Source organism: Falsiruegeria sp. JB4-1 (genome assembly GCF_055693495.1).
On the sequence record NZ_JBVFTZ010000001.1, the window covers coordinates 3,293,350 to 3,407,567 of the forward strand.

Below are 114,218 nucleotides of genomic sequence, written 5' to 3' on the forward strand. Positions count from 1 at the left end.
TCGAGAGCGTGTTCTGGAAGGGCAATACAGTCAGCACCTCACCCATGGTCACGTCACCAGCATCCACACTGGCACGAAGGCCGCCCGAGTTGGCAATGGCGATGGTTACACCCTGATCCGCAACGCGTTCCAGCATGGCATCTGCGACCAGGTTGCCCATCGCGCATTCCTGAATGCGGCATACCGCCCGGTCCCCTTCGATTGGCGAGGCAGCACTTGCCACCACCTTGTTGCGGATCTCATCCAGCGGTTTGGCCAGTTCGGCGATACGGGCCACAGCGGCCTCATCCTCAGCCACGGCGCCGTCCATAACCAGCGGTTCGCCCTTAGCCTCGACCACGTTGCCGTCATCGTCAAAGACGACATTCAACTCGCCCAGGAACTTGCCATAGGCATAGGCCTGCACGATCTGCACGTTGTTCACCACTGTCGGGTACGGGCCAGCCGCACGATCTGACACATTGCTAAGGTATGTATTGGAGTGCCCGCCAACGATCACGTCGACACCGGTTGTTTCGGCGGCAACGCGCTGGTCAACGGCGTAGCCCGAATGGCTCAGCACGATAATCTTGTTCACACCCTCGGACGTCAGCTTGTCGACCTCGCCCTGAACAGCCGCAACAGGATCACTGAAGGTCACGTTCGGACCGGGGCTAGCCAGCTCATCGGTGTCCTGTGGGGTCAGACCGATCAAGCCGATCTTTTCGCCGCCCTTTTCGATCACAGTTGATTTCATCAGCGTATCGGCCAGCAGCTCTTCTTTCGAGACGTCGGCGTTTGACATCAGAACCGGAAACTCGACCGCATCCATAAAGCCGCGCAGCACCTCTGGTCCGTCGTCGAACTCGTGGTTGCCGACGGTCATGCCATCATAGCCCAGCTTGTTCATGAACTCGGCTGCAACCTTGCCCTTGTAATAGGTGTAAAACAACGACCCTTGGAACTGATCCCCACCGTCTACCAGGACCGAACTTCCTGCGCGTTCACGTGCTTCTGCGATAGCGGTCACCAGACGCGCAGAACCACCAAAACATTTGCCCTCAGCGTTATCACCTTCGCTGCAGCCGCTGTCGTACTTGCTGATCGGCTCGAACCGGGAATGGAAATCGTTCGTGTGCAAAATGGTCAGCTTGTATTCCGCCGCCGCCATCCCGGCCGTCAGGCCAAGTGCCGCAGCAGACATCAGAAATCGGTCCAACATGACTGAACTCCCTTATTGTTGGTTTTGGACAGATCGTGCCCCTGTTTGGCCCCCAGAGTCAAAGACAGAAATGGGCGACGTAAGGAAAGGTCGCCCTGCATTGGTTCTTGATTCCCGCGCTTGCCCAAGGCATCACCCAACCCATGCTGATCTATAAAATCTTCCGCGCGGACGAATGGGCCGCATTGCAGGCCGCAGGCGAAACCGACGGCGCGCCGATTGATGTAAGCGACGGGTTCGTCCACTTCTCGACCGCCGAACAAGCGGCCGAGACGGCGGCCAAGCACTTTGCCGGGGTCGAAGGGCTGCTTTTGTTGGCCTGCAAAGCCGACGCCATGGGCGATGCGTTGAAATGGGAAGTGTCTCGCGGCGATGCACTGTTCCCGCACCTCTATCGCAGGCTGCACATGACCGACGTGCTTTGGGCCAAGCCCCTGCCCCTGTTACACGGCACGCATCAGTTCCCGGAAGGAATGGAATGAGCCAATACATTGACCCGGAACGTGAACAGTTCGAAGCCTTCAAAGCGCTTGATCGGGATCAGCCGATCGAGATGCTGAACTTGGTGAAATTCCGCGACAGAGCGACCTACCCCGCTGATCACCCCTTATCCTCGGCCAAGCCTGACCGGAGCCGAAGCCTATGAAAATTATGGCATCGATACTGCACCGATCATCGCGCGGCTTGGCGCCTCGATTGTCTGGCGCGGCTCAATGCAATCAGTTTTGATCGGCCCCAGTGATGAGCATTGGGACGAGGTCTTTGTCGCCCGATACCCAACCGCGCATGCGTTTCTGGACATGGTGACCGACCCTGACTATCAGCGCGCAGTCATTCACCGGCAAGCAGCCGTCGAAACCTCGCGGTTGATCCGCTGCGCGCCCACAGCTAGTGGAAAGGCATTCGGATGAAGCTGACCGAGAAATTGGGCCTCGCCGCGCTGCACCGGATGGATCCCGAAGCGGCGCATGGCATGTCGATCAAGGCGCTCAAGATGGGTTTGACGCCCACGACTGGGCCGGTCACGTCATCACGTTTGCGTACACATATCGCCGGTCTTGATCTACCCAACCCGGTCGGCCTTGCTGCTGGGTTCGACAAAAACGCCGAGGCACTGGCGCCGCTCTCGCAATCGGGGTTTGGCTTTATCGAGGTGGGCGCCGCCACGCCGCGCCCGCAGCCCGGCAACCCGAAACCGCGCCTCTTTCGCCTGACCAAAGACAAGGCCGCAATCAACCGCTTCGGCTTCAACAACGAAGGGATGGAAACCATTGGCGCGCGTTTGGCCAATCGTCCAAAGGATGCGGTAATCGGGCTGAACCTGGGCGCCAACAAGGACAGCACCGACCGACCTGCCGACTTTGCTCGTGTGCTGTCGCATTGTGCTGCACATCTGGATTTCGCAACGGTCAATGTGTCTTCACCCAACACCGAAAAGCTGCGCGACTTGCAGGGAAAAGAGGCTCTGACCGCGCTTTTGGCGGGCGTGATCGAGACCCGCAACAGGCTGGAGCGCCGGGTGCCCGTTTTCCTAAAGATCGCGCCGGATCTGACCGAAACCGAGATCGATGACATCGCTGCCGTCGCCTACGACACAGGCGTCGACGCGGTGATTGCAACTAACACCACTCTCTCGCGCGACGGGTTGACCAGTGCACACAAAGACGAGGCCGGTGGCCTGTCCGGAGCGCCGCTGTTTGAAAAATCCACCCGCGTTCTGGCACGGCTGTCTGCCCTTACCGAAGGGCGTACGCCGCTGATCGGCGTTGGCGGCATCAGCACCGCTGAACAGGCCTATGCCAAAATCTGCGCTGGCGCCTCGGCCGTGCAGTTTTACACGGCCATGGTTTTTGGTGGTTTGTCGTTGGCAGGCGATATCGCACGAGGATTGGATGCGCTCTTGCAGCGCGATGGATTTGCCTCGGTCGCGGATGCAGTTGGCAGCAAACGAGAGGACTGGCTGTGATTGAATATTGGCACAACCCACGCTGTTCCAAGTCCCGCCAGGGGTTGGCGTTGCTCGAGGAGAAGGGCGCAGAACTCTCTGTGCGCAAATACCTGGAAGATGCGCCCACATTGGATGAGCTTCGCACAACTCAAGCTGCGCTTTGTGTTGCCGCGATTGAGATGATGCGGACCGGGGAAAAAACGTTCAAGGAGTTGGGGCTGAGCACGGATGCCAGCGATGCGACCCTGTTGCAAGCGATGGCAGATCACCCGATCCTGATCGAACGCCCCTTGGGTAAAACAGGCGAAAGGGCCGTGATCGGGCGCCCGCCCGAAAACCTTCTCGCCCTGCTCTAAAACCTGCGCGGCCTGTCGGCCTTGCGTCCTGCGGACGGCGGGGGCCAGGCTCAGGTGGGCTTTGCCCACCTGAGCCTGGCCCAACGGGAGGAGGTGTTTCGCAAGAAACATCGATGACGGGCGGGAGTTCCCTTAGGCCGCAACTTGCGCCTCGAGGCGGGGATAGCGCACCCACATGGTCAAGCCACGGGCCACATTCAGCACCATCAGGGCGGCCCATAGCCCGTGGTTCCCATAAGCTGGGACAAGCATCACCAGAGCCACCACATAGGCCGCCACGGATTGGATCATCGCGATCCGCATATCTCGGGTCCAGGTGCCACCAATATAGATCCCGTCAAACATCCAACTCGCCACACCCAGAACCGGAGCCAGCGCTGCCCAGAATAGGTAGTCACGTCCGACGTCGCGGACATCCGGTGAGGTCGCCATAAGGTCGATGATTGCGGGACCAGCCAGCCAGAATATTAATCCCAGCCCTATCGCGCCACCTACCCCCCATTGCGACGCAATTACAGCCGCACGTCGTACCTGTGCGCGATCCCCGGCACCAACAGCGCCGCCCACAAGCGCCTCAGCCGAGAAGGCAAAACCATCAAGCGCAAAAGCCGTCACCTCCAGAAATTGCAGCAGGATCTGGTTTGCGGCCAGATTCACGTCGCCTAGATCCGAACCAATGAATAGGAAGGTGGTGAATGACCCCGTCAGCAGAACTGACCGCACCATGATATCCGCGTTCACCGCCATCATCCGGCGCAGGCGTGCAGGGTCGAAGATCCGCGTCCAGTTGCGCCACTGTTGCCCTGCAAAAGCATCCCGGCACAGCCACAGGCCAAGCGCCAGCCCGGTCCATTCGGCAATCAGTGTGGCAACAGCCACGCCTTCGACACCCCAACCCAGCCCCAGCACGAACCAAAGGTCCAGCACGATGTTGAGCCCGTTCATCCACAACTGCAGGACAAAGACACCTCGTGTCCGCTCGACCGCAATCAGCCAGCCAGTAACGGCATAGAGCGCGATAGTCGCAGGCGCCCCCCAGATACGGATCGTGAGGTAATCAAGCGCCAACCGCTCGACTTCGGCGCTGGCCGGGGCAAGCCAGAATGCGCCAGCAAATAGCAAGGCCTGCCCAAAAATGAACAGCAGCCCACCGGCAAACCCCAACAGCAGACCCCGCATAAGCAGAGCACCGGTTTCGGCCACGTCCCCTGCCCCGCGCGCCTGCGCCGCCAATCCGGTGGTGCCCATCCGCAGAAAGCCGAAAATCCAGTAGAGTGCGGACAGGATCACGGCCCCGATCCCCACAGCTCCGATGGGTGCCGCTGCCCCCATCTGGCCTACAACACCCGTGTCAACCGCGCCCAGTATGGGCACAGTTGCATTTGAAATAACGATCGGTATGGCGATGTTCAGAACCCGCCGGTGGGTGATCTGATCGCTCACCAGATCACTCGGCCTTGAGCTGCGGCATCAGGAAGTGACCGCTGGCCTGCGCGAAAAGCTTGTCGTGATTGTCCTGCCACGCCTCAACCCGAACCGAGGCATAGCGCCGCCCGGCCCGGCTGATATAGGCCCGAGCATAAGCGTCGCGCGGCAGGCCCGAGCGCAGATAGTCCACCGTCAGATCGATGGTCTTGGGAAACGGAGGCATATTGCCGGCCTCGATGTCCTCGGGCGACAGCTCGCCGCTTTCGATCAGCGGCCACAGGTGCGACCAGCTGAGCGAAATCACGGCCGTCACCTCGAGAAACGCGGCTGTCACGCCGCCATGGATCGCGGGCAGAAACGGGTTGCCGATCAGCTTGTCGTCAAAATTCAGCACCCCTGTCAGTTCATCTCCGCGTCGGTCAAAGGTGATGTCGAGGAACTGAACAAAAGGCACGCCATTGACGAGCGCATTCAACGTGGCATCGCGGCGCTGCTTGACCACTTGCATTGGTTCAGGCTTGGATCGAGTCATCAGCGTTTCTCCACCGTGAATGCGCCCGAGGCCGTGGCCACGGGGCGATCCGTGTCTTCGTCTGTCGCGGTCGCCCGTACAAAGGCCACGTTGCGAGTGATGTGATAGCACTCGGCCTTGGTGGTGATGGCCTGCCCCGGCGTTGCTGCCCGCATGTAGTCGATCCTGAGGTCGATGGTCGCGGTCCCGCCAGGCGCGGCGGGGTGACTCATCACGGCAGCCCCCGCGCAGGTGTCCATCATCGCAGACACCGCCCCGCCGTGGATCACGCCGGTCTTGGGATCGCCGATCAACGCCTCGTTATAGGGCATGGTTATTTCAGCCTCGCCGTTGCCGATGTAGGTCAGCTGAAGTCCAAGGGCCTTGGCGTGAGGAATGGCCTGAATAAACTGAGCCGCGATTTTTGTCTTGTCTGTCATTGCTTGCACTTTATGCATGGGCTTTGTCTCTTTATGAGCCTGCGTGCGCCAAAAGGGCAAGCCCACCTGTTGCGCTTGTCGCAACGACACCATAGGTTGCGGCCAAGGAGATTTAGAATGTCTGACACCCGACTGTCATTCAAGGAGATGTGCGCCGAGTTCGACGTCACCCCGCGCACGCTTCGGTACTATGAATACATCGAGCTTTTGCAGCCCGACCGCGAAGGCCGCTCGCGCTATTATGGTGCACGCGAACGCGCCCGGATGAAGCTGATCATGCGCGGTCGCCGTTTCGGCTTTCCCTTGGAAGAGATCCGGCAGTGGCTACTGATATATGAACACGAAGGCAATCGTGCGCAAATGGAAGCATTCGTGCGCAACGCCGGTGTACAACTCAAAGAGCTTGAATCGCAAAAACAGCAACTCGAAGAAGCCATGTCCGAACTAATCCAATTGCGCGAAGAAACCGCCAAGGACCTGCAGGACGGCAAGATCGAGTAGAATTTGAAGCGTTTGCCCCACTCTCAAAAACACGTGAAATGCTCGGGGCGGCGTTGATCTAACAGATTGACAACTACATTCTTGTCATTGGTGCATCGCGACCAGTGACCAGGGGTCACTTCGGTGCTGCACCTATTCTGGTGAGAGGTGCCCAATGAAACTTCCCTTTCTGATCGTAATCTCATGCTTTGCTCTTACCGCTTGCGACGTCGGTCCAAACGGTTATGGAACCGCGCCTGCCGCGCGTGTCCCAAGCCAATTGGGATGCCCAGGTTTCCGCAAATCGATCAGCGCGGCGACAGCATTATGCAGGTCCACGTGGTGGTGCTTCGGGCCGGTGATTCACCTGAACACCGGCTTACTACACCGCAAACCCATTGTGACGCGGCGGCAAATTATTGCCGGAGTACCGCGAAACTTCGTTTGATCTTACGTCAGAAATTTCGTGACGCAGCGTTCAACTTACGTAAACGTCAAGCGGATGTTGTAAACAGCGGCAACACTGATCACCTCAGGGTCACAACACTTGTAATGAGAGTTTGACATTATGACTGACAACACACTGACCATTCGCGAGATGTGCGACACGTATGATGTTACGCCCCGCACCTTGCGGTTCTATGAGTCAAAAGAATTGTTGTTCCCTATCCGCGAGGGACAAAAGCGCCTGTTCACCAAACGTGACCGCGCGCGCCTGAAACTGATCCTGCGTGGTAAACGTTTTGGCTTCAGCCTGGAACAAATTCGCCAACTTCTCGACCTTTATGACGTAGGTGATCAGCAACAGGTTCAGCTGGAACGGACCTATGAGCTGGCGCGCGAACGTCTGGCTGACATGGAACTGCAGCGCGATGAGCTGAACCAGGCCATTGATGACCTCAAGGAACAACTCAAATGGGGTGAAAAGATCATCACCTCGAGCAATCAAGACAAGAAGGCCGCCGAGTAACTTCTTCGGTCCTCCGATCTCAACAATATCCATCTACCCAGGGAGCTCCTCATGCCCATCTACAACGCCCCAACCAAGGACACTCAGTTCGTTCTGCATGACGTCCTCAAGGTCTCGCAATCCGACATTCCCGGTTATGATGAGCTGGAAAGCGAGTTCACCGGTGCCGTTCTGGAAGAAGCCGGCAAACTGGCCACCAACGTGCTGCACCCGCTGAATGTTGTCGGCGACACCGAAGGGTGCCGTCTGGAAAACGGCGTTGTGCGCACCCCCACCGGGTTTAAGGAAGCTTTTGAAGAGGTCAAAGCAGGCGGTTGGACCGGATTGGACATGCCAGAGCAGTACGGCGGTCAGAACATGCCTTACGTGATGGGAACCGCAGTGGGCGAGATGTTCTCGGCCTCCAACAGCGCATTTACAATGTATCAGGGCCTGACCCACGGTGCAGCCTCGGCGATCCTGGCACACGGCACCGAAGAGCAGAAAAACACCTATCTGCCCAAAATGGTCAGCTGTGACTGGACCGGCACCATGAACCTGACCGAACCGCACTGCGGCACCGATCTGGGCCTGATGCGCACCAAGGCGGAACCGCAGGCTGATGGGTCGTACAAAATCACCGGGCAGAAGATTTTCATCTCGTCGGGCGATCACGACATGGCCGACAACATCATTCACCTGGTCCTGGCCAAGATCGTTGGCGGCCCCGAAGGCATCAAGGGCGTATCGCTGTTCATCGTGCCCAAATACATGGTCAACGAAGACGGCTCGCTGGGTGATCGCAACCCTGCCACTGTGGGTAAGATCGAAGAAAAGATGGGCATCCACGGCAATTCGACCTGTGTGATGAACTATGACGGCGCAACCGGCTTCCTGATTGGCGAAGAGCACAAGGGCATGCGCGCCATGTTCACCATGATGAACGAAGCTCGTCTGGGCGTCGGCATGCAGGGCCTGTGTCAGGCGGATGCGGCGTATCAGAACGCTGTGGAATACGCCAAGGACCGCCTGCAAGGCCGCGACGTGACCGGTGCCAAGAACCCCGAAGGCCCTGCCGATCCGCTGATCGTGCACCCTGACATCCGCCGCAACTTGATGGATCAGAAGAGCTTTGTCGAAGGCGCGCGCGCGTTCATCCTGTGGGGCGCCTCGATGATCGATGCGGCACACCGTAAGGGTGACAAGGACGCCGATGGCCTGATCTCGCTGCTGACCCCCGTCATCAAGGGCTTTCTGACCGACGAAGGCTACGACATGACCGTTCAGGCACAACAAGTCTATGGCGGCCATGGCTACATCGAAGAATGGGGCATGTCGCAATACACACGCGACGCCCGTATCGCCATGATCTATGAGGGCGCCAACGGCGTTCAGGCGCTGGATCTCGTGGGCCGCAAGCTGGCCGCAGATGGTGGCAAGCACGTGATGGCTTTCTTTGAGCTGGTGAAATCGTACATCAAGGACAACGCAGGTCAGGACGAAGCGTTTGATCGCCACTTCTTGGAGCCTCTGAAAGCAGCGTCCAAGGACCTGCAGGCTGCTGGCATGTACTTCATGCAGAACGCGACCAACCCCAACAATGCGTTGTCGGGCTCGTATGACTTCATGCACATGTTCGGCCACGTCTGCCTCGGCCTGATGTGGGCGCGTATGGGCAAGGCTTCGCTGGAGGCACTGGCCGCTGGTACCGAGGACAAAGAGTTCTATGAGACCAAGTTGACCACCGGCCGTTTCTACATGGCACGCCGCCTGCCCGCGACCGGAATGCACCTGACCCGCATCCAGAGCGGTGGCGACACCATTATGACACTGGACGCCGCGAACTTCTAAGCGGAACATCGGCTTCGGGCGGCCCACGCCCGAAGCCAACTATTCCAAAGGACGCCCATGCCCAAACGCTTCAAACTGACCCGTCGTTTTCCCTGCGCCATGACCGAGGATGCGTACCGCAAGCTCAAGAATTTCGCGCGCGAAGCCGGGTTGGACGAAGGCGAGGCTTTGTCCTTCTTGTTCGAGAATTTCAACAGCGTAATCAACGAGGAGAACCTGACCCACAGACTGCGTCTGTTCAATGCAGAGCTTGAGGACCGCAAGCGATAGGTCCTCGCGGAATTCACCAAGTATCTCCGTCGAGTGCCTCCGGCGGGAGTATTTTTGAAAAGATGAAATGGGAATGCGTCCCTGCCACGGGGCTCACTCGCCATCAGGACAGGGACGACTTCACCTTTTGCGGCCATCGGCTCTCCAGCCTGTACCGCGTCTCTAACCAAGCACATCAGGGTTAACGAAGTGTCACCAATGCCTCTTCATCTTTTCACAAATACTCAAATTCCACGGCCAGCCACGGGAGGGGCCTTGCCATGACAATGAAACTTTACTGCTTCGGAGAAAGCGGCAATTCTTACAAGGCGGCCCTGGCCCTGCAATTGAGCGGGCTGCAGTGGGAGCCGGTTTTTGTCGACTTTTTCAAAGGCGAGACCCGCACGCCGGAATACCGCGCCAATGTCAACGAGTTGGGCGAGGCCCCCGTGCTGGTGGACGGTGAATTCAAAACCGGACAATCTGGCGCGATCCAGGCCTATGTGACCGAGAAGTCCGGCAAGTTCGGCGGCAAGACCCACGAAGAGAACTATGAGATCTTTCGCTGGGTGCTGTGGGACAACCACAAGCTCAGCTCGATGGCTGGTGTCACCCGCTTTCTGATGAATTTCCTGCCCGAGGACAAACGCCCGGCCGAGGTGATTGCTTTCAACCAGGGCCGCCTGCGTGGCGCCTATGAGTTGTTGAACAACCATCTGGAAGGCCGCAACTGGATTGTCGGTGACGGGGTCACCAACGCCGACCTTAGCTGCTGTGGCTATCTCTACTACCCCGAACCCTTCGGCTTTGACCGTGCCGAATGGCCCCACATCAACGCCTGGCTGGACCGCATCAGCGCCCTGCCCGGTTGGAAACACCCCTATGACCTGATGCCCGGCAATCCGTCGGACCGCGCTTGAGGAGACTAAACCAATGACCGAAGCCTATATCTATGACGCCCTGCGCACCCCGCGCGGCAAGGGCCGCAAGGATGGCAGCCTGCACGAGGTGACCAGCCTGCGCCTGTCCGCGTTGACCATGAACGCCATCAAAGAGCGTAACAACCTCGAAGGCCATGCCGTCGAGGACGTGATCTGGGGCAACGTCACCCAAGTCATGGAACAGGGCGGCTGTCTGGCGCGCTCGGCCGTTCTGGCCTCGGACCTGGACGAGTCGATCCCCGGTCTGTCGATCAACCGCTTCTGCGCATCCGGCATGGAAGCCGTAAACCTGGCTGCAAACCAGGTGCGCGGTGGTGCTGGCGACGGCTACATTGCCGGTGGTGTCGAGATGATGGGCCGCGTGGCCATGGGCAGCGACGGCGCGGCAATTGCTGTTGATCCGTCGATTGCGATTGATGGCTACTTTGTTCCGCAGGGTATCTCGGCGGACATCATTGCCACAGAGTATGGCTTTAGCCGTGATCAAGCGGACGCGTTGGCTATGGAATCGCAGCGCCGTGCGGCGCAGGCCTGGGAAGAGGGCCGCTTTGACAAGTCGGTCATCTCGGTCAAGGACCAGAACGGCCTGACTATTCTGGATCGCGACGAATACATGCGTCCCGGCACCGACATGCAGTCCTTGGGCAGCCTGAACCCTGCGTTCCAGATGATGGGCGAGCAGATGCCGGGCTTTGATAAGATCGCCATGCTGAAGTACCCGCACCTGGAAAAGATCAACCACATCCACCACGCGGGCAACTCTTCCGGCATCGTGGATGGTGCAGCGGCTGTTCTGATCGGCAACAAGGAGTTTGGTGAGAAGCACGGCTTGAAACCCCGCGCCCGCATCAAAGCCACCGCCAAAATCGGCCTGGACCCGACCATCATGCTGACCGGCCCGGTGCCGGTGACGCAAAAGATCATGGCCGACAATGGCATGGCAATTTCCGACTTCGACCTGTTCGAAGTGAACGAAGCTTTCGCCTCGGTCGTAATGCGTTTCCAGCAGGCGTTTGATGTCGATCCTGAACTGGTCAACGTCAACGGCGGTTCTATCGCCATGGGCCACCCACTGGGTGCAACCGGCGCGATCATCATCGGTACCCTGTTGGACGAGCTGGAGCGTCAGGACAAGGAAACCGGTTTGGCAACCCTGTGTATCGCATCCGGCATGGGTGCAGCGACCATCATCGAGCGCGTGTAAGAACGGCGTCTGGAGAATAAGAAAATGGCTGAATTTACACTGACGAAAGACGCAGACGGCGTCGCAACCATCACCTGGGATGTACCGGGCAAAACCATGAACGTGATGTCGTTCGACGGTCTGGCCCAACTGGACGCCTGCATCGACGACGCATTGGCCGATGACGCAGTCAAAGGCATCGTGGTCACCTCGGGCAAAGAGGGCTCGTTTGCGGGCGGCATGGACCTGAACCTGCTGGCCGTGATGAAGGAACAAGCGGGCGACGACCCGGCCAAGGGCCTGTTCGAAGGCACCATGCAGATGCATGCCCTTCTGCGCAAAATCGAACGTGCCGGTATGGACAAGAAGACCAACAAGGGCGGCAAGCCGATTGCCTCGGCCCTGCCCGGCACCGCTGCTGGCATCGGTCTGGAACTGCCGCTGGCCACGCACCGCATCTTTGTCAGCGAGAACCCCAAGGCGAAATATGGCCTGCCGGAGATTCTGGTTGGCATCTTCCCCGGAGCTGGTGGCACTACTCGTCTGGCCAAAAAGCTGGGCGCGATGGCGGCCTCTCCGCTGCTGCTCGAAGGTAAGATGTTGGACGCCCAAAAGGCCAAAGGGGCCGGTCTGGTGGATGAGGTTGTTGCCGATCCGGTAGCTGCAGCGCGCGAATGGGTGCTGAATGCCAAGGACGCCGACATCGTCAAGCCGTGGGACGCCAAAGGTTACAAGATGCCCGGTGGTGCGCCCTATCACCCCGCAGGGTTCATGACCTTTGTGGGTGCTTCGGCCATGGTTCACGGTAAAACCCAAGGCGCGTTCCCGGCGGCCAAGGCGCTTTTGAGCGCTGTTTACGAAGGTGCTCTGGTTGACTTTGACAACGCGCTGAAGATCGAAGCGCGCTGGTTCACATCGGTGCTGATGAACCCCTCGTCTGGTGCCATGATCCGCTCGCTGTTCCTGAACAAGGAAGCGCTGGAAAAAGGCGCCGTGCGTCCCAAGGATGTCGCCGATCAGCGCGTCAAGAAGCTGGGCGTTCTGGGTGCAGGCATGATGGGTGCTGGCATCACGCTGGTGTCCGCTCAAGCCGGAATGGAGGTCATTCTGATCGACCGAGATCAGGCTGCTGCTGACAAGGGCAAAGCCTATACCGAGGCCTACCTCGACAAGGGGATGAAGCGCGGCAAGGTCACGCAGGAAAAGAAAGACGCCATGCTGGGCCGCATCACCGCGACCCCGGATCTGGAACAGCTCAAAGGCTGTGACCTGATCATCGAGGCCGTGTTCGAAGATCCTGCCGTGAAAGCCGACATGACCAAGAAGGTCGAGGCGATTATCCCCGAGGATTGCATCTTTGCCTCGAACACCTCGACCCTGCCGATCACCGATCTGGCCAAGGCGAGCGTTCGTCCTGATCAGTTCATCGGCATCCACTTCTTCTCGCCCGTCGAGAAGATGCTTCTGGTCGAGATCATCAAAGGCAAGGAAACCGGGGACCGTGCGGTCGCCAAGGCGCTGGATTACGTGCGTCAGATCCGCAAGACCCCGATCGTGGTCAACGATGCGCGCTTCTTCTACTGCAACCGCTGCATCATCCCTTATGGCAACGAAGCAACCCGCATGATCACCGAGGGCGTCGCGCCCGTGTTGATCGACAATGCGGCGCGCCAGTTGGGCTTCCCGGTTGGTCCTGTGCAATTGGGTGACGAGACCTCAATCGATCTGGGTGTGCGCATCATGAAGGCAACCAAAGCCGCCATGGGCAATGCCTATCCGGCGTCCGAAGCCGATGATCTGATCGTTTGGATGGAAGAAGAAGGTCGTCTGGGTCGTAAGGCCAACGCGGGCTACTTTGACTATGACGAAAAGGGCAAGCGCACCGGGTACTGGAAAGGTATCCACGACAAATACCCGCTGGCAGACGAGCAGCCCGATCTGATCGAAGTGCAGGAACGTCTGATGTTCGCACAGGTTCTGGAAGCCGTGCGCGCGCTGGAAGAAGGCGTGGTCGAGGACATCCGCGAAGCGGACGTTGGCGCGATCCTGGCCTGGGGTTTTGCACCCTGGTCCGGTGGTCCGCTCAGCTGGCTGGACATTATCGGTGCGCCTTATGCGGCCGAACGGTGTGATCAGCTGTCTGCAAAATACGGCGATCGCTTTGCCTGCCCGCCGCTGCTGCGCGAGATGGCTGAAAAGGGTCAGACCTTCTATGGTCGTTTCAACCCCGACGCCAAGGCAGCCTGAGCTTTAAGCCAATGAGAAACAAAGAAACCGGCGTCCCAAGGGGCGCCGGTTTCCTGTTGGAGACCGAGGGTATCGACGCTCCAAAGCTCCGAACCGCTCGGAGTTTAAACTAATATTTCAGGTCTGCTGGGGCGCACTGGGCGATCGCAAAATTCACCCGGCAGTAGATCTGGACGTGTGGCGACTGCCGAAGCATCATCGTCATCAATTATGCAGTTGACCAAAAATTGAGCTGCGGGACCGCTGAGCACGTCATAAAGACCCACCTTTGGGTGTTCATTTTCCCAAAAGACAGGCTGTGGATGCGGGCAATGTGCCAACATCCCACCTTCGACATAAACCACCTCATCGTGTGAAAACCCGATGGTTGTCACCTCGATCTCTTCGCCCGGCACCCCCAGAGTAATGCCCCGCAAGCCATTCAGCATGCGCGCGGGCACGACAGCAAAGGGATCGCCCATGGCATCTTGTGCGGCTTCGCATTCGACAAGGATACCTTGATCCGGCATCAACCAAAGCTCTCTGCGATTGAACAGCGCATCTCGAGGGACCAGTACCGGCCTTCGGCTTCCGATCACACTCCCTTCGGGTTGAATCAGAGTTTCGCGCTGGATGTCCACGATGGGCTGCATCGCATGGTCAAAGGTCAAAACCTTGTCCCCTACGGACAATGTTTCAACAGCACGCCAGCCCAGGTTCGAGGCCACATGCGTGCCCTTCAGAAACCCGGCTTGACCGGTAATCAACAGGCCATCCAGCGCAGCGCTGGCTTCGGCCATACGAGGGGTCCCGCGACCCCCTTTTTCTTTCCATCCGAACACAGGCCCATTCCTTGGTTGTGGCAGCAGCAGTCATAAGCACGCCGGATTAACTATGATGTATTTGATAGCAGGCCCGATTCGAGTGCCCCTGTAACGTCAGAACAAGGGCAAGAATGTGGCATTACTTCGACTTTTGGTGACAGTGAGCGTCCATATCGGGAATTGACCCCAAACTCTGAACAAACGCAGGCTAATTTTCGAACGTGTATCCAAACCGATCAATGTCTTTGCGGCACATTTCCCCTAAATGCCGGGCCGTTTCCGCGTCATAGTAGGTACGGTAGTCACGCTCGCGATCTGAACGGTTTACGTGCGGGATATCCAGTGAAAACCCAAGATGACTTTCCAGTGGCGCCATGTCTTCTTCTAAATGCTCCACCCTAATGAAAGCCTGACAGTGTTCTTGTCCATTCGCATCGCAGACATAACTCGACGCAGGTGACTGTTGGAACGACGCCTGAGTGTGAGGATGCAGAACGAATTCCCTGAACCCAACGGCTCTGGCCAGCCTGACAGCAGGGTGATCAAACCTCTGAGCTTGCAGCCAATGGTAATAGCTGACGACCCTGTCCCAGGGGTTCCGCACCAAGGTAAAAACAAACATGCCTTGTCGTGTTTCAGGCGCAATCAACCCTTCGATGTCGGCCAGGGTTGAATGCTTCCAAAGCCTGCCACGCGCAAGATCTGCAAGCCGTTTTGTCCGCCCGCGCCGTCGCACTGCCTTTGGCGTATCCCCCACAATGATATCATCCTTCATGGCGCGCGCTTCCAGCGCCAGCGCCATCGAGGTACCTCCGGTCTTTGGGATGTGAACAAAGATGTATTTGCGTCCGGTCGAAATAATCATGCAACAGGCATAGCACGTCGCCGGGCAGGGAAAACCCTCAGGCCTTTGATCGAACGGCGATAATGCTGCCTGCCAATGCAATCAGGGCAATCCCAGCGATTTGCCAAATCCCCAACCCCTGCCCCAGCACGGCCCATGCAAAAACCGGCCCAAAGATCATCACTGAATACTCGAACACGGCAACATAAGAAGCCTCGCCCAGCTGATACGCCTTGATCAGCATAAAAACAGCGGTCACAGATCCCACGGCCTGAACCACGACCCATAAGATAGCATTTCCCATTGGCCAGACCCAACCGCGCGTAACAAACCCCGCAGGACCATCAACACTGTCCAAAGGAAAGAAATGCAGCACCGTGACACCCGCAATCCCCATAAGGCCAAGCGCGATGGTCATGCCCCCCAGAAGGGCAACGGTGCTTTCACCGCCACACAGGCTGCGGGTCGCAATGGCGGCAAGGGCATAGAAGAGGCCACCAATCACAGGAATCAAAATCTTCCAATCAAAATCCTGCGGATCAGGCTGCAAAACAAACAAGATGCCCGCAAAACCGATTGCTACTGCCAGAATACGCCAAGGGCCAATTTTCTGTCCCATGCCTAATCCCGTGATCAACAGGATAAAGATTGGTGACGTAAAAAGACCAGCCAGCGCCTGTGCGATCGGCATTAGGGCCAAAGCACTGAAATAAAACAGCATCGCAGTTGCGATCAAAAGGCTTCGCACCACGACAGCCCATGTTCGCTGAGCGCCGAATTGTCCCAAACCCACGACTGACATGAGCCAGACGATGGGTAACATCATCGACGAACGCACCACATGAAATTGCCAAAGGCCAATGTTCTCAGCCAGCCGCACAATAAAGTTGTCGATAACCCCGATCATGGCCATTGCAGCAACCATGAAGCACGCGGCTGCGATGGGGGAATTCTTGATACTTACCTGCATGTTAACCCGCTACCGTGAATACGCCTTCGTGACTGGTCTGCACGCGACGCTGACGGCTGTTTCCGACAGGCTTCGTCCTGAACACCCCAGTTGATCGTATTTTTCTTAAGCCAGTACCGCCTACAACACGCAAGCTGTTTGCCGCCGAGGTTGCGAACATGTTAGGTTGGTCACAACAAGAAACGAGCAGACCGCACGAGAATGACCGCTCTCAAGCAATATGAACGGATCGAAGCCACCGGTCTTTGGCGGCCTACGGCCGAGCAGCAACGCCGCGAGGTTGTTGTATCGATTGGTGATGCCACCTTGACGATTTCCGACTTCAATGACAGCGCACTGACCCATTGGTCGCTGGCTGCTCTTGTGCGCTTGAACCCCGGTGCATTTCCCGCAATCTATCACCCCGATGGCGACCCCGATGAGACATTGGAACTCGCTGAATCCGAAACGACCATGATCGAAGCTATCGAACGATTGCAACGGGCGATAGAACGCGCGCGGCCCCATCCCGGGCGTCTGCGCCTGGCCACTGTGCTGAGCATCGTATCCTTGCTTCTCGTTGTGCTTGTTTTCTGGTTGCCCGGTGCAATGAAACGGCACACCATCAGCGTGGTACCAGAGATCAAGCGGCAAGCCATAGGGCGCGCATTACTGGATCGCATTGAACGTGTCGGCGGTCCGGCTTGCCATCAACCTGACGCCGATCCAGTTCTGGAGCGGCTCGCGGACCGCACTGGTGTTGGCAAGTTGGCGGTGCTGCCTGATGGAATAGCCGACAGTCTCCACCTTCCCGGCGGCATTGTCCTGCTCAACCGGACTCTTATCGAAGATCACGAAGACCCGGCTGTTGCGGCTGGTTATGTCTTGGCCGAAAGGGCCCGCGCCGAACAGCAGGATCCCTTGGACGAGCTGTTGGATTTTGCTGGTGTCTGGCCGTCGTTTCGCTTGCTCACAACTGGTGAAATCGCGCCGAACGTCTTGGACAGCTACGCTGAACATGCTTTGGCCGTTTCCAGACCAGTTTTGGACGAAGACACTGTTTTGTCAGTTTTTGCGCAGGCAGCTATCCCGTCCACACCTTATGCCTATGCACGAGATGTCACCGGTGAAACCGTTTTGGGCTTGATCGAGGCAGACCCAATGGCAGGACGAACTCTGGAACCGGTACTACCTGATCGCGACTGGGTTTTGCTGCAAAGTATTTGCGGCGAATGAGCTCATGGAAAATGACCCATCGAATTGCTGGGTTGTTTTTAGGTACTACAAACTTTGCTTACTTCGTCAGTCGTGCCTTTGAGTAACCGGCACTTCGGATTCGATTGAGTGCCGAATTGGCTTGAGACTGGGAATTGAATGGTCCGACCAAAACGACCTTGTAAGTCCCGGAACCCTTTCGAACCGTTCCAACATTCAGCGGCAAGCCTGTACCTGACAGCGACTGCGCAGCTTGGCGCGCTGCTGCATCGCTCTGGTAAGCGGCGACTCTCACGTAGCGCGCATTGTTCGGAGCAGTTGGACCCGAACGAGTGGAATACGTTAACCGGGAAGGTCTAGAGGCCAGGTTCGTGTATGCGTCTTCACTGTTTTCAATCTGAATCACACGAGGGTTGGTGTCCACGGGCCTAAGTGTGCGCGGGACAGTTCGTTGCCAAATCAAATCGCTCTGAGCGTCGCCCTGAGCCGTCCGCATTGCACGGTTCGGATTTAAGCGATCGTCCTCTCGCTCAACAGCACGAAAGCCTGTTGGGGGTTCAAAGCTGCTGTAGGCAATCGCCGGACGCAAAGTCCGTTCGGCTCGATGCGGGTTCAGGCGATCATCTTTCCAAACAGGACGGTACCCTTTTGGAACAGATACATTGGTGGTGTTCTGCCGATTGTCATGTACATGACGAGGCAGAATCCGCGTGTCGAGAGAAACAGTGACGTTCGATTGATCTGGCGGTGTGGTCAAGCTGGAAGACTTGCGGCTTTTGCCTGATCCATAGGTGATCGGAGATTCCGTCTGTGGTCCGCAGCGGACACCCTTTTTGTTGATAAATTGCTGGCTGAACGTTGACGCATTGGAACATCCGCCACCCGTAGCCGCCGGAGCAGTACGTCTCGGAGCGACAACGGGCGCTGCAGTCGTTGTTGACGTAGTAGCCGGGCGTACCCGTGTCGTGGTCGTTTGAACCGGCTGTGTCGTTGCAGGACGAACTGTCGTTGTACGCGTCGTCGTCCGAACGGTCGGAGCCGCGGGTTTGGCGGCAGGTGTTGGCTTTGGCGACGAAAACAACGTTGGTTCCGGGCCTGGGCTTGGCTTGGCTCGTGTCGCCTTCCGCGTCTTGGTTTGGGTTTGTGTCGGCGCTTTGGCTGTTGTCTGGACTTTGGCCGTAGTTTGGGCTTGTGGTTTTGCTTTGGGCTTGGCTGGCGCAGTCGGCTTCGCTGTCGCTGCCGCAACAGGCGCCGCCGAAGGTTCAATTGTGATCAACTTGGGAGCAGCTGCCTGTTTTGGAGACGCTGTGCTGCTGGCCACCGCCGTGGGCTTGTAGCCGCAAACCTGCTGTCGGTTTCTCGAAACCCGCGGCACCCAGGTTACATTTCCGTCAATTCCAGCCCGGATGTAGATACACCCACGACTGTCGACGTATTGCTTGCCTTTATAGGACGCAGGTGGAAATTCCGCCGGAGGAGACGATTTTCGCAAGGTTTGAGCGTTCAAATTTGTCAAACCCACTGTTGCGACCATTATGGCGACTGCAATAACTCTTGTAATTCTCATGACTGCCCCCACAAGATGTGGAGGTAGGATGCCGTAAATAGGCTCTTGAGTAAAGCGTACAGTTGCCTCTGATTCGCCTTATTTTGTCCCGAACATCCGGTCGCCCGCGTCGCCAAGTCCCGGCATGATATAGCCTTTTTCGTTCAGTTCACGATCAAGCGAGGCTGTCACGATAGGAACATCGGGGTGCGCCTCTTTCATCCGGGCGACGCCTTCGGGCGCGGCCAGCAAGCACAGGAAGCGGATGTCGGTGGCGCCTGCGTTCTTGAGCAAATCAATCGCCGCGGCTGAACTGTTTCCGGTGGCCAGCATCGGATCAACCGCAATGACAAGGCGGTCTTTAAGGCTCTCTGGGGCTTTGAAGTAGTACTGAACCGGTTTGAGTGTCTCTTCGTCCCGATAAAGACCAACAAAGCCCACGCGAGCCGACGGGACAAGTTCCAGCACGCCGTCCAGCATACCGTTGCCTGCCCGCAGGATAGAAACCAGCGCCATCTTCTTGCCTGCCAGAATGGGGGCATCCATGGCCTCCATCGGAGTTTCGATGGACCGCGTGGTCATCGGGATTTCGCGTGTGATTTCATAGGCCAGAAGCTGCGTGATCTCGCGCAGAAGTTGCCGGAACACGGCGGTCGACGTACCCTTGTCTCGCATCAGCGTAAGTTTGTGCTGCACCAGCGGGTGGTCGACAACGGTCAGGTGGTCGCTCATGTCATCTCCAATCGTTTCTTAACCCGCGCGCGGGTATCTTCATCGCAGAATGCCGCCTCAAGCGCAGTGGCGTTGAGGGCGGAAAAATCCTGTTCTTTCCAGTCAAAGGCCTGCGCCAGCATCTCATATTCGCGGCGCATCGTCGTGTGAAAAAAGGGCGGATCGTCGGTAGAGACGGTCACTTTGACGCCTGCGTCGCGCAGCCGCGCAATCGGATGGGCCGCGAAATCTGGATAAAGACCCAGAACAACGTTTGAGCCCGGGCAAACCTCCAGCACCGTGCCGCGATCCTTGAGCTCGTGCACCAGGTCGGCATCTTCGATGGCACGCACGCCGTGGCCGACACGTTCAACCTTCAGGTCTCGCACCGCATCCCGCACGCTTTCTGGTCCGCCGAACTCACCTGCATGGGTGGTCAGCCGCAGCCCGGCCTCGCGGGCGCAATCAAAGCTCCAGCCGAAATCACCCTGACGGCCCACACCTTCGTTGCCGCCCATGCCAAAACCCACGATCCAGTCGCCCGCCGTTTCGGCCGCGCAGATGGCCGAGGCCTTGGCCTGCTCTGGCCCAAAGTGGCGCACACAAGTGACGACGCCGCGCAGTGTTATGCCCAGCTTGGTTTCCGCTTCATCCGCCGCATTCTGAATGGCGGCCAGATAGTCGCGCCATGCAGCCACGTCGCCGCCGCCGCAGAAATCGGGACTTAGAAAGGTCTCTGAATAGACCACACCGTTTGCGGCGCTTTCTTCCAGAATGGCCAGTGTCAGGCGGCGGAATTCCTCGGGTCCGGTCAGCACCTCGCTGGCGGCCTCATAGACGCTCAGGAAATGGGCGAAATCGCGAAAGTCGTACCCGCCATCGGGCTTGAAGATGCCGCTCAGGTCCATTTTCTTTTCATGTGCAAGCTGTCGGATAAAGGCCAGCGGCGCGGCCCCTTCGTGGTGCAGATGCAATTCTATTTTTGGCAAGTCAGCGACGTTCATAAGAAACTCCGCCCCGGTTCTTGCGCCGGGATGTTGAGGTGATGGGCGATACTGGCAGCAACGTCGGCAAAATCGACCTGACCAATCTTACCGCTGCCTAGGCCTGCGATCAGAACCGGCACCTGCTCGCGCGTGTGGTCGGTACCGATCCAGCTGGGGTCATTGCCGTGATCGGCAGTCAGGATCATGATATCACCGTCGCGCAGGTTTGGCAGGATGGCCCCGATCTGTCTGTCGAACCATTCCAAAGCGCGGGCATAGCCGCTGATGTCGCGACGGTGGCCGTAGAGGCTGTCGAATTCAACGAAATTTGCGAAGGTCAGGCTGCCATCTTCGGCGGTTTGGACCTTGTCAGACAGAGCCTGCATCAACTCGGCATCCGACCCTTTGGTCAGCGTGTCGATGCCCTGCATGGAAAAGATATCCCCGATCTTGCCGATGGCATGCACCGCGCGGCCTGCATCCTGTACCCAATTGGTCAGGATCGGCGCGGGCGGTGTAATGGCAAAATCCTTGCGATTGGTGGTTCGGGCAAATCCCCGCTCCGGAGAACCTGTGAAAGGCCGCGCGATAACGCGGCCCACTTTCATCTTGTGCAGCAACGGCGCCACGTCAGCACAAAGCAGCAGCAGGCGGTCGAGGCCAAATGTTTCCTCATGAGCTGCGATCTGAAACACGCTATCGGCCGAGGTATAGCAGATCGGCCAACCGCTGCGCATGTGATCGGCCCCGTGTTGGTCGATGATCACTGTGCCGCTGGCGTGGCAGTCACCCAAGATGCCATCGGTTCCCGCAGCCTGTGCCACGGCGCGGGCCAGGTCGACAGGAAACGCAGGCTGCGTGTCGGGGAAATAGTGCCAATCCCACGGCACTGGCAAACCCGCAAGCTCCCAATGGCCCGAGGGCGTGTCTTTGCCCAGGCTATGCTCGCGAGCGCACCCCCATTTGCCGGTGGTGGCTGCTCCCAGAACTCGTTCACCTGATGCGGCCTCGACTGCGTCGCCAAGGCCAAGCGCAACCAGATTTGGCAGTTTCAACGACCCGCTGCGCCCTTCTTCGGCCTGCCCTGCGGCGCAGGCCTGCGCGATATGCGCCAGTGTATTTGCGCCCGTGTCCGGCACATCGCCGTTAAAAAACTGGTCCGCATCCGGCGCGCCGCCAATGCCCACCGAATCCATCACCACAAGAAAGGCCCGTGTCATGCACCGATCCTTTCATGGATCAGGGGTGGCACGTCGGGCGCAGAGGCACTGAAGGTGATGGCCTTACGCAATGCGACCTCGGCCTGACGAGCTGCATCTTCGCGGCTGGCATGGATTACGGCCAGAGGTTCACCCTTGCTGATCTTGCCCCCCAAACGCACGACGTCGGACAGACCGACAGCCGGATCAATCTCGTCACTTTCTACCTGACGCCCGCCGCCCAAAGCTACAACCGCCAGCCCCAACGCCTCGCCATTGATGGCCGCGACATAGCCGCTCTCGCGGGCGGTCACCTCCTGGATCACATTGGCCTCTGGCAGGAAACGCGCCCAGTTATCGACGAACTGGACCGGGCCGCCGACGCTTGCGATCATGCGACCGAACCTTTCGGCCGCGCGGCCGTCGCGGATGATTTCGGCGATCTTTGCCGTGCCCTCTTCGATCGAGGCAGCCAGTCCGGCGTCCTTCAACAGAACGCCCCCCAGAGCCGACGAAAGCTCGGACAGCAGGCTCGCCTGTCCGCTGGTCAGCGCACGCATGATTTCGGCCACCTCCAACGCGTTGCCGAGCGAGCTTGCCAGCGGTTGGTTCATGTCAGTGATCACCGCCGAGGTACGGCATCCGGCGGCATTGGCGGTGTCGGCCAGTGCCGTGGCCAATGCCCGAGCCTCGTCCGGTGTCTTCATGAATGCGCCGCTGCCCACCTTGACGTCCAGCACCAGCGCATCGGGGCCGGCGGCGAGTTTTTTGGACAGGATCGAGGCGGTGATCAGATCGAGGCTCTCGACCGTCGCGGTTACATCGCGTATGGCATAGAGACGCTTGTCGGCAGGCGCAATCTGCGCCGTGGCACCAACAATAGCCGCGCCAACCTCGCCCACTATGTCAGCCAAACGCTCCTGGCCGACCTGGGTGGTCACACCGGGGATCGCTTCCATCTTGTCCAGCGTGCCACCGGTATGACCCAAACCACGGCCCGAAATCATCGGCACATAGGCCCCGCATTCGGCCAGTGCCGGGGCCAGCATCAGCGAGACGCAATCGCCCACGCCGCCAGTCGAATGCTTGTCGATCACCGGCCCGTCCAAATCCCAACCAAGTACATCGCCGCTGTCGCGCATGGCCAGCGTCAGCGCCGCGCGTCCCTCGGCCCCAAGCGCACCCATACAGACAGCCATGGCAAAGGCACCTGCCTGCGCATCGCTAACACCGCCATCGGCCAAACCTTGGGCAAACCAGCGAAGTTCGTCCGCGTCAGGCACATCATGGCGGCGCAGTTTTGCAATGATCGAGCGGGCATCCATGTATCAGTTGCCCTCCATGTGCTCGGAGCCAAAGGCACCGGGCAAAAGTTCTCCGATCGTCATGGATTTTTCGATACCGTCCTGAGAAGCCATGGTCACCACAACATCGGGCGACCCGAACTCGGAAAGCTTTTGACGACATCCACCACAGGGCGGCACTGGGAATGGACTGTCGGCCACCACATAGACCTCAGTCAGGCGGGTTTCGCCTGCGGCCACCATGGCGGCAATTGCTCCAGCCTCGGCACAGGTGCCTTCGGGGTAGGCTACGTTTTCGACGTTGCAGCCCGAATAAATGTTTCCATTTTGACCCAAAACAGCGGCGCCAACCTTGAAGTTTGAATAGGGCGCATAGGCCTTTTCGCGAACCTTGTTTGCGGCGTCTTTCAAGCTCATGGCGATTCCCCGAATTTTGATCATTTGGTCAGAGTACGACACCATAATCCGAATTGAAGGCAGAGGTGAAGGGGGCTCTGCCCCTGTCCCCGCGAGCCCTCGAGCGGGACATTTACGGTAAGAGGAAAAGGTCAGGCCAATGTCGTGTTGAACGTCCCGGGCAGCGTCACTTCGAGCAGTTCGACGTCTACACTTGGTTCGGACAGGCGGGTCTTCATTCCGGGCGGAATGACAAAGGCGTCGCCCTGCTCCAGGGCAAATGGCTCGCGGCCCTCCCCCTCCAGCGTGAGGGTGCCGTTCATCACAAAGGTAAAGTGGATATCGGTGTCATGGCTGGCCCAATGCGGCGCGCCCTCGCCCCGGCGGACGACCTGCACACCGGCAACGCCTTTGGTATTTTCGGCAATCGTCGTGTCGCGGCAGACATAGCCCGGCAATCGGAACGGAACCCATTCGGCCCCTGCTGCACAGTTATAGACAAAACGCTGACCGTCCCATTCCCGATCCGGGCGGTAGTGCGGCGTGGGCAGTTGCATGTCGTGATCAATCTCGGTTACATGCTCGGCCGGGACGCCGATTTCGATAACCTGGACGTTGTCGCTCGCTTCAAGCACGCGGTGGCGGATTTCGGGGGTTGGATGAAACAATCACCCGCTGTCAGCCGCATCTTGTCGCCTTGATCCTCGTAGACGACATCAACCCAACCATGGATGCAAAAGATCAGCTGAAAACCCACTTTGTGAAAATGCACCATGTCCGGCACCGGCCCGCCATCGGGAATGCGTATGTGACTGGCGATGATCGAGCCACCCAGACGGTCGGGCACCAGATCGCGGTAATGCATGCCTGCTCGACCAATGATCCAGGGCGCTTGATCCTTGAGGCGGCGGACAACAAACGAATGCACCGTTTCGGGCATCACCATCGGTGGATTGCGCTCTTCGATCTCGATCACTGTGCCGTTTGGGGCGATCAAACGGCGGTCGCCGCCTGCAAACTCGTCCGGTGCGTCGGTCAGGATTCGGATCGTTCCAGTGCGCTTCGGCGGCGTCTTTTTCCACCCGCAGCCGCAACCCATGCCCAGAGAAAACAGCCGTGCGCGGATCGTCGGCGGGATATATGGAATCCATCCGCATCCCAAGCGTCTTGGTAAAAAACGGGATGTCATCGCGCAACTCTTTGGTTGGCAAGCGCATTTCAGCTATGGTGTCAGACATTGGCTCTCTCTCCTCTGGCGCGGACAGTGCCGCTGCGTTGGCAGATTTGCAAGAAGTCGCCTGCGACAGGATTTCCCTGTCGTTGGATGCCTGACGGGGTTTCCCCAACGTCAAAAATAGTTTAACGCTAAACTAAATTTCCGGAGGAGTGTTTCATATGTCCGACAACCAGAGCCAGCGGCAGGCCGCATTGGACTATCACGAGTTTCCCAAACCCGGAAAACTAGAAATCAAGGCGACGAAACCGATGGCCAATGGTCGTGATTTGGCACGCGCCTATTCACCCGGCGTAGCCGAGGCCTGTATCGAGATCAAGGAAGACCCGGCAACAGCGTCCCGCTATACCGCGCGTGGAAATCTGGTTGCGGTCGTATCGAATGGAACGGCAGTTCTGGGCTTGGGCAACATTGGGGCTCTGGCTTCGAAGCCGGTCATGGAGGGCAAGGCCGTCCTGTTCAAGAAGTTCGCCAACATCGATTGCTTTGACATCGAGGTGGACGAAAGCGATCCGGAAAAGCTGGCCGATATCGTCTGCGCCCTTGGGCCGACCTTTGGAGCGATTAATCTCGAGGACATCAAGGCGCCTGATTGCTTCATCGTGGAAAAGCTCTGTCGCGAGCGAATGAACATTCCGGTCTTTCATGATGACCAGCACGGCACTGCGATTGTTGTTGGCGCGGCCGCCAAGAACGCGCTGCACGTGGCGGGCAAACGGTTCGAGGATATCAAGATCGTCTCGACCGGTGGTGGCGCGGCGGGCATCGCCTGCCTGAACATGCTGCTGAAGCTAGGTGTGAAGCGCGAAAATGTGTGGCTTTGCGACATTCACGGGCTGGTCTACGAGGGCCGGACCGAAGACATGAACCCGCATAAGGCGGCGTTTGCCCAAGCCTCGGACTTGCGGACGCTGGATGACGTGATTGACGGTGCCGACCTGTTCCTTGGGCTGTCCGGCCCCAATGTGCTCAAGCCCGAAATGGTGCAGAAGATGGCCGATCGTCCGATCATCTTTGCCCTCGCTAACCCGACGCCGGAAATCTTGCCCGAAGACGCCCGCAAAGTAGCCCCCGACGCCATCATTGCCACGGGTCGCAGCGATTTTCCCAATCAGGTCAATAACGTCCTCTGCTTCCCCTTCATCTTCCGTGGCGCGCTGGACGTGGGCGCTACCGAGATCAACGACGAAATGCAGATCGCCTGTGTCGACGGCATCGCCGAGCTGGCCCGCGCCACCACCAGCGCCGAAGCTGCCGCCGCCTACAAGGGCGAACAACTGACCTTCGGCGCAGATTATCTGATCCCCAAACCATTTGACCCACGTCTGGTGGGCGTCGTGTCATCTTCGGTCGCCAAGGCAGCGATGGAAAGCGGCGTCGCAAAATGGCCCATCGAGGACCTGGAAGCATATAAAGAACAACTAAACCAAACAGTGTTCAAATCAGCCCTGCTTATGAGGCCGGTGTTCGAAGCTGCGGCGGCAGCCTCGCGCCGGATTGTCTTTGCTGAGGGCGAAGATGAACGCGTGCTGCGCGCGGCCCAAGCGATCCTTGAAGAGACCACAGAAACACCGATCCTGATCGGTCGTCCCGAGGTTATCGAAGCTCGCTGTGAACGCCTTGGCCTGTCCGTCCGACCCGGGCAGGACTTCCAGATCGTAAACCCGGAGAATGACCCACGCTACTATGAATACTGGAATTCGTACCACGAGCTAATGCAGCGGCGTGGCGTTTCGCCTGACCTGGCCAAGGCGATCATGCGCACCAATTCCACCGCCATTGGAGCGATCATGGTGCACCGAGGCGATGCCGACAGCCTGATCTGCGGCACCTTTGGCGAATATCGCTGGCATCTGAACTATGTCGAACAGGTTTTGGGCAATGGCAACCTGCATCCGCATGGGGCGCTGTCTCTGATGATCCTTGAAGATGGGCCACTGTTCATAGCCGACACCCATGTGCGCCAATTGCCCACGCCCGAAGAACTGGCCGAGATCACCATTGGTGCTGCCCGTCACGCCCGCCGCTTTGGCGTCGAACCCAAGATCGCCTTTTGCTCGCAATCCCAGTTCGGCAATCAGGCCGAGGGGTCAGGTAAGCGCCTACGCGAGGCCATCGCTCTGCTGGACGCGGAAGCACGGGATTTCATGTATGAGGGCGAGATGAACCTGGATGCCGCGCTGGATCCCGAGTTGCGCCAGCGGATTTTTCCAAACTCGCGTCTGCAAGGTGAAGCGAATGTGCTGATTTTTGCCCATGCGGATGCGGCCAGTGGCGTGCGCAACGTGCTCAAAATGAAAGCCGACGGTATCGAGGTCGGCCCAATCCTGATGGGGATGGGCAACAAGGCCCATATCGTTTCCCCGTCTATCACCGCGCGCGGGCTGCTCAATATGGCCGCCATCGCTGAGCACACCAGTGAACCAATACGGGTAAGACAATCGGGCGCTCTGACCGAGGTAAGGGAACTCAGAGCGCCCGACCTGATCAGCCGATGACGCGGTGCCCACGGCCCTGCATGCAGTTGATCAAGACCTGACGGCGCGCTTCGTCTTCCTGATAGCTTCCTTCGGCAGCTCCAAGTAGCCCGCCGATCGCGGCCCCGGCAAGGGCCCCTTCCGTGCTTTCGCCGCTGGCTGAAGTCAGTCCACCAATCACGGCACCAGACACTGCGCCGCCCCCAATGGCACCCGCCTGTTGCTGCGGGTTATAGTTCGCGGCCAAGGCACGACATTCGATTTCGTCTTGCCCGAAGTTGGCATTCCGGGTGCCATCCACAGCCAATGGCCGAGATGTGGGGTAACCGCCACATGCCGCCAACCCCAACAGCGCGGCAAACACAATCTTACGCATATTTCTGGTCTTTCTTTGTGGGCGCCGTCCGCTTTGATAGCGATCAGGCCCATGTCCTTGGAAACAGGGACTTCCCTGTCGCCCCCCACATATGCGCTCCACTTTTACAATCAATAACGACAATAAATAATTCTCGGATAGCCCCGGCACTCTGGCAAGTATCCGCCAAGGGGCCTCGAGATCTTCTCGGGCCCTAACAGATTCAATGCAGTCAATTGGCCGCGCAATTTTATGACTTTGCAAAATTAGCAAAGCCTGCATGAAATGCTTAGCGAAATGAGGGATTTGCAAAAATTTGCAGTATTTTTTCGAACTATCTGCAAATTTGTTGCGGTAATCTGACGCTGCGTTCCTCTATTTTCTTGCTCCTCTGCCCGCGCCAAGCGTAACACATTCGCCAAGCCTAAAGTGAGGAGGACGCCGTGGCCTATCAGGACGTATACGACAGCTGGAAACAGGACCCCGAAGCTTTTTGGCTTGAGGCTGCCAAGGGCATCGATTGGGTCGAGGCCCCGACACAGGCGCTCAACGATACCAATGCTCCACTCTATGAATGGTTCACCGATGCCAAGGTCAACACCTGCTGGAACGCAGTTGACCGCCACGTTGAGGCCGGTCGCGGTGAGCAGACGGCCATCATCTACGACAGCCCGATTACCCACACCAAGCGCGAGATTTCTTACGTCGAGCTGCGCAATCGTGTGGCGACTCTTGCCGGTGCCCTGCGCGCCAAGGGTATCGAAAAAGGCGATCGGGTCATCATCTACATGCCGATGATCCCCGAAGCCCTTGAGGCAATGCTGGCCTGTGCCCGTCTAGGTGCTGTGCATTCGGTGGTGTTTGGTGGCTTTGCCAGCAACGAACTGGCCGTACGCATCGACGACGCCAAACCAAAGGCGATCATCGCCGCCTCTTGCGGAATGGAGCCGGGCCGAGTGGTCCACTACAAACCGCTCCTTGACGGCGCCATCGAGCTTGCCGACCACAAGCCCGACTTCTGTGTGATCTTTCAACGTGAACAAGAGGTGGCCCAACTGATCGAAGGCCGCGACTACAACTGGCACGGCTTCCAGTACGGTGTAGAACCCGCCGAATGCGTCCCGGTTGAAGGCAACCACCCTGCCTATATCCTCTACACATCGGGCACCACCGGTGCGCCAAAGGGTGTATTGCGTCCAACCGCCGGTCATCTGGTGGCGCTGAACTGGACGATGAAGAACATCTACAACGTCGATCCCGGCGATGTGTTCTGGGCCGCCTCAGACGTGGGCTGGGTCGTGGGGCATTCCTACATCTGCTACGGCCCGCTGATCCACGGCAACACCACGATCGTGTTCGAAGGCAAACCCGTGGGCACACCCGATGCCGGCACCTTCTGGCGAGTGATTTCCGAGCATAAGGTCAAGAGCTTCTTCACCGCGCCAACGGCCATTCGCGCTGTTAAGCGCGAGGATCCCAAGGGTGAATTGATCGGCGATTACGACATCTCGTGTCTCAAGGCGCTGTATCTGGCGGGAGAGCGCGCTGACCCCGATACAATCGTCTGGGCACAAAACGCGCTTAAAGTGCCAGTGATCGACCACTGGTGGCAAACTGAAACAGGATGGACGATCGCTGGTAACCCATTGGGGATCGAAGAACTGCCGACCAAACTAGGCTCGCCCGCGAAACCGATGCCCGGCTATGACGTACAGATCCTGGACGAAGGCGGTCACCAGATGAAGGCCGGAGAGCTTGGCGCAATTGCAGTCAAACTGCCCCTGCCCCCGGGCACCTTGCCGGGTCTTTGGAATGCCGAAGAGCGGTTCAAGAAATCCTACTTGCAGCAGTTCCCCGGCTACTATGAAACGGGTGATGCGGGCATGATCGACGAGGACGGGTATCTCTACATCATGGCGCGCACCGATGACGTTATCAACGTCGCGGGCCACCGCCTGTCGACGGGCGGCATGGAAGAGGTTCTGGCAGGCCACCCAGACGTCGCAGAATGCGCTGTGATCGGCGTGACGGATCAGCTCAAGGGCCAGATGCCGGTTGGCTTTCTCTGCCTCAACGCAGGCGCAGGCCGCGACCACGGCGAGGTGGTGACCGAGGTGGTCAAGCTGGTGCGCGAGAAAATCGGACCGGTCGCGGCCTTCAAGCTGGCGGTTGTTGTGGACCGGCTGCCCAAGACCCGCTCGGGCAAGATCCTGCGCGGCACGATGGTGTCGATTGCCGATGGCAAGGACTACAAGATGCCCGCCACCATCGACGATCCGGCGATCCTGGACGAGATCAAGATGGCGTTGCAAACCATCGGCTACGCTGCCTAACCGGCGGAGCCGCGCCGGGCCGCAGGCCCGGCGCCCGGCCCAACGCTTCTGGGGGCGCATCTTTGATGCGTACCCAAGGGGCGGGAGTGCTCCCATCCCGACACCACATTTCCTGAATCGCGATCCTCCGAAAAATGACGCTGCGGCGCCCATGGTTTCACTTGCCTTCTCCTGACCTGCGCCTAACCTGCGGTCGGGAGATTTTTCATGACCGAAACCGACACTTGGCGCCTCAGCGCCTCTGAAACCGTTGCCCGTACCACGACTGGCGATCTGAGCGCCGAGGCAGCCATCGACGCCGCCCTGACCCGCATGGATGCGGTCAACCCGAACCTAAACGCGGTGGTGGTGTCCTGCGCCGACGATGCCCGTGCGCGCGCTCTTGACCTTGATAAGGCTCGTGCCGCGGGTAACCCCACTGGCCCGCTGCACGGTGTGCCCGTCACCATCAAGATCAACGTCGACCAGACTGGCTATGCCAGCAGCAACGGCGTGCCCGCGCTCAAAGACTTGATCGCTCCCGACGACGCGCCCTTGGTGCGCCATTTGCAGGACGCAGGCGCTGTCATCATCGGTCGAACAAATACGCCCGAGTTCAGCTTTCGCGCCGACACCGACAACCCGCTGCACGGTCGGACCCACAACCCCTGGGGTAAACACGTCTCTCCCGGCGGCTCATCAGGCGGTGCGGGGTCGTCCCTTATGGCCGGCATAGGCGCGCTGGCCCATGGCAACGACATCGGCGGCTCGCTGCGCTTTCCCGCAGCCGCCAATGGTGCCGTCACTGTCAAACCCGGTCTGGGTCGCGTCCCCGCCTGGAACCCCAGCCAAACAGCCGAACGAGGTATGCTGGCCCAATCCATGTCCGTACAGGGCCTTATCTGCCGCACGGCAGAGGACCTGCATCTGGCCATGCCTACAATGATCCAATCCGACGCCCGCGACCCCTTTCACGTACCTCTGCCCTGGCGTGGAGAGGCCTTTGAGGGCCCAATCAAGGTCGGCTTTACCAAAGAAACCTATGAATTCGACCTGCACCCCGAAGTGTCCCGTGCTCTCGACATGGCCCGCGATGCGCTCACAGACGCAGGTTACCAGGTGGTCGAGATCGACCCGCCCCACCTGCGCGACTGCGGCATGGACGGCTATCGCACTTTGATGGGTGAGGTACTGGCCCTGATGGGGCCAGACATCGAAAAACACGGCTCGCCCACCATTCGCGCGATTTTTGACGAGTATTTCAACCAGTTCACCCCCTACAAGGATACTGACATCCTGCGGATGATGGCCAAGCGAACCTTCTACGCGCGCGAATGGTCTCTGTTTCAGGAAGAGTACCCGCTGGTACTCTGCCCGTTCTTGCCGCAGCCCTTTTTTGCGCCCGACCGCGACACTCAAGGTGCCGAAGGCGTGCGCGAGGTTCTGGGCTCGGCGCTCTGGTCCTATTCCATGAATTACATGGGTCTGCCCGCGGCCTGCGTGCCGACCCACGTGGCCGAACTGCCGCAAGGACCACAGCCCATGAGCGTGCAGATCGTCGCCCGCCGATGGCGCGAAGACCTGGCCGTGGACGCCAGCGCCGCCATTGAGGCTCGCGTGGGCCGCATGTGCGACCTGCTCTGGCAACGCATGAGCTGATCAAGACTAGTTAAGGGAGGAAAGACATGCAGATCACATCCGTGCTGCGCCGCGCCGTACAGGTGAACCCAAAGGGCACTGCTACCGTTTTCAAAAACCGCTCGCAAAGCTGGTCGGAACTGCTGGATCGGGTTCAGCGACTGGCCGGGGCCTTGCAAAACTTGGGCATGAAACCCGGCGATCGTGTCGCGCTCTTGTCTCTGAATTCGGACCGCTTCATCGAATACTTCTTTGCTACCGTCTGGGGTGGCGGTGCGATGATGCCGATGAACATCCGATGGGCGCCTGCGGAGTGCGCTTATGCTTTGAATGACGCAGGCGCCGAGATCCTTCTTGTCGACGATGCCTTTGCCGCTGCCGCCCCGACTATTCAGGCGCAAGTTCCTGGCCTCAAGACGCTCGTATTCTGCGGCGATGGCGACACGCCCGAAGGCATGGTGAATTACGAAGATATCATTGCCGCCGCCGCACCCGTCGCGGACGCTGATCGCAGCCACGATGATCTGGCGGGCATCTTCTATACCGGCGGCACGACAGGTTTTCCCAAAGGTGTGATGCTGTCGCAGACCAATTTCTACGTCAGCGGCATCTCGAACGCGCAAGAGCTCAAGGTGGTGGATGGCACGGTTTATCTGCATGCCGCGCCAATGTTCCACATCGCCGACCTTCTGTGGTTCATGGCCGTCACCTTTGTCGCCGGCACCCATGTTGTGATCCCAATGTTCACGCCGGATGACACGCTTGAGGCAATCGAGACACACCGCCCCACGCATACGTTGCTGGTGCCGGTGATGCTGCAAATGATGCTCGCCTCGCCGACGCTGGCAGAGACCGACATCTCATCTCTCGAACTTATCGGTTATGGCGCGTCGCCCATCACCGAGGCCACTCTAGCGGATGCCTTCAAGGCCTTCCCAAATGTCGCGTTCATGCAAGCCTTTGGCCAGACCGAACTCAGCCCGGTTGCCACAGTTCTCGACAGTAAATACCACACACTGGATGGGCCTTTTGCGGGCAAGCTGCGCTCGGCCGGGCGCGCGACGTGTGTGTGTGAGATAAAGATCGTAGGCAAAGACGGGCAGGCCTTGCCCACTGGAGACATCGGTCAAATCGCGGTGAAAGGTCCGATTACCATGTTGGGCTATTGGAACAAACCTGATGTGACGGCTGAGACCATCCGCGACGGGTGGGTCATGACCGGGGACGCCGGATACATGGATGACGAGGGATTCGTCTTTCTGATGGACCGCGTAAAAGACATGATCGTCTCCGGCGGTGAAAACGTCTATTCGGCCGAGGTTGAAAATGCACTCGCTCAGCATCCAGCTGTTGCCACCAGTGCGGTGATTGGCATCCCGTCAGAACAATGGGGCGAAGGTGTGCATGCCATTGTGATCCTCCACCCAGAGGCGCAGGCAACCTCCGAGGAATTGATGGCCCATTGTCACGGCTTGATCGCGGGGTACAAATGCCCTCGCAGCATCGATTTCAGAACGGAACCTTTCCCGCTTTCTGGGGCAAACAAAGTGCTGAAGACAGAGCTGCGCAAACCTTATTGGGAAGGGCGCGACAGGCAGATCTCGTAGTAGCGACGTAGATTTACCTCATCTGATCGATTCAGACATCGTCAGCCACACTCAGCGGAAGGAAATGTTTCGTCGAAACGTTGACGACAGGCTGGAACACCCTGGGTCTGCCACAAGAGACTTAGACTGCCCCGACAACACAGATCGCCAAGTATCGAGCTGCTGAACCAGAAGTTGTCGAATGTCGGGAAGTTGTACCCGGAAATTGCCCTGCCGCCGATGTTGGCGACAGGGCGGATAATACTGAAACATGCTGGTAGGGCATGGTGTGCGAACGCGACAGGTGTCGCGTTCGCGTTTTGCGTACCAATGCAAACTCTTGAAAACATGGTACAACAATTCGCACCACTCGATGTGCGTGTCGCTACACCCAACCTGACTTCAAGGTACTCGGGCGTGCCCCGCATGACTGTGAGTTTGTTCACAGAAACACAAACAAATCGCTAAAACATGCCGTTTAGGCTTAAAAAACTGTGCGTAAGCAATGTGTCGATAGTGCGCAAATCTGCCAAGCTGATTTGCGCACTATGGGTCGACCTCGCACTTAAACGGGTGTGACGAACTCACCATCAGGTGAATTGCTCGGAGATCAACCGCTCTTCCAGCCCGTGCCCCGGGTCAAACAAGAGGCGGTGCCCGATTGACGGCTCCGAGCGGATTTCGACCCAGTCAATATCGCTGATCGAAATAGAATCCGCATCTGCCATCACGGGTCGCTTGTCCGGGTCCACTACATCAAAACGAACTTTGGCGGTTTTGGGCAATAGTGCGCCGCGCCAGCGTCGTGGGCGAAAGGCTGCAATCGCTGTCAGCGCCAAAACGTCAGCGCCAATGGGCAGGATCGGCCCGTGAGCGGAATAATTATAGGCCGTCGATCCCGCTGGAGTTGCCACCAACGCGCCATCACAGACCAGTTCGGCCAATCGCACGCGATCATCAATAGATATCTTGAGCCGAGCTGCCTGTGGACCTGCGCGGAGCAACGAAACTTCGTTGATCGCCAGCGCCTCGTGCATCTGTCCCGCTTGGTCCATGGCCCGCATGGACAATGGGTTAACGATTTCAAGCGCGGCTTCATCCAGCCGTTCCAGAAGGTCCGCCTCGTTGTATTCATTCATCAGAAAGCCAATGGTACCCCGATTCATACCATAGACCGGAGCAGGCAAGTGCTGCGTGTTGTGCAGCGTGCGCAGCATGAACCCATCGCCGCCCAAGGCAACAATCACGTCAGAATCACGTGGTGCCGCGTTGCCGTACCGACCAATCAGGGCGGCCCGTGCAGTTTGCGCCACCGGGGCGTCGCTGGCCAAAAAGGCGATTCTCTTGGTCATGATTTCAGGTTTCCGGTGTTGCGCATTCGGTTCCGAAACAATCATACCTTTCCCCCAGAGACCAGCCTTGACGCCGCAGCGGGCCAATTCGTCGCTTTACGGCCTTTCTTGCCCCCATGGTTTCCGATAGGAAATCCGCCAACAGACACCCCCTGCTGATTGGAGCCACAATGACTTCTGAAATTCGTGACCCTGGGTTTTTCACTGAATCGCTCGCCACTCGTGACCCCGAACTCTTTGGTTCGATCACATCCGAGCTGGGTCGCCAGCGCGACGAGATCGAGCTGATCGCGTCCGAAAACATCGTCTCGGCTGCCGTGATGGAAGCGCAAGGTTCGGTTCTGACCAACAAATATGCCGAAGGTTATCCCGGTCGCCGCTACTATGGCGGCTGCCAGTATGTGGACGTGGCCGAAAATCTGGCAATTGACCGCGCCAAGGAACTCTTTGGCTGCGGTTTTGCCAACGTTCAGCCGAACTCGGGCAGCCAAGCCAACCAGGGTGTGTTCCAGGCGCTGATCAAACCCGGTGACACCATTCTGGGCATGGACCTGTCCGCGGGTGGTCACCTGACTCACGGTGCCAAGCCGAACCAGTCGGGCAAGTGGTTCAACGCCGTGCATTATGGCGTGCGCCAGCAGGACAACCTGATCGACTACGATCAGATCCAGGAGCTGGCTACCGAGCACAAGCCTGCTCTGATCATCGCCGGTGGGTCTGCCATCCCGCGCCAGATCGACTTTGCCAAGTTCCGCGAGATCGCCGACAGTGTTGGCGCCTATTTGCTGGTCGATATGGCCCACATCGCAGGTCTGGTTGCGGCTGGCGAGCACCCTTCGCCCTTCCCGCACGCCCATGTTGCCACCACCACTACACACAAGACCCTGCGCGGTCCGCGTGGCGGCATGATCCTGACCAACGACGAGGCAATCGCCAAGAAAGTGAACTCGGCGATCTTCCCCGGCATCCAGGGCGGTCCTCTGATGCACGTGATCGCAGGCAAGGCGGCCGCCTTTGGCGAGGCGCTGCGTCCTGAATTCAAGACCTACCAGAAGCAGGTGCGTGCAAACGCTGTCGCTCTGGCGGACCAACTGGTCAAAGGCGGTCTCGACATCGTCACCGGAGGCACTGACACCCATGTTCTGCTGGTTGACCTGCGTCCCAAGAAGGTGACCGGTAACATCGTGGACGCGGCCCTGGGTCGTGCCCATATCACCACCAACAAGAACGGCATCCCGTTCGACCCGGAAAAGCCCACCGTAACCTCGGGCATCCGCCTGGGCACCCCAGCGGGCACCACCCGTGGCTTTGGTGAAGCAGAGTTCCGCGAAATTGCCGACCTGATTATCGAGGTCGTCGACGGTCTGGCCGCCAACGGTGCGGACAACAATGCAGAAGTCGAGGCATCCGTGCGCGGTAAAGTGGCCGCACTCTGCGCCCGCTTCCCACTCTACCCGAACCTCTGATCTTTCGCGATCATGACATGGAAAACGGCGCCCGATCCGAGCGCCGTTTTTCGTTTCCGGGTACCCTCCCGCCCCTTTTTCCTACATCAAAGATGCCGTCAAAAGCGTTGGGCCGCGCGCCGGGCGTGCGCTGCTCTCTGGGAAAGGCCGTCACGCCCGGATGTCAAAGTCTCCTTGGCGCGGTGCAGCGGGTTCTTCGTCTGCTCTTAAAGGACTTCTGGTTGGCGCTGCTCGACCCACCGCTGTTGGATCGGGCTCGTTGAATGAAGCCACTCCCGTCAGCCCCATCGCCAGAAACGTGAGCCAAATACCGCCATGACAATGGGTTGGGAACCGAGAACGCGCGTAAGTACCATCAACCGCCCCCACATCCTTGGTCAGATCGCGCGTACGCAAAACTTCCTTAACGTGGCGTTCGATCTGTCACTTGGCAGAGTGGGCAAGCTTCTCCCGCACGGTAGCCTTGCGCTGTTCTGACTTGATCGACATTGCCTCCCCGTCTCGTGAACCGCGATCAGGAAGTTCGCAGGTGCTACCTAGCAAGAAATACCTAGGTCAGGCTCAGATGAGACCCTGCCACATCATGAACCCCAGCAGGAGCGCACCAAACAGCAGGATATTGAAGGCCAGCGCCCCAAGCGCTCCCAGCCACCAGCCTTTGCGCCGGTCAGCCACATCAATGCCGCGCAGATGTTCCTGTACCTCACGCGCTGCCTTGGCCAAAACGGGTGTGTCCAGCGTCAAGCGCAGCTTGGGGTGACCTGCCATCGCTTCGACCTGCGCCAGTTTGGTAGCCTGGCGGTAGATCCGGCGGGGCAAGCGATGTCGTGCCTTGCGCAGGGCCTTAGTCAGATCCTTGCCACTCACGCCCAATTGTGCCCTGAGCAGAGCGACAGTTTCAGCGATCTGATCCTGAACAGCGATGGGTTCTGACATAATGGCCTCCGGTCGGCACCCTAACCTGCTTGAATGGCGGTCTCAATGGGGGTGGTCGCGGACGCGCTCCGCAGGTATCACCGAAGCATGTTGAACTGGATCACCCACGGCACCCCGACCGACCGCCCGCCCCTTGTCATCGCCCATGGTTTATATGGCTCGGGCCGCAACTGGGGTGTCATTGCCAAACGTTTGTCGGATGAGCGGCAGGTTATCGCTGTCGACATGCGAAATCATGGCAGTAGCCCACGTAACCCAGTCCATGACTACTCGGCACTGGCTGGTGATCTGGCCGAGGTGATTGGTGAATTTGGTGGTACCGCAGATGTCATTGGGCATTCAATGGGCGGCAAGGCGGCAATGACGCTGGCGCTGACGCACCCTAAGTCCGTGAACAAACTGGTTGTAGCCGACATCGCTCCGGTGGCCTACACGCACACGCAAATCCAATTCATCGAGGCCATGCGCGCCGTAGACATGGATCGGGTTGAACGTCGCTCGGACGCCGAGGCGCAGTTGGCGGAGCTGGGTGTCGAAAAAGCGCTCCAGAGCTTTTTCACCCAGTCGCTGGATATTCCAAACAAGGGCTGGAAGCTGAACCTGGATGCTCTGGCCGACCAGATGCCAAACATCATGGGCTTTCCGGATGTATCCATGTCATGGCCTGGCCCGACACTTTTTTGTCAGGCGCAGCTTCGGACTATGTGCTGCCCGAACACCGCGACCGGGTAAAGGCCTTGTTCCCACAGGCCCGGTTTGCCAAAATCCCAAACGCCGGCCACTGGCTGCACGCGGAAAGGCCGCGCGAGTTCGAAGCAGCCGCGCGGTTGTTCCTGAACGCGTGACTGCAGTTCATCAATACTGAAAAAGCCGCTTGGCGATCACCCATGACACCGGCGCAGCGACAACAAAGCCTGCAATCGCGGCGCCAAGGATGGCAGGCGCGGTGACGACACCCGATGCCAAAACAGCAATAACTGCGGTTCCCGCAATCGCTGCGGAGATCAGAGTGTAAAGTATGGACGCAAGTCGGAACATGAGTGGAATCTCCTGATCAACAGTTTTGATCGCTCAATATTCCCAAGAAGAACCCGGCGCCTTGATCTCGATCACATACCCTGATCCGTAGGCTCGACCATCGCGCCTCCAGAGTTTTGCCAATCGGACAGGCCTCCAACGTTGTAAACCGACTTATACCCCATGTCTTTTAACAGCTTACCGGCCAAAGCAGCGCGCCCTCCGCTGGCACAGTGAATGACGATGACCCGATCTTTTTGCAGTTCAGGATCGTGAAATTGTGTCGTGTCATCTGCCCGAAACTCCAACATTCCACGCGAAACATGGTGGGCTCCTTGAGCGCGGCCAGCCTTTTCCAACTCAGGTGCATCACGCACATCCAATAGAAGCGCTCCTTCTGCAACCAGCTCTTGTGCTCTGGCCCCGTCAATTCTTTCGACGTCACGGTTTGCCGCTGCCATCAAGTCTTTAACTGTTACCACCATGTCTACTCCGTTTGATGAGATGCTTCTGCCAAGATGGGAAGCCATCTGCATCCGAATGTCAAAAGCAATTCCATCCGGCAATTTCTCTACAGCTACCTTGCTAACCCATGGCTAATCAACGACACGTGCCAAGGCGTCTGAACGTTGCTAATTTTGCTGGCTCAGGTTTTTCGTGATTGACGTTGGCGGCTCATAAGTTAGACAAGGCACCCGTTACCGACTCTGATATGTTCAGGGTAAGGTGACGGAAGGATGCCGCTGTAGCTCAGCTGGTAGAGCACGTCATTCGTAATGATGGGGTCGTAGGTTCGAGTCCTATCAGCGGCACCACCCTTCTTCAAAAATCTAATTCATTACTCCCAAGTCCTCATACTCAGCCCCTTTGATGACCCCGTCCGACTGTTGAGATTGATATCCACTACTGGACACTACACGCCTTCCTATGAAACGCAGGCTTAGGAAAACGCCGCGGGAAACCTGTGCAATAGATACCAGTTCCTATCACCCATCACTCCTGGAAAATTTCCCATATGGATGCTTGAAGCCAGCATCATGACGTAAATACTTCTTGTGGAATTGGCTAAATTCTAACCCGTCCACAGCATTTTCAGGCTCCGACCTGCCTAGACTACTGCCCGCAAATGCAGCAAAACAATCCCAATCTCTATTTAAGCGACGCTCCCCCATGCCGACACCTCTTAGACGCGTCTTGATCCTCTTTGTGATTGCCATGGCGATCTATGTGGCCTCACAAAGACTCCTTGGCTCGCATAATCAAACCACTGATTTTTCCACGCCCGCGATAACACCTCTTAACGACAATCTTAAGTTGGACCTAATCTCTCATGCAGGTGCCGGCTTGTCGGAAGGTCGGTACTCCAACAGTCTTGAAGCATTGCAGCGTGGATATTCAGACGGGCTTCGGTTGTTCGAGGTGGATGTTCATGTCTCGACAGATGGTCACCCCATTTTGCTGCATGGCTGGGATCAAGATCTAAGACAGTGGTTTGCACTTCCCTTCAGCACATGGCTTCGTTCCTTCGTATCGTCTGGTAAGCCGATAATGACAAAGACCGAGTTCCTCGGCGCCCGTATGAAGTATGACTTGACTCAGGTGACACTTGACACATTGGCCGATTGGATCCGGGACCACCCTGATGTCACCGTTGAGCTGAATGTCAAATCTAACGTCAAAGAAATATTTGGCGCATTCGCCCGGAAATATCCTGAGCTGCTCGGTCAGATTGTTGCCGAAATCTATGACCCGGCAGACTATGCCATCATCCGGTCGTTTGAATATCAGAACATCGTCTGGGTTGCGGACCATTACGACGAGCAGACTTTGCTGGAGATGGCCAAAGGAATGGATCTATTTGCAATCGCGTTGCGGGCAGACCACCCATCAATTTCGCTTGCAAAGGAATTGAATACTATGGGGATTCCGCTTTGGGCTTATACAGTGAACTCCATTCAAGTCGCGTCGCGACTGTCGAACTTGGGAGTATCTGGGATCTACACTGACAGTTTGATCCCCCACCGCGACTGAGTTTTGGCAGCTTACTTTCGTAAACACGTGTACATCGACGAGATGTTTCAACTCACTACCTTTCGCTCCAAATGCACCTTAGACAGGTGCAAATCTGGGGGAGTTGGCATTTTCACTCTAAAAAGAAAGCAAACCGATCACTCCCCTTGGCCTTTGGGGCAGTAGAACTAGATTTTTGGTGTTTGCTCTCGAGGCACACCATACTTTTTCAAATCGGTGACAGATCGGCTTGCGCCCAAGGTTTGCTTCAGAAGATCGGCAACCAAAAAATATTTTCTGAGTGATCCAACTTTCCCAAGTGCCCGTATCATGTTTATGGTGACAGTAAATTTGGACAGACCACCGCGCAGCAAAACACAGCGCAGGGTATCCCCAAGGGGCACAGCAGCATTGTCAAATGACAAAGCCTTCTCGCAGCTGACCATATGGCTGCTTGCAGTCCGCGATCAGCGGGACCGAATGGCGTTTGGTGAACTGTTTGATCACATGGCACCGCGCCTGAAAGGGTTTGTCATGCGTTCCGGTACGAATTCAGCTCTGGCTGAGGAAATTGTGCAGGATGTCATGCTCACCATCTGGCGGAAGGCGGCACAATTCGATCCACAAAAAGCACAGGCTTCGGCCTGGATCTATCAGATCGCTCGCAACCGTCATATTGATTTTGTCCGCAAGGAAAGCCGCCCAATTCCCGATGAATTGGCTGAAGACCCCGGCCTGGAACCAGACGCCAGTCAAATCATAGGACTGGAACAGGAAGCCGAGGAATTGAAGACCGCGCTCCAGCAGCTGCATCCTGACCAAAGGGAAATGATCGAAAAGGCCTATATCGGCGACCTGACCCATCAGGAGATCAGCAACATGACAGGCTTGCCACTGGGCACCGTGAAATCGCGTATCCGCCTCGGATTGGGACGGCTGCGCAAAGAACTCAAAGGATTGCGCTGAATGTCGGCGATCACTCATCATATCCCCGAAGCCATGATTGCTGCCTATGTGGCTGGCAACCTGCCTCATGCCTTTGCCGTCGTTGTCGCCAGCCACTTGTCTTATTGCCGCGACTGCCAAGAGATACTCGGCGCGCATCAAATTGCGGGTGGCGCAGTTTTAGAAACCACGGACAAAGAAACGCTTACACCAGATCTGAAGAAAAACGTATTGGCTCTACTGGATGAACCAGTGATGCCCGAGCCGGTGTATGACGCAAAAGGTATCTACCCTGGCCCGATCGTTCAGGCGCTGAAAGGTAGAGAACCGCGTTGGCGAACATTGGGCATGGGTGTCAAACAGAGCATCCTGTCCGAAGGCGAAGGCGGCTCGGCCCGGTTGATCTATATCCCCGCAGGACAAGCGGTGCCAGATCACAGTCACAATGGGTTGGAATTGACCTTGGTACTTCAGGGCAGCTTTACCGACGAGACCGGGCGCTTTGGCGTTGGTGATGTCGAGATCGGTGATGAAGATCTGGAGCACACACCCATCGCGGATGCCGGCGACCCGTGCATTTGCCTTGCGGCCACCGATGCGCCCCTGCGTTTCAACGCGTTCATGCCACGCCTGTTGCAACCACTGTTCAAGATCTAGGTGCGGTTACCCGTGTAAGCGAACCTCACTTCCCACGGTACACCATCCAGTCGGGCAGCAAGTGCAATGCTTTGAGCACCCATGAAAAAGGCCGTGGAAAATCGGTTCGGAAAGTGGGGGATTGAAGAGCGCTCAGAACATGCCTTGCCGCTTTCTTTGGGGACATCACCTGTGGCATAGCGAATGTGTTTTTGCGTGTCAGACGCGTGTCGATAAATCCTGGATTGATAATGCGGACGATTATGTTGGTGCCTTTCAGGTCATGCCGCATGGTTTCCGCCAGGCTGATCAACGCGGCTTTGCTGGCGCCATAGCCTACTGCGCTTGGCAATCCGCGGTACCCAGCCAATGAACCAATCAAATTGATTTCACCACGTCCGGCTTTGACAAATTGAGGCAGCACTTGCCCAATAACGCGCAATGCACCATTGAAATTCACCTCGGTCATCTGCAACGCCGCATGCGTGTCCCAATCTTGGGTGCGCATGGGTTCATAGACACCAACGTTATATATGACTGCATCGACTTTTCCGACTTGCAGTGCCGCCGCCTCGACCGAGCGAAGATCCCTCACATCCAGAGGCACCGATTGTGCCAGAGACAGCTCTTCTTCCAGCTTTTTCAGCTCGTCCACGGACCGAGCCGACATGATCACTCTCGCCCCATTCCGATCCAATTGCCGGGCAATTTCGCGGCCCAATCCAAAACTTGCGCCCACCAACCAGATGGTCTTACCCTGAAAACTGTTCATGCCTCGCGGCCCGTATAGGTCGTGCTGTCGGATACCAGAGGCTCGGGCGGCGCAGGTTTCTTCAGGAACGGCGCCCTCTTGACCCATAACTTCAGCGCCTGCCAATAAATCAATGTGATCACCCGGACCGCACCAAACGGCCGACGCAACGCGGCGCTTGCCAAGGAATACGTAGTGGCCGGACGACGTAGGCCATTCAGCGTCGCCAGTACGCCCTGATCTCCATTTTTGTAGGAGATGCGGATATTGAAGGCGAGGTCCGTCATCTCAAAATGGAATTGATAACTTCCGGCAACTTGTTGGAATGGGGACACATGCATCAGTTTTTCGGCGTTTATCACTTCGTCTCGCTGGATCGGCCGGAAATCCGAATGCGCCGCAAAATAGCAGTGGCGGTGGCCAAAGGTGTTGTTGACCTCTGCGATAAAGGCCCGAGGGGTGCCATCTATTACTGCGATCCAGAAGCTGACTGGATTGAAGTGGAACCACAGGAAACTCGGCTGTGTCAGCAGTAGCAATTGCGCGTCTTCCAATGGAAATCCGCGCTGCTGTAACTGTTCGCGGAACCAAGCCACACCCTTCCCCTGCCCCCGCAGGCCTCCGTGATGACGGTCATGAATAGAAAACAAATTGAACCGGTTTCGGGACATTAAAGGCGGTCCACCTTCTGTCATGTCGGTCAGGAAATAATCGACACCATATCGAAAGGCGTTCTTCAAACTACCTCGACGGGCGTGATAGGTCTGGGCTGCTACGTGTTCCATCATATGTTTCTTACGCGCGGACAGATCATCCGGATCATCCTAGGTGTATCTTTTTTAATCAAGAATGTGATCCGTCACTGGTTTCATGTCGTAGCACTTTCAAACAAATGGAAGGAAAGCTGCCCATGCTGGATCAGACGCAGGGACCACGCCGCGAGATAGCGATCATCGGAGGCGGCATTTCTGGCCTGTCCGCAGCCTATTATTTATCGGGCAATCACAACGTTACCCTGTTCGAGGCCGCTCCTCGACTTGGGGGTCACGCCCGTACGGTCCTTGCTGGCCGAAACGGTGACCAACCCGTCGATACGGGCTTTATCGTGTTCAACTACGCAACTTACCCCTATCTGACCCGGCTGTTCCGCGAACTGGACGTCCCTGTGATAAAAAGTGAGATGAGTTTTTGCGCCAGTATCAATGATGGGCAACTGGAATACGGCCTTAACAACTTGCGCATGCTTACTGCCCAAAAGAGCAACCTGGTACGGCCTCAGTTTCTCCGGATGATTGCTGATATTGTGAAGTTCGGGCGACAGGCCGAGGCAGCAGCTGTTGATGACGAAAAAACGATTGGCGAACTGGTAGATGAGTTGGGACTGGGTAGCTGGTTCCGAAACAACTACTTGCTGCCAATGTGCGGGGCAATCTGGTCGACGCCTGTCAACGACGTGGATAGGTTTCCCGCAAAGTCACTGGTGCAGTTCTTTCGCAACCACGCCCTTTTGGCGGGTACCGGCAAACATCAGTGGTGGACCGTAAAAGGCGGTAGCATCGAATACGTTCGGCGGTTGGAAGCAGCGCTCATAGCCCGTGGTTGCAGAATAAAGATCGGCACACCAGTTCAACATATCGCGCGCGACCCCGGCGGAGTTACGCTTCAAGCTGAAGGGCAGGAAGCGAACAGGTTTGATGACGTGATTTTTGCCTGCCACTCAGATCAGGCATTGGCCATTCTCGGTGCAAACGCGACCCGTGACGAGGCCGAAGCGCTCAGCGCCATACGCTATCAGCCAAACACAGCGGTGCTGCATTGTGATGAAGGACAGATGCCCCGGAGACGCAACTGCTGGTCCAGTTGGGCGTACCGCAGCCAGAACGGCAGTGTTGGGGTGACCTACTGGATGAACCGTCTACAAAGTATCCCCGAAGACGATCCATTGTTCGTGACGCTCAATCCATCGCGCCCCATTCCCGATGATCGGATCTACGACACGGTCGAGTTTGCCCACCCTGTTTTCGATCGGGCTGCACTCAAGGCACAGCGTCAGATCCTGGACATGCAGGGACAAAACAGAACCTGGTTCGCCGGTGCCTACAATAGACACGGTTTTCACGAAGATGGCATCGCCAGCGCTATGCGGGTCGTTCGCATGATAGATTCACAAGACTTTTATCTGGCCAAAGGAGCAGAACATGAAACTTACGGACAAGGCTCTACAGTCGGAATTCCTGTCAACTTGCGCGCGTCTGCGTGACGGGCAGTTGACGCTGCGCACGCCGGACGGCGCGCGATACAAGTTCGGCGATCGCGGCCCCGAAGCCGAAATGCAGATCCACGACTGGGCGGCTGTTTCTGCCATGGCCGCACACGGGCAGGTTGGATTGGGTGAAGCTTACGTGCAAGGGCTGTGGGACACACCTTCGGTAGAAGGTCTGATGAAACTGGCCATGCAGAACCGTACCCAGCTTAGCACCTATGATCAGGCCAGCCCCTTCAATCAGGCAAAGTTCCGCATCGTGGACACTTTGCTGCGGTCCAATTCCAGTGCGCGGTGCCCGCAAGAATATCCGAGCCCATTACGACGTGGGCAACGAATTCTACCAACTTTGGTTGGACGACGGCATGACTTACTCCTCAGGCTTGTTTGAGTGTGATGGCGATGACCTCGGCCAAGCGCAATCTCGCAAGAACGCCCGTATTTTGTCACGGCTAGGTAATAGCGAGCAGGTACTTGAAATCGGATGTGGCTGGGGTGGGTTTGCCGAACAAGCCAGTAATGACGGCCGCAATGTAACCGGTGTTACCATCTCTCGGAACCAACACAGCTATGCCGAAAGTCGCCTGGATGGTCGTGCGGACATTCAGCTACGCGATTACCGCGACATCGAAGGAAAATTCGAAAGTATCGTCTCGATTGAGATGATCGAAGCGGTGGGTGAGCGCTATTGGCCCAGCTATTTTGCCAAGCTCAAGAGCAATCTGGCCGAAGGTGGTCGCGTGGTTTTGCAAGCCATCACCGTGCAAGACGATTATTTCCAGACCTACCGCACCACGTCGGACTATATCCGTCAATACGTCTTTCCTGGCGGCATGCTGCTGTCCGATCAGGTGATTGCGCAACAATCCCAGTTGGCCGGGCTGCAGGTGCGCGAGAACTTTGCCTTTGGTCAAGACTACGGAAAAACCTGCCGCATTTGGGCGAAACGTCTCCAAGATCAGAAACGCCGCATCACTGAGTTGGGCTACGGGGAGGCCTTTTTCCGCAATTGGCAGTACTATCTCGAAATCTGCGCTGCCTCGTTTGCCATAGGTCATACAAACGTCGTGCAAGTGGAGTTGGCACATGCTTAGGCTTGCTGCATTTCTTGTCCTCTTAGCCACGCCTGCAGCCGCCAACCAGCTGCAAGATCTACTACCCGGAGCAGAACAACGCGGAGCAGCTACGTTCCGCATTCTGGGCTTGCCAATCTATCAGGCCAAACTCTTTACAAAAGGCGCGAAACCGTTGGATTGGTCACAAGATTTTGGGATCGAACTCACTTACAAGCGCAAGCTAAGTCAGTCCGACCTAACCGACGCAACCTTGCGTGAAATGCAACGAATGGGAAATCCCACTCCGCCCGCTAACAAGCTGAGCACCTGTTTCCAAGATGTATCTCCGGGTGATCGTTACCTTGCGGTCAGCCTCGGGCCGGATCAAGTTGACTTTAGGCGCAATGGTCAGAAGACCTGCAGCTTGCGTCACCCGAAAATCAAATTGCACTTCATGTCGATCTTTCTGGGTGAAAACTCTCGCTCTGCAAGTTTCACGCGCGGCTTGCTGAGATGACATTGCTATACCCTCGTGTCAGCATCTACGCGATGATGCTGGCCTCGGCAGGTATTCCACTTTACATCCACCTGCCGCAATTTGCCTCGACTGAATTGGGCATCGGCCTGGGCACGCTCGGTGCCATAATGTTGCTCATCCGCGCAGTTGACTTGTTTCAAGACCCGCTGATCGGGTGGATGACCGATCGCTGGCCCAGGGCTCAACTCGGTTTTGCCATGCTTGCTTCTGGCGGCCTGGCAATTGGGTTTCCATTACTGTTTTCCTTGGAACCTGGGCCGCAAGTTGTGCCTCGGCTAGTTGTGATCCTGATCGGACTTTTCACGGCCTACAGCCTTGGCATGATCCTTCTGTACGGTCGCAGTGCCACGCTTGCCAAAAACCCTGTGCCAAGCGAGCTGTTGACGCTTGCAGCTTTTCGCGAGGCCGGATTGCTGGTTGGCGTCATCTTTGCCGCCGTTGCGCCTGCCGTGTTGGTCTCTCTCGGGGCAGCAGGCCAGGGTTATTTTGCCTATGGCGCAGTTCTCGGGGCTTTAGCGCTGCTCGCCGCGTTCCTGACCAAGCCTATCTGGACCCGACCGGTGTTGACCGGACGGCGATTGTCGGTGCGATTACTTGCCAGTTCCGGTGCCATCAGGCTGCTAATTTTGGCTGTGCTAAACAGCTTGCCTGTTGCACTGACCTCCACCTTGTTTTTGTTTTTTGCCGGAGACCGACTGAACCTTGCGGGATACGCCGGTGGTTTCCTTGTGCTGTTTTTTCTAAGTGCCGGTCTCAGCGTGCCAATGTGGACACGTCTCAGCCAACGGAGCAGCCCCAAACGAGTTTTGTTGATCGCTATGCCTCTGGCGATTGCCAGCTTTGTTGGCGCAGCCTTTCTCACCTCCGGCGACATCATTGGATTTGCGGTTATTTGCGTTGCCTCGGGTGCAGCACTAGGGGCGGACATGGTGCTACTACCAGCGATGTTCAGCATCGCCCTGACCAAGGCGGGGCTGAATGCTGCTGCTGCGTTTGGCATCTGGTCCTTTGCGGGCAAATTGGCCTTGGCTTTGGCCGCAGCTCTGGCCCTGCCGTTTCTGGAGCAGCAAGGCTTTCGCCCAGGCGGACACAATACACCCCAGGCGCTTTTTGCCCTCACACTGGCATATGCAGTGCTGCCTTGTGTACTGAAAGCCGTTGCGTTTGCTTTTACATTCACACTGCCAACTGAGGTATCTGCGTCATGAAACTGATCTCTTTTCTGTTGTTGATCGCGCTTGTGGCCGTGGTCGCCAAAACTTGGCTTTTTAGCTTCAGATTCCAATCCCCAAAGAACTATGCCGATACGTCACCCGAGTTTGATCTCACCAAACATCTGTCTGGCGAGATTCAGTCCGAAGGGTTGATTTTTGGCCCAAACGGCAAGATGACCAACAGTTTCACCGCAAAGATGGTTGGTGAATGGCAAGGAGCAAATGGCACCTTGTCCGAGGAATTCACCTATTCCAACGGTGTGACGCAAAACCGAAAATGGTACCTAACACTTGGTGCAAACAACACTTTCACCGGGACGGCCGATGATCTGATTGGAACAGCGCACGGTGTGGTGTCTGGTGCAACGGTACAGCTCAGCTATACGATCCAACTGCCCGAAAGCGCTGGTGGTCACGTGCTGAAGGTCACGGATTGGATGTACCTTACTGAAAGTGGGGTTATCATCAACAAGTCCGAGATGCGAAAATTCGGCCTGAAAGTCGCCGAGCTTGTTACCACTATGAGACCACAGCATTGAGGTAGCCCTCAAGGCTAAGACATTTCGAATTCAACGTGTGACCCCTTTTGGCCAAACTGCCAATATTTCCAGCTCGAAATGACTGGTGAGTGGGACAAAGCACACAGATGACAAACCAGTCATTTCGCCCCATCCAGCTCTTGAGTATGGCGAATGCAGCACCACCTGTGTACGGATGTGTCTAGACCCAACCAAGGATTTTGGGAGTCCAAGAATGTTGTTTCGCCAAATCGCATTTGCCACGTCTCTGGCGGCAACTGCACCTTTGATCGCTCACGCCCAAACCACACAGGCTACGTCGGCTGACTTGCATCTTGAACTGAATGCAATCGAAGACGTGCAAGGTGCGTGTCGACTGACCTTTCTCGCCAGAAATGAGACCGGCCAGGAAATTGAAAAAGTTGTATTCGAGACGGTCATTTTCGACGAATCTGGCAGCGTTATGAGTTTGAAACTATTCGACTTTCGCGATCTTCCGACAAACCGACCAAGAGTTCGACAGTTCGACCTTCCAGGTACGACCTGCGTTTCAGTGGGACAAGCCTTGATCAACGGCGCCAGCACATGCCTTGTAGGCGGAGCGGAAAGCGCGGTTTGTCAAAACGCGCTTTCCTTGAATAGCCGAGTCGACACGGAGTTGTTGGGATGAACCTGCTAATCGCTCTACAAGAAATTGTTGCCCTTGGTGGACCTGTCGTTGCCATTCTGATTGTGGTCTCTATCGTGACCCTTGCTGTAGTACTTTATAAAATATGGCAGTTTTCTACTTGCGGCGTAGGCAGGCACAAAGTTCTTTCTGAAGCCTTGGACATCTGGGAAGCAGGAAACCGCCATGAAGCGCGCGTGCGCCTTGCTCAAAGCCGCAGCTATTTGGCCCCCTTGGTGGACGTGGCTATGTCGCAGCCCGATGCCTTGAGATTGGACACGCGTCTGGATGCCGAAGCTGGGTTGGCGCTTGCCAAACTGGAACGGGGCTTTCGCCTGCTAGACACCGTGGCTCAGGTCGCTCCTCTGCTGGGTTTGTTCGGTACAGTTCTTGGGATGATTGAAGCGTTTCAAAGTCTGCAAACAGCTGGAAGTTCGGTTGACCCCTCTATTCTAGCCGGAGGGATTTGGGTGGCGCTTGTAACCACAGCAGCCGGGCTGGCCGTTGCAATGCCGACCTCGATGGTCTTGAGCTGGTTTGAAAGCCGCACGGCCCAAGAACGGGTATTTGCCGACAAAGCCCTTCGAACTGTCCTGATTCCGCAGCCAATTCCTTTGGGGCAAACCACTGCGGACCAACCTTCGACGATGACTGGACATGCGTAACCCCGCACCTTTTGTTCGACGAAAGCTGTCGATGACGCCTCTGATCGACATCATTTTTCTGCTCTTGCTGTTCTTCATGCTAACGTCGACATTTTCCGAATTCTCCGAGCTGGAACTGAGCAGCGCAACAACCGGGCAGGCGTCTTCAGCCGAACCGGCCAATCGCGCATTTGTTCAGCTTGGCGCAGATCGTTTGTTGCTGAACGGTGCACCTGTTGAGCTGGAAGAACTGATCGCGCAACTCTCGGAAGGGCAAGTCTTGATCAGTCTTGACGACAGTGTCACTGCCCAACACGTGGTGGATCTGTTGGTCCGCTTGCGTAAACGCGACGACCTGAACGTCACAGTGTTGGAATAGACCGGTGATCCGCGCGCCCCGCCCTCGTCACAGACGCGACTCGACCATTGCACTGATCAATGTCGTGTTCCTGATGCTGGTCTTCTTTCTAATCGCGGGGACGGTGGCGCCGCCCCTCGACCCAGATTTGCAACTGGTGGATACAACAGAACTGGAAGGGCGCGAACCACCGGATGCTCTTGTGTTGCACAAGGATGGTTCCCTTACCTTTCGTGGCACCGCAACAGATCCCGGTGCGCATATGTTGACGCTTGGTTCAACATCTGTGCGCATTGTTCCCGATCGCGAGGTATCTGGCTCAAACCTGTTTCAGATCACCGCAGAGCTACGACGTCATGGTGCAACCTCTGTGTTTCTTGTCACACAAAAGACGCTAGAATGATCCGCAAATCCCTCATCGTGGCATTGATAGCAGCGCTGGTGTCTTTGCTGACGCATTTTCTGGGCATTTGGTTGATGTTTCATCGGGCGCCCCCTTTGCCAGTTGCGGAAGGCGAGACCGATACAATTGAACTTGGCAACAGCTTTGAGGATTTCTCCGAGCCTGTTTCCGAGCCTGTCAAACCCGAAGAATTACCGACGCCAGAACCGCCAGAAGAGCCTGCCCCAATTCCTGCACAGCCGGATATTCCAACCAGTGAAGCAAAGGTGGCATCGGACAATCCACAAGACGGGGTCTCCCCAGACACCGGAACCTCCGTAGACAATCCACCCACTGTTTCTGAGCCGGTTCGCCCAGATCAAGCCGCGTCCGGCGCCGACATCGAGCAAAACACAACACCACCCGTCACACCAAGTAACGAGCTGCAAACACCTTTGGGGGCTCCAGAGGCTGCCACGCCTTCGGAACCAGTGGAAACCGAAACGGTCATACCAAGCGCTGAACAACAGGCGGTTGCAGTGCAACCTCCTGCCCAGACGCCACCTGTGAACGACGGGTCAATTCCAATTGCTCCATTGGAACCGGAAGCGGTCGACCCAAATGAGGTTGTCGCGGTCGAGCCATCTCTTTCAAATGACCAGGAAATTGACCAAAACATAGAAAGCGATGAGGGAACAGCTCTTGCAGTGACGTCCTCACCCCGCCCGCGCACGCCAACACGTCGGTCGCAGCCACAACCGGATGGTCTGTTCGACGGCACAACGGCTTTTGACGCCTTGCGCTATCCCGAACAAGCAATTGAATCGCCGCTGGATGCGTATCGGCGCAAGGGGGTCGATATTTTCGCCTCGTCGAATGTGTCTGGCCAGACATCGTTGCGTGGCAACGGGAATTCCGACACGACAAACTATGCAGGCAAGGTACTGGTTCACCTCAATCGGGCACCCATCACCTATGTGCCAGGGTCGGGATTTGCGCAGGTGTTTTTTGAAATCAATCCAGACGGTTCGCTCGCCTGGGTCGAAATTATTGACAGCTCGGGCTCCCCTGCGATTGAGCGTGCCGCCAAGGCACAGGTGCGCGTCGCGGCTCCGTTCCCCAGCCCCCCCGGTGGGAAAAGTCGTAAGATGTCCTTTTATTACCGAATAAAGTAAGAAACTGTGCACCGACCGCGTTTGCGGGTTCTGATAACACTGTTGGTCTGGCTTTTCGAAAGACAGGTCTTAAAAGCCATGCTAGAGCTCTCACACTGCTGAACTTGACCGGATGTTTTGCGATGTCGCGTTTCATACTTTTTTCAGTTTCACACCTTGTTACCCTTGGGGTGGGTTTTGCGCTTGGGGTGTATTTCCTCCCGATCCTGACGGCCCCGCCGTCACCTGATGCAGCGATGTTGGACAAAAGTGCCGAAAACGCGGTCTATTCAGCCACTTTCACTCGCGATCTGCGCGGCAGTGATTTTCTGCACTGGGGAGAAGGCACAATCAGCATCACGGACAGCAAAATCGTTCATCGGGGCAGCTTGGCTCCTGGACCAGACTACATGCTTTATCTGGTGCCCGAATTTGTCGAGCACGAGGACGAATTTCTGCCAATCAAGGACAGTGCCAAGCGCGTGGGTCCAGTAAAAAGTTTTGACGGCGCGGTGCTGAACATCCCCGAAGGCGTCGATGTATCGGCCTATTCGACTGTGCTGATCTGGTGCGAAGCTTTCGGTGAATTCATTACCGCAGGCAAATACCGATAGCTCTATTTTCGAGTTGGAAAGTGCCGTTCGATCTCTTGATCCAATTCAGAATGAATTTGCACCGCATAGGGTCAAGCCAAGAACTCCGCAGTCCAATTCCGCGCTGTTTGGAGCAGGTCTTTACCCGGCGTGCGCCCCTAAGACGGCCGGTCGGGGAGTTGCCAAATTACTCATACCGAGTGAGCCAGCCATGTCGCGCGACACACCTGTAATATGACCCATAACTTGCTCATTTAGCCCCATGTAATGCATTGTTTTTATTTCGATTAACATCTAAAAACCACTCTTTGACGACCATAAAATACAGATAGCATGTAGATTCAGCGCAAGTATGGTTTCCTATTGCAAGTTGAGCCTTAGGCTTGCGCTGATGGTTATTTTGACGCTTCTCGGCCCACGAAAGCGCCCTCTCGCATTATTGAAAATCAAAAGCCAATTGCTGCGAGGTATTCAGCATCCTGATTTTTCGCCCCATGGATGCTTCTGCTTTAAGAACAACCTCCGCCGCAGCACGCGCGTCCTCACCAGCGTCGTGGTGTCGAAAGCGAAGCCCTAGCACTTTCTTGAGATTGGCCAAGCCATGCCCACCGTTGCCCCGCAACTCAGGCCAGGCTTTCCGAGCGATCGAAACACTGTCTGACCACACCGACCTCAAAACTTGAAGTTCTGCGAGTCGACACGCTGCATCAAAGGCTTTCTCATCGTAACGGCTATGTTGAACAAGCGGATATGTTTCAAGAAGCTGACGCAGATCCGGTAGCACTGCTTCAAAATATGGGGCATTTCTAACCGTGGCGGCATCAATCCCATGCAACCGCGTATTGCCTGCGGCGAAAGTCGTGCAGGGATCGATATAAGTGCTGTAGGTCGCAATTGAGTTGTCAAACCCAACAAAAGCCAAGCCGATTTGACAGATGCTCGCGATATCATATCCGGCAGTCTCGACGTCTACAGCTATGAACCTGATGTTGTCGCTCAGTGGTTCGGCCTGATTGAAACAGGTTGGTAAAGACAAAGATGTTGCATTGGCCATGACAACGACTTTCACACGTTCACTGACTGATGCAAAGACCCACCAATAGCGCAGCAAAGCGGCCGGGTTTCTTTTTCAGACCATGCAGAACACGATAGCAGTCATTGGTACGAATTGTAACGAACGACGAAAGGTAGCCTGCTCCCTAAATTCGATTTTTGCGCTGCGCACGCCCGCAGCACGAAATACGCCACACCCTCATTGTGGATCGTTCCAATTTGCGGCGAAAGGCGATCCGGATCTACCGAAATTACCGTCTGTTTCGACCATTCCGGAATGCAGGCTCCTCGCCACCCGCCCAGCGCGGCGAGAGCGACAAACTTTGAATAAGAACAACTCCGCTACTATAGCCCACGGCACAGTGTTTAACACGTTGCGATATCGACTGAATTAATCCGGAAACTGGCCATCGCCCTGATCCTTGTAGTACATCGGTCCGCCCCGGTATCGAGGAAACCCATAGCCGTTGACGAACACAACGTCGATATCGCTGGGTTTAGCCGCGATACCTTCTTTCAAGATTTCGTCACCCTCTTGCTGTAGCGCCTTGATACATCGATGCGCGATTTCGTCAGCATTTAGATCGCGCATAGTTATCCCTGCATCCTCGGCCACCTCTCGGATCATATCCCGAACAACCCCGTCAATTGAAGGATTCCCATCGTTGTAACCATAAAAACCAGCCTTGGTTTTGCGGCCTTTGCGCCCCATTTCCACAAGCCGGTCATGGACCTGAAATGCGTAAGGATGTACCGCTCCGACCGGCAGTGATTTGCGCATCAGATAACCGATATCGATGCCCGACAGATCCAGGACCTGAAACGGTCCCATCGCCATTCCGTACTTGTGAAGCGCGGCGTCCACCGGCTCAGGAGATCCACATTCCAACATCAACAACCCGGCCTCGCGCTGATAGGCTTGGTACATCCGGTTGCCGATGAACCCGTGACAGACACCGGCAATCACACCAGTTTTTCCAAGCTTTTTCATTGTTGCAGCCAGCGTCGCTGTTACCGCCGGGTCCGTCTGGTCGGTGCGAACAATCTCGACCAGCTTCATGATCTGGGCAGGACTGAAGAAATGAAGGCCAGCAACGCGCTCGGGACGGTCGGTCGCGTTTGCGATCTCTCCGATATCAAGATACGAAGTATTCGTCGCCAAAATGGCATCTGGGTGACAGATTTTGTCCAGCCGTTTAAATATTTTCTTTTTTATGACAATGTCTTCGACCGCTGCTTCGATCACAAGATCGGTAAAAGCCATGTCGTCATAATCGGTAGTGGGTGAAATCAGCTTCAAGATGGTTTCGGCACGGGCTGCGCTCATCTTGCCGCGCTGCACCCCCTGTTCCAAATTACCCCGGATTCGGTCGATACCGGCCTGCGCGGCCTCGCCCGAGACTTCGACCAGCGTGACGGCAATGCCCTTTGTGGCAAAGACCTGTGCAATTCCTGCACCCATGGTCCCTGCCCCGATGACCGCGACGCTGCCAATCTCGCTGGCTTGCGACAGATCGAGGCCGTCGATTTTGTAAGTTTCGCGTTCGGCGAAAAAGATATGCCGCAAAGCGCCAGATTGCTCGCTTTGGCGCAGTGTCAGAAACAAGTTGCGCTCTTTGTCTAGACCAGCCTGAAAATCCGGGCCTGTGGCGGCTTCGATCGCTTCGATAACTGCCAAGGGCGCATCAAAGCCGCGCTTTCGCTTGGCGCATAAGGCTCGCCATTGATCAAACAGGGCAGGATCAAAGCTGTCAGCAGGTATCGGCCGATTGAGCTTACGAGGGGTCGTATCGATCCCGGTCAAAGCAGTTGCGTAAGCCACCGCTTCAGGTTCAAGATCGTCCACTATCTTGTCAATCAGGCCAATTTCAACAGCTACTTTGGCAGAGATCGGCTTACCTTCCACCGCCAAGTTTAACGCTTGTTCCACGCCTATCAGTCGCGGTAACCGCTGTGTGCCACCCGCGCCCGGTACGATACCCAGTGTTACCTCGGGCAACCCAAGACGCGCATTTTCTGTCGCGACTCGATGGGAACAGGCCAACGCAACTTCCAATCCGCCACCAAGCGCCTGACCGTGAATTGCCGCAACAACAGGCTTAGAGCAGATTTCGATGAAAAACACTAAATCGTTAAGATGTGGCGGCATTGGCTGTTTGCCAAATTCCCTGACATCCGCCCCGGCCATGAAGGTCCGTCCAGAGCATATCAGCACCGCGACAGCGATCCGCGGGTCGCTTGTGACCTCGTCGAACGCGTCCCATAAACCCTGCCTCACTGGTTGGGAAATGGCGTTCACTAGGGGGGCATCAACCCGGATGACGCCAACATGATCTGTGCGCGTTAAAGTAACCGCATTCATGATTTTTCCCTTCGATCAGCTTTTAAATTGCCTTGCTATCTAGCTGAACTGGGGGAGTCGTGGAAAATACTATGGAGTGATCACGGCCATAGATAAATATTATGCAAGGGTAGCAGAAAGGCCGGATGTCACAGCGCCGCCATGCTATATGATTTTGTTATTCATGACAGCTATAAATAGTATTTTCCTGCCGGACTTTCGCCCTCTACCCTTCCTGTAAATCTTGCTGCGCCTCCACATTTCGAGGCCTGGATCGGACTTTGCGAGGAAATGCACATGAACCTGGGAAATCTTGTAACACGCGCCGCCCTGTTCTGGGCTGACCGGATTGCCGTAAAGGATGAGCGCGTATCACTATCCTACGCAATGCTGGAAGAGCGCACAAACCGGCTTGCGAACGCTTTGTCAGCTGCGGGGTTGGTCAAAGGTGATCGTGTGGCGGTTCTGGCTTGGAACCGGTCCGAAATCGTCGAGGCCGAAGTTGCCCTGCTAAAAGGCGGTTTCACCCGAGTGCCGATCAATGCGCGCCTGTCCGCAGATGAAGTTGTTCACGTCTGCAAGGACAGTGAAGTCAAAATTCTGCTGACAGACGAGGCGCACCTGGCTGCGGCACAGCAGGCGCTCAACGAAACCGACAACTTGCAGCTTCTGGTGATGGGTGACGGCGGCAGCTATGAGGATGCGCTGGAGCAGGCCGAGTCAGCCACCGTTTGTGCCGATGTCTCACCTGATGACATCATGGTGCATCACTATACCTCTGGTTCGTCGGGTGTGCTCAAGGCCGCCATGCATTCGCTGCGCAATCGTCGGGCGATCCTGCGAAAGATCACCTTCCGCTCGCGGCTGTATCCTGATCAACATGAAACGTACTTGCACGTGGGACCAATAACCCATGTATCCGGGATGGCGATCATGCCCTTGCTTTCGCAAGGCCATACCAACGTCATCCTATCGCGGTTCGACGTGGACACGTATCTTTCGACCCTAGCGGCCGAGAAAGTTACGCAGACCTATCTGGTCCCGACCATGATCAACCGCATCCTGGCCGCACCGAACCGAGGCGATTACGATCTCTCCTCACTTAAGTTGCTTCGGTACGGTGCGGCCCCCATTTCCCCGGCACGTCTGCGCGAAGCGGTCGAATTCTTTGGTCCGATCCTGAACCAGGGTTACGGCGCGGGCGAAGTTTGCTCTTCGGTAACGTTGCTGACCGAGGCTGACCACGCCTTGGCCGCAAGCGAGCGACCTGAGCTGTTTAGCTCGTGTGGTCGTGCCCTGTTCGAAACTGAGGTCAAAGTTGTTGATGACGAGGGCACCGAATTGCCCATCGGCCAAGCGGGTGAACTGGTTGTCCGGGGAGAGGATGTCATGCAGGGCTATCACAACGCGCCCGAACTGACCGCGCCGGTATTGAAGAACGGCTACTATCACACAGGCGACGTCGCTTACATTGATGAGACGGGTTACATTTTCATCATCGACCGTAAGAAGGACATGATCGTTACTGGGGGGTTCAACGTGTACCCCAATGAAGTTGAGCACGCACTTTTTGAACGCCCCGAAGTATTCGAAGCCTGCGTCGTGGGTGTTCCCGATGCCGACCTTGGCGAGGCGGTCAAAGCGGTGGTTGTCGCGCGTGATGGTGTCGAAATTGACGAAGACGCTCTGATTACGCATTGCGTTGAAAAACTTGGAAAATTCAAGAAACCGCATTCGGTCGATATTGTCGCCGAACTGCCCAAGAATGACGCCGAGCAAGATCCTGCGTCGTCAGGTGCGCGACGGATATTGGGCTGGTTCGGATCGGAAGGTGTGATCATGTCTCAGAGTTTGAACCGAGCAACATCTGGTCTGGAGGTCGGCAAGTTTGTCGAGCTGCGGAGCAAGGTCAACGATCTGCTCTACAATGAAATGCTCCCGTTCGAGAAAGAGAACGGGCTGACCCACGAAACCCGGTTCGAGCGTGAACAGCTCGAAGAGTGGTGGAAACGCTCGCGCGAGTTGGGCATCTATGGTTGCAACCTGCCCGAAGAGTTCGGCGGTCTAGGCTTATCGATTGACCAGCTTTGCACACTGAAAGAGGACGCAACGCGTTCAAACGCGGCGCTTTATGGCTGTGTTCTGGGTGAAAACGGTGGCCCAATGCGGATCGGGTATATCATCACCCAAGCCACCGAGGGGCAGAACGAAGAGTTCTTTTATCCAGCAGCGCGCGGCGAACGAGCGGGGTGTTTTGCGCTGAGCGAACCCAATGCCGGATCCGATGCAGCGCGTATTCAGACCAGCGCGGTCAAGGACGGAGATGATTACATCATCAATGGCCACAAGCGGTTCATCACAGCCTCGCGCACCGCGGATTTCGCCATCGTCATGTGTGTGACGGACCCCGACGCGGGTACCAACGGCGTGACCGCTTTTCTGGTAGATGCTAAGTCACCCGGATACCGGATCGAAGGGCACTACCTGCCCATGTCCGGCCAACACATCGACAACGACATCATTTTGGAAAACGTCCGCGTACCTGCGCGCAACATACTGGGACATCTGGGTGGTGGTTTCAAATTGGGGATGGAGCGGATCAACATCAATCGCCTGCTGCAATGCCCGACAATGTTGGGGCACGCCCAGTTCGCGCTGGAACAGGCGGTGGATTACGCCAACCGCCGGGTGCAATTCAAACAGCCCATCGCCAATTTTCAGGCGATCCAGCACATGATGGCCGACATGAAGACCGCCAACTTTGCCGCCCACAGCATGATCCACGCCGCCGCGGCCAAGGCCGACCGGGGCGAAAACATCCGCACCGAGGCGTCGATGTGTAAGGTTTTCGTCGCCGAAAACGCCTTTCAGGTGGCCGACAAAGCCATCCAGATTCACGGCGCCACCGGCATGACCAAGAACCACCCCGTTGAATGGGTGTTCCGCCGCCTTCGCATGTTCCGTGTGCTCACCGGCAGTTCGGAGATTCAGCGCAACACGATCGGCAAAGGGATCCAGAAAGAGTGGAAAACCGCAAACCCGGAGGCCGCACAATGACGAACGACTGGTCGTTTCTGAACGGCATGCGCATCATAGACTTGTCGCGCTTGCTACCCGGTCCTTTCGCGACCCAGACGCTGGCCGATCTAGGGGCCGAGGTCATCAAGATCGAGGAACCCAAACACGGTGATCCAGGACGGTTCCTTGGCAAGGATATGTTTGCCCGCCTGAACCGCAACAAAAAGTCACTGACGCTGGATCTGAAGTCCGACGAAGGCAAAGCAGTGCTGACCAAACTGCTCAAAGACGCCGATGCCGTCATCGAAAGCTTTCGCCCCGGCGTGATGGAGCGTCTGGGTTTTGGGTATGAGGCCGTGAAGGCACTGAACCCCGCCATCGTCTATTGCTCACTCTCGGGGTTTGGTCAGACCGGACCCTATCGTCAACGCGCAGGTCACGACATCGATTTTCTGGCGCTGTCGGGCTATTTCGCGGTCCCCTCTCAGGTCAACGACAAGCTCGCGCGCCCCAAGGTGCGCCTGTCGGACTATGCTCGGCGCTATGTACGGCGCGCTGTCGCTGGCGGTTGCCATGGGCTCGGCCAAGATGAGCGGCAAGGGGCAGTATCTGGACGTTTCGATCACCGATGCGATGGTCAACTGGTCCTCGCCGCTGGTGCGTATTGCGCATGAGCTGTGTGACGGCGACCCGGATCGGATGTCCTTTGTGATGCCCGACAATGACATCTTTGAAACCAAGGATGGCAAGCACATCGCCATTGGCCTGTTTGAGAACAAGTTCTGGCTGGTCCTGGCAGACATGATGGGGGAGGAGTTTCCCGACCTGCGGCGCGAGGACTACAAGACCAACAAGCTGCGCAACATGCAAAAACAGACGGTGCATGGGTTGATGTCGGACATGTTTGCCTCGAAAACGCTGGCCGAGTGGGAGGTGATCTTTGGTCCCACTGATCTGCCATGGGCCGTGGTGTATGAAGATATGCGCCTGTTCGAGGACCCCCATCTGATCGAACGCGGCATGTTTGGCGAGTTGGGCGAAGGCGAAGACAAGACATTTCAGGCTGGATACCCAACCAAGTTCTCGGCTGGTCTGAACGAATTCCGTTCAGCTCCGCCCCAGAAGGGGCAGGATACCGATGAGATCTTGCGTCGGCTAGGCCATGACCAAGCCGCCATACAGGCAATGCGCGACGCGGGGGTGATCTGATGACCGAAGCTTTCATTTGCGACGCCATCCGCACACCGATCGGGCGCTATGGTGGCGGGCTGTCCTCTGTTCGGGCCGACGATTTGGGTGCAGTGCCGTTGAAGGCGCTGATGGAGCGCAACCCGACTGTCGATTGGGCCGCTGTGGACGATGTGCTATACGGCTGCGCCAACCAGGCAGGCGAAGACAACCGCAATGTGGCGCGTATGTCGTCACTGTTGGCAGGGCTGCCACAAAACGTTTCGGGCACCACGTTGAACCGCTTGTGTGGTTCGGGGCTGGACGCCGTGGCCTATGGCGCGCGCGCGATCAAATCGGGCGATGCCGATTTGATCATTGCAGGCGGCGTCGAAAGCATGAGCCGCGCGCCGTTCGTGATGCCCAAAGCCACCAGTGCCTTTAGCCGTGCCAACGAGGTGCATGACACCACCATCGGCTGGCGGTTCGTCAACAAGTTGATGAAGACGCAGTACGGCGTCGATTCTATGCCCGAGACGGCGGAAAACGTGGCCGAAGACTTCGGGATCAGTCGCGCGGATCAGGACGCATTCGCCTTGCGCTCGCAACAGCGGACTGCATCTGCTCAAGAAGCAGGGGTCTTTGCTGAAGAGATCACACCTGTCACCATCCCACAGCGCAAAGGGGATCCCAACGTCATCGACACAGACGAACACCCGCGTGCCGAAACCACCGCAGAAGGGTTGGCAAAGTTGCGCCCCCCGTTCCGCGAAGGCGGATCGGTGACGGCTAAGCAACGCATCCGGTGTAAACGACGGAGCGGCCGCTTTGATCATCGCCAGCGAGGCCGCAGCCAAACGGCACGGCCTGACACCACGGGCACGGATTGTGGCAGGTGCTGCGGCGGGCGTTGCGCCGCGCATCATGGGCTATGGCCCTGCGCCTTCTACACAAAAGCTGTTGAGCCGAGTAGGCATGAGCATCGACCAGATCGACGTGATCGAGCTGAACGAGGCCTTTGCCGCTCAGGCGCTGGCCGTCACCCGCGCCCTTGGGCTGCCCGATGACGCGACACATGTGAATCCAAATGGCGGCGCCATCGCCCTTGGTCACCCCTTGGGTATGTCGGGCGCGCGTTTGGCTCTAACCGCCACAAATCAGCTCTGTCGGAGCGGGTCTTCACTGGCGTTGTGCACGATGTGCATTGGCGTCGGTCAAGGGATTTCCCTTCTATTGGAGCGTGTTTAACCGGGTATCTGAAAAGGTGATGGGTGAGATACGCTTATAGTATTTCAGTGATCGTCAAGCCCTGACTAAGCTCAATGCAATGCAGAATCTATTGACCTCATAAGGTCGGAACTAATGTTTGGGAGGAAACAAACGTGTTCACACTTTCAAAATTCAAAACAGCCCTCACCGGCACCGTTCTGGCGGTTGCCGCATCAATGGCACAAGCCGCGGACTTCCCCGAGCGCCCCATCGACCTGATCGTCGGCTTCAAGGCTGGCGGGGGCACAGACACCTATGCACGTGCTCTGGCAGCGGCAGCTGATGCGCATCTGGGCGGTCAGCCGGTTGTTGTCGTCAACAAGCCCGGCGGCGGCGGCCTGGTTGGTGGCCGTTTCGTGGCAGACCAGCCACCCACCGGCTACACCCTGTATCTGGCTTCGGCCGGTTCCATGGTTTTGAAAAACCTGATCAAACCCCAGGTTGTTGCCGACAAAGACTTCAAGATGGTTGGCACCATCGGTGAACTGACCGCCGGTATCTTTGTGCCCGCGTCGTCGTCGATCCAGACATTGGACGACCTGATCGCGACCGCCAAATCCTCGGACACCAAACTGCGTTGGGGCCATACCGGTCGCGGTAACGTTTGGCACATGGCGGGTCTGGGTGTTCTGAACCCCAACGACGTCAAAGCCAAGGACGTGCCTTTCAAAGGTGGCTCGGGCGTGCGTGCCGCGCTGACAAGTGCCGACGTTGATTTCGGTGTCATGGGCGCTCACCTGGGTCGCGGTTTCGAAGACGACGTGCGCCTTCTGGCCGTCCTTTCGAACGACCGTCACCCCGCGGCCCCGGATGCACCTTCGGCGAAAGAGCTGGGCGTGAACTTCATTCCGGTTTCGACCCCGATGATCGTCATGGCACCTGCACGAACTTCGGACGAAGTCGTCGCCCAACTGTCCGACGCCATGGTCGCGATCACGCAGGAAGCGTCCTATGTCGATACCCTGTCCAAAGCTGGCCTGCCCACATCGAGTGTGAGCGGTCCTGACACCGCAACAGCCATCGAAAACTCGAAGGTCGAGTGGGGCAAACTGCTGGAAACCATGGAATGACCGAGGGTGTTCAAACTGACGTGGCGCGCAAAACTGCGCGCCACAACATCTTTGCCGGAATGGCCCTGATCGCGCTCGCCGCTTTCTTTTTCTGGAAATCCTTCAACATCTCGCTGGATTTCGTTGATGAAGAAGGCATCGGGCCCCGGTTTTTTCCGCAAGCCATCTGTGTTGTTTTGGGGTTGATCGGTGCGGTCATGATCGTCTTTGGCCTGCGTGAGCAAGTTGCCCCTGCAGACAAGTCGAGCTTTGAGGCGAAACGCTTCTTCGCGGATGCGGTGCCGCTCTTTTTGCTGGGGCTACTCTTTGTCTGGATGTTCGGTGCCTTCGGCTATGTCGTCGCCTGCTTTGTGCTGCTGCTGATTGCGGCCATGGTTTTCGGCGTGCGTGGTCCGGCGCTGTTCCTGCTACCAGCCTGTACAACCGTCGTGCTCTATCTGTTGTTCTTCAAGCTGATGACCGTGTTCGAACCTTCGGCAACCATCCTGAACCCCCTGACCCTAATCGGGCTGAAGTGAGGCGCATGACATGGAACTTTTGAACGGTTTCTATACCATCTTCACCACGCCCGAGACGATGATGTTCGTCATATTGGGTGCGGTTCTGGGCGTCATCGTGGGTGCGGTTCCGGGCCTGACGGCCTCGGCCGCGATCGCGATGCTAGTGCCCATCACGTATTACATCGACCCGCTGTCAGCCTTGGCCTTTCTGTACGTCATCGGCAAAGCTGGTCGGTTTGGGGGATCGATATCCGCGATCCTGTTCAATACGCCCGGAACGACGGCTGCGGCGGCAACGGTGATCGACGGGCACGCCCTGACCAAGAAAGGTCAGGCGGGCAAGGCGCTAAAAACCGCAACTGTGGCGTCTGTCATTGGTGACTTTGTGGGTGAGTTCATCCTCATCTTCGGCGCATTGACCATTGCACAGCTGACCCGTGAACTGGGCCCGCCGGATTACTTTGCGATCTATGTCTGCGCCTTCCTGATCATCGGTTCTGTCATTTCGGATTCCGTGCTCAAAGGCATCGCATCGACGCTCTTTGGCGCGACGCTGGCGATGATCGGTCTGGATCCAATCACATCGGAGCCTCGGTTCGATTTTGGAATGGTCGAGCTGTACAACGGCTTCTCGCTGGTGCCGCTGCTTATCGGTCTGTTCGTGATCTCCGAGGTCTTCTCGCAAGTCTTCCCGGCCCGCCAAGGTCAGGAACATCATGACGAGATCAAAGCGAAGAACCCCGACGACGACCGCCTGAGCTGGGCCGAGATCAAACGCTGCTTGCCGTTCATCGGGCGTGGTTCGGCCATCGGTTCGATGGTGGGGTTGATCCCCGGTGTTGGCTCTGCGGTTGCCTGTTTCGTAGCCTATGGCTCGTCCAAGGCCAAAGCGCCCAACAAAGACGAATGGGGCAAAGGCGCGATCGAGGGCGTCGCGGCACCCGAGGCGGCCAACAACGCAGTCTCTGGTCCGTCGATGATCCCGCTTCTGGCGCTTGGTGTTCCAGGCTCGACCATCGCAGCGATGCTCATGGGTGTGTTCCTGATCCACGGCATCCAGGTTGGACCCAAGATCTTTGAGACGTCGGGCGACATCGTTTATGGATTGTTTGCAGCCGGCCTGATCGGGATCGCGTTGTACGGTCTCATCGGCTGGTTTGGTGGTCCTTTGATCGGTCGTATCATCGACAAGGTTCCACAGCGCTTGATCTATCCAACCATTCTGGCAGTGGCATTGATTTCGGCCTACACCGCCCGCTCATCGATGTTCGACGTGATGGTGGCCTGCCTCTTTGGTCTGATCGGCTACTTCATGCGAACGCTGAACTTCAGCCCCGCGGCAACGATCATCGCCTTTGTTCTGGCCCCCGGTGCTGAACAGGCATTGCGTCAGTCGGTGCTGCTGACAGACGATGGCTTTGGCATCTTCCTCCACCGTCCGGTTGCGTTGGTGTTCTTTGCCATTCCTCTTCTGGCCATTGGTATCCGTGTCATCGCACGCATGAAGGCGTCGAAACAAGCACCCGCACCACAAACCTGAAGCCTTAGGTCCGGGCGCATCTGCGCCCGGACCAACCTTGCAGGATCGCACATATGCTGGATTATCCCCCGAAACCTTGTCTCGGTACCTCGACGCACTGCGCATTGGGGGATTTTCTGGTGATATCGAAGACGATCAGGGCGCCCGTCTTGTCGCCTCCACAGATAACAGCATCTATCACATCACCCCCGACGCGATCCTGTTCCCCAAGTCCGCCAAGGACATCGAAACACTGGCCCAACTGTCGCAAGAGCATAACATTTCTTTGACTGCGCGCGGTGGAGGCACGGGAACTAACGGGCAATCTCTGAACGTGGGTGTGATCGTGGATATGTCACGCCACATGCGGGACATCCTGGCATTCGACGTGCAGGCAGGAACTGTCACGGTGCAGCCCGGCGTGGTACTGGATCAGCTGAACACCTACCTCAAACCTCATGGATTTTTCTTTGCGCCGACGGTGTCGACTTCGTCGCGGGCGACGGTGGGCGGCATGTTCGCCACCGATGCCAGCGGCAAGGGCAGCCGGGTTTATGGGCGTATGTCAGATCACGTCGTTGCAGCGGATGTGGTTTTGGCAAACGGGCGGCCTGCCTCTGTCACCACTCACGACACCTCGGACGCAGAGCTTCGCCAGATGGGTCAAGCGTTGCGCGACGAGCTGGACACAAAGGCCGCCGAGATCGCCCGACGTTTTCCAACGCTGAACCGGAGTCTGACCGGCTATAACCTGGATCAGGCGCAGGCGGCGTCGGGTGGTTTGGATTTCATCAAGCTGCTGGCGGGGTCCGAAGGCACACTGGCTTTGACCACGCAGCTGACACTGCGTTTGACACCGATCCCGAAACAGAGCGCGCTAACAGTGCTGGCTTATGACGACTGCGCCCGCGCGCTCAGCCACGTGCCGCATCTGGTCGAAGCAGATCCAAGCGCCATTGAGTTTTTGGATGACAAGATTCTGGCCCTTGCCGCCACCTCACCCATGTGGAGCGAACTGGAAGGCGTGCTCGGGCAAATTGGCGACGCGGGCGGGTTCCTGTTTGTCGAGTTTAGCGGCAAGACCTTGGAAGAAATCGCCGCCGGGCAGGAACGGCTGGCGGCGATCATTGCCGAGAACGTTGTTCCCGTCGCTGCGCAGGTGACCACGACCGAGCCAGCCGACATGTCAGCCCTGTGGGAAATGCGCAAACGTTCGGTAGGTTTGCTGGCCGCAGTTGAGACCAAGCGGATCGGCCTGCCATTTGTCGAGGACGCGGCGGTCCCGCCCGAAAACCTGTCGCAGTTTGTGGCCGAGTTTGGCGCGCTGCTCGATGGTTTCGACCTGTCTTACGGCATGTTCGGCCATGCCGATGTGGGCTGCGTCCACGTGCGCCCGATGCTGAACATGCGCGACGCGCACGACCGGGCAATGATCCGCAAGGTGTCGGACGCAGTATCGAAGCTCTGTCAGAAACACGGTGGCCTGATTTGGGGTGAGCATGGCAAGGGCGTGCGTGGCGAATACGTTGAACGCTATGTGGGTCCCGAGCTTTATGCGGTGATGCGCAAAATCAAGGCTTGGTTTGATCCCGACAATCGCCTTAACCCCGGCAAGTTGGTGACAGCCGCCGAAAGCGATCTGACCGTGATGAAGATCGACGCCGTACCCATGCGCGGTTCCCGCGACGCCGAAATCGACGAACAGACGTTTGGCGCATTCGAGCGCGCGATTGCGTGCAATGGCAACGGAGCGTGTCACAACTGGGCTCCAGACGATCCGATGTGCCCGTCCTTTAAGGCAACACGTGACAAGACGCAGGCCCCAAAAGGTCGCGCCAGCTTGTTCCGGGAATGGGCACGCCTGCGTTCGACTGGTGGGGATTTCAGTTCGATAGAAGCCTCGCTAAAGGACAGTCTGGACACTTGTTTGTCCTGCAAATCCTGCACGGGTCAATGTCCGGTACGTGTGGACATCCCGGCGATGAAATCCGCCTTTCTGCATCAGTATTTCCAAACCCACGCGCGCCCTGCTCGCGATCACCTGCTGCGCCACATGGAGGGACTTTCACTGGCCCTGCGCAAGCTACCGCGTCTGGCCAATCTTCTGTTGGGAAACGGTTTGACACGGGCGGTGTTGAACCGTGGGTTTGGCCTGATCGATATCCCGCGCTATGCGCCTTTGACTGCAGAACAAGCAGTTCAAAACGCCGGGGGACGCATGGTTTATCCCGGCGCGGCTCCGTCGAATTGGGGGAAAGAACCGGTTTTGCTGGTCCTGGACAGTTTCACCGGTGCCTTCGACACGAACGTGATCGCACAATCGACAGCTCTGCTGGACAAGCTGGGGTTCACTGTCTGGGCCATACCACCGGTGGCCAACGGCAAGGCACGACAGGTGCGTGGCATGATGGATGCCTTTGAAACGCAACGCGATCAAACCGTCGCGTTCTTGTCAAAGATTGGAGCGGATGATCTGCCCCTGATCAGCCTTGAACCCGCCGTAACGGATCTGCTGAACAAGGACTACGATCTGGGCACCCTCAAAACCTTGTCGTTGGATCGGTTCCTGTCCGACAATCTGCACAGAATTTCCCAGCTGCCCGTCGACGACACGTGGCACTACACCTTGTTCTCACACTGCACCGAGAAAACAGCCGACCCCGCCGCTTCCCGGCGTTGGCAAGCCGTGTTCAGACATTTCGGCTTGACGCTCGACATTGCCAACACCGGGTGTTGTGGCATGGCCGGGTTGTTTGGACACGAAGCCGAACACCGCGACATGTCCAGCAAGCTCTTCGACATGTCTTGGCGCGACCCACTGAGCGTTGCAGGTTCTGGCGCTTTGGCGACCGGATTTTCCTGCCGCTCCCAGGCGAGACGTTTTGGCAATAGCAAACCCGCACATCCCTGCTCCGCACTTCTGGCGCGGATTGAAGCACAAGCACAATAAGGAACTCCCATGACCGCCCCAAACATGATTGTCCTGATGTCCGATGAGCATGCGTCCAACATCATGGGGTGCGCCGGACACCCATTCATCAAAACACCCAATCTTGACCGGCTGGCTGCGCGGGGCACTCTATTCGAAAACGCCTATACCAATGCGCCTATCTGCGTGCCTGCACGCGCCAGCTTTGCGACCGGCAAATATGGCCACCAGACAGGCCATTGGGACAATGCAACGCCTTACACGGGAGAGCCGAAATCGTGGGGTCACTATCTGCAGCAAAATGGCAACCCTGTAGGTTCTATCGGCAAACTGCATTACCGCAACGCATCCGACCCTGTGGGGTTGGATTTCCAACAGATCCCGATGCATCTGGTCAATGGTGTCGGCGATGTGCTGGGGTGCGTGCGCGAACCGATGCCACGGCGATGGAAAGCCCGCGATCTGGCCGACAGCGCAGGCGCAGGTGAGACATCATACACCACCTATGATCGCAACATCACCGATGCCGCTTGCGAGTGGATTGCCGAACGCGGGCAAGAACCTGCGGGTGACAAACCGTGGACCGTGTTCATCTCAATGGTCGCACCGCATTTCCCGCTGACAGCGCCAAAGGAGTTCTATGACCTGTACAAGGACATGGACCTCAAGCCTTCGAAACCCGCGCGCGAAAGTGACCACACCTGGCTCAAAGCGCTGCGCCGTTGTTTCGTCTACGACAATTTCAACGAGGAACGTACGCAAGCCGCGCTAACCGGCTATTTCGGGTTGGTCAGCTTCATGGACCACAATGTGGGCCGCATTCTGGACGCGCTTGAAACAGCCGGGCTAAACGACAACACAAACGTCATCTATGTCAGCGACCATGGCGACAACATGGGCGAGCGTGGCATGTGGGGTAAGTCCAACATGTACGAAGAGGCCGCCGCCATTCCGATGATCATGGCCGGGCCAAACCTGCCCGGTGGCAAGGTTTGCAAGACACCAGTGTCACTGGCGGATGTTTTTCCCACCGTCCTGGATTGCGCCGGACTTAAGGCCGATGACCCTGAACTGCCCGGCCGCTCACTGTTCCAGATTGCGACTGAGGAAGATTGCCCGGACCGCGCCGTATTCTCGGAATATCACGCCGCTCGGCGCCATGTCGGGCGCGTTCATGATCCGCAAAGGTCCATGGAAATACATCTACTATACCGGGTTAGAACCGCAGCTTTTCAATCTGAAAGATGACTCTGCGGAAGTTAACGATCTGGGCACTTCGCCAGACCACGACGCCATCCGGGCCGATCTGCATGCCGAATTGCTCAAAGTCTGCGATCCCGATGCGGTCGACCGTCAAGCCAGGGCTGATCAAGCCGCGATCATCGAGCAACATGGTGGCGTCGAGGCGGTGTTGGAACGCGGTGGGTTCGGTGCGACCCCTGCACCGGGCGTCAATGCTAACTTTGTCGCTTCGAATGGCGCCTCGACATGACCGAGGCCAACACTGAAATCCCCAACTGCGCGGCACCGGATAGGGCACCGCGCGTACCGCAATTTGAGTTACCTCCGCTGGCTTGCGATTGCCATTCCCACGTGTTCGGCCCTCCAGAGCAATACCCGATGGTACCCCACAGATTGTACACTCCGCCGGAAGCGTCATTGGCATCATATGAACACTTGCTGAAAACGTTAGGGTTTCAGCGCGCCGTTGTCGTGCAGCCCAGCATTTACGGCACCGACAATCGCGCGACGCTTGAGGCCACGGCCACCAACCCTGAACGTTACCGTGCTGTGGTCGTGGTCGATGCTTCGGTCAGCGAGGATGAATTGCAGCTCATGCATGATCAGGGTGCGCGTGGGGTCCGGGCCAATCTGTTGTTCAGTGGCGATAAGGCGATGACCGATGTTCGCACCATCGCCGACAAAATCGCACCGATGGGTTGGCATCTTCAAGTGCTGCTGGACATCAGCACCTTCCCTGACCCCTACGCTTTTTTCTCGGCCCTGCCTGTTCAAACCGTTTTCGACCATATGGGGCACTTTTCAGTGGCCAAGGGCATCGAGACCGAAGGGTTTCAGGCCCTGCTGAACCTGATGAGAGCGGGAAAGGCGTGGAGCAAACTATCAGGTGCTTACCGCGTCACCAGTCAAGCTGCGCCGCCTTACGATGATGTCACGGATGTCGCGAGGGCCTTGATCTCGGCGAACCCGGATCAGGTCGTCTTTGGCACAGATTGGCCGCACCCACATATCCCGGTGGCTATGCCCAATGACGGGGATTTGTTAGATGAATTGGTGACTTGGGCCCCATCGGTAGAAACCCGGAACGCTATCCTGTCGGACAATCCGGCGCGCCTTTACGATTTTTGATCTTCGGGTTGAACATGCCTAAATGTGCCGCGGATTATGCCGCTATCAAACAGTTCGTGGCAGATATCCAGCAACTCTTGCCGAACCGCCCGCGATCCCGCGTTCAGCGGCTGATTGCGTGGCCAGGTCAAATACACTTCGCGGATCAAATCTGGCTTGACCAAACGTTTTGCAGAAATTTCCCCGCGGCGCCAGAGCGCATCAATTGACGGCCACGGCAACACGCCTGACGTTACACCGCTGCGGATGTAGCTAAGCCTCAGCCGGGCAGATTCCGTTGTGACACGCAAGTTCAGCGCCCGACCCATCTTTTCAGCCACATCTTCGACAATTTCGCGAACAGCATGAGACTGCTGGCTCAAGACCAATGGCGTAGAGAACAAGGCTTTGACCTCTTCGGTCTCATCCCCGGAACAGGGTTTGTCGCCCGCTTTGCGTCGGGTCACCAGGTACAAGGGTTCAGTATAGAGATGTAGATACTCGGCCTTGGAAGCTTGTTCGCGGGTCGCCAAAATACCCAGATCCACGCGGCTGTTTTCAATCATCTCTTTCACGTTCAGCGCCAACTCCTCCAGAATTCGAAGCTCAACCTCGGGATATTTTTCGGCCACCCTTTCCAACAACAACGGCGCGACATGAACACCCAACATCGGTGGTACAACAATCGAAACTTCGCCACGGGGGGTATCCGCCTCTTTCCTGACGTCATCGGTGGCCTGTTTAATCTGCGCCACGATCTTGCGGGCATGTTGATACAGAACTTTACCAGCCTGTGTCGGTTTGACCCCGCGCGAAGAGCGAATAAGCAATTCAGTGGTAAGTTCTTCTTCCAGATTTGCAATGTGCTGGCTCAACGCGGGTTGGGCAATATGCAGCACCCTCGCGGCACTGGACACACTGCCCTGATCAACGATTGAAATGAAATAGCGAAGCTGACGAATGTTCATATCAAACTCTAGCAAGTTAAGCAGTCTAAACCACTATAGCCACGCCAGAGAAAGAAGAAAATCTGATATCAGTTCAACGCAGATCTTGCGCAAACGATGACCGCATCTGCGCCGCCCAAATACCATCAATCCGTGTAACCACCCAAAGCGAAAGAAAGGACACCAGCGGCTGTCCTTCTTTGTCGAACCGGTTCACCATCACGTCCAAATGCACTTTGCTTTCGCTGGATTGCAGCACGTTCAGATGCCCCCATTCGGTATGGCCCCAATCGTCCCCTGCCCTCGTCTTGAAATCGCGGAAATAGCTGTCTGGGGTTTCCCAGATCTTCACCACCTCGCCGGACAGTCGATAATGTGGAAAGTGGAGCGTCTTTGATATGCCTGCGCCATCACGCGCATTCAGTGCCTGCACATGGCGATGCATGACCTCTTTGGCGGCTGCAATTGCATCATTGTTCATTTGTGCCTCACTTTCGAACCGACAGGTCCATTCAGAGAACCCAGATTTGGTAAAACAGTATCAACGCGGTATTCGGTTCAAAAATATCTTTTTGATATGAATGTTAGAGGAAATTCGGATCACGAGTTGATGGTCACGCTCGTGCACAAATCGTATTATTCTGACAAGTTGGTTCCAAAAACGCACAAAATTGATACCAGACCAGGGTAGAAGAAATGTCCGCGAGAATGCCCAAAATTCCTTCACTCAGGCTGTTTGTTGAGGTCATGCAGGCAGGGACAATTGCAAGCGTCGCTGAGAAGATGCATTTGACGCCATCTGCGGCCAGCAGAATGTTATCGGCGTTGGAGTGTGATCTGGAACTGAAACTGTTTCGCAGGGAACGACAGCGCCTGATCCCGACGGAGGCAGCTGAAACCTTTCTGCCCGAAGCAATTCGTGCCCTCAGCGTCTTTGATGAACTGCCACGAATTTCCGATGCCATTCGCGATGGCGCGACCAAGGAACAGACAATTCGGATACTCGGGTTTCCACGGATGGCTGAACAAATTCTACCCAGCGCCGTTCGCCGCTATTACCGTGAGACCAAGTCCAGCACTCGCGTCAGCATCAGTGTTGAGGCCCGGCATAGTATCAAACGTTGGGCTGCATCGCGTATGTTCGATATTGCCCTGACAACGGTTCCTGTTGTTCATGCCGGCGTTCGCGGAGAGCCAATCATCGACTTTCCCCTATGCGTAACGTTGCCTCGGACACATGCCTTGTCTGACCAACGTGAAATTCCTGTTCAGGCTTTGGCCAATGAACCGCTGTCGTTGATAGAAAGCGGTTCGATCATGCGTCAACGCATTGCTCGGCTGTTCGACAGTGCTGGTTTGATCCCAAATGTTCGACAAGAAAGCGGAACGGTTGATGTCGCGATCAATATCGGACTGGCAGTCGGCAGTTTGACAATAACAGATGGCATTTTCCCCAAGACCCTGCTTGGGGAAAACTATGTGCTCCGCCGAATGAAAACAGAGCTTTCTATCCCTGTTGGGTTCGTGGTCCCCGTCGATCGCGACGTCGATGGTGCAGCTTCCCTCATGAAAGAGGCGATCCGACGTGAGGTTCTGGCGTATCGGCAAGAATTGGACAGGAAACTGGAAGCTGACTAAACGGCAGGCTCAGATCTTCTCCAGATTGACTTTCTTGCCGGGAATGGGCGAAGCCGCAATGGAGCCAGAGTTTCTTACCGCGTCATAGCCGCCCAACGCCTCGATCCGGGCCAACTGGTCGGCCTTGCTCTGCGCATTTAGCTCTTCGGGATTGACCATCTCGCGCAATAGCGCCACAAGCTCCACCTCTTTTGGATGGGTGTTCCCACCAGCCAGCAAATCGATTGCTTCATCAGGGTCAATCGCCAGATCAAAGAGCTGGTTGGGCATATCGACGTGATAGATCAGTTTCCAATCACCCTGCCGGATCAGGAAACTGGAATTTACACTTCCCATCGCGTGATATTCAGAAAAACCCGGCCGCTGCGGCTGCTCGCCGTTGATCACCTGCAAAAGCGAGCAACCTGGCAGGCCCCCGTCCATTGCGGTCGGCACGTCGAAAAGGTCCAAAATTGTTGGGAAAAGGTCCACATGACTGACGCAATCTGAAACTGTCCTGCCCTCCGACAATCCTGGACCAGCCATAATTAGTGGAACGCCGAGCGGAATGCTCATAAAGATTGGCCTTGCCCAGAATGCCATGGGCCCCGATGGCCTCGCCGTGATCGGATGTGTAAGCCATCCGTGTGGTGTCGGCCAAACCCAGTTCCTCTGCCATATCAATCACCTTGCCGATTTCTGCATCAGTCTGGGTGATCAGCGCACAGTATCCTGCATATGCATTTCGCAAGAATGTTTCGTCCATGCCTTGGGGCAGCTGATTCATCCACGCAAGATATGCCATGGCCGGATGCTCATACCGATCAGGCGCATTCCATGTGGACGGCAGGGGCATGTCTTCGGGCGGGTACAGATCCCAAAACTCCTGTTTCGCCCGGAACGCGGGATGCGGGCTGGGATAAGACACGATCAGGGCCCATGGTTCAGCGTTGTCGGCATTGGCGCGCAACCAGTCGATTGCGCGTTCGGTGATCTGGCGGTCATAAATCTGGTAGTCTGTCGCTCCTGGCCCAGAATTCCCATAGATTGTCTTGTGACCTGCGCGGCTTGGTACCCCTTGTTCGGTTGCACGTAACAACGTGAGCGGAGATCCAATGCCATCAACCACATGCATCGTGTGAATTTCTTGGGCAAAACCATTGTCGTCCTGCTCTGACCGGTAGTGCAACTTCCCAATTGCAGTGACAGGCACGTTGGCGTCACGCAGCCGATGGTGCCAGGTCTTGACCGATCCGTCATACATTGTTGCATTATCCCAGAACCCCGTTTGATGAGGATACCGGCCCGTGGCGATCGCTGCGCGAGCCGGACAACACAACGTCGTTGTGGCGTAAGCGTTTTCAAAACGAACCCCGCGCCCTGCAAGTTTGTCGAGGTTCGGGGTCCGCACAGTTGAATGCCCCGCTGCGCCAAGAAAGCTCTTGGCGTGATTGTCTGTCACGAAAAAGATAAAATTGCCGGGTGGTGCCATTGGGAGGAGTCCTCAGATCAAATCCACTTACGCCATGTACATAACGGCACCTGCTGCACAGGTTCGTGCAAAATTGGAAATATCTAGTTCGAAATTGGCCAGCGCAAATCGATGAACTCAGACAGATCTTCTGACTTATGACTTTAGGATCTATCTGAATTCTAAAAATAGTCGCGCAATGGCTTGTCCATCGTCAGAGAATTTGGGGCAGATGGCCGTCTGGACGCGCAGTTTCAACTCATCACAGACGAGCTCCATAGTGGAGATGAGTAAAAATTTGAGCAAGCGCTTCGTATCGTTTGCGACGCGAGTGATACCCTTCATTGCGGAATTCTCGACATGGTAAGAGACGCTGATTGAAGCGGGCCGCCGCATACATCAAATAACATCTATATTCTCGTCAACCAAAGTGGATTCAGAAACTGTTCGACGACCTCACGACGATAGATATTCCGACCATTCTCGTTGGAGCAGTCAAGCGGCTCAATCAACGCCTGTTTCAACATGGATTTGGCGCAACCGGCGCAGACGTTGGCCGATCTGGCACGCCTTGTTCGCCCCTCGGTTTGGATCGATGTTTGATAAACTCTGAAGCAACGCTTCAACTATCTGAGTTTAGACGAGCTTTGCGAGGCGACGAATACTTGATGTGCAGCCCCTCAACTCATCACAACACATCCCAAAAAATAGAGAGCCACCGCCCCTTTGAGGGCGGTGGCATACTTTTAGTGGTCAAAATTGCAATTTAAACTGACCAAACTGCAAACTGATGCGAGCTTTCACACCACAGACGCTTACGTCAGACAGTATCGATTAACCACATTTGGAGTGGCCACAGCTGCGGCATGTCATGCAACCTTCGATCATGACAAGGTCGTACTGTCCGCAACTCGGGCAGGCTTTGCCCCGGTTGGTGTCTGTGTTGACCACCTGTGCCTGAGGATCGGACTTCAGGCCCATGCCCTCACCTTCCAGGAACCCAATCGCAACCATGTGCTGCTCGATGACGCCACCGATGGCGGCCAGGATCGAAGGGATATATTTTCCCTGCACCCAAGCTCCGCCACGCGGATCAAAAACGGCCTTCAGTTCTTCGACCACAAAGGAAACATCGCCGCCACGACGGAACACGGCCGAAATCATCCGGGTCAGCGCCAGTGTCCAGGCATAGTGTTCCATGTTCTTGGAGTTGATGAACACCTCGAACGGACGACGACGGCCGCCGATTATGATGTCGTTGATGGTCAGATAGATCGCATGCTCACTATCGGGCCACTTGAGCTTATACGTCGAACCTTCCAGCGATTGCGGACGATCCAGAGGTTCGGACATGTAGATCACGTCGCCACCCTCTACCTCATGTGGCGCATCGGCGCTTTCGCCCGGTGCCTTCTCCGAGTTTTCAGAGACGGTCAGAACCGAGCCCGTGACGTCATTCGGACGGTAAGTCGTGCACCCCTTGCAGCCCTGATCCCAGGCCTGCATGTAGACATCCTTGAACGCATCGAACGAGATATCTTCGGGGCAGTTGATGGTTTTCGAGATCGAACTGTCGATCCATTTCTGTGCCGCTGCCTGCATCTTGACGTGATCGGTCGGGGCCAGTGGTCTGCGCGTTGACGAAAAAGTCAGGCAACTCCTTGTCTCCAAACTTGTCTCGCCACAGCTGCACAGCATAGTCCACGACCTCTTCTTCCGTGCGCGAGCCGTCCTTTTGCAGTACCTTGCGGGTATAGGCATAGGCAAACACAGGCTCGATGCCCGAGCTGACGTTGCCTGCGTACAAAGAGATGGTTCCGGTCGGTGCGATCGACGTCAGCAAAGCGTTGCGAATACCATGCTCACGGATGGCTTCGCGCACGTCGTCGTCCATCGCCAGCATGGTGCCGCTGGCAAGGTATTTCTCGGCATCGAAAAGCGGGAATGCCCCTTTTTCCTTCGCCAAATCCACCGACGCCAGATACGCGGCGCGGGCGATCGCGTGCAACCAGCGTTCGGTCTGACGCGCCGCCTCGTCCGAGCCATAACGCAACCCAAGCATCAACAGCGCATCGGCAAGGCCCGTGACGCCCAGACCGATCCGGCGCTTGGCTTGTGCTTCGGCTGCCTGTTCGGGTAGCGGGAACTTGGACGCATCCACCACGTTGTCCATCATGCGCACAGCGGTGGCGACCAGTTCCTGCATCGCTTCAGGGTCAAGCTCGGCGTCTTTTTCGAACGGGTTCTTGACCAGACGCGCCATGTTGATCGAACCCAGCAGGCAGGCACCATAGGGTGGCAAAGGCTGCTCACCGCATGGGTTGGTCGCCGCGATGGTTTCCACATAATTAAGGTTGTTCGCCGAATTGATCCGGTCGATGAAGATCACGCCCGGCTCGGCATAATCATAGGTCGCCTGCATGATCTTATTCCACAGATCACGCGCCTGAACCGTGTGATAGACCTTGTCGCCGAACACAAGTTCCCATGGGCCGTCTGCCTTGACTGCTTCCATGAAGGGATCTGTGACCAGAACCGACATGTTGAACATACGCAGCCGCGCCGGATCAGACTTGGCAGTGATAAACTGCTCGATGTCCGGGTGATCGCAGCGCATGGTGGCCATCATCGCACCCCGGCGCGAACCTGCCGACATGATGGTGCGGCACATCGCGTCCCAAACATCCATGAACGACAGCGGACCAGATGCGTCAGCCGCCACGCCATGCACATCCGCACCGCGCGGGCGGATAGTAGAGAAATCATAGCCGATCCCGCCACCCTGTTGCATGGTGAGCGCGGCCTCTTTCAGCATGTCAAAGATGCCACCCATGCTATCTGGCACGGTGCCCATCACAAAGCAGTTGAACAGGGTGACCTGACGCGCAGTGCCAGCACCGGCGGTGATGCGGCCAGCAGGTAGGTATTTGAAATCTTCCAACGCCTCGAAGAACCGTTCTTCCCAATGCGCCGGGTCTTTTTCCACGCGCGCAAGATCGCGGGCAATCCGCCGCCAACTGTCCTCGACCGTCACGTCGATCGGCGTTCCGTCCGCCTGCTTGAAGCGGTATTTCATGTCCCAGATCTGCTCGGCGATAGGGGCGGCAAAGCGGCTCATTGGCTGATTCCCTGAGTTGGAAGAGGCGTACAGGTTAAACCAATTGTGATGAAATCCACAACACCTTGATGAGTCCGGTTATGGAGCTACAATATGAAGTTGAATCTTGGGACGACTCTGTGGGCAAGTTGTGAATAAGTATGTAAATCTCATCAAACTGTCGGTCGGGACGGAATCGCCCGCAACGCTCGACGTCTGGCAACAAGGCCGCGCCGCCCAGACAGATGACGGATTACCCAGGCACGTCACCCGCATGTGGCCCAAGCGTGAGGCCGAAATTCTGAATGGCGGATCAATCTATTGGGTCATCAAAGGTGTGATCCAGTGCCGCCAGAAAGTGCTGCGCCTGGACGAGGTCATTGGCTCGGACGGTATCCGCCGCTGTGCCATCGTATTGGATCCGACACTTCACCTGACACAGGCTGCAATCAAACGCCCATTTCAAGGCTGGCGTTACCTCAAACCCGAAGACACGCCCCCTGATTTGCCAAAAGGCAGAACACAAGATGACCCGATCCCAGACGAATTGAACCGGGCACTCGCCGAAATTGGCGTTCTCTAGAGCGAAATCAGCCTAGTCTGCATCATTGGCTTTCACCCAACGCGTTGAAATCTTCGGTTTCGGGCAGCGTAGGGTGATTGAGCTTTGTCAATTTCTGCTTTCAAGGCTTGGAACATTCGACATCGCCCAATCGCGAAATGCACGAATTGGTGGATCGTCCCATCTGTCTCGTGCTCCGATCAAAGCATAGTTGCCGTAGGGCGTCTCGCAGGACATCTCAGGAAACGGGCGAACCAATATGCCCTGTTCCAGTTCTTCTGCACAGAGCAAGGGATCGATGATTGCCACACCTGCCCCCATCACGGCGGCCTTGGCCGTCATATCGACATTTGGAAAAGCCTCCCCCTTTGTCCCGTCCACCCCCTCAACGCTAAAAGCGTCCAACCAAGTCCCCCAATCCTCACGTCCGGGACCTTCATGCAACAAAAGATGTCCACGCAAATCCGACGGTTTCTTCAGGGGTGGTCCGCACTTTAACAACGATGGTGAACATGCCGGGACAAGCGTCATTGGAAACAAACGTTGCACAACCAGATCTGGTGACCTCCCCGGCCAGCGTTCAAGGGTTACCCCGATATCGTGTTCAGCCGGATCAAAACCCCGATCACTGTAGAAGTCAGTCGTCAGCCGAACTCCCAATTCCTGGTGTTGGTCCCGAAAGCTCTGAAGGCGCGGAAACAACCAGCGGATAGACAACCCCGGCGGACAAATGATCCGCACTTCAGATGCGCTAACCGACACACGATCAGTTGCTTGTTTGATCCGGGAAAACGCCGCCGTCAATTCCGGCAACAATGTCCTACCCGCCTCCGTCAATTCCACTCCTCGGTGATTGCGACGAAACAAGGTGACGCCCAGATGATCTTCCAAAAGTTTGACGTGCCTGCTGACCGCGCCCCGCGTAACACACAACTCCTCGGCAGCATCTATGTAACCACCGTGGCGTGCCGCTGCTTCAAACGCACGCAGTGCATTGAGATGATGCAACATGGCATTCTCCTGGATTACTTTTTCTGATCCTATTTGCAAAAAAGCCTGATTTGAAGACGGTCACGCATTGATTGTATCATTGATGAAGAGAAGGGCAATATAATGATTTATGTTACCAAAAAGCGACCGTCTCCTCCGTCTGTGTTTGCCAAAACCTTGCGAGCCACTCTACCCCATTGGATTAGGAAAAGTCTCCTCAAAACGCCTATTGAACCATCTATTCAAGACACGCGGCAGGAAATACTGCGCTTAGCCAAAACCTCTCCGCATTTGTTGGAAGACATTGGGTTCCAAAAAGAAAACCCTCGACATTCCATCGCAGCGAGTGCCGAGGTTCGATGCACCGCAGAGTTTTGCGTTCATATTCACCAACCGGTCTGTCCGACATGTGATCTGCACAATCGGTGTGCATCCGCGCAGGGGTTTCGGTCCTGACAATATCCACTCGGGCGTTATCATTGTTCCCTGCCACAGCCGCTCGGAATGATCTCTATGACCCCTGTATACGCGCCTTACGCAACTGCCGAATGTCTCGATTTCCCTGGCGCGATCACGCTGCGCATTCTGTTAACCGGCGATCAGACTGGCGGTACAATGGAAGTGTTCGAAGATGTCGTCCAGCCTGACATTGGCCCCGGGCGGCATATCCATCATCACCAAGACGAAACGTTCTTCTTCCTCGAAGGTGCGTTTGATGTCGAAATCGACGGAAAGCTACATCACATGACACCGGGAGACGTGGCCTTTGTTCCACGTGGTACGGTGCATGCTTTCAAAAATGTGGGCAAAGTCCCGGGACGGCTGCGCTATGCCTTCTCCCCTGCCCTTCATGCCGAGGTCATGTTCCGCGCCTTTCACGCGGCTTTGTCCGCCGACAGTTTGACGCAAGCGGAAATGACCCGGATTGCCCAGGCGCACGGGCAGGAGTTTGTCGGGCCGCCGCTTTAGCAGCGACCAACTAAAGCTCTTCAGTTGACCGTGTCGAACATGTCAAGAAGCGTTTCCAACGTGGCCTTTTCATCTTTCGAATATCGCGCCTCGCGGCTGCGCCATAGCGTCGCCTGAGACCGCAAGATCAAACCATCCGACAGGATCTTGAGGTGATTGGCCCGCAACGTTTCCCCGGTCGAGGTGATATCGGCGATGCCCTCGGCCGTTTCGTTGGCAACGGTCCCTTCGGTTGCGCCTTGGCTGTCGACCAGTGCAAAATCAGCGACACCGCTGTCGATCAAAAACTCTCGCACAAGCCGGTGGTATTTGGTCGCGATCCGCATTCGGTGGCCGTGCACTTCACGAAACGCCGACGCAGCCGCATCCAGATCATCGAGCGTATCCACATCGACCCAACAACTGGGCACAGCAATGATTAGATCGGCCTGACCAAAACCAAGCGGCGCTATTTCTTCGACCTGCTGCTCCCAGCGGGGCAGCTTTTCGTGCACCAGATCGGTACCCGTGACGCCCAGATGAATGCGTCCAGCGGCCAATTCACGTGGGATTTCGCCCGCCGACAGCAGCACTAGTTGGACATTTTCAATCCCTTCGACCTTGCCCGCATATTCGCGATCAGACCCGGTGCGCGACAGGTTGACGCCGCGCTTTTCAAACCAGGCAAAGGTTTTTTCCATCAGCCGCCCCTTGGACGGCACACCGAGTTTCAGGCTCATTGAACACCCTCCTCGATTTCAAGCATCAGGTCAGGACGCAGCACCCCTCCCACAGCCGGGATTTCGGCACCATTGCCCAACTGCCGCGTCAGTGCGTCATAGCGACCGCCAGTGGCGATAGGGGGAAGATCAGGGCGACGCTCAGCATAAAAGCCAAAGACAAACCCGTCGTAGTACTCCATCGAGGTACGGCCATAGGCAGCCTCGAAATCTAGGTCGTGTACATTGACGCCTCGTGCTGCCAACGCCGCGATACGCGCCTCAAGCCGATCCAGCGCAGGTGAAATCTGAGGCAAGTCCACTGCCACATCACGTAACTGTTCCAGCGCAAAGGGCATCGTCTCGCGTACGGCGAGCAAGCTGTCGAGGCCGACCATTTCGGTGTCCGAGATCGGGCCCGTTGCCGCGTCCTCACGCAGCGCTTCGATCCGCGCTTCGATTTCCGCGGCTTTGCGTTTGCCTATCATCGGCGCGTCGAATCCCATGGGGTTTTCAGCGGCCAGCAACGCGGCACGGCTGGCAGGCACCGGGGTGCGCCCGGCAAAGCGATCCAACAGCGCCCGGAACCGGCGCGGCTGCCACAGATGGCGCATCAGCGCAGCCTTGCGCCTTTCGTTGGTCTTCAGGCCCTGCACGGCTGCGATCAAAATGCCGATATCACCTGTTGCCGCCCGTAACGACAACCCGCGCAGTTGCAGCGCAAAGAGCGAAAAGACCTCGGCATCTGCTGCCGCCGGATCGTTGCGGTCAAACACCTCATACCCGACCTGCACGTATTCGTTAGGCCGGTCCATATCGTGCTCTTGCCGCCGAAAGACCTCTCCTGAATAGGTGTAACGTGCAGGTTCTGCCCCGTCGCGCATATGCATCTGCACCACGGGAACGGTGAAATCCGGGCGCATCATCTGCTCGCCACGCAGAGCATCCGAAGTCACATAGGCGCGGCCTCGAATGTCTTCGCCATAGAGGTCAAGAAGGGTGCCAGCGGGCTGTAACAGGGGCGGATCGACCACCTGGCCGCCCGCCGCTTCGAACCGCACCCGCATCATCGCGGCGCGGGCCTGAATGTCGGAACGTTTAGGCATGGATCAGTCCTGTCCGTCCAGAATTTCGCGCACCTTGGCGACCAAATCGCCGCGTGGCACTTCAAACTGGCTGGGGCGTTCTTTCCATTCCTCCAGCGTTGCGCTTTCGGCGATCTTGGCACCCAGGATCAAGTCCTTGATCTGGATAACGCCCGCCTCTTTCTCGCTGCCGCCTTCGATGACCGCGATCGGGGAGTTGCGTTTGTCCGCATATTTCAGCTGGTTGCCAAAGTTCTTGGGGTTGCCCAGGTAAACCTCAGCCCGGATGCCTGCGTTGCGCAGCTCGGCGACCATCGCTTGATAGTCTACCATCCGGTCGCGATCCATAACGGTCACTACTACGGGGCCCGTTTCCTGCGCCTGAATTCGGCCCTTTTCGCGTAGTGCGGCCAGCAGGCGGTCAACACCGATGGAAACGCCCGTTGCCGGAACCTCTTGGCCGGTGAACCGCTTGACCAGATCGTCATAACGCCCGCCGCCAGAGACCGAACCAAACTGCCGCTTGCGGCCTTTCTCATCAAAAATCTCAAACGTCAGCTCAGCCTCATAGACAGGGCCGGTGTAATACCCCAGACCACGCACGACCGATGGGTCGATCTCGATCCGGTCCGAGCCATAACCGCCAGCGGCCAGCAACTCGCCGATCTGTTCCAGTTCGTTGATGCCGTCAGCGCCCACCTTGGACGCACCAACAGCCGCGCGCAGGTTGGCCAGAGTTCCAGCCGCATCCGCCGCTTTCGAGGTCAGGAATGCAATCACCGGCTCGGCCTGATCGTCGCTCAGGCCCACACCGTCGATAAAGGCGCCCGAGGCATCAAGACGGCCCTTGGTCAGCAGTTCACGCACTCCGGCCTCGCCTACTTTGTCGAACTTGTCGATGGTGCGCAGGACGTTGTCGCGGGCAGCCTGATCGTCGCCAAGGCCCATAACCTCAAGCACGCCATTCATGACCTTGCGGTTGTTCACGCGCACCAGATAGTCGCCGCGCGGGATGCCGACGGTTTCCAGCGTGTCGCTGAGCATCGCACAAATCTCGGCATCCGCCGCCATGGAGGCCGTGCCGACCGTGTCTGCATCACACTGATAGAACTGGCGATACCGCCCCGGCCCGGGCTTCTCGTTCCGCCAGACCGGCCCCATCGCATAGCGACGATAAGGCGTCGGCAGGTCGTTGCGGTGCTGCGCATAGACGCGCGCCAAGGGCGCGGTCAGGTCGTAGCGCAGCGCCATCCAGTCGCCGTTCCCACCTTCGTCGAACTCCTGCCAGGCGAACACGCCCTCGTTCGGGCGGTCAACATCGGGCAGGAATTTGCCCAAAGCCTCGACCGTCTCAACAGCGCTGCTTTCCAGCGCGTCAAAGCCGTACTGATGATACACATGGGCAATCTGCTGCAGCATCTGGGTGCGCTGCGTGACCTCGGAGCCGAAATAGTCGCGGAAGCCTTTCGGCGTTGCGGCCTTGGGGCGGGGCTGTTTCTTGGTCTTTGCCATTGAAGTATCCTCAGGGGGCATAACTGTCGCGCGGGGTCTAGCCGATGGCCCGCCTAGGGGCAAGGTAAAGGGGCATGCTCTGCGTGCGTCCTGTTGCCCAAACCTGCCTCTGCGCAGCAGATCAGATGTCGCCAAAATCCCCAGATCGCCCCTTGCCGGACGCAAAACGCGCAGCACCCGCCTGCCCCTCGGCGGCAAAGGCGGTAAAGGAGCGCCATTCGCGCCGCAGTGCGTTGGCCAGTTCGGCAGGCGGCATACGCGCCGACAGATGATCGGCCAGCATGCAGGCCTGCGGGAAGCGGATCAGATCGGCGGCAATCTCGCGCGCGACCTCTAGTGCCTTGCCGCGCGGGCAGATTCGGTTGGCAAACCCCAACGTCAATGCCTCTTTCGCCTCGACCCCGCGACCCGTGAGGATCAGATCGTTTGCCCGCCCCTGCCCCAAAATCTTAGGCAAGCGGATTGTGCCCCCATCGATCAACGGCACGCCCCAACGTCGACAGAACACGCCGGTGACCGCACCTTGCGCCATCACGCGCATGTCGCACCAGGCCGCCAATTCCATGCCACCGGCTACGGCCGGTCCTTCGATGGCTGCGATCACAGGTTTCGTCAGCATCAGACGCGATGGCCCCATGGGCCCGGGGAGCGGGTCCGCCATCGGATCCGACCAATCTTCAGGGATCTGAACCTCGGCCATCCACCCTGAAGCGTCACCGGCCCCTGCGGCCTTTAAGTCAAAGCCTGCGCAAAAAAACCCGCCGTTCCCGGTCAAGATCGCAACGCGCTGTACCGGATCGGCCTCGAATTCGACAAAGGCGTCGTACAGAAATCGGGCAGTTTCCGGGTTCACAGCGTTGCGGGCGTCCGGCCGATTTATGGCGATAACGGTGATTTCATCCGATTTATCGAAGGTGATGGTCATAGCGTTCTCTCCCTTGTCTCAGCCTCGGCCCCTTCATATCGGGCTGGCAAGCGTGACGTTGCGCCTGTATGACAGGGCAGCACGTCAAAGGACCCACACCCCATGCAAAAGCTCGAGGAACAGATCGCCCACCTGACCCGCACGGTCGAGGAGTTGAGCGACGTGGTGGCCCGGCAAGAGACCGAGATCGCCCTCTTGACCCGCCGCGTGCAGATGCTGATGGAGCGGGAAGCTGAGCGCGAACAGGCAGTGGCTGGAGGCATCGTTCTTGGTGACGAACGTCCGCCGCACTACTGATCGGCGAAATCAACCAAAAGCTGACTGTTGACAACTATCTGTTTTGAAACAGATACTGATCCCATATATTCAGTTGAATACGTGAATGCCCAAGCAAAACGGCTGGCCGCTGCCATTGGCGCGTGGTCCATAATTTCTGTTCAGGGAGATCAGTATGAAGACCCAAAGACGTTCCACCACGTTCCTGTCCTCTGTGGTCATGACCGCCGCATTGCTGTGGCCGGTCACAGGGCAAGCCCAAATCAAAACCACCGAAGAAGCCGCCGCCAGTGCGTTCCCGCCCGAGGCTTTTTCGCCCTACGCCAATCGTTCCATTCCGATCCAACCGTTGTGGGGGAAACCCACCTGCACACCAGCCTGTCGCTGGACGCTGGCGCCTTTGGCAACATCCTAGGTCCGGACGATGCTTGGGCCTTTGCCAAGGGAGAGCAGGTTACGTCATCAACCGGTCTGCCAGTGAAGCTTAGCCGTCCGCTGGATTGGATGGTGCTCACTGATCATACCGACCTGATGGGCTTTGCACCCGATCTGCAGGCAGGCAAGCCCGGCGTTCTGGCCGACCCCAAGGGTCGCGAATGGTACGAAGGTTATACCAAGGGTGGCGAGGCCGCCGGTAAATCCGCCTTTGACCTGATCACCAACTTCTCGCAAGGCACCCTGCCCGAACTGTTGCTGGAATCTTACAGCCCCGGCGCGGATGCGTTTGCCTTTGTTTGGGAAAAGATTGTTCAAGCGGCCGAGGATGCCAACGAGCCGGGCGAATTTACCGCCTTTATCGGCTTTGAGTGGACGTCGGTTCCCAAGGGCTTCAACCTGCACCGCAACGTGATGCTGCGCGATGGCCCGACCCGCGCTTTGCAGGTGGTGCCGCCAGTCACGCAACCGCCTTATGGCGATACCGATCCGAACTACCTGTATGAGTGGCTCGAAGCGTATCAAGAGAAAACCGGTGGTCGCGCAGTAGCCTTTTCTCACAATGGCAACCTGTCGAACGGCTGGATGTTCCCGACCAAGGACACCTATCACGGCGGCGTCGTGGATGAGGATTACGTCAAACAGCGCGCCAAATGGGAGCCGCACTATGAGATCACCCAGATCAAGGGCGATGGCGAAGCGCACCCCTTCCTGAGCCCCGACGACGAGTTCGCAGACTACGAGAACTGGGACGTCGGCAACCTGGACCTGACCGAAATCAAAACAGATGAGATGCTCAAGGGCGAATACGCCCGTGAAGCTCTCAAACAAGGTCTGGCGCTTGAAGCAAAGCTGGGCACCAACCCCTATAAGTTCGGCCTTGGTGGGGCGACGGACAGCCATACCTCGCTGGCGACGGCGGAAGAAGACAACTTCTTTGGCAAGTCCACCAGCGTCGAGCCTTCACCTACGCGGATCGAGCACCCATTCATTGCAAGCGACCTGGGTCGGATCGAAGGGTATCAGCTGGTCGCGTCAGGCTATACAGCGGTTTGGGCAGAAGAAAACACGCGCAGCGCTATCTTTGACGCGTTCAAGCGGCGCGAAACCTACGCCACCACCGGGCCCAGAATTGGCCTGCGGTTCTTTGGCGGGTGGGAATTCACCGACGATGATCTGAAATCGCGTTCGCCCGCCTTGATTGGCTACAATAAAGGCGTGCCCATGGGCGGTGACATGCGCCCGACAGAAGGCGGCGACACGCCAAGCTTCCTGATCTTTGCTCTGCGCGATCCGATTGGTGCCAATCTGGACCGTGTTCAGGTGGTCAAGGGCTGGATGGACGCCGAAGGTGAATTGCACGAAAAGGTCTATGACGTGGTCTGGTCCGACGACCGCGAGATGGACGGTGACGGCAACCTGCCCGAGGTTGGCAACACCGTCGACCCGGAAACTGCCAGCTGGACCAACACCATCGGCGCGGCCGAGTTGGCCACGGTCTGGACTGATCCCGACTTCGACGCCGGTGAGCGTGCATTCTACTATGTGCGCGTGCTGGAAATCCCGACACCGCGGTGGGTGGTTTACGACAAACTCCGCTTTGGCATCGAACTGCCCGAAGAGGCACAGTTGATCCATCAGGAGCGCGCCTATTCCTCGCCGATCTGGTACACGCCAGCCGAAGGGTAATCAGAGATCAGAGCATGACAAACGCCGCCCAATCGGGCGGCGTTTTAGATTAGAGCTCCTCTACAGCCATCACACCATCCAGCGACTTGAGCGCGCCCTTGATCTGTGGGCTTATCGGGAAATCACGCCCTAGGTCCATCTCGACGTCACCGGGCAGACCCGCGGCGATCAAGCAGACCTGGATCGGCCCGCGCGACGCGCCTTTGGCTGCCTCTGCCGCGTCGGCCAATACTTTTGCCACCGTCGGCACAGCCTCGGGCGCTTCAAGGAACACTCTCAGACCGCTGGTTCCGGTCGAGGAAGAAATGGCGGCATCAATTGGCCCGACGGATCGACCAAGCAGCTTTAACTGATCGGCCTCCATCGTCGCTTCGGCCTGCACCACCACATGGGCGCCGGTTTCCAGATGCTCGCGGCATTTCTCCAAAGCCTCAGAGAACAGCGTGACCTCATAAGCCCCCGTCGGGTCTGAAAGCTGTGCAAAGGCAAATCGATTGCCTCGCGCCGATTTACGCTCCTGCCGCCCGGCAACAACACCTGCGATCTTGGCAATCAACGGGCTGGAACGGGCCTTTTCCATCACCTCGTCCAGCGTCAGAACGCCCTTGCGTTTAAGCGCCGGCATGTAATCATCCAACGGGTGACCAGACAGGTAAAAGCCGATGGCCTTGAACTCTTCGCTCAACCGCTCGGCCGCCAGCCAATCGGGCGAGTTCGACAGGCGCGGTTCGGGCAGGTCATCGCCTGCTTCACCAAACAGCGAGACTTGATTCGAGTTCTTCTGCTCCTGAATGGCCGCCGAATAATTCACCAGCGGCTCCAAGCTTTCGAACACGCGGCGGCGGTTTGGATCGAGCTGATCGAACGCGCCCGCACGCGCCATCATCTCCAGCGGACGCTTGCCAACCCGCTTCAAATCCACCCGGCGGGCGAAGTCGAAGAGGTTCACAAAGGGCTTGTCGCCCCGTCCTTGCACCACCAGGTTCATCGCCTCGACGCCCACGTTCTTGAGCGCGCCCAGCGCATAGACCAGCTCACCATTCACCACATCAAAGGTGGCCAGTGAGCGGTTCACACAAGGCGGCACATAGGGCAGCTTCAACCCCTTGCGGACTTCCTCGAAATAGATCGCCAGCTTGTCGGTCAGATGGATGTCGCAGTTCATTACGCCGCCCATGAACTCTACTGGGTGGTTCGCCTTGAGCCAGCCGGTTTGGTACGACACCACCGCATAAGCCGCCGCGTGGGATTTGTTGAAACCGTAGTTGGCGAATTTTTCCAGAAGGTCGAAAACCTCGGACGCCTTTTTCTTGTCGACCCCGTTTTCGCCCGCGCCTTTTTCAAATTTCGGGCGTTCGGCGTCCATCGCCTCTTTGATCTTTTTACCCATCGCGCGGCGCAGCAAGTCGGCCCCGCCAAGTGAGTAGCCTGCCATGACCTGCGCGATCTGCATCACCTGTTCCTGGTAAACGATGATGCCCTGCGTTTCCGCCAGAATGTGGTCAATCAAGGGGTGAACCGATTCAATTTCCTTAAGCCCGTTCTTGACCTCGCAATAGGTCGGGATGTTTTCCATCGGACCAGGACGATACAGCGCCACAAGAGCAACAATGTCCTCGATACAGGTCGGTTTCATGCGCTTGAGCGCGTCCATCATGCCGGTGGATTCCACCTGGAACACCGCCACCGTTTTGGCCGCAGAATAAAGCTTGTAAGTCGGTTCATCATCCAGCGGGATGGCGTTGATCTCGTTCGCCGCGCCCTCGGCGGGTTCATAAAGCTGCGTGCCATCGGCAGCGACATGCAAATCGCGCCCCGATTTAAAGATCAGGTCCATCGCGTTCTGAATAACGGTCAGCGTTTTCAGACCCAGAAAGTCGAACTTGACCAACCCGGCCTGTTCCACCCATTTCATGTTGAACTGGGTCGCAGGCATATCCGAGCGAGGATCCTGATAGAGCGGCACAAGCGCATCGAGCGGCCTGTCGCCAATCACCACACCGGCGGCGTGGGTCGAGGCGTTCCTGAGCAACCCTTCGACCTGCTGGCCATAGGTGAGCAGCCGGTCCACAACCTCTTCGTTGCGGGCCTCTTCGGCCAGACGAGGCTCATCCTGCAGGGCTTTTTCGATGCTGACGGGTTTCACGCCCTCAACAGGGATCATCTTGGACAGGCGGTCGACCTGGCCATAGGGCATCTGCAACACCCGGCCCACGTCACGCACGGCGGCCTTGGACAGAAGCGCACCAAAGGTGATGATCTGGCCCACCTTGTCGCGACCGTATTTCTCTTGCACGTAGCGGATCACCTCTTCGCGGCGGTCCATGCAAAAGTCGATATCGAAGTCGGGCATCGAAACCCGTTCGGGATTGAGGAAGCGTTCGAACAGCAGCGAATAGCGCAGCGGATCAAGGTCGGTGATGGTGAGCGCATAGGCCACCAGCGAACCCGCACCCGACCCTCGACCGGGCCCCACCGGGATGTCATGATCCTTGGACCATTGGATAAAGTCGGCAACGATCAGGAAATAGCCAGGGAACCCCATCCCTTCGATGATGCCCAGTTCAAAATCCAACCGCTCCTGGTATTCTTCGACCGAAACCGCATGTGGGATCACGGCCAGACGTTTTTGCAGGCCGTCATTGGCGATGCGGCGCAATTCCGCGACCTCGTCATCGGCAAACTTGGGCAGGATCGGATCACGGCGATAAGCCATAAAGGCGCAGCGCTTGGCGATCTCGACCGTGTTTTCAATCGCCTCGGGCAAATCGGCAAAAAGTGTCACCATTTCCTGCTGCGACTTGAAATAATGCTGCGCTGTCAGACGCCGCCGCCCCTCTTGCTGGTCGACATAGGCCCCTTCCGAGATACAGATCAGCGCATCATGCGCCTCGTACATCTTGGTGGTCGGGAAATAAGCGTCGTTGGTGGCCACCAACGGCAGGTTCTTGGCATAGGCCATTTCCACATGACCACGCTCGGTCAGGCGCTCAGACTCGGGTTGACCATCCTCGCCCGGATGGCGCTGCAACTCGACATAGAGGCGATCAGGGTAGATCGCAGCCAGTCGGTTCATCAGCTCCTCGGCCGCCGGACGCTGACCCGCCTGCAAGAGCCGCCCAACCGGCCCCTCGGGACCACCGGACAGACAAATCAAACCGTCGGAGTATGTCTCAAGCTCGTCCAACGTGACCTGTGGCAGTTGTCCACCCTTGTCGACGTACAGACAAGAGTTCAGCTTCATCAGGTTCTCGTACCCGCGCTCGGTCTGCGCCAGCAGCACGACGCCTGCCGGGTCCTTTGGTTTTTCCCCCGGTTGCGGGGTCAGATAGGCCAGATCGACCTGACAGCCGATGATGGGCTGTACCCCTGCCCCAGCCGCGCCCACCGAAAACTCGAGCGCGGAAAACAGGTTGTTGGTGTCGGTGACAGCCACTGCGGGCATGTCCATCTGAACACAAAGCCCAGGCAGCTTTTTCAGCCGCATAGCCCCTTCAAGAAGAGAGTATTCAGTGTGGACGCGGAGGTGAATGAATCGGGGATCGCTGCTCATCCGCTCAAGCTAGCGCAGGGCGCGAAGGGGGAAAGACGCAAGCGACCTCTCTTCGGAATGTCGAAATAATAGGCATTACTTTTCGGGGATTCTTGAAGGTGTTTCAACCCTCGCACTTGCCGCAATACAGGTAAGGCAGTGCGTTTTCAGCACCTTAAGCCAGAAACTCGCCCCCAAACACCTCGCAATTTGATGCAAAATGTTGCATCGCAGAATGACTTTTTCTTGCCAGAACTTGCGCCCTCTTTCTAATCTGGGAGGCAATTATATGCCTGCGCTCTTTTTACGTCGCATCGAAGGGGCGCGCTGACAGGCACAACGGGGTAACGCGACGGGTTTTCGAATATGGACATCACGTTTCTTCTGAACGGAGAGACTGTGGAGCTGCAGGGCGTGTCCCCTACGGCCACCCTGCTGGATTGGCTGCGCGAGGAACGACACCTGCGCGGCACCAAAGAGGGTTGCAACGAGGGCGACTGCGGCGCTTGCACAGTCATGGTCAGCGACGCGGACGGCGCCAAGGCGCTGAACTCCTGCATCCTGTTTCTGCCACAGCTGCACGGCAAAGCGATCCGTACAGTTGAAGGTGTTGGCGAGGCCGATGGCACACTGCACCCTGTGCAGGATGCAATGATCGAGCATCACGGATCACAGTGCGGGTTCTGCACACCGGGTTTCGTGATGTCGATGACGGCAGCTCATGCCAACGGAGCCACCGATCACGACACACAACTGGCAGGCAACCTGTGCCGCTGCACCGGATACGCCCCGATCATCCGAGCGGCTGAAGCTTGCGAAGAAAAACCTGTCCCCTCTTGGGTGAACAACGACCGCGCATTTGTCTTGCCTCAGGCAACTGAGGAAAACGACGAAGGCCCGGCCCATGCGCCCACATCCTCTGACGAATTGGCCGCAGTTTATGCGGCCAACTCAGACGCCACGATCATCGTCGGCGCAACGGATGTGGGTCTCTGGGTCACCAAACAGCTGCGCGACCTGAACTCGGTTATTTTCCTGAACCGTTGCGACGATCTGAAAACCGTTGAAGTAACAGAAACCCATGTCCGCTTTGGCGCCATGGTCGACATGAACACCGTCGGTGAAACACTGGCCGACTTGCATCCCTCTTATGCCGAGATGGTGCGTCGATACGCTTCTGTTCAGGTGCGCCACGCCGCCACCATCGGCGGTAACATCGCCAATGGCTCGCCTATTGGTGACAATCCGCCTGCGCTGATCGCGCTTGGTGCAACCTTGCATTTGCGCAAGGGGGATAGCCGTCGCGATTTGCTGCTTGAGGATTTCTTTATCGACTACGGCAAGCAAGACCGCCAGGCCGGAGAATTTGTCGAGGCCGTGAGCTTCCCTCGCCAACGCGACACGCTGAAATGCTACAAGCTGAGCAAGCGGTTCGATCAGGACATCTCGGCCGTGTGCGGCTGTTTCAACATCACCGTGGATGGCGATACCGTCACTGATGCCCGTATCGCCTTTGGCGGCATGGCCGGTATCCCGAAACGCGCGACCACTGTCGAAGGTGCTTTGATCGGTCAGCCCTGGACGGCCACGACCATCACTACAGCCAAAGCCAAGTTCGACGCAGACTTCACACCACTCACGGATATGCGCGCCTCGGCCGAATATCGGCTCGAAACAGCCCGCACCTTACTCGCGCGTTACTTTGCAGAAAGCCAGGGCCAGACCACTAACGTGTTGGAGGTGTCGGCATGAGCGTGACCAAACCTCTCCCGCACGACGCGGCGCGCCTGCACGTGACCGGTACGGCCCGCTACGTGGATGACATCCCGACGCCAGTTGGTAGCCTGCATCTGGCCTTTGGTCAGTCCCCGATTGCCAAGGGTCGCATCACCGCGATGAACCTGGACGCAGTCAAAGCCGCCCCCGGCGTCGTGGCTGTGATGGTCGCGGAGGACCTTCCCTTCGCCAATGACGTTTCTCCCTCGATCCACGACGAACCGCTGTTGTCGGATGGTACGGTGAACTATGTGGGCCAGCCTGTGTTTCTGGTGATCGCCGAAAGCCATTTGGCCGCGCGCAAAGCCGCACGGCTGGGTCAGATCGACTATGCCGAGGAAACGCCTTTGTTGACGGTCGACGAGGCTCTGGCTGCTGACAGCCGGTCTCGAAGAAGGCCCGCGCATCTACGAAAAGGGTGATGCCGAGGCCGCCATTGATGCCGCCCCCCGCCAGATCGAGGCGACGTTTGAAATTGGCGGGCAAGAGCATTTTTACCTCGAAGGTCAGGCCGCCATGGCCGTGCCGAACGAGGGCGGCGACATGCTGGTTCATTCCTCGACCCAGCACCCTACCGAAATCCAGCACAAGGTGGCCGAGGCGCTTGGCGTACCGATGCACGGCGTGCGGGTAGAAACCCGGCGCATGGGCGGCGGTTTTGGCGGCAAGGAGAGCCAGGGCAACGCTTTGGCGGTCTCCTGTGCCGTGGCCGCGCGCCTGACCGGTCGCGCTTGCAAGATGCGCTATGACCGCGACGATGACATGGTGATCACCGGCAAGCGGCACGAGTTCCGCATCAGCTATCGCGTCGGCTTTGACGACGATGGTCGTGTGCACGGCGTCTCGTTCAAGCACTACACCCGCTGTGGCTGGGCACAGGATCTGTCCCTGCCTGTCGCGGACCGCGCGATGCTGCATTCGGACAATGCCTATCTGCTGCCGAATGCGCGGATCGAAAGTCATCGCCTGAAGACCAACACCCAATCCGCCACCGCCTATCGCGGCTTTGGTGGACCGCAGGGGATGGTCGGGATCGAACGTGTGATGGATCACGTCGCCCACGATCTGGGCCTAGATCCGGTCGAGGTGCGCAAACGGAACTACTATGTCGCTAAATCCGATACGTCCGAGCAGGGCGACAACACCACCCCCTACGGACAACAGGTCGAAGATTTCGAACTGCACGGGATGACTGAACAGCTGCTCAAAACCAGCGACTATGCTGCCCGCAAAGCGGCGATTGAAAAGTGGAACGCTGAAAACCCGATCGTGAAAAAGGGCATCGCCTTTGCGCCGGTCAAGTTCGGGATCTCCTTCACGCTGACCCACCTCAATCAGGCCGGTGCGCTGGTGCATGTCTATCAGGACGGCTCGGTTCACCTGAACCACGGTGGCACCGAGATGGGACAAGGTCTGTTCCAGAAGGTGGCCCAAGTGGCAGCCAGCCGCTTTGGCATCCCGCTGGAGCTGGTCAAAATCACCGCAACCGACACGGCCAAGGTGCCCAATACCTCGGCCACAGCGGCCTCGTCCGGGTCGGACCTGAACGGTATGGCGGTCAAGGCCGCCTGCGACACCATCCGCGACCGAATGGCGAATTTCCTGGCTGAACGTCATCAGGCCGAGGTCAGTGATGTCACCTTCAGCGACGGTCATGTCGATATCGGCGAGGCGCGCTATACGTTCCAAGAGGTCGCGGCGATGGCCTATCAGGGCCGGATCAGCCTGTCGGCCACCGGGTTCTATAAGACCCCCAAGATCGAATGGGACCGGATCAAGGGACAAGGGCGGCCGTTCTTCTACTTCGCCTACGGCGCGTCGATCACCGAGGTGGCAATCGACACTCTGACCGGCGAGAACCGCATCCTGCGCACCGACGTCCTGCATGATGCAGGCGCCTCGCTGAACCCGACGCTGGACATTGGTCAGGTCGAAGGCGGCTATGTGCAGGGCGCAGGTTGGTTGACGACCGAAGAGCTGGTCTGGGACGATCAGGGCCGTCTGCGCACCCATGCGCCGTCAACTTACAAGATCCCGGCCTGTTCTGACCGCCCTGATGTGTTCAACGTCGCCTTATGGGAGGTCGATAACCGCGAAGATACGATCTATCGCTCCAAAGCGGTGGGTGAGCCGCCCTTCATGTTGGGCATTTCAGCCTGGTTGGCACTGTCGAACGCGGTTGCCGCCTGTGGCGACGCCTATCCGGCCATTGATGCCCCGGCCACAGCCGAAGAGGTCTGGGCTTGGCTGTCAGGAGGGTTCGCGATGGGATTTGATCTGGAGGCTTTGAGGGAGGCTGTCAAATCCCACGGGAGCGTCACCCGCGTCGTGATCGCCGCGATCAAGGGGTCATCCCCGCGAGAGGTCGGCGCATCCATGCTGGTTTGGCCCGGTGGCCAGTCCGGCACCATCGGCGGCGGAACGCTTGAGTTCGAAGCAGCCGAAACTGCACGACGTCAAACCGCGGACCGTGTTCTTAGCCACCACGCCCTTGGCCCCGACATGGGCCAATGCTGTGGTGGGGCGGTCTCACTCCTCAGTGAGGTGTATGACGCCAAAACGGTGAACACGCTGGACACTGAAATCATCTGCCGCGCGACTGATGACCGCACCATTCCGCTGACAGTCAAGCGCGTGTTAAACGAGGCACGCGGACAAGGCACCCGGCCAGAGGCGCAGCTGATCGACGGCTGGATGATCGAACCGGTGCACAAACCTGCCCGCCAGCTTTGGATCTGGGGTGCGGGTCATGTTGGCCGCGCCTTGGTCGATGTGCTGTCACCCCTGCCCGATCTGGCGATCACTTGGGTGGACACGGGTCCGGAACGGTTCCCTGACGTCATTCCCGCGGGCGTGACGAACTTGCCAGCGGCCAAACCGACTGAACTGGTGCGCTATGCGCCCAGAGACGCCGAGCATCTGGTGCTGACATATTCGCACACTCTTGATCTGGAACTGTGCAACCGTCTGTTAAATCACGATTTCGCCTTTGCCGGACTGATTGGCTCGGCTACCAAGTGGGCGCGGTTCCGTTCCCGGCTGGGCAAATTGGGGCATCCCCCTGACCGCATCAGCCGGATCACCTGCCCGATCGGTGATCCATCCTTGGGTAAACACCCGCAAATGATCGCCGTGGGCGTCGCAGCTGACATGCTGCGCCCGGCCCTGACAGAGACACTAAAAAAGGACCTGAGCGCGTGACAACTCCACTTCTGAGCCTTCAAGGGCTGACCAAGGCATACCCAGGCGTAGTGGCCAACGACACCGTCTCGTTCGATATCGGACAGGGCGAGGTTCATGCACTGCTTGGGGAAAACGGCGCGGGAAAATCCACGCTGGTGAAAATGATCTACGGGCTGGTGAAGCCCGACAGCGGCACCATGGTGCTAAACGGCCAGACCTTTGCTCCGGCTGAACCGCGGGCTGCACGGGCTGACGGGATCGCGATGGTGTTTCAACACTTCTCGCTCTTTGATGCGCTAAACGTTGCCGAGAACATCGCATTGGGCATGGAAAACCCGCCCAAGATGGGTGATCTGGCTGCCCGTATCCGCGAGGTATCGGAAACATATGGCCTGCCCTTGGACCCCTATCGCACAGTTGGCGATCTGTCCGCAGGTGAACGCCAGCGGGTCGAGATCATTCGCTGCCTTCTGCAAGATCCCAAGCTGCTGATCATGGACGAACCGACATCGGTTTTGACCCCGCAAGAGGTCGATATCCTGTTCGAAACACTGCAAAAACTGCGCTCCGAGGGCACCTCGATCCTTTATATCTCGCACAAGCTGGAGGAAATCCGGACACTGTGCGACCACGCGACGATCCTGCGGTTGGGCAAGAACGTGGGGGAATGCATTCCATCCGAAACGTCTGCTCGCGACATGGCCGAGATGATGGTGGGTTCGACCCTGCAAACGCCCGAACGTGGGGGACGTGATTTTGGCGAGGTGGCATTGGACATTTCGGGCCTTTCGGTCCCGTCACCGTCAGAGTTTGGCACTGCACTGCGCAATATGCATCTGACCGTGCGTCGAGGTGAGATCCTGGGTGTTGGTGGTGTCGCTCGACAACGGTCAGGACGAACTACTGGGCGTGTTGTCGGGTGAAATCACCACCGCGCCCGACGCCGTCAAGATGAACGGCGAGCCCATCGGCAAACTCGGCCCGACCGCGCGGCGCAAGCTGGGCTTGCTGTCCGCACCCGAGGAGCGGCTTGGCCACGCAGCAGCACCAGACATGAGCCTGACAGAGAACGCCCTGCTCACCGGATCAGTGCGCGAGGGGTTGGAAAGCAACGGATTCCTGAAATGGGGCGAAACACAAAGCTTTGCCGAGCGCATCATCGAAGAGTTCGACGTTCGCACCCCCGGCCCTGACAATGCGGCGCGGTCGCTGTCGGGTGGGAACCTGCAAAAGTTCGTCATTGGTCGCGAGGTTCTGCAAAACCCCGACGTGCTGGTGGTGAACCAGCCGACCTGGGGCGTGGACGCTGCTGCGGCTGCGTCGATCCGGCAGGCAATCCTCGATCTGGCGGCTAAAGGCACCGCCGTGGTCTGCATCAGCCAGGATCTGGACGAACTGATGGAAATCTCGGACAGCTTTGCGGCCCTGAACGAGGGCCGCCTGAGCGCCCCGCGCGAGACCACCGGCCTGACGGTCGACGAGATCGGCCTGATGATGGGCGGCGCACATGGGATGGAGGTGGCGCATGTCTAAGCCAGCCACACTCGCCACAACACTTGCCAGCACGGCAGCCAACAACAAAAAATCAGGGGGACAGAGCAAATGATCGTGCTGGAGAAACGACCACAGCCATCACAGACCTGGTCCATGGCCACGCCTGTCGTGGCGGTACTTGCAACCATGTTCTTTGGCGGGGTGCTCTTTGCAGCGCTCGGCAAAAACCCGATCGAAGCGATCATGACCATCTTCTGGGAACCGCTCTTTGGCGAGTTTTCATTCTACTACCGCCCCCAACTGCTAATCAAAGGCGCGCCTTTGGTGCTGATCGCGATTGGCCTATCCTTGGGCTTTCGCGCAGGCATCTGGAATATTGGGGCCGAGGGGCAATACATCATGGGTGCCATCGTGGGTGCCGGTGTGGGCCTGGCCTTCTACCCGCTGGAGGCATGGTACATCTTTCCGCTGATGGTGATCGGTGGTGCCTTTGGCGGTTGGATCTGGGCGATGATCCCGGCCATCCTCAAGGTGCGGTTCGGCACCAACGAGATCCTTGTGTCACTGATGCTGGTCTATGTGGCCGAGCAGATGCTGGCCTCCGTCTCTCTGGGTCTTCTCAAGAACCCCGAAGGCTATGGCTTTCCCGGCTCGCGCAACCTGCAATCCTGGGACAGCGCGCATAACGCCGAGCTGTTCGCAGGCTCGGGCATGCACTGGGGTGTGGTGACCGCACTGATCGCGGTGATCTTTGCTTATGTTCTGCTCAACCGTCATATGCTGGGCTTTCACATCCGCCTGACAGGTGAAGCGCCCCGCGCAGCCAAATTTGCTTAGCGTGAACCCGGCGCGGCTGATCCTGTTCTGTCTGGGTGCTTCGGGCGTTCTGGCAGGCCTTGCCGGTCTGTTTGAGGTGGCGGGCCCCGCAGGTCAGATCACTATCGACTTTAACGTGGGCTATGGCTTTACCGCGATCATCGTGGCCTTTCTGGGCCGATTACACCCCGTCGGCATCGTTCTGGCAGGTGGCGTCATGGCGCTGACCTATATCGGCGGCGATATCGCCCAGTCGAACTTGGGTCTGCCTTCGGCCGCCATTCAGGTCTTTCAGGGGATGCTTCTGTTCTTCCTGTTGGCGCTGGACCTGCTCACCAACTATCGCATTCGATTTGCCCGCAAAGAGGTGGCGTGAACCATGGATCTTTCTGCAATCAATCCCGTCCTGCTGATCGCCTCACTTATGGTGGCAGCAACCCCGATCCTACTGGCCGCCATTGGTGAACTGGTGGCCGAAAAAGCCGGTGTTCTTAATCTGGGCGTCGAAGGCATGATGATCGTTGGTGCGATCTCGGGCTTTGCGATCACGGTCGAAAGTGGCTCGCCCTGGTTGGGTTTTCTCGCCTCGGCCATTGGTGGCGCGCTCTTGTCGCTGCTGTTTGTGGTGCTGACGCAAGTGGCACTGGCCAATCAAGTCGCCTCGGGCCTGGCGCTGACACTGTTTGGCTTGGGTCTCAGCTCGCTCATGGGGCAAAGCTATGTGGGGATCAAGCCGCCGCAGATGGCCAAGTTAGACATCCCGGTTCTGACCGATCTGCCTGTTATCGGCCCAATTCTGTTTGGACACGACCCGATCCTATATCTTGGCATCGCCTTGACGGCCGCCGTCTGGGCGCTGCTGAAATATACCCGCGTTGGTCTTGTGCTGCGCGCGGTCGGTGAAAACCACGACGCCGCCCATGCGCTTGGCTACAAGGTTGTGCGCATCCGCATCATGGCGATCATGTTTGGTGGGGCCTGTGCCGGATTGGGTGGCGCTTACATCAGCCTGATCCGCGTGCCGCAATGGACCGAGGGCATGACCGCCGGTGTTGGCTGGATCGCGCTTGCGCTGGTGGTGTTTGCCAGCTGGAAACCATGGCGTGCGCTTCTGGGTGCCTATCTTTTTGGCGGTGTTACGGTTGTGCAGCTGAATCTGCAGGCCGCAGGCGTTGCCATCCCGGTCGAGTATCTGGCAATGTCGCCCTATCTGATCACGATCATCGTTCTGGTGTTCCTGTCACGCGACAAAAGCGGCGCGCCTGCATCGCTGGGTCGCATCTTCCATGCCACGCATTGATGTGGCAAAACCAAACCAAAGCCCTGATAAAAGGGCAAAACATACCAACCTGGGGAGTAACCTAATGAAACTCACTTCACTTCTTGCCACTGCGGCGCTTGGCCTTGGCACTGGCCACTGCAGCAGTCGCCCAAGACAAAACCAAAGTCGGCTTTGTCTATGTCGGTCCCGTGGGTGACGGCGGCTGGACTTATGAGCACGATCAGGGCCGCAAGGCTGTCGTCGAAGAGTTCGGCGACAAGGTCGAAACCGTGTACGTTGAAAACGTGGCTGAAGGGCCCGACAGCGAGCGTGTGATGACCCAGATGGCATTGGACGGTGCTGATCTGATCTTTACCACCTCGTTTGGTTACATGGACCCGACCATCAACGTGGCTAAGAAGTTCCCGAATGTTAAGTTCGAGCACGCGACCGGCTACAAGCGCGCAGACAACGTGTCGACCTATTCGGCCCGCTTCTACGAAGGCCGCGCCGTTCAGGGCACCATCGCTGGTCACATGACCAAATCGAACATCGTGGGCTACATCGGCTCGTTCCCGATCCCCGAAGTTATTCGCGGCATCAACTCGGCGTTTGTTCACGCCCGCAAAGTGAACCCCGACGTCCAGTTCAAGATCGTTTGGGCCTTCACTTGGTTTGATCCCGCAAAAGAGGCCGACGCGGCAAAGGTTCTGATCGAACAGGGTGCTGACGTGATCCTGCAGCACACCGACTCCACCGCGCCGCAAGCCGCCGCTCAGACCGCGGGCAACGTGATCACCTTTGGTCAGGCATCCGACATGAGCGAGTATGGCCCGCTGCCGCGCGTCAGCTCGATCATTGACGACTGGGCGCCCTACTACATCGCGCGCACCAAAGCCGTGATGGACGGCACCTGGGAGAGCACGGACACCTGGGACGGCATCGGTGCCGGCATGGTTGGCATTGGTGAGATTTCGGAGGCAGTTCCGGCCGACGTGAAAGAAGCCGCCCTGGCGATCAAAGCATCGCTTGCAGACGGCTCATACCACGCCTTCACCGGCCCGATCAAAAAGCAGGATGGCAGCGACTGGCTGGCAGAAGGTGAAACTGCTGATGACGGCACGCTGGCTGGCATGAACTTCTATGTCGAGGGCATCGAAGGCGACATCCCGCAGTAAACTAAAACTCAAAACTGCAACAGTGACAGGCCCGCCAAATCGGCGGGCCTTTTTTATCCTCTGGCTCGCACAACCAACACAAAAGATCAGGGTATCTCGAGGACGGAATTGAATGGCTGGCCGGTGGTTTGGCAATCAATGCCAGAAATCGGCATGTGTTCGAAAATGGCTAGTCGACCGCCAGGGACTATGGAAGGTAGCGATCCAGGACAGCATCCACGAGACCCAATTGCAGTCTGTTACCAGTCGCATAATCAACGCGTAATATGTCATCCAATACAATGTGCTGCTCAATTCCTGTGAGCATAGAAAGACGCAACGAAAGCGTTTCTATTTCAGCGTCGCCCATTTGGTCCCGCACAGGCTCCAACGCTTCAGCAAATGCCGCAACCCGCCGTGCTCCGCGCAGCTCGACTTCGGAATCCTTTTGCCAAACTTCCATTGTCTTGGCCAGGAACTGACGAAAAAAGCGTTCATTTTCGCGAGACAGATCAAGATAGAAGCGGGCAACGGTGTGAACACGTTTTCGCGGATCCGATAAACCCTGCAATAGTTCTGATGTCGGCTTCACTTGAAAGTCGAGCGTCGCCTCCGCTGCAAGCGGGCCCGGATCCGAGAAATAACGGTATACTGTGGCACGGCTGATGCCAGACTCTTCGGCAACCCGCGCCAGTGTCAGTTCCTCTCCGTCTGCCATCAAACGACGAGCCGAAGAAAGCAGAGCGGCGCGGGTTCGGTTTTTTTGGGCCAATCGAGATGCCAATGCACCCTCCATGATACACTTGTCTTATAATGACTTTTCTGTATCATAATGAGATATTAGTCTAAGTAAAGGGATTCGAACGATGTCTAAATCACGGCCACGCATCTATCACCTGCTTGGTAACCTTCTTACTTTCCACGCTTTTCCAGCTGAAACAGGAGACAAGTACACACTTGTCGAGATCCAGACAGCGCCAGGCGCAGGGGCACCGCCAAATCATCACGCCGGTGAAGACGAGAGCTTCTTTGTGCTCGAAGGTCAGTTTGACTTTCACGTTGATGGGCAACAAATAAGGGCTGTCGCCGGTGACTTTGTCAAAATTCCGGATGGCGCCGTTCACGCCTTTACCTGCACCGGCCAAAGCGCAGGTCGGCTGATCTGCATCAACGCCCCGGGACAAATGCATGACACATTCTTTACGCAGGCGGGGGACGCGATGCCCGATGGTACAACCCAAGTGCCCGCACCGGACGGCCCGCCCGACATCCCCACGATTATGGCCGTCGCTGAAAAGGCTGGCATGACCATCTTGACACCGGAAGGCGCGTCATCCGGGGCTTGATCCGGTATTGGCGGACAACCGATCAAGGCTCAAGAAAACTTGGATCGGTCATTGAGCAGATCTGGCCGAGTGAAAGCGGCGCCGCAGACGACAACATTTTTTGATGGCATGAACTTCTATGTCGAAGGTATCGAAGGCGGTCTCCCGCAGTAGGGGCCTCATCCATAGCAACAAAATTGGGCTCGCCGTTTGGTGGGCCTTTTTTTCGTTGTTTGGGCGATTTCGGCGGCAAGCCGCCAACAATCGCCAGTCACTGTGCTCGCCCTTAAGATGTACCTTGTTTTGTGGTACACTGAACTTGTCCCATTCATATTTTTAGGGACCTATTTTTCAGAAAAGGAGACTACTATGGCACGTTTTGTTGTCGATACCGGCGATCTTGATATGGATCGAAATTCGGAACTTGAACTCCAAAGTGACATACAGAAGTTGGTGTTAGGCCACATTGCTCGGACCGGGTTCGAAAAGCCCTGGATCACCAAATTCCCTCATGAATGGTACGGGATCATTTTGCACCCCGAACTAGAGCCATTGCTGAACCGTGAAAAGGAACTGGGCGGTTTTCTAGCTCGGATGGGCTAATATGACCTCCGCCGACCGAAGTTGCCCGAGCGCGCGATGCACGCCCGGCAACCAACTGTTGGGGGTCAAAGGTCCTGATGGTCATGTTCGGCATATGCGTACGTCCATGACCATCGACGAGGATTTTGTTGAAGCTGCCTCGGCAGTGGGTACACCCGAAGCGCGAATGCGGTTCAGCTCTCCCTGCGCGACGTCCGGCTGCGCACAATGGACCGGGTCACGTTGCGGTGTAATCGACAAGGTTCTGGAACATCTGGAACGCAAGCAAGTGCCGTTGGCACAGGCTTTGCCCCCTGCCCGATCCGATCCACATGCCGGTGGTACGATCAATCCGGCGAGACCGCATGTCGGGCCTGCAGTATGGTGATCACGGATCAATCCGCGATAGCCGCGGAATAACGAAAGGGGCCGGAAACGGCCCCTTTTTCAGCCGACACTATTGTTACCCCAAGAACCATGACATCTGAAACGATATCGCGATCACCCAAGAAACACGGCAATGCCCCGTTCACCTTCCCATGGGCCTTGGACGTGTCCACGTTCTATTGAACCAGCGACCAATTGCCAAATCCCTTACCCCTGCTTGCTGTTAAACCGTTGGTTCCTACAACACCGACTGAACAACGATTATGCAGCCCGAGGTTACCAGCAAAAGCAAAACAGCCTGCTGAAACCTCTTTTCGGAAATTGACAAAAACATGTTCGCCCCGACGACCGCGCCAAGCAGGCTGAACGGGATAGCCACGGCTGCATAGGTCAACAATTCAGCATCGACCTTGCCGACGACAACCATGGCAACGGCTGACAATAACAGAATGAACAAATTGAACGGTTGATACCGCGCCCGTTGGTCCGCCGACGAAAGCTGTTTGAGCTGCAACCAGACAAGTGGGAGCACACCTGACAAACCGGCAAAGCCACCAAGCGCCCCTCCAACAAAGCCAATACAGCGGTCGGCAAACCCGTCTTTGGGCGCAACGGTCATGACCGCAGGCAAACCTTTGAGTTGAAACAGGGCATAGGCGATCAGGAACCAGCCGATGGTCGTCTTTACGACGTTGGGTGCCAAGACATTCAGCAGCAACACGCCCAGAGGCACCCCCAGAATGCCCCCCGAAATCAGGTAGATGGACTTACGAAAATCCATCTTTCCCGACAGTTTCCACAAGCCTACGACCTGACCCGCCAAGGCCGCCAATATGATCAGCGGCGGCACCAAATGCGCGGGAAGCACCAAGAACCAAAAGCCAGATGCTACCAGCGCAGTGCCAAACCCAGCGAACCCGTTGATGAATCCCGCGGCCAGGGCCCCCACCACAAGCAATCCAGCCGTGATCCAATCCATCGATCTCTCCCAAAAGAACGACCTGCCTCAGTGGGGCACTCCAAGAATAACTGGGATCGGTTGGCTCAGTGTCCGCCTGAGAACACCAGTGTCTGCACTGGCATCAGGATCATCCGCAGGCGCAGGCCAGCCGCGTGAACAACGCCGATGGTGTCTACGACATGCAGAAATAACCGCTCTCCCGTAGACAAGTTCTCTTCATGCTCCAGACGATCGTGATTGTTTGTATAGAGGTTCGCCAAACAGTTGCTGCCAGGAGGCAAATCCGGCGCGTTATCCGAGTAAAGAGGCTCAAGAATAACCATGATACTGCCCGGTACCTGATTGTTTTGCGGGTCAAATATCTTATCGGATGGCCGAATTTGGCCTGACGGGATCACGTCCTGCACTGCGACCACTACCATCGGAAAAACGGTGAAAGGCTGTGTCATGCACCCAATCTCGGCCACCATACCGGGCTTGGCAACCTGCGCTGCCATCTGATTGAAACCAGCTTGGAACCTCTTATGGCCAGTGCTGTCGGGTACCAAAATACCCGCCGGTCGCAATACAGGGCTGACATAATCGCCCACCTGCAGACTGAGCTGTTCGATGGTTCCATCTACGCCAGCCACGATCAGGGTTTTGTCAAGTTCCGCCTGGGCTTGGGCCAGCTGCGCCTCGGCACTGTCGCGCTGCGCCGGAATGACCACTTTGATACGCTCCTCAACCGCCGCCAGCTGCGCCTCGGCAGCGTCGACCAACGCCACGCGTTCGTCGACCAGATTTTGCAGCCGCTCAATCTCGGTCAACTTTACTGCGCTTGATCCCTGTTCAAGCAAGGTCTGGTTGCGCGCGAGGTCCTCGTTGGACTGGGTCAGGGCCGCATTGGCTTGCACAATACCTGCTTTGGCGGCCGCAAGGTCTGTCTGCGCGACAGACACCGACGCATCGACTTCGGCGATTGCGGCCTTGGCGGCCTGAACTGCGGCCTCTTGCGAAACAGCATCCAGACGGAATATCCGTTCTCCAGCTTTGATCTTTTGGTTGTTCTCGACATAGACCTCGGACACGCGCCCACCAAATTGGGGCAGGATCGTTAGCGTCCGGTAGTACGACGCAACCGACGCAGTGGCTGGATGATAGTAGAACAACACAGTGATGACCGATATTGCGGCAATGGCGCAGCCGGTTAGACCGATGCGAAGTTCGTACCACATTGAAAACAAAGTAATCTCATGCCCAATGCGCTTGCCCTGCACATAGCGGCGATACAGATAATCCGGCAGAATAGTGAAAAGGGCGCAAATCAGCGTTTCAAGCATGTCTTACTCCTCCGACTTCGGAGGGGTTGCCACCTGTTCAACAGGCCCGGTTTCTAAAACCGGCTCGGGTTCTGAATCGTTCTCGGTCGGTTTGATCCCGGCCATGCGGGCCAAAGACTGCGCGATGGACTCGACTGGTGTCAAATAGTCAGGGAACCGGAACCCGGCGACCACGACAGCCAACACCCAAAAAACATTGTTGTGCGTAAACAAGGCAATAAGGGCCAGAATACCCACGACCTGAAATTGTGAGTGGTTCGACTCATGTGCCATGCGTTCGGGCAACGAATGCAACGTAAAGTACCCAATCCCGATCAACAGGATCAGCCCCAAGGTAAAAAAGACCATGAAGGTGAAAAGATAATCGCTGCCGTCGGCTGCAACAACGTAATCCGGAATATGCCCGGTTGCCATGGGATGAAGTGCCCCGTGTTCCACAGCAAAATCCTTTGAAAAATCTCCAACTTCCATGTGCATTGCACGCATATGGAATCTGTGCAACGTCAAATGCACGGCACATACCGCCAAGTTCTTGAGAAACATTCAGCAGGAATCCCCAGATGCCTCGTCCCCTGACAACCCGTAGCGGATCAGCTGCCAGTCGTTTTGTGTTTGGCACCATGCAATTTGGGGGGCGAGCCGACAAAATGCAGTCGGCTGCCATGTTTGAGGCGTGTCGCGCCGCTGGTGTCACTCACTTTGACACTGCCTATCTCTACACCGATGGAGCCTCGGAAACGCTGCTTGGCGAGTTGATTTCAACCGAGGCCGAAAAGCTGCTGATTGCCACCAAGGTCGGATACTCAGGTGGCATAGGTGCGGACAACATTCGGGCGCAATTCGACATTTCGCGCCAACGGCTGGGGCAGGACACCGTCGACTTACTCTATCTGCATCGCTTTGACGCACAGGCAGACCTCGACGAGACAATGGCATGTCTCGCCCAACTGAAACTTGAAGGCAAAATACGATACCTGGGTCTCTCCAATGCAGCGGCTTGGCAAGTGATGAAAGCCGTGGCAGTTGCAGCCAAGTTCGATCTGACAATCGATGTTCTGCAACCTATGTATAGTCTCGTAAAGCGTCAGGCCGAGGTTGAGATCCTGCCCATGTGCGCAGATCAAGGCATCACCGTCGCACCTTATTCCCCGTTGGGCAGTGGCATTCTGACAGGCAAATACAGCCAAGGCGGCACCGGGCGGCTGAGCGAGGATGCGCGCTATGCCAAACGATATAGCCAAAGCTGGATTCCCGAAACTGTCACAGGATTGACCGCTATTGCACAGGAACTGGGAACATCACCCGCAACGCTTGCAGTCGCCTGGGTTGCAGCTCATCCAACCGCTGTTTGTCCGATCATCTCAGGGCGCAACGCCGATCAGCTGATGCCGTCGATTGAGGCCATGTCCTATGACATGTCACCCGAGCTTTATGCCCGAATAGCTGAACTCAGCCCGACACCCCCTTCAGCCACCGACCGTAGTGAAGAGGTTACATGATCGACTTTCTGGTTATCGGCGGCGGCATTGCTGGGTTGAGCGCAGGCGCTCGCCTTTCTGAATACGGCAAAGTCTGCGTACTTGAAGCCGAAGACGCGCTTGGTCATCACAGTTCGGGCCGCTCGGCCGCCCTGTATGAGCCAAGTTATGGTATCGGTGGCACCCTCACCCTCAGCCAGGCAAGTGGGGCGTTCTTCCACGCATCTGACCGAAGCTACCTAAAACCCCGGGGGCTTCTTCTGCTGGGCAGTTCCTCACAGCGACGTACGTTCGAACAAGAATGCCAAGATTTGTCTATGGCCCCTCTGACGCCGGATGACGCAAGTGACATGGTACCAATCTTGAACCCCGAGACTGTCGAATTTGCGGCATACCACGCCGCCGCTTGGGATATCGATACCGACTTGCTGATGCAGGATTTCGCCAAACAAATCCGATCAAACGGCGGGCAGATCCAGACACGTCAACCTGTTCACAGGATCAATCGCCACTCGTCGATTTGGGAGGTCCACGCCAATGACGTTTTCGAGGCGCCTACCGTGATCAACGCAGCGGGTGCGTGGGTCGATGAGATCGCGCGAATGGCCGGAATTTCACCGATTGGAATTATCCCTTACCGACGCTCTATGGCTCGTATACCTGCACCCGGAGGACATGACCTGCGTCGGTGGCCGATGATGTTTGGTGTGGGGGAAAGCTGGTACGCCAAACCCGACGCCGGTGCCTTGATAGTTTCTCCGTCCGAGGCTGATCCGGTAACACCACACGATGCCTTTGCGGACGACATGGTGTTGGCCGAAGGGCTCGCCCGGTACGAAGCGATGGTCACGGAGCCAGTGACTCGCATGATCAGCAACTGGGCGGGTTTACGCAGCTTTGTTCGCGACAAGAATCTGGTGTTGGGTCCGGACCCGCTTGAACCATCGTTTGTGTGGGCCGCCGCACAAGGTGGATACGGATTTCAAACCGCCCCTGCTGCATCGCAATTGGTCGCGGATCTGGTCTGCGGTCACAAATCGGATCTCGATGTGCAAACGATTGCAGCTCTTAGCCCTGAAAGGTTGCCAAGATGAGTAAGCGCACCCTGCCCCCGACCGCCAGCGTCGTCACCTCCACCGAAGGCGCCCGCCTTGTTGCTCCGTCGGCAAGCCGAAACGCCGACGCCATTGGCGATCTACTGGCACGGGTGGCGCCACATTCCGGAACAGCGCTAGAAATCGCAAGCGGAACAGGCCAGCATGTTGCGGCTTTCGCACAAAGATTTCCGGATATGCAATGGCAGCCCACGGATGTTGAACCCGATCGCATTGCCAGCATCAACAGCTATGTGGAAACGTTGGACAACGTCGCCCAAGCTCAAGTCCTGGATGCAACGTGTCCCGGTTGGTCGGCCTGGTTTCCCAATAATTCATTGGTTTATTTGGTTAACCTTCTACATCTGATTAGCATGCCCGAAGTAGAGGTTTTGATTTCAGAGGCAGCCAAGGCTCTCGGCCCAAAGGGACGATTGGTCCTCTACGGTCCGTTCAAACGTGATGGCAAGTTAACGAGCCCGGGCGACGCGCGGTTTCATCAGTCGCTGACAGAACAAGACCCCGCGATCGGCTACAAAGAATACACAGATATCCTGGAAATGATCCAACGGTCCGGCCTGCAACAATTAGAACTTGTCGAGATGCCTGCGAATAACCTGGCGATTGTCGCCAAGCGTCCGTAATTTCGGTTTCCATAGGAATTGGGACTGCAGCAAGGCCGTCGATTTTACAATGTGAGCGTTCGGGCCCTAGAGCATTCGATTTGATTTACGTCGGGCCAGTAAGCGTAAAAAGCGCTATCGGCTCGCTCAACCCGCGTACCGGGTGAAACCCGCAAGGGGCAAACATTTCTGGAACGACCTCTGAAACGCTGGATGATGCCAAAACTCGATGGCCTAAGGACTTCGTCATCCCTTCTATGCGGCTTGCCAAATTCACGGCACCGCCCAGAACGGTGAAGTCCAATCGTCCCGGACTGCCGATGTTGCCGAAGCCGACTTTGCCAGCATCAATACCAATGCCAAGATCGATCGGTGGTTTCCGCGCCTCCACACGCGTTAGATTGAGTGCTTCCAAACCAACCAGCACACGTCTCGCCGCCAAGGCAGCATTGCGACACGCTTCACTCGAGCAATTGCCCGCAGGAATGGAGAACACGGACAAAATGCCATCTCCCATGAACTTCAAGACATCGCCCCCGTTGTCTTCAACGGACTGAACGACAAGATCAAAGTACCCATTCAGCGTATCTAGAAGCTCCTCTTCCTTCGATTGCTCTGATAGAGCCGTAAACCCCCTCAAATCCGTAAACATGACTACGGCCTCAACAGTTCTACGCTCGCCCCGTTTGATTGTGCCGTTCCAAACAGCTTCGGACGGTCCATCGCCCAAATAGGTGCGAAGCAAACTTCTTGATGATTTGCGCATCGTCACTGGCTCAAGCGCGCAAGACAAGGCCGGCAACGCGGCTTCGATCATTTGCAGGTGTTGAGGCGCAAACCCTTTTGGGTCTTGAGTTACAAAGGTGCAACCGTGCAGCGATCCGTCGCCGTAGTACAACAAGGTCGCGTAGTAGTCGGTTCCCCCTTGTCCGGCGAACTCGTGATATGAAATGTGGTCGGATTCCGGATCCAGATCACGCAGGCTTTTGTGCAAGGGGCGTCTGTTCCGAATGACGTATTCGAAAGAACTCCCAACATAGCCATCGGTCAAGAGACGTTCATGCGTGACATCATAGACCTCGGTGCCCTCGGGCGTCCAGACAACGCCCCAAGCTATCAACAATGGATTTGCAAAGCGCTGACCAATGTTGACCCTCCAAAGTGGCACTCCCGCTTCGATCAAAGTGCTGCAGAAACGCGAAACCACCATCACTGGGTCATTCGAACAACGCCCTTCGGTTATCATCCAATTCGTCAGAGACCCAATTCTGTCCATGACAAAATGGTACTCTTCCCCTGATCGCGTGAACAGGTCTTGAAATGGCATTACGAAAAGGACCGCGACTTATTGGTCGCGGTCCTTTGTTTCAGTGAAAGTTCTCGCTCAACCGTCCTTGCGGATGGTCTCGTTTTTGGGGTCATACGGGCTATCGCAGGTGACGACACCGTCCCAAAGTTTGTCCTGCATCTTGACCTTCACCTTGGTGCCTTCGACCGCCAGCTCGGGCGGCAGATAACCCATGCCGATCGATTTCTCGAACGCGACCGAATAGCCGCCCGAGGTCAGACGGCCCAGACGGGTCACGCCATCTTCGGCATAGATCGCCTCGCGGCCCCAGGGGTCAGCGTCCGCCGGGCCGTCGATCAGCACGGTGCAGCATTTGAAACGCACGCCGGTTTCAACCATCTTGTCCTTGCCGTGGAAGTCTTTGGACAGGTCGATAAAGCGCGGCAGGTCAGCCTCGGCCGGGGTCGCGTCGCGGCCCAGTTCGGTGCCGAAGGCGCGATAGGACTTCTCTTGACGCAGCCAGTTCTGGGCGCGGGCGCCAACCAGCTTCATACCGTGCTTCTCGCCCGCCTTTTCCAGCAAGTCGAACAAGTAGTTCTGCATTTCCATCGGGTGGTGCAGTTCCCATCCCAGCTCACCGGTATAGGCCACGCGGATCGCGTTGACCGGGCACATGCCCAGTTCGATCTGACGGGCCGACAGCCAAGGGAAGCGCTTGTTGGACAATGCGGTCGACGGGTCTGCGTCGTTGATCACCTCTTTCAGAACATCACGCGACTTGGGTCCGGCGATGGCGAAGACGCCCCATTGCGTGGTGACATCCTGGATCTCGATGTAACCGAACTCTTCCATCTTGTCCTCGGCCGCCTTGCGCAAGAAGTCGGCGTCGTACTCGGTCCAGGCACCCGCAGAAACGAGGTAATAGTTGTTCTCGCCGTTGCGCACGATGGTGTATTCGGTGCGGGTAGTGCCGAATGCGGTCAGTGCATAAGTCAGGTTGATGCGACCAACCTTGGGCAGCTTGTTACAAGTGAACCAATCCAGGAATTGGGTCGCGCCGGGGCCTTTGACGACATGCTTGGTAAAGGCGGTGGCGTCGATCAGGCCAACACCTTCGCGGATCGCCTTGGCCTCGTCCACAGCGTGCTGCCACCAGCCGCCACGGCGGAACGAGCGCGCGTCGTGGTCGTAGCTCTGCGGTGCATCCAGCGGGCCGAAATAGTTCGGGCGTTCCCAGCCGTTGACCCAACCGAATTGGGCGCCACGCGCCTTCTGACGATCATAGGCAGGCGCGGTACGCAGCGGGCGGCAGGCTGCACGTTCTTCGTCGGGATGGTGCAGGATGTAGACGTGCTCATAGCACTCTTCGTTCTTGCGCGCTGCAAACTCGGTGGTCATCCAGTTGCTGCTGTAACGCTTGGGGTCAAGCGACGCCATGTCGATCTCGGCCTCACCATCGACCATCATCTGCGCCAGATAATAGCCGGTGCCGCCCGCGGCAGTGATACCGAACGAGAACCCTTCGGCCAGCCACATGTTGCGCAGGCCCGGTGCCGGACCAACCAGCGGGTTACCGTCTGGTGTGTAGCAAATCGGGCCGTTGAAATCGTCTTTCAGACCGCTTTCGGCACAGGACGGCACACGTTCAGCCATCGCCATGTACTGATCCGCGATACGGTCCAGATCCAGCGGGAACAGGTCCGCGCGGAAGCTGTCGGGCACACCGTGCTCGAACTGCGCAGGTGCACCGTGCTCATAGATACCCAGGATCCAGCCGCCGCGCTCTTCCCGCGCGTAGCTCTCGTTGTCGGCGTCGCGCACAACGGGGTGCTCGGGGTTGCCAGCTTCGCGCCATTTGACCAGCTCAGGGTCTTTGTCCATGACAATGAATGTGTGCTCGACCGGGATAGCGGGCATCTTGATGCCCAGCATCTTGGCGGTGCGCTGTGCGTGGTTGCCGGACGCGGTCACAACGTGCTCGGCGGTGATCACCACCTGCTCGTCTGATGGGATCAGGTTGCCGCCCTTTTCGACCATCTTGGTGCAGGTGACTTCCCAGTGGGTGCCGGTCCAGTGGAAGGCATCGGCCTGCATCTTGCGTACGATGTCGACACCGCGCTGGCGCGCCCCCTTGGCCATCGCTTGGGTCACGTCGGCGGGGTTAATGTAACCGTCTTCGGTGTGATAAATTGCGCCTTTCAGATCGCCGGTCTCGATCAGCGGCCAGCGTTCCTTGATTTGGTCGGGCGTCAACCATTCGTAAGCCACGTCACAGGTTTCAGCGGTGGACGCATAGAGCATGTATTCATCCATACGCTCTTGCGTCTGTGCCATGCGCAGGTTGCCGACCACGGCGAAACCGGCGTTCAGGCCAGTCTCTTCTTCCAGCTGCTTGTAGAAGTCGACCGAGTACTTGTGGATGTGCGTGGTGGCATAGCTCATGTTGAAGAGCGGCAGCAGGCCAGCGGCATGCCAGGTCGAGCCGGACGTCAGTTCGTCCCGCTCGATCAGCATGACGTCGTCCCAGCCCGCTTTGGCCAGGTGATAGGCAATCGAGGTCCCCACGGCACCACCGCCGACGACCAATGCTTTGACTTGGGTTTTCATATGCCCGCTCTCCGGAATGAGTCTGTTTGCGGCTGTTTATGCCCAACCGGGACGCGCAGCGCCAAGTCCAGCCGACGCAAAAGAGGACAAAACCGACGTTCCGAATGTTGAGCATCCCGGAATCGTCGGTTTTGAGTATTTGTGAGGGGGAAATCCCCTCTTCACCCCTTTTTGGATACTCAAAGGCTCTGACAATACCGCAGCGCAGGTGCTGATTACAGAATCTTTCCGGGGTTCATGATGTTGTCGGGATCAAAGGCTTTTTTGATGGCTGACATATAGGTCGTGGCCTCGCCCAACTCTTTAACCAGATAGGGACGTTTGCCCTGTCCGATGCCATGTTCCCCGGTACAGGTCCCATCCATCGAAATCGCCATGTCGTTCAGCCAGCTCACGAACGCTTCGGCCTTGGCGACCTCATCGGCGTTTTCCATGTCGATCAGCAACAAAGTGTGAAAATTGCCGTCGCCCACGTGGCCCACCGTTGGGGCCAGCAGCCCCAGGTCAGCCGCCTTTTCCTGTGCACGTGTCACGCATTCGGCCAAACGAGAAATCGGCACGCAAACGTCCGTGGAAATACCGCTGGCACCGGGGCGCAACTGCAGGGACGCCCAATACATGTCGTGCCGCGCCTGCCACAGCTTGCTGCGCTCTTCGGTTGAAGTGGTCGAGGCGAAATCGCTGCCACCGAACTCTTCGGCGATCTGACCAAAGGTTTCGGCTTGCTCGACCACGCCCGCCTCGGAGCCGTGGAATTCCAACAACAAGAGCGGCGTTTCAGGCAAGGTCAGCTTGGAATAGTCATTCGCCGCCTTGACCGAGAGCGCATCCAGCAGCTCGATCCGGGCTACAGGGATGCCGTATTGAATGGTCATCATCACCGCCTGACAGGCGGCATCGACCGTTGGGAATGAACAGCGGGCCGAACTGATCGCTTCGGGGATGCCTTGCAAGCGCAGGGTGATCTCGGTGATCAGGCCAAGCGTGCCCTCAGACCCCACCAACAGGCGGGTCAGGTCATAACCTGCCGACGATTTTTTGGCCCGTTGCGCGGTACGGATCACCTGCCCATCAGGCATCACCGCCTCTAGTGCGATGACGTTGTCCTTCATCGTGCCATAACGTACCGCGTTGGTGCCTGACGCTCGGGTTGCCGTCATCCCGCCAAGCGAGGCGTTGGCGCCGGGATCAATCGGAAAGAACAGCCCCTGATCGCGCAGATGCGTGTTCAGATCCTCGCGGGTGACGCCAGGCTGCACGACACAATCCAGATCCGCACTATTGACGGCCAGGATTTTGTTCATCTGGCTGACGTCCACAGAAATCCCGCCTGCAGGCGCGTTTACGTGCCCTTCCAAAGAAGTACCAGTTCCAAACGGGATCACCGGCACCTTGTGATGGGCGCAGGTCTTGATGATCTGCGCCACCTCATCGGTGGACTGCGGAAACACTACAGCGTCAGGAGATTGGTTTTCAATCCAGGTTGTGGTGTGCCCGTGCTGTTCGCAGACTGAAGCTCCGGTTTGCAAACGATCACCGAACTGCTGTTTGAGAATTCCAACAACAGTTTCGATCCCGGTTTCATTGCGCGGCAATGCCGTGGCTTGAACCATGTCTCACTCCATCCCATCGTGTTGTCATGACAATACGTAATGTGGTTGTCGAGTCAACTAAGTTGTAGGTCACTCCCCCAAAGCGATCCCCTCGCGCCGTGGATCCGCTCCTCCCATGAGAGTTTCGCCGATTTCGATCGCATGCAAGCCCGATGTTAAATCGCGCAAGTTGACCTTGTAACCCATTTCTTCCAGCGGGGCTTGCAGCGTCTCGGCCTCACTTCCCTGTTCGATGTCATAGGTCCCAAAACGATTGACCAGATGCGGAGCTGACAGGGCCTGCTGCACATCCATCCCCCAATCGGCCCAGCCGATGATGGCAGTGGCAACATAGCCGATGATCCGGCTGCCGCCGGGTGATCCGATGGCCAGCACCGGCGCACCATCCTGCATCACGATTGTTGGGCTCATGGACGAGCGCGGGCGCTTGCCAGGCTCTAACCGATTGGCAATCGGCACACCATCATTGTGACTGCGGAAGGAAAAATCAGTGAGTTCGTTGTTCAGCAGGAACCCGTTGGTCATCAGGCGCGAGCCAAAGGCGTTTTCGATGGTGGTCGTCATCGACAGCACGTTACCATATTGGTCAACGATCGAGATGTGCGAGGTCGAGGGCAGTTCGATTGCCTCGTCATCAGCCCAGTTCAGTGCATGGTCGAATTCAGGGTTGCCGGGGGCCACCTCGGGCAAGGCGTCGTCGCCTGCCAATAGCTTGGCCCGCTCCGCCAGATAGTCTTTGTTAACCAACCCGGCGGTTGGCATCGGGACATAGTCACTGTCAGCCATGTAGCGGCCCCGATCGGCAAAGGCCAAGCGTGAGGCATCGCCGATCAATCGCCAGCTTTCAGGGCTATCCGCTCCCAGAGCCGCCAGATCATAGCTGTTCAGCATGCCAAGGATCTGTCCCACAGTAAGCGCACCGGACGAAGGCGGCCCCATGCCGCAAACGTCATACGCACGATAGGCGGCACAAACGGCATCGCGTTCCTTGACTTGATACAGCGCCAGATCGATTTGCGACAACACACCGGGATTCCCCTCGGCACCGCGCACCGTCGACACGATATCTGCCGCGATCGGACCAGTATAAAAGCCGTCTGCTCCCTTGGCCGCCAAGACATGCAGCGTCTGCGCATACGCCGAATTGGTCAATACATCACCAACCCGCAGCGGTGAGTCTCCGGGCAGGAAATACTCGGCGGTTGCCGGGAACCGCGCCAATCGTTCGGCGTCCCGTTCAATCAGACCTGCAAGGCGAGGCGACACTTCGAACCCCTGCTCTGCCAATTTGATTCCGGCGTCAAACAAGCTGGGCCAGGATGCACGACCCCACCGGCGGTGCGCTTCCTCCAACAAGGCAGGCGTGCCGGGCGTGCCAACCGAACGTCCGCCTACAACCGCATCAAAGAACTTCAGAGGCTCTCCGGCTTCGTTCTGGAACAGACGCGGAGTTGCAGCCAAGGGCGCGGTTTCACGGGCGTCCAGCGTCGTCAAGCTCTGTGATGCACCATCATACCAGACCAAGAACGCCCCTCCGCCGAGGCCCGAGGACTGTGGTTCAACAAGCCCTAAAACCGTTTGCACAGCCACCATCGCATCTGCGGCAGTCCCTCCGTTTCGAAGAACCTCGGCACCGGCTTCGACAGCATGTGGGTTCGCGGCGGCGACCATCCAGTTTTGCGCCTCCACTACTTTGCTAGGCACCCTTGGCCGCCACAGCCGCCTGCGCCTCCTCTGACAGGGCCTGAACTTGACCGGAAGTGGCCGCTTCGGGGGCTACGCTATCTGCTGTCTCTTGTGCCCAAAGGGCGGACGCCGTCATCATCATAGAGACACAGAGCCCTGATCTAACCATTTTATTCATCCCAAATCCTCCGGTTTCAAAAGTTCTTGATTTCAACCCTAGGGCATTTTGCATCGCCGCCAAGAACACTCTTGCGCCATGGTCACAGATCGGCTGAAGTTCTCTCAAAGGCAGTATTTCCGAGGTATCATGTACGCGTTTCTTAGTTTTGTTGTTGCCTTCACAGTCATTGCCACAAGCACATTTGCCAAGTCGCCACGGGTGCAGGTGCCATCCAATGCCCCTCCTATCATTTCGGATTACCAAAGCCGGATTGGGGCCAATAATCTCCCCCGCCCAAGTCGACATCAGGGAATGGATGTTGGCGGACCAAATGGCCTGGCAATTCTGGCTGCAGCAGATGGTGTCGTAAAAGAGGTCGATGTTGGTACCTGTTGGGGACCAACCGTCGTCATTGATCATGGGCTGGGACCGGACAAGAAACCCCTTATTGCCGCTTACGGACATCTTGGCCCCGTTTCGGTGAAAGCTGGTCAACGCGTGAAACGAGGACAAGTGATCGCAATACTAGGAAACAACCACAAAGAGT

Annotated in this window: 96 protein-coding genes, 1 tRNA gene and 12 pseudogenes (2 of these 109 only partly in view); 67 read left to right on the forward strand and 42 right to left on the reverse strand. The window is 57.3% G+C overall.

Translation table 11 applies throughout. The features are described 5' to 3' along the window. A protein-coding gene (locus ACZ1HE_RS16915; protein WP_472622654.1) for a bifunctional metallophosphatase/5'-nucleotidase crosses the window boundary here: on the reverse strand, positions 1 to 1,201 show its 5' portion. Its footprint begins 377 nt before the window's first position; the window shows 1,201 of its 1,578 coding nt (coding positions 1-1,201); its start codon is at positions 1,199 to 1,201; the stop codon falls past the left edge of the window. Positions 1,202 to 1,344: 143 nt separating this feature from the next. On the opposite strand from ACZ1HE_RS16915, the gene ACZ1HE_RS16920 reads away from it, so the two are divergent. The 5 genes from ACZ1HE_RS16920 to arsC are packed head-to-tail and all read left to right on the forward strand — an operon-like array spanning position 1,345 to position 3,505. Continuing rightward, positions 1,345 to 1,683: a DUF952 domain-containing protein gene (locus ACZ1HE_RS16920; protein ID WP_472622656.1), complete on the forward strand. Its 339-nt coding sequence runs from the start codon at positions 1,345 to 1,347 to the stop codon at positions 1,681 to 1,683. After that, positions 1,680 to 1,847, forward strand: a complete 168-nt coding sequence (locus tag ACZ1HE_RS16925) for a hypothetical protein (RefSeq protein ID WP_472622658.1) — start codon at positions 1,680 to 1,682, stop codon at positions 1,845 to 1,847. Before ACZ1HE_RS16920 ends, ACZ1HE_RS16925 begins: the two co-directional genes overlap by 4 nt. A 28-nt stretch (positions 1,848 to 1,875) precedes the next feature. Continuing rightward, the gene (locus ACZ1HE_RS16930) at positions 1,876 to 2,112 is read left to right on the forward strand and encodes a DUF1330 domain-containing protein (RefSeq protein WP_472624523.1); all 237 of its coding nucleotides are present in this window, start codon (positions 1,876 to 1,878) and stop codon (positions 2,110 to 2,112) included. Beyond that, positions 2,109 to 3,167 (forward strand): quinone-dependent dihydroorotate dehydrogenase, encoded by a 1,059-nt coding sequence (locus ACZ1HE_RS16935; protein ID WP_472622660.1) that lies wholly within the window; start codon positions 2,109 to 2,111, stop codon positions 3,165 to 3,167. The genes ACZ1HE_RS16930 and ACZ1HE_RS16935 overlap by 4 nt, the downstream gene beginning before the upstream one ends. Continuing rightward, positions 3,164 to 3,505, forward strand: coding sequence for an arsenate reductase (glutaredoxin) (gene arsC / locus ACZ1HE_RS16940; protein ID WP_472622662.1), 342 nt, complete (start codon positions 3,164 to 3,166; stop codon positions 3,503 to 3,505). The genes ACZ1HE_RS16935 and arsC overlap by 4 nt, the downstream gene beginning before the upstream one ends. Positions 3,506 to 3,637: 132 nt before the next feature. On the opposite strand, the gene ACZ1HE_RS16945 is transcribed toward arsC, so the two are convergent. The 3 genes from ACZ1HE_RS16945 to ACZ1HE_RS16955 are packed head-to-tail and all read right to left on the reverse strand — an operon-like array spanning position 3,638 to position 5,884. Continuing rightward, positions 3,638 to 4,948, reverse strand: a complete 1,311-nt coding sequence (locus tag ACZ1HE_RS16945; protein WP_472622664.1) for an MATE family efflux transporter — start codon at positions 4,946 to 4,948, stop codon at positions 3,638 to 3,640. A gap of 4 nt (positions 4,949 to 4,952) precedes the next feature. After that, on the reverse strand, positions 4,953 to 5,465 hold the full coding sequence (locus ACZ1HE_RS16950; RefSeq protein WP_472622666.1) for a PaaI family thioesterase: 513 nt from the start codon (positions 5,463 to 5,465) through the stop codon (positions 4,953 to 4,955). Then, on the reverse strand, positions 5,465 to 5,884 hold the full coding sequence (locus ACZ1HE_RS16955; RefSeq protein ID WP_472622668.1) for a PaaI family thioesterase: 420 nt from the start codon (positions 5,882 to 5,884) through the stop codon (positions 5,465 to 5,467). Before ACZ1HE_RS16955 ends, ACZ1HE_RS16950 begins: the two co-directional genes overlap by 1 nt. A 117-nt stretch (positions 5,885 to 6,001) precedes the next feature. Here ACZ1HE_RS16955 and ACZ1HE_RS16960 point away from each other — a divergent pair, with 117 nt between their 5' ends. The 7 genes from ACZ1HE_RS16960 (at position 6,002) to ACZ1HE_RS16990 (ending at position 13,784) form a co-directional block, all read left to right on the forward strand. After that, positions 6,002 to 6,385 carry a MerR family transcriptional regulator gene (locus ACZ1HE_RS16960; RefSeq protein WP_472622670.1) on the forward strand — a complete coding sequence of 128 codons (384 nt, stop codon included), beginning with the start codon at positions 6,002 to 6,004 and terminating at the stop codon, positions 6,383 to 6,385. A gap of 547 nt (positions 6,386 to 6,932) precedes the next feature. Further along, positions 6,933 to 7,334: a MerR family transcriptional regulator gene (locus ACZ1HE_RS16965; RefSeq protein WP_472622672.1), complete on the forward strand. Its 402-nt coding sequence runs from the start codon at positions 6,933 to 6,935 to the stop codon at positions 7,332 to 7,334. A gap of 51 nt (positions 7,335 to 7,385) precedes the next feature. Next, positions 7,386 to 9,164, forward strand: coding sequence for an acyl-CoA dehydrogenase C-terminal domain-containing protein (locus tag ACZ1HE_RS16970; RefSeq protein ID WP_472622674.1), 1,779 nt, complete (start codon positions 7,386 to 7,388; stop codon positions 9,162 to 9,164). Between the two features lie 57 nt (positions 9,165 to 9,221). After that, positions 9,222 to 9,434: a hypothetical protein gene (locus ACZ1HE_RS16975; RefSeq protein ID WP_085796647.1), complete on the forward strand. Its 213-nt coding sequence runs from the start codon at positions 9,222 to 9,224 to the stop codon at positions 9,432 to 9,434. A gap of 260 nt (positions 9,435 to 9,694) precedes the next feature. Next, positions 9,695 to 10,333 carry a glutathione S-transferase family protein gene (locus ACZ1HE_RS16980; protein WP_472622676.1) on the forward strand — a complete coding sequence of 213 codons (639 nt, stop codon included), beginning with the start codon at positions 9,695 to 9,697 and terminating at the stop codon, positions 10,331 to 10,333. 13 nt (positions 10,334 to 10,346) lie between these two features. Then, a complete protein-coding gene (locus ACZ1HE_RS16985) occupies positions 10,347 to 11,558 on the forward strand; it encodes an acetyl-CoA C-acetyltransferase (protein WP_108790332.1) in 1,212 nt (403 codons plus the stop codon). 24 nt (positions 11,559 to 11,582) lie between these two features. After that, positions 11,583 to 13,784, forward strand: a complete 2,202-nt coding sequence (locus ACZ1HE_RS16990) for a 3-hydroxyacyl-CoA dehydrogenase NAD-binding domain-containing protein (protein ID WP_472622678.1) — start codon at positions 11,583 to 11,585, stop codon at positions 13,782 to 13,784. A gap of 104 nt (positions 13,785 to 13,888) precedes the next feature. Here the strand turns inward: ACZ1HE_RS16990 and ACZ1HE_RS16995 are convergent, their stop codons facing one another. The 3 genes from ACZ1HE_RS16995 to ACZ1HE_RS17005 all read right to left on the reverse strand — a co-directional run bounded on the left by ACZ1HE_RS16995 (position 13,889) and on the right by ACZ1HE_RS17005 (position 16,401). After that, positions 13,889 to 14,563 (reverse strand): Hint domain-containing protein, encoded by a 675-nt coding sequence (locus tag ACZ1HE_RS16995; protein WP_472622680.1) that lies wholly within the window; start codon positions 14,561 to 14,563, stop codon positions 13,889 to 13,891. A 232-nt stretch (positions 14,564 to 14,795) separates the two neighbouring features. Continuing rightward, a complete protein-coding gene (locus ACZ1HE_RS17000) occupies positions 14,796 to 15,452 on the reverse strand; it encodes a sulfotransferase family 2 domain-containing protein (protein WP_472622682.1) in 657 nt (218 codons plus the stop codon). A 37-nt stretch (positions 15,453 to 15,489) separates the two neighbouring features. Next, a complete protein-coding gene (locus tag ACZ1HE_RS17005; RefSeq protein ID WP_472622684.1) occupies positions 15,490 to 16,401 on the reverse strand; it encodes a DMT family transporter in 912 nt (303 codons plus the stop codon). 201 nt (positions 16,402 to 16,602) lie between these two features. Here ACZ1HE_RS17005 and ACZ1HE_RS17010 point away from each other — a divergent pair, with 201 nt between their 5' ends. After that, entirely contained in the window at positions 16,603 to 17,616 is a 1,014-nt protein-coding gene (locus ACZ1HE_RS17010) for a hypothetical protein (protein ID WP_472622686.1), read from the forward strand. A gap of 58 nt (positions 17,617 to 17,674) precedes the next feature. Here ACZ1HE_RS17010 and ACZ1HE_RS17015 read toward each other — a convergent pair whose 3' ends face one another. Continuing rightward, positions 17,675 to 18,091, reverse strand: a complete 417-nt coding sequence (locus ACZ1HE_RS17015; protein ID WP_472624525.1) for an SPOR domain-containing protein — start codon at positions 18,089 to 18,091, stop codon at positions 17,675 to 17,677. A 550-nt stretch (positions 18,092 to 18,641) separates the two neighbouring features. Here ACZ1HE_RS17015 and ACZ1HE_RS17020 point away from each other — a divergent pair. Further along, on the forward strand, positions 18,642 to 18,932 hold the full coding sequence (locus ACZ1HE_RS17020) for a hypothetical protein (RefSeq protein ID WP_472622688.1): 291 nt from the start codon (positions 18,642 to 18,644) through the stop codon (positions 18,930 to 18,932). A 308-nt stretch (positions 18,933 to 19,240) separates the two neighbouring features. Here ACZ1HE_RS17020 and upp read toward each other — a convergent pair whose 3' ends face one another. From upp to ACZ1HE_RS17050, 6 genes and pseudogenes are all read right to left on the reverse strand, one after another. Further along, on the reverse strand, positions 19,241 to 19,873 hold the full coding sequence (gene upp / locus ACZ1HE_RS17025) for a uracil phosphoribosyltransferase (protein ID WP_472622690.1): 633 nt from the start codon (positions 19,871 to 19,873) through the stop codon (positions 19,241 to 19,243). Then, positions 19,870 to 20,856: an adenosine deaminase gene (locus ACZ1HE_RS17030; RefSeq protein WP_472622692.1), complete on the reverse strand. Its 987-nt coding sequence runs from the start codon at positions 20,854 to 20,856 to the stop codon at positions 19,870 to 19,872. Before ACZ1HE_RS17030 ends, upp begins: the two co-directional genes overlap by 4 nt. Then, positions 20,853 to 22,058, reverse strand: coding sequence for a phosphopentomutase (locus ACZ1HE_RS17035; protein ID WP_472622694.1), 1,206 nt, complete (start codon positions 22,056 to 22,058; stop codon positions 20,853 to 20,855). The genes ACZ1HE_RS17030 and ACZ1HE_RS17035 overlap by 4 nt, the downstream gene beginning before the upstream one ends. Further along, a complete protein-coding gene (locus tag ACZ1HE_RS17040; RefSeq protein ID WP_472622696.1) occupies positions 22,055 to 23,362 on the reverse strand; it encodes a thymidine phosphorylase in 1,308 nt (435 codons plus the stop codon). Before ACZ1HE_RS17040 ends, ACZ1HE_RS17035 begins: the two co-directional genes overlap by 4 nt. A gap of 3 nt (positions 23,363 to 23,365) precedes the next feature. Beyond that, entirely contained in the window at positions 23,366 to 23,758 is a 393-nt protein-coding gene (locus tag ACZ1HE_RS17045) for a cytidine deaminase (RefSeq protein ID WP_472622698.1), read from the reverse strand. Positions 23,759 to 23,889: 131 nt separating this feature from the next. Continuing rightward, a pseudogene (locus tag ACZ1HE_RS17050) lies at positions 23,890 to 24,975 on the reverse strand (cupin domain-containing protein). On the opposite strand from ACZ1HE_RS17050, the gene ACZ1HE_RS17055 reads away from it, so the two are divergent. Both ACZ1HE_RS17055 and ACZ1HE_RS17060 read left to right on the forward strand, forming a co-directional pair. Then, the gene (locus tag ACZ1HE_RS17055) at positions 24,920 to 25,069 is read left to right on the forward strand and encodes a hypothetical protein (protein WP_472624617.1); all 150 of its coding nucleotides are present in this window, start codon (positions 24,920 to 24,922) and stop codon (positions 25,067 to 25,069) included. The pseudogene ACZ1HE_RS17050 and the gene ACZ1HE_RS17055 sit on opposite strands and share 56 nt — an antisense overlap. A 63-nt stretch (positions 25,070 to 25,132) precedes the next feature. Then, positions 25,133 to 27,407, forward strand: a pseudogene (locus ACZ1HE_RS17060) (NADP-dependent malic enzyme). 51 nt (positions 27,408 to 27,458) lie between these two features. On the opposite strand, the gene ACZ1HE_RS17065 reads toward ACZ1HE_RS17060, so the two are convergent. Then, positions 27,459 to 27,824 carry a glycine zipper family protein gene (locus ACZ1HE_RS17065; protein WP_472622700.1) on the reverse strand — a complete coding sequence of 122 codons (366 nt, stop codon included), beginning with the start codon at positions 27,822 to 27,824 and terminating at the stop codon, positions 27,459 to 27,461. Between the two features lie 422 nt (positions 27,825 to 28,246). Between ACZ1HE_RS17065 and prpE the strand changes: the two genes are divergently transcribed. The 3 genes from prpE to ACZ1HE_RS17080 all read left to right on the forward strand — a co-directional run bounded on the left by prpE (position 28,247) and on the right by ACZ1HE_RS17080 (position 33,360). Further along, positions 28,247 to 30,136 (forward strand): propionate-CoA ligase PrpE, encoded by a 1,890-nt coding sequence (gene prpE, locus ACZ1HE_RS17070; RefSeq protein ID WP_472622702.1) that lies wholly within the window; start codon positions 28,247 to 28,249, stop codon positions 30,134 to 30,136. A 207-nt stretch (positions 30,137 to 30,343) separates the two neighbouring features. Then, a complete protein-coding gene (locus tag ACZ1HE_RS17075) occupies positions 30,344 to 31,774 on the forward strand; it encodes an amidase family protein (protein WP_472622704.1) in 1,431 nt (476 codons plus the stop codon). 26 nt (positions 31,775 to 31,800) lie between these two features. After that, positions 31,801 to 33,360 carry a long-chain-fatty-acid--CoA ligase gene (locus ACZ1HE_RS17080; protein WP_472622706.1) on the forward strand — a complete coding sequence of 520 codons (1,560 nt, stop codon included), beginning with the start codon at positions 31,801 to 31,803 and terminating at the stop codon, positions 33,358 to 33,360. A gap of 569 nt (positions 33,361 to 33,929) precedes the next feature. On the opposite strand, the gene ACZ1HE_RS17085 is transcribed toward ACZ1HE_RS17080, so the two are convergent. Further along, the gene (locus tag ACZ1HE_RS17085) at positions 33,930 to 34,691 is read right to left on the reverse strand and encodes an NAD kinase (protein ID WP_472622708.1); all 762 of its coding nucleotides are present in this window, start codon (positions 34,689 to 34,691) and stop codon (positions 33,930 to 33,932) included. 170 nt (positions 34,692 to 34,861) lie between these two features. On the opposite strand from ACZ1HE_RS17085, the gene glyA reads away from it, so the two are divergent. Further along, complete coding sequence (gene glyA, locus ACZ1HE_RS17090; RefSeq protein WP_472622710.1) at positions 34,862 to 36,157, forward strand: serine hydroxymethyltransferase; 1,296 nt, start codon at positions 34,862 to 34,864, stop codon at positions 36,155 to 36,157. A gap of 561 nt (positions 36,158 to 36,718) precedes the next feature. Here glyA and ACZ1HE_RS17095 read toward each other — a convergent pair. Next, on the reverse strand, positions 36,719 to 37,093 hold the full coding sequence (locus ACZ1HE_RS17095) for a hypothetical protein (RefSeq protein WP_472622712.1): 375 nt from the start codon (positions 37,091 to 37,093) through the stop codon (positions 36,719 to 36,721). Positions 37,094 to 37,180: 87 nt separating this feature from the next. Here ACZ1HE_RS17095 and ACZ1HE_RS17100 point away from each other — a divergent pair. Continuing rightward, positions 37,181 to 37,938 (forward strand): annotated as a pseudogene (locus ACZ1HE_RS17100) (alpha/beta fold hydrolase). Positions 37,939 to 37,948: 10 nt separating this feature from the next. On the opposite strand, the gene ACZ1HE_RS17105 reads toward ACZ1HE_RS17100, so the two are convergent. Beyond that, entirely contained in the window at positions 37,949 to 38,131 is a 183-nt protein-coding gene (locus tag ACZ1HE_RS17105) for a hypothetical protein (RefSeq protein WP_472622714.1), read from the reverse strand. A 71-nt stretch (positions 38,132 to 38,202) separates the two neighbouring features. Beyond that, complete coding sequence (locus tag ACZ1HE_RS17110) at positions 38,203 to 38,595, reverse strand: rhodanese-like domain-containing protein (protein WP_472622716.1); 393 nt, start codon at positions 38,593 to 38,595, stop codon at positions 38,203 to 38,205. Between the two features lie 254 nt (positions 38,596 to 38,849). Here ACZ1HE_RS17110 and ACZ1HE_RS17115 point away from each other — a divergent pair. From ACZ1HE_RS17115 to ACZ1HE_RS17130, 4 genes are all read left to right on the forward strand, one after another. Continuing rightward, positions 38,850 to 38,925, forward strand: a tRNA-Thr gene (locus ACZ1HE_RS17115). 379 nt (positions 38,926 to 39,304) lie between these two features. Beyond that, a complete protein-coding gene (locus ACZ1HE_RS17120; RefSeq protein WP_472622718.1) occupies positions 39,305 to 40,141 on the forward strand; it encodes a glycerophosphodiester phosphodiesterase family protein in 837 nt (278 codons plus the stop codon). 315 nt (positions 40,142 to 40,456) lie between these two features. Continuing rightward, a complete protein-coding gene (locus ACZ1HE_RS17125) occupies positions 40,457 to 41,086 on the forward strand; it encodes a sigma-70 family RNA polymerase sigma factor (protein WP_472624527.1) in 630 nt (209 codons plus the stop codon). Continuing rightward, the gene (locus ACZ1HE_RS17130; protein ID WP_472622720.1) at positions 41,087 to 41,722 is read left to right on the forward strand and encodes a ChrR family anti-sigma-E factor; all 636 of its coding nucleotides are present in this window, start codon (positions 41,087 to 41,089) and stop codon (positions 41,720 to 41,722) included. Between the two features lie 25 nt (positions 41,723 to 41,747). On the opposite strand, the gene ACZ1HE_RS17135 is transcribed toward ACZ1HE_RS17130, so the two are convergent. Continuing rightward, on the reverse strand, positions 41,748 to 42,473 hold the full coding sequence (locus ACZ1HE_RS17135; protein WP_472622722.1) for an SDR family NAD(P)-dependent oxidoreductase: 726 nt from the start codon (positions 42,471 to 42,473) through the stop codon (positions 41,748 to 41,750). After that, positions 42,470 to 43,240 carry a DUF1365 domain-containing protein gene (locus ACZ1HE_RS17140; protein WP_472622724.1) on the reverse strand — a complete coding sequence of 257 codons (771 nt, stop codon included), beginning with the start codon at positions 43,238 to 43,240 and terminating at the stop codon, positions 42,470 to 42,472. The genes ACZ1HE_RS17135 and ACZ1HE_RS17140 overlap by 4 nt, the downstream gene beginning before the upstream one ends. A gap of 122 nt (positions 43,241 to 43,362) precedes the next feature. On the opposite strand from ACZ1HE_RS17140, the gene ACZ1HE_RS17145 reads away from it, so the two are divergent. The 11 genes and pseudogenes from ACZ1HE_RS17145 (at position 43,363) to ACZ1HE_RS17195 (ending at position 51,859) form a co-directional block, all read left to right on the forward strand. Beyond that, positions 43,363 to 44,712, forward strand: a complete 1,350-nt coding sequence (locus ACZ1HE_RS17145) for an NAD(P)/FAD-dependent oxidoreductase (protein ID WP_472622726.1) — start codon at positions 43,363 to 43,365, stop codon at positions 44,710 to 44,712. Continuing rightward, positions 44,651 to 45,809: pseudogene (locus ACZ1HE_RS17150) on the forward strand (class I SAM-dependent methyltransferase). Before ACZ1HE_RS17145 ends, ACZ1HE_RS17150 begins: the two are co-directional and overlap by 62 nt. Further along, positions 45,802 to 46,287 carry a hypothetical protein gene (locus ACZ1HE_RS17155; RefSeq protein WP_472622728.1) on the forward strand — a complete coding sequence of 162 codons (486 nt, stop codon included), beginning with the start codon at positions 45,802 to 45,804 and terminating at the stop codon, positions 46,285 to 46,287. The pseudogene ACZ1HE_RS17150 and the gene ACZ1HE_RS17155 overlap by 8 nt, the downstream one beginning before the upstream one ends. Before the next feature lie 2 nt (positions 46,288 to 46,289). Then, positions 46,290 to 47,516 (forward strand): MFS transporter, encoded by a 1,227-nt coding sequence (locus tag ACZ1HE_RS17160; protein ID WP_472624529.1) that lies wholly within the window; start codon positions 46,290 to 46,292, stop codon positions 47,514 to 47,516. Then, positions 47,513 to 48,061, forward strand: coding sequence for a DUF3833 domain-containing protein (locus ACZ1HE_RS17165; protein ID WP_472622730.1), 549 nt, complete (start codon positions 47,513 to 47,515; stop codon positions 48,059 to 48,061). The genes ACZ1HE_RS17160 and ACZ1HE_RS17165 overlap by 4 nt, the downstream gene beginning before the upstream one ends. 265 nt (positions 48,062 to 48,326) lie before the next feature. Beyond that, complete coding sequence (locus ACZ1HE_RS17170; protein WP_472622732.1) at positions 48,327 to 48,710, forward strand: hypothetical protein; 384 nt, start codon at positions 48,327 to 48,329, stop codon at positions 48,708 to 48,710. Then, positions 48,707 to 49,372: a MotA/TolQ/ExbB proton channel family protein gene (locus ACZ1HE_RS17175; protein ID WP_472622734.1), complete on the forward strand. Its 666-nt coding sequence runs from the start codon at positions 48,707 to 48,709 to the stop codon at positions 49,370 to 49,372. The genes ACZ1HE_RS17170 and ACZ1HE_RS17175 overlap by 4 nt, the downstream gene beginning before the upstream one ends. After that, positions 49,365 to 49,730, forward strand: a complete 366-nt coding sequence (locus ACZ1HE_RS17180) for a biopolymer transporter ExbD (RefSeq protein WP_472622736.1) — start codon at positions 49,365 to 49,367, stop codon at positions 49,728 to 49,730. Before ACZ1HE_RS17175 ends, ACZ1HE_RS17180 begins: the two co-directional genes overlap by 8 nt. Before the next feature lie 4 nt (positions 49,731 to 49,734). Continuing rightward, positions 49,735 to 50,112 (forward strand): ExbD/TolR family protein, encoded by a 378-nt coding sequence (locus ACZ1HE_RS17185; protein ID WP_472622738.1) that lies wholly within the window; start codon positions 49,735 to 49,737, stop codon positions 50,110 to 50,112. Beyond that, entirely contained in the window at positions 50,109 to 51,266 is a 1,158-nt protein-coding gene (locus ACZ1HE_RS17190) for an energy transducer TonB family protein (protein ID WP_472622740.1), read from the forward strand. Before ACZ1HE_RS17185 ends, ACZ1HE_RS17190 begins: the two co-directional genes overlap by 4 nt. A gap of 122 nt (positions 51,267 to 51,388) precedes the next feature. After that, on the forward strand, positions 51,389 to 51,859 hold the full coding sequence (locus ACZ1HE_RS17195) for a DM13 domain-containing protein (RefSeq protein ID WP_472622742.1): 471 nt from the start codon (positions 51,389 to 51,391) through the stop codon (positions 51,857 to 51,859). A gap of 415 nt (positions 51,860 to 52,274) precedes the next feature. Here ACZ1HE_RS17195 and ACZ1HE_RS17200 read toward each other — a convergent pair whose 3' ends face one another. Beyond that, complete coding sequence (locus tag ACZ1HE_RS17200; RefSeq protein WP_472622744.1) at positions 52,275 to 52,892, reverse strand: exonuclease domain-containing protein; 618 nt, start codon at positions 52,890 to 52,892, stop codon at positions 52,275 to 52,277. 390 nt (positions 52,893 to 53,282) lie between these two features. Continuing rightward, complete coding sequence (locus tag ACZ1HE_RS17205) at positions 53,283 to 55,253, reverse strand: 3-hydroxyacyl-CoA dehydrogenase NAD-binding domain-containing protein (RefSeq protein WP_472622746.1); 1,971 nt, start codon at positions 55,251 to 55,253, stop codon at positions 53,283 to 53,285. Positions 55,254 to 55,529: 276 nt separating this feature from the next. Here ACZ1HE_RS17205 and ACZ1HE_RS17210 point away from each other — a divergent pair, with 276 nt between their 5' ends. The 11 genes and pseudogenes from ACZ1HE_RS17210 to ACZ1HE_RS17260 all read left to right on the forward strand — a co-directional run bounded on the left by ACZ1HE_RS17210 (position 55,530) and on the right by ACZ1HE_RS17260 (position 69,074). After that, positions 55,530 to 58,289, forward strand: coding sequence for an AMP-binding protein (locus tag ACZ1HE_RS17210; protein ID WP_472622748.1), 2,760 nt, complete (start codon positions 55,530 to 55,532; stop codon positions 58,287 to 58,289). Then, the gene (locus tag ACZ1HE_RS17215) at positions 58,286 to 58,924 is read left to right on the forward strand and encodes a CaiB/BaiF CoA transferase family protein (protein WP_472622750.1); all 639 of its coding nucleotides are present in this window, start codon (positions 58,286 to 58,288) and stop codon (positions 58,922 to 58,924) included. The genes ACZ1HE_RS17210 and ACZ1HE_RS17215 overlap by 4 nt, the downstream gene beginning before the upstream one ends. After that, the gene (locus tag ACZ1HE_RS17220; protein WP_472624531.1) at positions 58,839 to 59,459 is read left to right on the forward strand and encodes a CoA transferase; all 621 of its coding nucleotides are present in this window, start codon (positions 58,839 to 58,841) and stop codon (positions 59,457 to 59,459) included. Before ACZ1HE_RS17215 ends, ACZ1HE_RS17220 begins: the two co-directional genes overlap by 86 nt. Beyond that, a pseudogene (gene pcaF, locus ACZ1HE_RS17225) lies at positions 59,459 to 60,665 on the forward strand (3-oxoadipyl-CoA thiolase). The gene ACZ1HE_RS17220 and the pseudogene pcaF overlap by 1 nt, the downstream one beginning before the upstream one ends. 134 nt (positions 60,666 to 60,799) lie before the next feature. Then, on the forward strand, positions 60,800 to 61,756 hold the full coding sequence (locus ACZ1HE_RS17230) for a tripartite tricarboxylate transporter substrate binding protein (protein ID WP_472622752.1): 957 nt from the start codon (positions 60,800 to 60,802) through the stop codon (positions 61,754 to 61,756). Further along, on the forward strand, positions 61,753 to 62,274 hold the full coding sequence (locus ACZ1HE_RS17235) for a tripartite tricarboxylate transporter TctB family protein (RefSeq protein WP_472622754.1): 522 nt from the start codon (positions 61,753 to 61,755) through the stop codon (positions 62,272 to 62,274). The genes ACZ1HE_RS17230 and ACZ1HE_RS17235 overlap by 4 nt, the downstream gene beginning before the upstream one ends. A 10-nt stretch (positions 62,275 to 62,284) precedes the next feature. Next, positions 62,285 to 63,796 (forward strand): tripartite tricarboxylate transporter permease, encoded by a 1,512-nt coding sequence (locus tag ACZ1HE_RS17240; RefSeq protein WP_472622756.1) that lies wholly within the window; start codon positions 62,285 to 62,287, stop codon positions 63,794 to 63,796. 37 nt (positions 63,797 to 63,833) lie between these two features. Continuing rightward, positions 63,834 to 66,725, forward strand: a complete 2,892-nt coding sequence (locus tag ACZ1HE_RS17245; protein ID WP_472622758.1) for an FAD-binding and (Fe-S)-binding domain-containing protein — start codon at positions 63,834 to 63,836, stop codon at positions 66,723 to 66,725. Between the two features lie 9 nt (positions 66,726 to 66,734). Next, on the forward strand, positions 66,735 to 67,952 hold the full coding sequence (locus tag ACZ1HE_RS17250; RefSeq protein WP_472622760.1) for a sulfatase-like hydrolase/transferase: 1,218 nt from the start codon (positions 66,735 to 66,737) through the stop codon (positions 67,950 to 67,952). Then, positions 67,879 to 68,196 (forward strand): hypothetical protein, encoded by a 318-nt coding sequence (locus tag ACZ1HE_RS17255; protein ID WP_472622762.1) that lies wholly within the window; start codon positions 67,879 to 67,881, stop codon positions 68,194 to 68,196. The genes ACZ1HE_RS17250 and ACZ1HE_RS17255 overlap by 74 nt, the downstream gene beginning before the upstream one ends. Before the next feature lie 128 nt (positions 68,197 to 68,324). Beyond that, complete coding sequence (locus ACZ1HE_RS17260) at positions 68,325 to 69,074, forward strand: amidohydrolase family protein (protein WP_472624533.1); 750 nt, start codon at positions 68,325 to 68,327, stop codon at positions 69,072 to 69,074. On the opposite strand, the gene ACZ1HE_RS17265 is transcribed toward ACZ1HE_RS17260, so the two are convergent. Both ACZ1HE_RS17265 and ACZ1HE_RS17270 read right to left on the reverse strand, forming a co-directional pair. Beyond that, positions 69,062 to 70,021 (reverse strand): LysR family transcriptional regulator, encoded by a 960-nt coding sequence (locus ACZ1HE_RS17265; protein ID WP_472622764.1) that lies wholly within the window; start codon positions 70,019 to 70,021, stop codon positions 69,062 to 69,064. The two genes, ACZ1HE_RS17260 and ACZ1HE_RS17265, sit on opposite strands and share 13 nt — an antisense overlap. A gap of 73 nt (positions 70,022 to 70,094) precedes the next feature. After that, on the reverse strand, positions 70,095 to 70,481 hold the full coding sequence (locus tag ACZ1HE_RS17270; protein WP_472622766.1) for a hypothetical protein: 387 nt from the start codon (positions 70,479 to 70,481) through the stop codon (positions 70,095 to 70,097). A 227-nt stretch (positions 70,482 to 70,708) separates the two neighbouring features. Between ACZ1HE_RS17270 and ACZ1HE_RS17275 the strand changes: the two genes are divergently transcribed. After that, positions 70,709 to 71,638, forward strand: coding sequence for a LysR family transcriptional regulator (locus ACZ1HE_RS17275; RefSeq protein WP_472622768.1), 930 nt, complete (start codon positions 70,709 to 70,711; stop codon positions 71,636 to 71,638). 9 nt (positions 71,639 to 71,647) lie between these two features. On the opposite strand, the gene ACZ1HE_RS17280 is transcribed toward ACZ1HE_RS17275, so the two are convergent. From ACZ1HE_RS17280 to ACZ1HE_RS17290, 3 genes and pseudogenes are all read right to left on the reverse strand, one after another. Next, entirely contained in the window at positions 71,648 to 72,220 is a 573-nt protein-coding gene (locus tag ACZ1HE_RS17280; protein ID WP_472622770.1) for a sulfatase/phosphatase domain-containing protein, read from the reverse strand. Next, positions 72,204 to 73,109, reverse strand: a pseudogene (locus ACZ1HE_RS17285) (sulfatase-like hydrolase/transferase); the annotation flags it as partial. The pseudogene ACZ1HE_RS17285 and the gene ACZ1HE_RS17280, both read right to left, overlap by 17 nt. Before the next feature lie 813 nt (positions 73,110 to 73,922). Further along, positions 73,923 to 76,206: pseudogene (locus tag ACZ1HE_RS17290) on the reverse strand (adenosylcobalamin-dependent ribonucleoside-diphosphate reductase). Positions 76,207 to 76,336: 130 nt separating this feature from the next. Here ACZ1HE_RS17290 and ACZ1HE_RS17295 point away from each other — a divergent pair. Continuing rightward, positions 76,337 to 76,768 carry a DUF1489 family protein gene (locus ACZ1HE_RS17295; RefSeq protein ID WP_472622772.1) on the forward strand — a complete coding sequence of 144 codons (432 nt, stop codon included), beginning with the start codon at positions 76,337 to 76,339 and terminating at the stop codon, positions 76,766 to 76,768. Between the two features lie 87 nt (positions 76,769 to 76,855). Here the strand turns inward: ACZ1HE_RS17295 and ACZ1HE_RS17300 are convergent, their stop codons facing one another. Further along, complete coding sequence (locus tag ACZ1HE_RS17300; RefSeq protein ID WP_472622774.1) at positions 76,856 to 77,758, reverse strand: LysR substrate-binding domain-containing protein; 903 nt, start codon at positions 77,756 to 77,758, stop codon at positions 76,856 to 76,858. A 492-nt stretch (positions 77,759 to 78,250) separates the two neighbouring features. On the opposite strand from ACZ1HE_RS17300, the gene ACZ1HE_RS17305 reads away from it, so the two are divergent. Continuing rightward, positions 78,251 to 78,706, forward strand: coding sequence for a cupin domain-containing protein (locus ACZ1HE_RS17305; protein ID WP_472622776.1), 456 nt, complete (start codon positions 78,251 to 78,253; stop codon positions 78,704 to 78,706). A 20-nt stretch (positions 78,707 to 78,726) separates the two neighbouring features. On the opposite strand, the gene hisG is transcribed toward ACZ1HE_RS17305, so the two are convergent. The 4 genes from hisG to ACZ1HE_RS17325 form a co-directional block, all read right to left on the reverse strand. Further along, positions 78,727 to 79,425 (reverse strand): ATP phosphoribosyltransferase, encoded by a 699-nt coding sequence (gene hisG, locus ACZ1HE_RS17310; protein ID WP_472622778.1) that lies wholly within the window; start codon positions 79,423 to 79,425, stop codon positions 78,727 to 78,729. Further along, positions 79,422 to 80,510 carry an ATP phosphoribosyltransferase regulatory subunit gene (locus tag ACZ1HE_RS17315; RefSeq protein ID WP_472622780.1) on the reverse strand — a complete coding sequence of 363 codons (1,089 nt, stop codon included), beginning with the start codon at positions 80,508 to 80,510 and terminating at the stop codon, positions 79,422 to 79,424. Before ACZ1HE_RS17315 ends, hisG begins: the two co-directional genes overlap by 4 nt. Positions 80,511 to 80,513: 3 nt before the next feature. Further along, positions 80,514 to 82,001 (reverse strand): histidine--tRNA ligase, encoded by a 1,488-nt coding sequence (gene hisS / locus ACZ1HE_RS17320; protein ID WP_472622782.1) that lies wholly within the window; start codon positions 81,999 to 82,001, stop codon positions 80,514 to 80,516. Positions 82,002 to 82,122: 121 nt separating this feature from the next. Next, positions 82,123 to 82,926, reverse strand: a complete 804-nt coding sequence (locus ACZ1HE_RS17325; RefSeq protein ID WP_472622784.1) for a crotonase/enoyl-CoA hydratase family protein — start codon at positions 82,924 to 82,926, stop codon at positions 82,123 to 82,125. Between the two features lie 102 nt (positions 82,927 to 83,028). Between ACZ1HE_RS17325 and ACZ1HE_RS17330 the strand changes: the two genes are divergently transcribed. From ACZ1HE_RS17330 to ACZ1HE_RS17340, 3 genes are all read left to right on the forward strand, one after another. Then, positions 83,029 to 83,223 (forward strand): SlyX family protein, encoded by a 195-nt coding sequence (locus ACZ1HE_RS17330; protein ID WP_472622786.1) that lies wholly within the window; start codon positions 83,029 to 83,031, stop codon positions 83,221 to 83,223. Between the two features lie 154 nt (positions 83,224 to 83,377). Next, positions 83,378 to 83,617 carry a hypothetical protein gene (locus ACZ1HE_RS17335; protein ID WP_472622788.1) on the forward strand — a complete coding sequence of 80 codons (240 nt, stop codon included), beginning with the start codon at positions 83,378 to 83,380 and terminating at the stop codon, positions 83,615 to 83,617. After that, entirely contained in the window at positions 83,554 to 85,326 is a 1,773-nt protein-coding gene (locus ACZ1HE_RS17340) for a DUF3604 domain-containing protein (RefSeq protein WP_472622790.1), read from the forward strand. Before ACZ1HE_RS17335 ends, ACZ1HE_RS17340 begins: the two co-directional genes overlap by 64 nt. 49 nt (positions 85,327 to 85,375) lie before the next feature. Here ACZ1HE_RS17340 and dnaE read toward each other — a convergent pair whose 3' ends face one another. Beyond that, positions 85,376 to 88,879: a DNA polymerase III subunit alpha gene (gene dnaE / locus ACZ1HE_RS17345; protein WP_472622792.1), complete on the reverse strand. Its 3,504-nt coding sequence runs from the start codon at positions 88,877 to 88,879 to the stop codon at positions 85,376 to 85,378. A 345-nt stretch (positions 88,880 to 89,224) separates the two neighbouring features. On the opposite strand from dnaE, the gene xdhA reads away from it, so the two are divergent. The 7 genes and pseudogenes from xdhA to ACZ1HE_RS17380 all read left to right on the forward strand — a co-directional run bounded on the left by xdhA (position 89,225) and on the right by ACZ1HE_RS17380 (position 98,566). Further along, positions 89,225 to 90,610, forward strand: coding sequence for a xanthine dehydrogenase small subunit (xdhA, locus tag ACZ1HE_RS17350; RefSeq protein ID WP_472622794.1), 1,386 nt, complete (start codon positions 89,225 to 89,227; stop codon positions 90,608 to 90,610). Continuing rightward, a pseudogene (xdhB, locus tag ACZ1HE_RS17355) lies at positions 90,607 to 92,910 on the forward strand (xanthine dehydrogenase molybdopterin binding subunit). The gene xdhA and the pseudogene xdhB overlap by 4 nt, the downstream one beginning before the upstream one ends. Further along, complete coding sequence (xdhC, locus tag ACZ1HE_RS17360; RefSeq protein ID WP_472622796.1) at positions 92,900 to 93,835, forward strand: xanthine dehydrogenase accessory protein XdhC; 936 nt, start codon at positions 92,900 to 92,902, stop codon at positions 93,833 to 93,835. Before xdhB ends, xdhC begins: the two are co-directional and overlap by 11 nt. Continuing rightward, a pseudogene (locus tag ACZ1HE_RS17365) lies at positions 93,832 to 95,350 on the forward strand (ABC transporter ATP-binding protein). Before xdhC ends, ACZ1HE_RS17365 begins: the two are co-directional and overlap by 4 nt. 69 nt (positions 95,351 to 95,419) lie before the next feature. Beyond that, positions 95,420 to 96,503 (forward strand): annotated as a pseudogene (locus ACZ1HE_RS17370) (ABC transporter permease). Between the two features lie 3 nt (positions 96,504 to 96,506). Further along, positions 96,507 to 97,427, forward strand: coding sequence for an ABC transporter permease (locus ACZ1HE_RS17375; protein WP_472622798.1), 921 nt, complete (start codon positions 96,507 to 96,509; stop codon positions 97,425 to 97,427). 64 nt (positions 97,428 to 97,491) lie between these two features. Further along, positions 97,492 to 98,566, forward strand: a pseudogene (locus tag ACZ1HE_RS17380) (BMP family ABC transporter substrate-binding protein). A gap of 187 nt (positions 98,567 to 98,753) precedes the next feature. Here ACZ1HE_RS17380 and ACZ1HE_RS17385 read toward each other — a convergent pair. After that, a complete protein-coding gene (locus ACZ1HE_RS17385; RefSeq protein ID WP_472622800.1) occupies positions 98,754 to 99,341 on the reverse strand; it encodes a TetR/AcrR family transcriptional regulator in 588 nt (195 codons plus the stop codon). A gap of 70 nt (positions 99,342 to 99,411) precedes the next feature. On the opposite strand from ACZ1HE_RS17385, the gene ACZ1HE_RS17390 reads away from it, so the two are divergent. The 3 genes from ACZ1HE_RS17390 to ACZ1HE_RS17400 all read left to right on the forward strand — a co-directional run bounded on the left by ACZ1HE_RS17390 (position 99,412) and on the right by ACZ1HE_RS17400 (position 100,840). Continuing rightward, positions 99,412 to 99,891: a cupin domain-containing protein gene (locus ACZ1HE_RS17390; RefSeq protein WP_472622802.1), complete on the forward strand. Its 480-nt coding sequence runs from the start codon at positions 99,412 to 99,414 to the stop codon at positions 99,889 to 99,891. A gap of 348 nt (positions 99,892 to 100,239) precedes the next feature. Beyond that, positions 100,240 to 100,473, forward strand: coding sequence for a hypothetical protein (locus tag ACZ1HE_RS17395; protein ID WP_472622804.1), 234 nt, complete (start codon positions 100,240 to 100,242; stop codon positions 100,471 to 100,473). Position 100,474: 1 nt separating this feature from the next. Continuing rightward, positions 100,475 to 100,840, forward strand: coding sequence for a hypothetical protein (locus ACZ1HE_RS17400; protein ID WP_472622806.1), 366 nt, complete (start codon positions 100,475 to 100,477; stop codon positions 100,838 to 100,840). A gap of 237 nt (positions 100,841 to 101,077) precedes the next feature. Here the strand turns inward: ACZ1HE_RS17400 and ACZ1HE_RS17405 are convergent, their stop codons facing one another. The 3 genes from ACZ1HE_RS17405 to ACZ1HE_RS17415 all read right to left on the reverse strand — a co-directional run bounded on the left by ACZ1HE_RS17405 (position 101,078) and on the right by ACZ1HE_RS17415 (position 103,593). Further along, on the reverse strand, positions 101,078 to 101,818 hold the full coding sequence (locus ACZ1HE_RS17405; RefSeq protein ID WP_472622808.1) for a TSUP family transporter: 741 nt from the start codon (positions 101,816 to 101,818) through the stop codon (positions 101,078 to 101,080). 65 nt (positions 101,819 to 101,883) lie between these two features. Next, the gene (locus ACZ1HE_RS17410; RefSeq protein ID WP_472622810.1) at positions 101,884 to 103,122 is read right to left on the reverse strand and encodes an HlyD family secretion protein; all 1,239 of its coding nucleotides are present in this window, start codon (positions 103,120 to 103,122) and stop codon (positions 101,884 to 101,886) included. 3 nt (positions 103,123 to 103,125) lie between these two features. Next, positions 103,126 to 103,593 carry a hypothetical protein gene (locus tag ACZ1HE_RS17415; protein WP_472622812.1) on the reverse strand — a complete coding sequence of 156 codons (468 nt, stop codon included), beginning with the start codon at positions 103,591 to 103,593 and terminating at the stop codon, positions 103,126 to 103,128. Positions 103,594 to 103,682: 89 nt separating this feature from the next. Between ACZ1HE_RS17415 and ACZ1HE_RS17420 the strand changes: the two genes are divergently transcribed. From ACZ1HE_RS17420 to ACZ1HE_RS17430, 3 genes are read left to right on the forward strand one after another with little or no spacing between them, the layout of a single operon-like run. Continuing rightward, positions 103,683 to 104,621: an aldo/keto reductase gene (locus ACZ1HE_RS17420; protein ID WP_472622814.1), complete on the forward strand. Its 939-nt coding sequence runs from the start codon at positions 103,683 to 103,685 to the stop codon at positions 104,619 to 104,621. Then, entirely contained in the window at positions 104,618 to 105,694 is a 1,077-nt protein-coding gene (locus tag ACZ1HE_RS17425) for an NAD(P)/FAD-dependent oxidoreductase (protein ID WP_472622816.1), read from the forward strand. Before ACZ1HE_RS17420 ends, ACZ1HE_RS17425 begins: the two co-directional genes overlap by 4 nt. After that, positions 105,691 to 106,338, forward strand: a complete 648-nt coding sequence (locus ACZ1HE_RS17430; protein WP_472622818.1) for a DUF938 domain-containing protein — start codon at positions 105,691 to 105,693, stop codon at positions 106,336 to 106,338. The genes ACZ1HE_RS17425 and ACZ1HE_RS17430 overlap by 4 nt, the downstream gene beginning before the upstream one ends. An 85-nt stretch (positions 106,339 to 106,423) precedes the next feature. On the opposite strand, the gene ACZ1HE_RS17435 is transcribed toward ACZ1HE_RS17430, so the two are convergent. The 4 genes and pseudogenes from ACZ1HE_RS17435 to ggt form a co-directional block, all read right to left on the reverse strand. Continuing rightward, complete coding sequence (locus ACZ1HE_RS17435) at positions 106,424 to 107,563, reverse strand: adenylate/guanylate cyclase domain-containing protein (RefSeq protein ID WP_472622820.1); 1,140 nt, start codon at positions 107,561 to 107,563, stop codon at positions 106,424 to 106,426. Between the two features lie 138 nt (positions 107,564 to 107,701). Continuing rightward, positions 107,702 to 110,212 (reverse strand): GcvT family protein, encoded by a 2,511-nt coding sequence (locus ACZ1HE_RS17440; protein WP_472622822.1) that lies wholly within the window; start codon positions 110,210 to 110,212, stop codon positions 107,702 to 107,704. A gap of 215 nt (positions 110,213 to 110,427) precedes the next feature. After that, positions 110,428 to 111,825, reverse strand: coding sequence for an FAD-binding oxidoreductase (locus ACZ1HE_RS17445; protein WP_472622824.1), 1,398 nt, complete (start codon positions 111,823 to 111,825; stop codon positions 110,428 to 110,430). A 69-nt stretch (positions 111,826 to 111,894) separates the two neighbouring features. Further along, positions 111,895 to 113,680, reverse strand: a pseudogene (gene ggt / locus ACZ1HE_RS17450) (gamma-glutamyltransferase). Positions 113,681 to 113,983: 303 nt separating this feature from the next. Between ggt and ACZ1HE_RS17455 the strand changes: the two are divergent. Continuing rightward, a protein-coding gene (locus ACZ1HE_RS17455; protein ID WP_472624535.1) for a M23 family metallopeptidase crosses the window boundary here: on the forward strand, positions 113,984 to 114,218 show its 5' portion. The gene runs 224 nt beyond the window's last position; 235 of the gene's 459 nt are visible here — the first part of the coding sequence; it begins with the start codon at positions 113,984 to 113,986; its stop codon lies off the right edge, out of view.

What these genes read in the sequence shown, in the direction of transcription:
- ACZ1HE_RS16920 (WP_472622656.1), top strand. Translation starts at nt 1,345, where the DNA reads ATGCTGATCTATAAAATCTTCCGCGCGGACGAATGGGCCGCATTGCAG.
- ACZ1HE_RS16925 (WP_472622658.1), top strand. Translation starts at nt 1,680, where the DNA reads ATGAGCCAATACATTGACCCGGAACGTGAACAGTTCGAAGCCTTCAAA.
- ACZ1HE_RS16935 (WP_472622660.1), top strand. Translation starts at nt 2,109, where the DNA reads ATGAAGCTGACCGAGAAATTGGGCCTCGCCGCGCTGCACCGGATGGAT.
- ACZ1HE_RS16950 (WP_472622666.1), bottom strand. Translation starts at nt 5,465, where the DNA reads ATGACTCGATCCAAGCCTGAACCAATGCAAGTGGTCAAGCAGCGCCGC.
- ACZ1HE_RS16955 (WP_472622668.1), bottom strand. Translation starts at nt 5,884, where the DNA reads ATGACAGACAAGACAAAAATCGCGGCTCAGTTTATTCAGGCCATTCCT.
- ACZ1HE_RS16960 (WP_472622670.1), top strand. Translation starts at nt 6,002, where the DNA reads ATGTCTGACACCCGACTGTCATTCAAGGAGATGTGCGCCGAGTTCGAC.
- ACZ1HE_RS16965 (WP_472622672.1), top strand. Translation starts at nt 6,933, where the DNA reads ATGACTGACAACACACTGACCATTCGCGAGATGTGCGACACGTATGAT.
- ACZ1HE_RS16970 (WP_472622674.1), top strand. Translation starts at nt 7,386, where the DNA reads ATGCCCATCTACAACGCCCCAACCAAGGACACTCAGTTCGTTCTGCAT.
- ACZ1HE_RS16975 (WP_085796647.1), top strand. Translation starts at nt 9,222, where the DNA reads ATGCCCAAACGCTTCAAACTGACCCGTCGTTTTCCCTGCGCCATGACC.
- ACZ1HE_RS16980 (WP_472622676.1), top strand. Translation starts at nt 9,695, where the DNA reads ATGACAATGAAACTTTACTGCTTCGGAGAAAGCGGCAATTCTTACAAG.
- ACZ1HE_RS16985 (WP_108790332.1), top strand. Translation starts at nt 10,347, where the DNA reads ATGACCGAAGCCTATATCTATGACGCCCTGCGCACCCCGCGCGGCAAG.
- ACZ1HE_RS16990 (WP_472622678.1), top strand. Translation starts at nt 11,583, where the DNA reads ATGGCTGAATTTACACTGACGAAAGACGCAGACGGCGTCGCAACCATC.
- ACZ1HE_RS16995 (WP_472622680.1), bottom strand. Translation starts at nt 14,563, where the DNA reads ATGGCCGAAGCCAGCGCTGCGCTGGATGGCCTGTTGATTACCGGTCAA.
- ACZ1HE_RS17000 (WP_472622682.1), bottom strand. Translation starts at nt 15,452, where the DNA reads ATGATTATTTCGACCGGACGCAAATACATCTTTGTTCACATCCCAAAG.
- ACZ1HE_RS17005 (WP_472622684.1), bottom strand. Translation starts at nt 16,401, where the DNA reads ATGCAGGTAAGTATCAAGAATTCCCCCATCGCAGCCGCGTGCTTCATG.
- ACZ1HE_RS17010 (WP_472622686.1), top strand. Translation starts at nt 16,603, where the DNA reads ATGACCGCTCTCAAGCAATATGAACGGATCGAAGCCACCGGTCTTTGG.
- ACZ1HE_RS17015 (WP_472624525.1), bottom strand. Translation starts at nt 18,091, where the DNA reads ATGCGGACGGCTCAGGGCGACGCTCAGAGCGATTTGATTTGGCAACGA.
- upp (WP_472622690.1), bottom strand. Translation starts at nt 19,873, where the DNA reads ATGAGCGACCACCTGACCGTTGTCGACCACCCGCTGGTGCAGCACAAA.
- ACZ1HE_RS17030 (WP_472622692.1), bottom strand. Translation starts at nt 20,856, where the DNA reads ATGAACGTCGCTGACTTGCCAAAAATAGAATTGCATCTGCACCACGAA.
- ACZ1HE_RS17035 (WP_472622694.1), bottom strand. Translation starts at nt 22,058, where the DNA reads ATGACACGGGCCTTTCTTGTGGTGATGGATTCGGTGGGCATTGGCGGC.
- ACZ1HE_RS17040 (WP_472622696.1), bottom strand. Translation starts at nt 23,362, where the DNA reads ATGGATGCCCGCTCGATCATTGCAAAACTGCGCCGCCATGATGTGCCT.
- ACZ1HE_RS17045 (WP_472622698.1), bottom strand. Translation starts at nt 23,758, where the DNA reads ATGAGCTTGAAAGACGCCGCAAACAAGGTTCGCGAAAAGGCCTATGCG.
- ACZ1HE_RS17055 (WP_472624617.1), top strand. Translation starts at nt 24,920, where the DNA reads ATGTCATCGCGCAACTCTTTGGTTGGCAAGCGCATTTCAGCTATGGTG.
- ACZ1HE_RS17065 (WP_472622700.1), bottom strand. Translation starts at nt 27,824, where the DNA reads ATGCGTAAGATTGTGTTTGCCGCGCTGTTGGGGTTGGCGGCATGTGGC.
- ACZ1HE_RS17075 (WP_472622704.1), top strand. Translation starts at nt 30,344, where the DNA reads ATGACCGAAACCGACACTTGGCGCCTCAGCGCCTCTGAAACCGTTGCC.
- ACZ1HE_RS17080 (WP_472622706.1), top strand. Translation starts at nt 31,801, where the DNA reads ATGCAGATCACATCCGTGCTGCGCCGCGCCGTACAGGTGAACCCAAAG.
- ACZ1HE_RS17085 (WP_472622708.1), bottom strand. Translation starts at nt 34,691, where the DNA reads ATGACCAAGAGAATCGCCTTTTTGGCCAGCGACGCCCCGGTGGCGCAA.
- glyA (WP_472622710.1), top strand. Translation starts at nt 34,862, where the DNA reads ATGACTTCTGAAATTCGTGACCCTGGGTTTTTCACTGAATCGCTCGCC.
- ACZ1HE_RS17095 (WP_472622712.1), bottom strand. Translation starts at nt 37,093, where the DNA reads ATGTCAGAACCCATCGCTGTTCAGGATCAGATCGCTGAAACTGTCGCT.
- ACZ1HE_RS17105 (WP_472622714.1), bottom strand. Translation starts at nt 38,131, where the DNA reads ATGTTCCGACTTGCGTCCATACTTTACACTCTGATCTCCGCAGCGATT.
- ACZ1HE_RS17110 (WP_472622716.1), bottom strand. Translation starts at nt 38,595, where the DNA reads ATGGTGGTAACAGTTAAAGACTTGATGGCAGCGGCAAACCGTGACGTC.
- ACZ1HE_RS17125 (WP_472624527.1), top strand. Translation starts at nt 40,457, where the DNA reads ATGGTGACAGTAAATTTGGACAGACCACCGCGCAGCAAAACACAGCGC.
- ACZ1HE_RS17130 (WP_472622720.1), top strand. Translation starts at nt 41,087, where the DNA reads ATGTCGGCGATCACTCATCATATCCCCGAAGCCATGATTGCTGCCTAT.
- ACZ1HE_RS17135 (WP_472622722.1), bottom strand. Translation starts at nt 42,473, where the DNA reads ATGAACAGTTTTCAGGGTAAGACCATCTGGTTGGTGGGCGCAAGTTTT.
- ACZ1HE_RS17140 (WP_472622724.1), bottom strand. Translation starts at nt 43,240, where the DNA reads ATGATGGAACACGTAGCAGCCCAGACCTATCACGCCCGTCGAGGTAGT.
- ACZ1HE_RS17145 (WP_472622726.1), top strand. Translation starts at nt 43,363, where the DNA reads ATGCTGGATCAGACGCAGGGACCACGCCGCGAGATAGCGATCATCGGA.
- ACZ1HE_RS17155 (WP_472622728.1), top strand. Translation starts at nt 45,802, where the DNA reads ATGCTTAGGCTTGCTGCATTTCTTGTCCTCTTAGCCACGCCTGCAGCC.
- ACZ1HE_RS17165 (WP_472622730.1), top strand. Translation starts at nt 47,513, where the DNA reads ATGAAACTGATCTCTTTTCTGTTGTTGATCGCGCTTGTGGCCGTGGTC.
- ACZ1HE_RS17175 (WP_472622734.1), top strand. Translation starts at nt 48,707, where the DNA reads ATGAACCTGCTAATCGCTCTACAAGAAATTGTTGCCCTTGGTGGACCT.
- ACZ1HE_RS17180 (WP_472622736.1), top strand. Translation starts at nt 49,365, where the DNA reads ATGCGTAACCCCGCACCTTTTGTTCGACGAAAGCTGTCGATGACGCCT.
- ACZ1HE_RS17190 (WP_472622740.1), top strand. Translation starts at nt 50,109, where the DNA reads ATGATCCGCAAATCCCTCATCGTGGCATTGATAGCAGCGCTGGTGTCT.
- ACZ1HE_RS17195 (WP_472622742.1), top strand. Translation starts at nt 51,389, where the DNA reads ATGTCGCGTTTCATACTTTTTTCAGTTTCACACCTTGTTACCCTTGGG.
- ACZ1HE_RS17200 (WP_472622744.1), bottom strand. Translation starts at nt 52,892, where the DNA reads ATGGCCAATGCAACATCTTTGTCTTTACCAACCTGTTTCAATCAGGCC.
- ACZ1HE_RS17205 (WP_472622746.1), bottom strand. Translation starts at nt 55,253, where the DNA reads ATGAATGCGGTTACTTTAACGCGCACAGATCATGTTGGCGTCATCCGG.
- ACZ1HE_RS17210 (WP_472622748.1), top strand. Translation starts at nt 55,530, where the DNA reads ATGAACCTGGGAAATCTTGTAACACGCGCCGCCCTGTTCTGGGCTGAC.
- ACZ1HE_RS17215 (WP_472622750.1), top strand. Translation starts at nt 58,286, where the DNA reads ATGACGAACGACTGGTCGTTTCTGAACGGCATGCGCATCATAGACTTG.
- ACZ1HE_RS17220 (WP_472624531.1), top strand. Translation starts at nt 58,839, where the DNA reads ATGAGCGGCAAGGGGCAGTATCTGGACGTTTCGATCACCGATGCGATG.
- ACZ1HE_RS17235 (WP_472622754.1), top strand. Translation starts at nt 61,753, where the DNA reads ATGACCGAGGGTGTTCAAACTGACGTGGCGCGCAAAACTGCGCGCCAC.
- ACZ1HE_RS17240 (WP_472622756.1), top strand. Translation starts at nt 62,285, where the DNA reads ATGGAACTTTTGAACGGTTTCTATACCATCTTCACCACGCCCGAGACG.
- ACZ1HE_RS17250 (WP_472622760.1), top strand. Translation starts at nt 66,735, where the DNA reads ATGACCGCCCCAAACATGATTGTCCTGATGTCCGATGAGCATGCGTCC.
- ACZ1HE_RS17255 (WP_472622762.1), top strand. Translation starts at nt 67,879, where the DNA reads ATGATCCGCAAAGGTCCATGGAAATACATCTACTATACCGGGTTAGAA.
- ACZ1HE_RS17260 (WP_472624533.1), top strand. Translation starts at nt 68,325, where the DNA reads ATGGTACCCCACAGATTGTACACTCCGCCGGAAGCGTCATTGGCATCA.
- ACZ1HE_RS17265 (WP_472622764.1), bottom strand. Translation starts at nt 70,021, where the DNA reads ATGAACATTCGTCAGCTTCGCTATTTCATTTCAATCGTTGATCAGGGC.
- ACZ1HE_RS17270 (WP_472622766.1), bottom strand. Translation starts at nt 70,481, where the DNA reads ATGAACAATGATGCAATTGCAGCCGCCAAAGAGGTCATGCATCGCCAT.
- ACZ1HE_RS17275 (WP_472622768.1), top strand. Translation starts at nt 70,709, where the DNA reads ATGCCCAAAATTCCTTCACTCAGGCTGTTTGTTGAGGTCATGCAGGCA.
- ACZ1HE_RS17280 (WP_472622770.1), bottom strand. Translation starts at nt 72,220, where the DNA reads ATGGCATTCTGGGCAAGGCCAATCTTTATGAGCATTCCGCTCGGCGTT.
- ACZ1HE_RS17300 (WP_472622774.1), bottom strand. Translation starts at nt 77,758, where the DNA reads ATGTTGCATCATCTCAATGCACTGCGTGCGTTTGAAGCAGCGGCACGC.
- ACZ1HE_RS17305 (WP_472622776.1), top strand. Translation starts at nt 78,251, where the DNA reads ATGACCCCTGTATACGCGCCTTACGCAACTGCCGAATGTCTCGATTTC.
- hisG (WP_472622778.1), bottom strand. Translation starts at nt 79,425, where the DNA reads ATGAGCCTGAAACTCGGTGTGCCGTCCAAGGGGCGGCTGATGGAAAAA.
- ACZ1HE_RS17315 (WP_472622780.1), bottom strand. Translation starts at nt 80,510, where the DNA reads ATGCCTAAACGTTCCGACATTCAGGCCCGCGCCGCGATGATGCGGGTG.
- hisS (WP_472622782.1), bottom strand. Translation starts at nt 82,001, where the DNA reads ATGGCAAAGACCAAGAAACAGCCCCGCCCCAAGGCCGCAACGCCGAAA.
- ACZ1HE_RS17325 (WP_472622784.1), bottom strand. Translation starts at nt 82,926, where the DNA reads ATGACCATCACCTTCGATAAATCGGATGAAATCACCGTTATCGCCATA.
- ACZ1HE_RS17330 (WP_472622786.1), top strand. Translation starts at nt 83,029, where the DNA reads ATGCAAAAGCTCGAGGAACAGATCGCCCACCTGACCCGCACGGTCGAG.
- ACZ1HE_RS17335 (WP_472622788.1), top strand. Translation starts at nt 83,378, where the DNA reads ATGAAGACCCAAAGACGTTCCACCACGTTCCTGTCCTCTGTGGTCATG.
- dnaE (WP_472622792.1), bottom strand. Translation starts at nt 88,879, where the DNA reads ATGAGCAGCGATCCCCGATTCATTCACCTCCGCGTCCACACTGAATAC.
- xdhA (WP_472622794.1), top strand. Translation starts at nt 89,225, where the DNA reads ATGGACATCACGTTTCTTCTGAACGGAGAGACTGTGGAGCTGCAGGGC.
- xdhC (WP_472622796.1), top strand. Translation starts at nt 92,900, where the DNA reads ATGGGATTTGATCTGGAGGCTTTGAGGGAGGCTGTCAAATCCCACGGG.
- ACZ1HE_RS17375 (WP_472622798.1), top strand. Translation starts at nt 96,507, where the DNA reads ATGGATCTTTCTGCAATCAATCCCGTCCTGCTGATCGCCTCACTTATG.
- ACZ1HE_RS17385 (WP_472622800.1), bottom strand. Translation starts at nt 99,341, where the DNA reads ATGGAGGGTGCATTGGCATCTCGATTGGCCCAAAAAAACCGAACCCGC.
- ACZ1HE_RS17390 (WP_472622802.1), top strand. Translation starts at nt 99,412, where the DNA reads ATGTCTAAATCACGGCCACGCATCTATCACCTGCTTGGTAACCTTCTT.
- ACZ1HE_RS17395 (WP_472622804.1), top strand. Translation starts at nt 100,240, where the DNA reads ATGGCACGTTTTGTTGTCGATACCGGCGATCTTGATATGGATCGAAAT.
- ACZ1HE_RS17400 (WP_472622806.1), top strand. Translation starts at nt 100,475, where the DNA reads ATGACCTCCGCCGACCGAAGTTGCCCGAGCGCGCGATGCACGCCCGGC.
- ACZ1HE_RS17405 (WP_472622808.1), bottom strand. Translation starts at nt 101,818, where the DNA reads ATGGATTGGATCACGGCTGGATTGCTTGTGGTGGGGGCCCTGGCCGCG.
- ACZ1HE_RS17410 (WP_472622810.1), bottom strand. Translation starts at nt 103,122, where the DNA reads ATGCTTGAAACGCTGATTTGCGCCCTTTTCACTATTCTGCCGGATTAT.
- ACZ1HE_RS17415 (WP_472622812.1), bottom strand. Translation starts at nt 103,593, where the DNA reads ATGGAAGTTGGAGATTTTTCAAAGGATTTTGCTGTGGAACACGGGGCA.
- ACZ1HE_RS17420 (WP_472622814.1), top strand. Translation starts at nt 103,683, where the DNA reads ATGCCTCGTCCCCTGACAACCCGTAGCGGATCAGCTGCCAGTCGTTTT.
- ACZ1HE_RS17425 (WP_472622816.1), top strand. Translation starts at nt 104,618, where the DNA reads ATGATCGACTTTCTGGTTATCGGCGGCGGCATTGCTGGGTTGAGCGCA.
- ACZ1HE_RS17430 (WP_472622818.1), top strand. Translation starts at nt 105,691, where the DNA reads ATGAGTAAGCGCACCCTGCCCCCGACCGCCAGCGTCGTCACCTCCACC.
- ACZ1HE_RS17435 (WP_472622820.1), bottom strand. Translation starts at nt 107,563, where the DNA reads ATGATAACCGAAGGGCGTTGTTCGAATGACCCAGTGATGGTGGTTTCG.
- ACZ1HE_RS17440 (WP_472622822.1), bottom strand. Translation starts at nt 110,212, where the DNA reads ATGAAAACCCAAGTCAAAGCATTGGTCGTCGGCGGTGGTGCCGTGGGG.
- ACZ1HE_RS17445 (WP_472622824.1), bottom strand. Translation starts at nt 111,825, where the DNA reads ATGGTTCAAGCCACGGCATTGCCGCGCAATGAAACCGGGATCGAAACT.